The organism is Aureimonas sp. N4, from assembly GCF_001463925.1.
In the GTDB taxonomy this organism is placed as follows: Bacteria; Pseudomonadota; Alphaproteobacteria; order Rhizobiales; family Rhizobiaceae; genus Aureimonas; species Aureimonas ureilytica_A.
This window is the reverse complement of record NZ_BBWS01000054.1, coordinates 1-112578: the sequence shown is the minus strand read 5'-3', so window position 1 is coordinate 112578 and position 112578 is coordinate 1. Positions and strand designations below refer to the sequence as shown.

The 112578-nt window shown below is 67.7% G+C and carries 102 protein-coding genes (1 of these 102 only partly in view); 61 read left to right on the top strand and 41 right to left on the bottom strand.

All coding sequences use genetic code 11. The features are described 5' to 3' along the window. The 3 genes in view from AUL28_RS18485 to mmsB are tightly spaced (at most 1 nt apart) and all read left to right on the top strand, a layout consistent with a single transcriptional unit that may run on beyond the window. Positions 1-542, top strand: partial view of an enoyl-CoA hydratase-related protein gene (locus AUL28_RS18485; RefSeq protein ID WP_062235522.1) — the 3' portion only. It extends 265 nt beyond the left edge of the window; only the last 542 of its 807 coding nucleotides appear in the window; the start codon falls outside the window, past its left edge; it ends in the stop codon at positions 540-542. Continuing rightward, entirely contained in the window at positions 539-1579 is a 1041-nt protein-coding gene (locus tag AUL28_RS18480) for an enoyl-CoA hydratase/isomerase family protein (RefSeq protein WP_062235519.1), read from the top strand. Before AUL28_RS18485 ends, AUL28_RS18480 begins: the two co-directional genes overlap by 4 nt. Before the next feature lies 1 nt (position 1580). After that, entirely contained in the window at positions 1581-2474 is an 894-nt protein-coding gene (mmsB, locus tag AUL28_RS18475; RefSeq protein ID WP_062235516.1) for a 3-hydroxyisobutyrate dehydrogenase, read from the top strand. A gap of 249 nt (positions 2475-2723) precedes the next feature. Here the strand turns inward: mmsB and AUL28_RS18470 are convergent, their stop codons facing one another. Genes AUL28_RS18470 through AUL28_RS18460 form a run of 3 tightly spaced genes read right to left on the bottom strand, consistent with a single transcriptional unit; the run spans position 2724 to position 5280 of the window. Further along, positions 2724-3839: a LacI family DNA-binding transcriptional regulator gene (locus AUL28_RS18470; RefSeq protein WP_062235513.1), complete on the bottom strand. Its 1116-nt coding sequence runs from the start codon at positions 3837-3839 to the stop codon at positions 2724-2726. 27 nt (positions 3840-3866) lie between these two features. Beyond that, the gene (locus AUL28_RS18465) at positions 3867-4883 is read right to left on the bottom strand and encodes a succinylglutamate desuccinylase/aspartoacylase family protein (protein WP_062235509.1); all 1017 of its coding nucleotides are present in this window, start codon (positions 4881-4883) and stop codon (positions 3867-3869) included. A gap of 52 nt (positions 4884-4935) precedes the next feature. Beyond that, positions 4936-5280, bottom strand: coding sequence for a RidA family protein (locus tag AUL28_RS18460; RefSeq protein WP_062235506.1), 345 nt, complete (start codon positions 5278-5280; stop codon positions 4936-4938). Between the two features lie 207 nt (positions 5281-5487). Between AUL28_RS18460 and AUL28_RS18455 the strand changes: the two genes are divergently transcribed. The 8 genes from AUL28_RS18455 (at position 5488) to AUL28_RS18420 (ending at position 14553) form a co-directional block, all read left to right on the top strand. Continuing rightward, the gene (locus AUL28_RS18455) at positions 5488-6552 is read left to right on the top strand and encodes an ABC transporter substrate-binding protein (protein ID WP_062235502.1); all 1065 of its coding nucleotides are present in this window, start codon (positions 5488-5490) and stop codon (positions 6550-6552) included. 27 nt (positions 6553-6579) lie between these two features. After that, the gene (locus AUL28_RS18450; protein ID WP_062235499.1) at positions 6580-8097 is read left to right on the top strand and encodes a sugar ABC transporter ATP-binding protein; all 1518 of its coding nucleotides are present in this window, start codon (positions 6580-6582) and stop codon (positions 8095-8097) included. Beyond that, complete coding sequence (locus AUL28_RS18445; RefSeq protein WP_062220670.1) at positions 8097-9047, top strand: ABC transporter permease; 951 nt, start codon at positions 8097-8099, stop codon at positions 9045-9047. Before AUL28_RS18450 ends, AUL28_RS18445 begins: the two co-directional genes overlap by 1 nt. After that, positions 9044-9991 (top strand): ABC transporter permease, encoded by a 948-nt coding sequence (locus AUL28_RS18440; RefSeq protein WP_062235496.1) that lies wholly within the window; start codon positions 9044-9046, stop codon positions 9989-9991. Before AUL28_RS18445 ends, AUL28_RS18440 begins: the two co-directional genes overlap by 4 nt. Next, positions 9988-10947, top strand: coding sequence for an amidohydrolase family protein (locus AUL28_RS18435; RefSeq protein WP_062235492.1), 960 nt, complete (start codon positions 9988-9990; stop codon positions 10945-10947). Before AUL28_RS18440 ends, AUL28_RS18435 begins: the two co-directional genes overlap by 4 nt. Then, the gene (locus AUL28_RS18430; RefSeq protein WP_062235489.1) at positions 10944-12254 is read left to right on the top strand and encodes an alanine racemase; all 1311 of its coding nucleotides are present in this window, start codon (positions 10944-10946) and stop codon (positions 12252-12254) included. The genes AUL28_RS18435 and AUL28_RS18430 overlap by 4 nt, the downstream gene beginning before the upstream one ends. A 14-nt stretch (positions 12255-12268) precedes the next feature. After that, the gene (locus AUL28_RS18425; RefSeq protein WP_062235485.1) at positions 12269-13465 is read left to right on the top strand and encodes a hypothetical protein; all 1197 of its coding nucleotides are present in this window, start codon (positions 12269-12271) and stop codon (positions 13463-13465) included. Positions 13466-14010: 545 nt separating this feature from the next. After that, entirely contained in the window at positions 14011-14553 is a 543-nt protein-coding gene (locus AUL28_RS18420) for a sterol desaturase family protein (protein ID WP_058634124.1), read from the top strand. On the opposite strand, the gene AUL28_RS18415 is transcribed toward AUL28_RS18420, so the two are convergent. After that, positions 14513-14791 (bottom strand): hypothetical protein, encoded by a 279-nt coding sequence (locus AUL28_RS18415; RefSeq protein ID WP_062235483.1) that lies wholly within the window; start codon positions 14789-14791, stop codon positions 14513-14515. The two genes, AUL28_RS18420 and AUL28_RS18415, sit on opposite strands and share 41 nt — an antisense overlap. 293 nt (positions 14792-15084) lie before the next feature. Between AUL28_RS18415 and AUL28_RS18410 the strand changes: the two genes are divergently transcribed. The 7 genes from AUL28_RS18410 to AUL28_RS18380 all read left to right on the top strand — a co-directional run bounded on the left by AUL28_RS18410 (position 15085) and on the right by AUL28_RS18380 (position 23546). Then, positions 15085-17565 (top strand): ATP-binding protein, encoded by a 2481-nt coding sequence (locus tag AUL28_RS18410; protein WP_062235480.1) that lies wholly within the window; start codon positions 15085-15087, stop codon positions 17563-17565. 140 nt (positions 17566-17705) lie between these two features. Continuing rightward, a complete protein-coding gene (locus tag AUL28_RS18405; protein ID WP_062235478.1) occupies positions 17706-18095 on the top strand; it encodes a nuclear transport factor 2 family protein in 390 nt (129 codons plus the stop codon). A gap of 190 nt (positions 18096-18285) precedes the next feature. After that, positions 18286-19434: an ABC transporter ATP-binding protein gene (locus AUL28_RS18400; RefSeq protein WP_062235475.1), complete on the top strand. Its 1149-nt coding sequence runs from the start codon at positions 18286-18288 to the stop codon at positions 19432-19434. Continuing rightward, complete coding sequence (locus AUL28_RS18395) at positions 19431-20363, top strand: carbohydrate ABC transporter permease (RefSeq protein WP_062235472.1); 933 nt, start codon at positions 19431-19433, stop codon at positions 20361-20363. The genes AUL28_RS18400 and AUL28_RS18395 overlap by 4 nt, the downstream gene beginning before the upstream one ends. Beyond that, positions 20363-21184, top strand: coding sequence for a carbohydrate ABC transporter permease (locus tag AUL28_RS18390; RefSeq protein WP_062235470.1), 822 nt, complete (start codon positions 20363-20365; stop codon positions 21182-21184). The genes AUL28_RS18395 and AUL28_RS18390 overlap by 1 nt, the downstream gene beginning before the upstream one ends. A 37-nt stretch (positions 21185-21221) precedes the next feature. Next, on the top strand, positions 21222-22517 hold the full coding sequence (locus tag AUL28_RS18385) for an ABC transporter substrate-binding protein (RefSeq protein WP_062235469.1): 1296 nt from the start codon (positions 21222-21224) through the stop codon (positions 22515-22517). Between the two features lie 228 nt (positions 22518-22745). Continuing rightward, positions 22746-23546 carry a phosphodiesterase gene (locus tag AUL28_RS18380; RefSeq protein ID WP_062235468.1) on the top strand — a complete coding sequence of 267 codons (801 nt, stop codon included), beginning with the start codon at positions 22746-22748 and terminating at the stop codon, positions 23544-23546. A gap of 155 nt (positions 23547-23701) precedes the next feature. Here AUL28_RS18380 and AUL28_RS18375 read toward each other — a convergent pair whose 3' ends face one another. The 5 genes from AUL28_RS18375 to AUL28_RS18355 all read right to left on the bottom strand — a co-directional run bounded on the left by AUL28_RS18375 (position 23702) and on the right by AUL28_RS18355 (position 31229). Next, positions 23702-25807, bottom strand: a complete 2106-nt coding sequence (locus tag AUL28_RS18375; protein WP_192843494.1) for a putative bifunctional diguanylate cyclase/phosphodiesterase — start codon at positions 25805-25807, stop codon at positions 23702-23704. 209 nt (positions 25808-26016) lie between these two features. Next, on the bottom strand, positions 26017-26832 hold the full coding sequence (locus tag AUL28_RS18370) for an inositol monophosphatase family protein (RefSeq protein ID WP_082640565.1): 816 nt from the start codon (positions 26830-26832) through the stop codon (positions 26017-26019). 8 nt (positions 26833-26840) lie between these two features. Beyond that, positions 26841-27905 carry an ABC transporter ATP-binding protein gene (locus AUL28_RS18365; RefSeq protein ID WP_062235463.1) on the bottom strand — a complete coding sequence of 355 codons (1065 nt, stop codon included), beginning with the start codon at positions 27903-27905 and terminating at the stop codon, positions 26841-26843. Then, complete coding sequence (locus tag AUL28_RS18360) at positions 27902-30142, bottom strand: ABC transporter permease (RefSeq protein WP_062235460.1); 2241 nt, start codon at positions 30140-30142, stop codon at positions 27902-27904. Before AUL28_RS18360 ends, AUL28_RS18365 begins: the two co-directional genes overlap by 4 nt. Positions 30143-30203: 61 nt before the next feature. Next, positions 30204-31229: an ABC transporter substrate-binding protein gene (locus tag AUL28_RS18355; RefSeq protein ID WP_062235457.1), complete on the bottom strand. Its 1026-nt coding sequence runs from the start codon at positions 31227-31229 to the stop codon at positions 30204-30206. A gap of 131 nt (positions 31230-31360) precedes the next feature. On the opposite strand from AUL28_RS18355, the gene AUL28_RS18350 reads away from it, so the two are divergent. Further along, the gene (locus AUL28_RS18350) at positions 31361-32395 is read left to right on the top strand and encodes a LacI family DNA-binding transcriptional regulator (protein WP_062235454.1); all 1035 of its coding nucleotides are present in this window, start codon (positions 31361-31363) and stop codon (positions 32393-32395) included. 228 nt (positions 32396-32623) lie between these two features. Here the strand turns inward: AUL28_RS18350 and AUL28_RS18345 are convergent, their stop codons facing one another. Beyond that, complete coding sequence (locus tag AUL28_RS18345; protein WP_082640564.1) at positions 32624-34687, bottom strand: HAMP domain-containing methyl-accepting chemotaxis protein; 2064 nt, start codon at positions 34685-34687, stop codon at positions 32624-32626. A 548-nt stretch (positions 34688-35235) separates the two neighbouring features. On the opposite strand from AUL28_RS18345, the gene speB reads away from it, so the two are divergent. Beyond that, positions 35236-36183, top strand: coding sequence for an agmatinase (gene speB, locus AUL28_RS18340; protein WP_062235560.1), 948 nt, complete (start codon positions 35236-35238; stop codon positions 36181-36183). A gap of 121 nt (positions 36184-36304) precedes the next feature. Here the strand turns inward: speB and AUL28_RS18335 are convergent, their stop codons facing one another. Further along, a complete protein-coding gene (locus tag AUL28_RS18335; RefSeq protein ID WP_062235449.1) occupies positions 36305-36631 on the bottom strand; it encodes a hypothetical protein in 327 nt (108 codons plus the stop codon). A 139-nt stretch (positions 36632-36770) separates the two neighbouring features. Between AUL28_RS18335 and AUL28_RS18330 the strand changes: the two genes are divergently transcribed. After that, positions 36771-37205 carry a hypothetical protein gene (locus AUL28_RS18330; RefSeq protein WP_156420068.1) on the top strand — a complete coding sequence of 145 codons (435 nt, stop codon included), beginning with the start codon at positions 36771-36773 and terminating at the stop codon, positions 37203-37205. A 205-nt stretch (positions 37206-37410) separates the two neighbouring features. On the opposite strand, the gene AUL28_RS18325 is transcribed toward AUL28_RS18330, so the two are convergent. The 3 genes from AUL28_RS18325 to AUL28_RS18315 form a co-directional block, all read right to left on the bottom strand. Then, positions 37411-39033 (bottom strand): ABC-F family ATP-binding cassette domain-containing protein, encoded by a 1623-nt coding sequence (locus tag AUL28_RS18325; RefSeq protein WP_062235443.1) that lies wholly within the window; start codon positions 39031-39033, stop codon positions 37411-37413. 264 nt (positions 39034-39297) lie between these two features. After that, positions 39298-39981 (bottom strand): hypothetical protein, encoded by a 684-nt coding sequence (locus AUL28_RS18320; protein WP_058636267.1) that lies wholly within the window; start codon positions 39979-39981, stop codon positions 39298-39300. A gap of 127 nt (positions 39982-40108) precedes the next feature. Next, the gene (locus AUL28_RS18315; protein WP_244493565.1) at positions 40109-41011 is read right to left on the bottom strand and encodes a helix-turn-helix transcriptional regulator; all 903 of its coding nucleotides are present in this window, start codon (positions 41009-41011) and stop codon (positions 40109-40111) included. Between the two features lie 749 nt (positions 41012-41760). On the opposite strand from AUL28_RS18315, the gene AUL28_RS18310 reads away from it, so the two are divergent. From AUL28_RS18310 to AUL28_RS18300, 3 genes are all read left to right on the top strand, one after another. Next, positions 41761-42687: a helix-turn-helix transcriptional regulator gene (locus AUL28_RS18310; RefSeq protein WP_062235437.1), complete on the top strand. Its 927-nt coding sequence runs from the start codon at positions 41761-41763 to the stop codon at positions 42685-42687. A 127-nt stretch (positions 42688-42814) separates the two neighbouring features. Beyond that, the gene (locus AUL28_RS18305) at positions 42815-44827 is read left to right on the top strand and encodes a SpoIIE family protein phosphatase (RefSeq protein ID WP_062235435.1); all 2013 of its coding nucleotides are present in this window, start codon (positions 42815-42817) and stop codon (positions 44825-44827) included. Further along, on the top strand, positions 44824-46023 hold the full coding sequence (locus AUL28_RS18300; protein WP_062235432.1) for an ABC transporter substrate-binding protein: 1200 nt from the start codon (positions 44824-44826) through the stop codon (positions 46021-46023). The genes AUL28_RS18305 and AUL28_RS18300 overlap by 4 nt, the downstream gene beginning before the upstream one ends. Positions 46024-46068: 45 nt before the next feature. Here the strand turns inward: AUL28_RS18300 and AUL28_RS18295 are convergent, their stop codons facing one another. Both AUL28_RS18295 and AUL28_RS18290 read right to left on the bottom strand, forming a co-directional pair. Continuing rightward, positions 46069-47634, bottom strand: a complete 1566-nt coding sequence (locus AUL28_RS18295) for a glutamate-cysteine ligase family protein (RefSeq protein ID WP_062235429.1) — start codon at positions 47632-47634, stop codon at positions 46069-46071. A gap of 1 nt (position 47635) precedes the next feature. Beyond that, the gene (locus tag AUL28_RS18290; protein WP_062235426.1) at positions 47636-50077 is read right to left on the bottom strand and encodes an MFS transporter; all 2442 of its coding nucleotides are present in this window, start codon (positions 50075-50077) and stop codon (positions 47636-47638) included. Positions 50078-50631: 554 nt separating this feature from the next. Between AUL28_RS18290 and AUL28_RS18285 the strand changes: the two genes are divergently transcribed. Both AUL28_RS18285 and AUL28_RS18280 read left to right on the top strand, forming a co-directional pair. Next, entirely contained in the window at positions 50632-50823 is a 192-nt protein-coding gene (locus tag AUL28_RS18285; protein WP_062235423.1) for a hypothetical protein, read from the top strand. Between the two features lie 102 nt (positions 50824-50925). Further along, positions 50926-51543, top strand: coding sequence for a glutathione S-transferase family protein (locus AUL28_RS18280; RefSeq protein WP_062235420.1), 618 nt, complete (start codon positions 50926-50928; stop codon positions 51541-51543). A 39-nt stretch (positions 51544-51582) separates the two neighbouring features. On the opposite strand, the gene AUL28_RS18275 is transcribed toward AUL28_RS18280, so the two are convergent. Genes AUL28_RS18275 through AUL28_RS18245 form a run of 7 tightly spaced genes read right to left on the bottom strand, consistent with a single transcriptional unit; the run spans position 51583 to position 59161 of the window. After that, complete coding sequence (locus tag AUL28_RS18275) at positions 51583-52839, bottom strand: acyl-CoA dehydrogenase family protein (protein WP_062235416.1); 1257 nt, start codon at positions 52837-52839, stop codon at positions 51583-51585. 22 nt (positions 52840-52861) lie between these two features. Continuing rightward, positions 52862-53635: an ABC transporter ATP-binding protein gene (locus tag AUL28_RS18270; protein WP_062235413.1), complete on the bottom strand. Its 774-nt coding sequence runs from the start codon at positions 53633-53635 to the stop codon at positions 52862-52864. Positions 53636-53653: 18 nt separating this feature from the next. Beyond that, positions 53654-54991, bottom strand: coding sequence for an ABC transporter substrate-binding protein (locus AUL28_RS18265; protein WP_062235411.1), 1338 nt, complete (start codon positions 54989-54991; stop codon positions 53654-53656). Between the two features lie 37 nt (positions 54992-55028). Continuing rightward, a complete protein-coding gene (locus tag AUL28_RS18260) occupies positions 55029-56090 on the bottom strand; it encodes a branched-chain amino acid ABC transporter permease (protein WP_062235408.1) in 1062 nt (353 codons plus the stop codon). Positions 56091-56095: 5 nt separating this feature from the next. Beyond that, positions 56096-56977 carry a branched-chain amino acid ABC transporter permease gene (locus tag AUL28_RS18255; RefSeq protein WP_062235405.1) on the bottom strand — a complete coding sequence of 294 codons (882 nt, stop codon included), beginning with the start codon at positions 56975-56977 and terminating at the stop codon, positions 56096-56098. Between the two features lie 10 nt (positions 56978-56987). Further along, a complete protein-coding gene (locus tag AUL28_RS18250) occupies positions 56988-57761 on the bottom strand; it encodes an ABC transporter ATP-binding protein (RefSeq protein ID WP_062235402.1) in 774 nt (257 codons plus the stop codon). Continuing rightward, positions 57758-59161 carry an LLM class flavin-dependent oxidoreductase gene (locus tag AUL28_RS18245; protein WP_062220776.1) on the bottom strand — a complete coding sequence of 468 codons (1404 nt, stop codon included), beginning with the start codon at positions 59159-59161 and terminating at the stop codon, positions 57758-57760. Before AUL28_RS18245 ends, AUL28_RS18250 begins: the two co-directional genes overlap by 4 nt. Before the next feature lie 414 nt (positions 59162-59575). Between AUL28_RS18245 and AUL28_RS18240 the strand changes: the two genes are divergently transcribed. The 4 genes from AUL28_RS18240 (at position 59576) to AUL28_RS18225 (ending at position 63650) form a co-directional block, all read left to right on the top strand. After that, on the top strand, positions 59576-60379 hold the full coding sequence (locus AUL28_RS18240; protein ID WP_062235399.1) for a MetQ/NlpA family ABC transporter substrate-binding protein: 804 nt from the start codon (positions 59576-59578) through the stop codon (positions 60377-60379). 53 nt (positions 60380-60432) lie between these two features. Next, positions 60433-61572, top strand: coding sequence for a methionine ABC transporter ATP-binding protein (locus tag AUL28_RS18235; protein ID WP_082640569.1), 1140 nt, complete (start codon positions 60433-60435; stop codon positions 61570-61572). Beyond that, positions 61565-62218: a methionine ABC transporter permease gene (locus AUL28_RS18230; RefSeq protein ID WP_062235397.1), complete on the top strand. Its 654-nt coding sequence runs from the start codon at positions 61565-61567 to the stop codon at positions 62216-62218. Before AUL28_RS18235 ends, AUL28_RS18230 begins: the two co-directional genes overlap by 8 nt. A 94-nt stretch (positions 62219-62312) precedes the next feature. After that, the gene (locus tag AUL28_RS18225) at positions 62313-63650 is read left to right on the top strand and encodes an LLM class flavin-dependent oxidoreductase (RefSeq protein ID WP_062235557.1); all 1338 of its coding nucleotides are present in this window, start codon (positions 62313-62315) and stop codon (positions 63648-63650) included. Positions 63651-63688: 38 nt separating this feature from the next. On the opposite strand, the gene AUL28_RS18220 is transcribed toward AUL28_RS18225, so the two are convergent. Continuing rightward, positions 63689-64426 (bottom strand): ParB/Srx family N-terminal domain-containing protein, encoded by a 738-nt coding sequence (locus AUL28_RS18220; RefSeq protein ID WP_062235393.1) that lies wholly within the window; start codon positions 64424-64426, stop codon positions 63689-63691. A 381-nt stretch (positions 64427-64807) separates the two neighbouring features. Between AUL28_RS18220 and kdpF the strand changes: the two genes are divergently transcribed. The 11 genes from kdpF (at position 64808) to AUL28_RS18165 (ending at position 76373) form a co-directional block, all read left to right on the top strand. Then, a complete protein-coding gene (gene kdpF / locus AUL28_RS23720) occupies positions 64808-64894 on the top strand; it encodes a K(+)-transporting ATPase subunit F (protein ID WP_058601292.1) in 87 nt (28 codons plus the stop codon). Between the two features lie 191 nt (positions 64895-65085). Further along, positions 65086-66795 (top strand): potassium-transporting ATPase subunit KdpA, encoded by a 1710-nt coding sequence (gene kdpA / locus AUL28_RS18210; RefSeq protein ID WP_062235390.1) that lies wholly within the window; start codon positions 65086-65088, stop codon positions 66793-66795. Positions 66796-66908: 113 nt separating this feature from the next. Continuing rightward, on the top strand, positions 66909-68963 hold the full coding sequence (kdpB, locus tag AUL28_RS18205) for a potassium-transporting ATPase subunit KdpB (RefSeq protein WP_062235387.1): 2055 nt from the start codon (positions 66909-66911) through the stop codon (positions 68961-68963). Between the two features lie 20 nt (positions 68964-68983). Then, on the top strand, positions 68984-69562 hold the full coding sequence (gene kdpC, locus AUL28_RS18200; protein ID WP_062235385.1) for a potassium-transporting ATPase subunit KdpC: 579 nt from the start codon (positions 68984-68986) through the stop codon (positions 69560-69562). Between the two features lie 269 nt (positions 69563-69831). Next, positions 69832-72507, top strand: coding sequence for a sensor histidine kinase (locus AUL28_RS18195; protein WP_062235382.1), 2676 nt, complete (start codon positions 69832-69834; stop codon positions 72505-72507). Beyond that, positions 72504-73181 (top strand): response regulator, encoded by a 678-nt coding sequence (locus tag AUL28_RS18190; protein WP_062235379.1) that lies wholly within the window; start codon positions 72504-72506, stop codon positions 73179-73181. The genes AUL28_RS18195 and AUL28_RS18190 overlap by 4 nt, the downstream gene beginning before the upstream one ends. A gap of 239 nt (positions 73182-73420) precedes the next feature. Continuing rightward, a complete protein-coding gene (locus AUL28_RS18185; protein WP_062220799.1) occupies positions 73421-73990 on the top strand; it encodes a YceI family protein in 570 nt (189 codons plus the stop codon). Between the two features lie 116 nt (positions 73991-74106). Continuing rightward, a complete protein-coding gene (locus AUL28_RS18180; RefSeq protein WP_058601285.1) occupies positions 74107-74499 on the top strand; it encodes a COG4315 family predicted lipoprotein in 393 nt (130 codons plus the stop codon). 5 nt (positions 74500-74504) lie between these two features. Further along, on the top strand, positions 74505-75014 hold the full coding sequence (locus AUL28_RS18175; protein WP_058601284.1) for a sigma-70 family RNA polymerase sigma factor: 510 nt from the start codon (positions 74505-74507) through the stop codon (positions 75012-75014). Further along, positions 75011-75787 carry an anti-sigma factor family protein gene (locus tag AUL28_RS18170; protein WP_062235376.1) on the top strand — a complete coding sequence of 259 codons (777 nt, stop codon included), beginning with the start codon at positions 75011-75013 and terminating at the stop codon, positions 75785-75787. The genes AUL28_RS18175 and AUL28_RS18170 overlap by 4 nt, the downstream gene beginning before the upstream one ends. A gap of 13 nt (positions 75788-75800) precedes the next feature. Then, on the top strand, positions 75801-76373 hold the full coding sequence (locus AUL28_RS18165; RefSeq protein ID WP_062235373.1) for a cytochrome b: 573 nt from the start codon (positions 75801-75803) through the stop codon (positions 76371-76373). Positions 76374-76406: 33 nt separating this feature from the next. On the opposite strand, the gene otnI is transcribed toward AUL28_RS18165, so the two are convergent. From otnI to AUL28_RS18140, 5 genes are all read right to left on the bottom strand, one after another. After that, positions 76407-77198: a 2-oxo-tetronate isomerase gene (otnI, locus tag AUL28_RS18160; protein ID WP_062235369.1), complete on the bottom strand. Its 792-nt coding sequence runs from the start codon at positions 77196-77198 to the stop codon at positions 76407-76409. Between the two features lie 30 nt (positions 77199-77228). Beyond that, positions 77229-77879: a 3-oxo-tetronate 4-phosphate decarboxylase gene (gene otnC, locus AUL28_RS18155; RefSeq protein ID WP_062235366.1), complete on the bottom strand. Its 651-nt coding sequence runs from the start codon at positions 77877-77879 to the stop codon at positions 77229-77231. Then, the gene (otnK, locus tag AUL28_RS18150; protein WP_062235363.1) at positions 77876-79144 is read right to left on the bottom strand and encodes a 3-oxo-tetronate kinase; all 1269 of its coding nucleotides are present in this window, start codon (positions 79142-79144) and stop codon (positions 77876-77878) included. Before otnK ends, otnC begins: the two co-directional genes overlap by 4 nt. Continuing rightward, on the bottom strand, positions 79145-80065 hold the full coding sequence (gene ltnD, locus AUL28_RS18145) for an L-threonate dehydrogenase (RefSeq protein ID WP_280137294.1): 921 nt from the start codon (positions 80063-80065) through the stop codon (positions 79145-79147). A gap of 150 nt (positions 80066-80215) precedes the next feature. After that, on the bottom strand, positions 80216-80875 hold the full coding sequence (locus AUL28_RS18140; RefSeq protein ID WP_062235359.1) for a FadR/GntR family transcriptional regulator: 660 nt from the start codon (positions 80873-80875) through the stop codon (positions 80216-80218). A gap of 540 nt (positions 80876-81415) precedes the next feature. Here AUL28_RS18140 and AUL28_RS18135 point away from each other — a divergent pair. The 7 genes from AUL28_RS18135 (at position 81416) to AUL28_RS18105 (ending at position 88693) form a co-directional block, all read left to right on the top strand. Next, positions 81416-82192, top strand: a complete 777-nt coding sequence (locus AUL28_RS18135) for a FadR/GntR family transcriptional regulator (protein ID WP_062235356.1) — start codon at positions 81416-81418, stop codon at positions 82190-82192. Positions 82193-82349: 157 nt separating this feature from the next. Beyond that, positions 82350-83339 (top strand): D-erythronate dehydrogenase, encoded by a 990-nt coding sequence (gene denD, locus AUL28_RS18130; RefSeq protein ID WP_062235353.1) that lies wholly within the window; start codon positions 82350-82352, stop codon positions 83337-83339. A 14-nt stretch (positions 83340-83353) separates the two neighbouring features. After that, complete coding sequence (locus AUL28_RS18125; RefSeq protein WP_062235350.1) at positions 83354-84106, top strand: SDR family oxidoreductase; 753 nt, start codon at positions 83354-83356, stop codon at positions 84104-84106. 135 nt (positions 84107-84241) lie between these two features. Continuing rightward, positions 84242-85300, top strand: a complete 1059-nt coding sequence (locus AUL28_RS18120; RefSeq protein ID WP_062235347.1) for an ABC transporter ATP-binding protein — start codon at positions 84242-84244, stop codon at positions 85298-85300. A 91-nt stretch (positions 85301-85391) separates the two neighbouring features. Then, positions 85392-86705 carry an ABC transporter substrate-binding protein gene (locus tag AUL28_RS18115; protein WP_058636304.1) on the top strand — a complete coding sequence of 438 codons (1314 nt, stop codon included), beginning with the start codon at positions 85392-85394 and terminating at the stop codon, positions 86703-86705. A gap of 159 nt (positions 86706-86864) precedes the next feature. Then, entirely contained in the window at positions 86865-87782 is a 918-nt protein-coding gene (locus AUL28_RS18110) for a carbohydrate ABC transporter permease (protein ID WP_306302769.1), read from the top strand. A gap of 11 nt (positions 87783-87793) precedes the next feature. After that, positions 87794-88693 carry a carbohydrate ABC transporter permease gene (locus AUL28_RS18105; RefSeq protein WP_058601271.1) on the top strand — a complete coding sequence of 300 codons (900 nt, stop codon included), beginning with the start codon at positions 87794-87796 and terminating at the stop codon, positions 88691-88693. A 196-nt stretch (positions 88694-88889) separates the two neighbouring features. Here the strand turns inward: AUL28_RS18105 and AUL28_RS18100 are convergent, their stop codons facing one another. Continuing rightward, on the bottom strand, positions 88890-89837 hold the full coding sequence (locus AUL28_RS18100; RefSeq protein ID WP_058601270.1) for a GGDEF domain-containing protein: 948 nt from the start codon (positions 89835-89837) through the stop codon (positions 88890-88892). 338 nt (positions 89838-90175) lie between these two features. Between AUL28_RS18100 and AUL28_RS18095 the strand changes: the two genes are divergently transcribed. After that, on the top strand, positions 90176-90631 hold the full coding sequence (locus AUL28_RS18095) for a hypothetical protein (protein WP_058601269.1): 456 nt from the start codon (positions 90176-90178) through the stop codon (positions 90629-90631). A gap of 189 nt (positions 90632-90820) precedes the next feature. Here the strand turns inward: AUL28_RS18095 and AUL28_RS22285 are convergent, their stop codons facing one another. The 7 genes from AUL28_RS22285 to AUL28_RS18065 form a co-directional block, all read right to left on the bottom strand. Then, complete coding sequence (locus tag AUL28_RS22285) at positions 90821-91951, bottom strand: extracellular catalytic domain type 1 short-chain-length polyhydroxyalkanoate depolymerase (RefSeq protein ID WP_082640568.1); 1131 nt, start codon at positions 91949-91951, stop codon at positions 90821-90823. A gap of 44 nt (positions 91952-91995) precedes the next feature. Further along, entirely contained in the window at positions 91996-92412 is a 417-nt protein-coding gene (locus AUL28_RS18085; RefSeq protein WP_062235342.1) for a hypothetical protein, read from the bottom strand. A gap of 348 nt (positions 92413-92760) precedes the next feature. Continuing rightward, positions 92761-94098, bottom strand: coding sequence for an ABC1 kinase family protein (locus tag AUL28_RS18080; RefSeq protein ID WP_062235339.1), 1338 nt, complete (start codon positions 94096-94098; stop codon positions 92761-92763). A gap of 4 nt (positions 94099-94102) precedes the next feature. Further along, complete coding sequence (locus tag AUL28_RS18075) at positions 94103-94597, bottom strand: DUF427 domain-containing protein (RefSeq protein WP_062235336.1); 495 nt, start codon at positions 94595-94597, stop codon at positions 94103-94105. Further along, entirely contained in the window at positions 94594-94956 is a 363-nt protein-coding gene (locus tag AUL28_RS18070) for a thiol-disulfide oxidoreductase DCC family protein (RefSeq protein WP_082640557.1), read from the bottom strand. The genes AUL28_RS18075 and AUL28_RS18070 overlap by 4 nt, the downstream gene beginning before the upstream one ends. Positions 94957-95091: 135 nt before the next feature. After that, positions 95092-95220, bottom strand: coding sequence for a tautomerase family protein (locus tag AUL28_RS23575; RefSeq protein ID WP_280137293.1), 129 nt, complete (start codon positions 95218-95220; stop codon positions 95092-95094). Positions 95221-95533: 313 nt separating this feature from the next. Further along, complete coding sequence (locus AUL28_RS18065) at positions 95534-96112, bottom strand: TetR/AcrR family transcriptional regulator (protein ID WP_202814898.1); 579 nt, start codon at positions 96110-96112, stop codon at positions 95534-95536. Between the two features lie 192 nt (positions 96113-96304). Here AUL28_RS18065 and AUL28_RS18060 point away from each other — a divergent pair, with 192 nt between their 5' ends. Together AUL28_RS18060 and AUL28_RS18055 are read left to right on the top strand one after the other, a co-directional pair. Then, positions 96305-96718, top strand: a complete 414-nt coding sequence (locus AUL28_RS18060) for a RidA family protein (protein WP_062235332.1) — start codon at positions 96305-96307, stop codon at positions 96716-96718. Between the two features lie 175 nt (positions 96719-96893). After that, on the top strand, positions 96894-97055 hold the full coding sequence (locus AUL28_RS18055; protein WP_192843493.1) for a hypothetical protein: 162 nt from the start codon (positions 96894-96896) through the stop codon (positions 97053-97055). 12 nt (positions 97056-97067) lie between these two features. Here the strand turns inward: AUL28_RS18055 and AUL28_RS18050 are convergent, their stop codons facing one another. The 3 genes from AUL28_RS18050 to AUL28_RS18040 are packed head-to-tail and all read right to left on the bottom strand — an operon-like array spanning position 97068 to position 100588. Next, positions 97068-98312 (bottom strand): dihydrolipoamide acetyltransferase family protein, encoded by a 1245-nt coding sequence (locus tag AUL28_RS18050; protein WP_062235326.1) that lies wholly within the window; start codon positions 98310-98312, stop codon positions 97068-97070. Between the two features lies 1 nt (position 98313). Beyond that, positions 98314-99327 carry an alpha-ketoacid dehydrogenase subunit beta gene (locus AUL28_RS18045; protein ID WP_062235323.1) on the bottom strand — a complete coding sequence of 338 codons (1014 nt, stop codon included), beginning with the start codon at positions 99325-99327 and terminating at the stop codon, positions 98314-98316. Between the two features lies 1 nt (position 99328). After that, the gene (locus AUL28_RS18040) at positions 99329-100588 is read right to left on the bottom strand and encodes a thiamine pyrophosphate-dependent enzyme (RefSeq protein ID WP_062235320.1); all 1260 of its coding nucleotides are present in this window, start codon (positions 100586-100588) and stop codon (positions 99329-99331) included. A gap of 253 nt (positions 100589-100841) precedes the next feature. On the opposite strand from AUL28_RS18040, the gene AUL28_RS18035 reads away from it, so the two are divergent. After that, on the top strand, positions 100842-101327 hold the full coding sequence (locus tag AUL28_RS18035) for an Lrp/AsnC family transcriptional regulator (RefSeq protein ID WP_062235318.1): 486 nt from the start codon (positions 100842-100844) through the stop codon (positions 101325-101327). A gap of 35 nt (positions 101328-101362) precedes the next feature. Here the strand turns inward: AUL28_RS18035 and AUL28_RS18030 are convergent, their stop codons facing one another. After that, positions 101363-102853, bottom strand: coding sequence for an aldehyde dehydrogenase family protein (locus AUL28_RS18030; protein ID WP_062235549.1), 1491 nt, complete (start codon positions 102851-102853; stop codon positions 101363-101365). A 163-nt stretch (positions 102854-103016) separates the two neighbouring features. Between AUL28_RS18030 and AUL28_RS18025 the strand changes: the two genes are divergently transcribed. The 9 genes from AUL28_RS18025 to AUL28_RS17985 form a co-directional block, all read left to right on the top strand. After that, positions 103017-103910: a LysR family transcriptional regulator gene (locus AUL28_RS18025; protein ID WP_058601749.1), complete on the top strand. Its 894-nt coding sequence runs from the start codon at positions 103017-103019 to the stop codon at positions 103908-103910. Positions 103911-104032: 122 nt separating this feature from the next. Next, positions 104033-104779 (top strand): glucose 1-dehydrogenase, encoded by a 747-nt coding sequence (locus AUL28_RS18020; protein ID WP_062235315.1) that lies wholly within the window; start codon positions 104033-104035, stop codon positions 104777-104779. 10 nt (positions 104780-104789) lie between these two features. Further along, positions 104790-105893: an isocitrate/isopropylmalate dehydrogenase family protein gene (locus AUL28_RS18015; protein ID WP_062235311.1), complete on the top strand. Its 1104-nt coding sequence runs from the start codon at positions 104790-104792 to the stop codon at positions 105891-105893. 107 nt (positions 105894-106000) lie between these two features. Further along, complete coding sequence (locus AUL28_RS18010) at positions 106001-106909, top strand: LysR family transcriptional regulator (RefSeq protein ID WP_058601752.1); 909 nt, start codon at positions 106001-106003, stop codon at positions 106907-106909. Positions 106910-107236: 327 nt separating this feature from the next. Continuing rightward, a complete protein-coding gene (locus AUL28_RS18005; protein WP_062235308.1) occupies positions 107237-108754 on the top strand; it encodes an ABC transporter substrate-binding protein in 1518 nt (505 codons plus the stop codon). 53 nt (positions 108755-108807) lie between these two features. After that, positions 108808-109761, top strand: a complete 954-nt coding sequence (locus AUL28_RS18000) for an ABC transporter permease (RefSeq protein WP_062220888.1) — start codon at positions 108808-108810, stop codon at positions 109759-109761. Beyond that, complete coding sequence (locus AUL28_RS17995) at positions 109758-110618, top strand: ABC transporter permease (protein ID WP_062235305.1); 861 nt, start codon at positions 109758-109760, stop codon at positions 110616-110618. Before AUL28_RS18000 ends, AUL28_RS17995 begins: the two co-directional genes overlap by 4 nt. Continuing rightward, complete coding sequence (locus tag AUL28_RS17990; RefSeq protein WP_062235302.1) at positions 110615-111595, top strand: ABC transporter ATP-binding protein; 981 nt, start codon at positions 110615-110617, stop codon at positions 111593-111595. Before AUL28_RS17995 ends, AUL28_RS17990 begins: the two co-directional genes overlap by 4 nt. Continuing rightward, the coding region (locus AUL28_RS17985; RefSeq protein ID WP_244493564.1) for an ABC transporter ATP-binding protein at positions 111592-112578 on the top strand (987 nt) is incomplete at its 3' end. The genes AUL28_RS17990 and AUL28_RS17985, both read left to right, overlap by 4 nt.

Below are 112578 nucleotides of genomic sequence, written 5' to 3'. Positions count from 1 at the left end.
TCGCCGCGTGCCGCATCCCCAAGATCGCGGCCGTCAACGGCTATGCGCTGGGCGGGGGCTGCGAGGTCGTGATGATGTGCGACTTCGCCATTGCGGGCGAGGGCGCGCGCTTCGGCCAGCCGGAGGTGAAGCTCGGCGTCATCGCCGGCATGGGCGGCACGCAGCGCATGACGCGGCTGATCGGCCGCTCGCTCGCCATGGACCTGCATCTGACCGGCCGCACCATGCGCGCCGACGAGGCGCTGCGCGCCGGGCTGGTGGCGCGCGTCGTGCCGGACGAGGAGGTCGTGCCCACGGCCATGGCGGCGGCGGCCGAGATCGCCGTCCATTCGCGCGCGGCGGTGCGGCTGGCGCGCGAAGCGGTGGCGAAGGCCGAGGAACTGCCGCTGGCCGAAGGCGTGCGCTATGAGCGCGCCGTGTTCCACCGCCTGTTCGGCACGCCGGACCAGCGCGAGGGCATGGCGGCCTTCGTGGAAAAGCGCCCGGCGCGGTTCCACGAAAAGAGCGACGCCGCGCCCTCCGACCCGGAGGCCGGGGCATGACGAGCCCGTTCGTCCGCGCCGAGGTGGACGGTGCGCTCGGGCGCATTCATCTCGACAGGCCGGAGGCGCTGAACAGTCTCGATCTCGGCATGATTCGCGCCATCGCGGACGCGCTCGACCGGTTCGAGCGGGACGACAGCGTGCGCGCCGTCGCGCTGACCGGCGAGGGCCGGGCGCTCTGCGCGGGCGGCGACATCAAGATGATCTGGCGCGTCGGCCGGACGCAGCCGGAGGAAGCGCTCGGCTTCTGGGCCGAGGAATACCGGCTGAACGCGCGCATCGCCCGGAGCCCCAAGCCCTGGGTCGCCGTGATGGACGGCATCTGCATGGGCGGCGGCGTCGGGCTGTCGGTGCATGGCAGCCACCGCGTCGTCACCGAGCGCACGCGCTTTGCCATGCCCGAAACCGGCATCGGCTATTTCCCCGATGTCGGCGGCACGTTCGCTCTGTCGCGCGCGCCGCATCGGCTGGGCTTCTGGCTGGGGCTGACGGGGGCCTCGGTCGGGGCGGCGGATGCGATCGCGGCAGGGTTGGCCGACACGATGATCCCCTCGGATGCCATCCCGGCGCTCCTCGCCGATCTCGCTGCCGGCCGCCCCGCCGACGCGGCGCTGGCGGCCCATGCCGCCGATCCCGGTCCCTCTCGGCTCGCCGATCATGCGGGCCTGATCGAGGCGGTTTTCGCGGGCGCCGACATCAGCGCGATCCTGTCGGCCCTTCGAGCGGATGGCTCGGCGTTTTCGGCCGAAACGCTGGCGCTGCTCGACGCCAAATCGCCCACCAGCCTCGTCCTGACGCTGCATCTCCTTCAGGAAGCGCTTCGCTCGCCCGATCTGGAAACCTGCCTCGACCGGGAATACGCCGCCGATGCCGCGATCCTCCAGGGCCACGATTTCTACGAAGGCGTGCGCGCCGCCGTGGTGGACAAGGATCGCAACCCCGTCTGGCGACCGGCGACGCTGGCCGAGGTCGATGCGCCCGCGCTCGTCGCCTCGCTGCGCCCCCATTCCTCGCTCTTCCCCTCCGCAGGAGACTGAGATGACCCTTTTCGCCTTTATCGGCCTCGGCAATATGGGCGGCCCGATGGCCGCCAATCTCGTCAAGGCGGGCCATGTCGTCCGGGGCTTCGACGCCGTGCCCGAGGCCGTGGCCCGCGCCGCCGAGCGCGGCATCCAGCCGGCGGCGACGCTTCGCGAGGCGGTCGAGGGGGCGGACGCCATCGTCACCATGCTGCCGAGCGGCGCGCTGGTGCTGGAGGTCTGGCGCGAACTGGCCGGTCTCGTCGGGGAGGGCGTCGTCGTCGTGGATTCTTCCACGATCGACGTCGAAAGCGCCCGCGCCGCCCATGCACTCCTGCCGCACTGCCTGACGGTGGACGCGCCCGTTTCGGGCGGGACGAGTGGCGCGGAGGCCGGCACGCTGAGCTTCATGCTCGGCGGCGAGGGGGCCGCGATCGAGGCGGCGCGCCCGCTTCTCCAGCCCATGGCCGGGCGGTTGATCCCCTGCGGCGGCCCCGGCGCGGGGCAGGCGGCCAAGCTCTGCAACAACATGCTGCTCGGCATTTCCATGATCGGGGCAGCCGAGGCCTTTCTGCTCGGCGAGCGGCTGGGGCTCGATCGGCAGGCGCTTTTCGATGTCCTGTCCACCTCGTCCGGGCAGTGCTGGTCGGTGAACACCTATTGCCCCGTGCCCGGCCCGGTGCCGGCCTCGCCGGCCAATCGCGACTATGCGCCGGGTTTCGCCACGGCGCTGATGCTGAAGGATCTCCGGCTCGCCACGCAAGCGGCCGAGGCGAGCGCCGCCCCGACCCCGCTCGGCTCGACCGCGCGCAATCTCTTCGAGGCCTTCGGCGCGGCGGGCGGCGGCGGGCGGGATTTTTCCGCGATCATCGAGTTCCTACGCGCGCAAGCGCTGCCGTCGGAGGCGTCCTGACCCGAGGCGGACGCCACGGCTCGAACGGCGCGGCGGGAGCCGGTCGTGGTATCCGGCTTCTGGGTTGCGCCGATCCCTCCGGCGCGCCCGGTATCCGGCGCGCATGAGCGGGTGGTCGATTGCCGTCGAGGATGCGAGCTTCGGGGAGCGCCCCCCAATCGGGACGCGGCGAGATAATTCGGTGTCTCGACGCCGGCATCTCGCTCCGACTTCACCGAGGGCTACGACCTCTCTGACAAAGCGGCTCGGCTAGCTGCTGTCTCGCGCCACGAGGCGCAGCGGCACATGCTCCGACACCGCTTGGGCTGAGCGCTCCAGCAGGCGGTCGGCCAGAAGCTCGCCCGCGCGGCGGCCGATGGCCGCGCCGTCGATGGCGATGGTGGAGAGGGAGGGGGTCATCTGGGCGGCGAATTCGCTGTCGCCCATGCCAAGGATGGCGAGATCGTCGGGCACGGTGAGCCCGAGGCGGCGTGCTTCCAGAAGCGCGCCGATGGCCAGCAGGTCGTTGGCGAAGAACACCGCGTCGGCCTTGGTGTCGGAGGCCACGAGTTCGCGCAGGACGACATGCCCCTCCGACATGGAGCGCACATGCTCGACCTCGCGGATCACCACGATCTCGGCGCCGAGTTCGCTTGCGCGCGCCTCGAACCCTTTCAGCCGCAGCCGCCCGCGCCCGCCGCTGCGCCCGACGAAGGCGAGGCGGCGACGCCCGCGCGAGATGAGATGCTCGGCCGCCATGCGCCCGCCATCCGTGTTGGAAATGCCGACCAGCATGTCGATGGGATCGCGCGGGAAGGCCCAGCTTTCCACCACGGGCACGCCGAGATCGCGCAGAAAATTCCGGTTGTCTTCCAGCTCCACGACGCCCGTGAAGAAGACGGCCGCAGGCTTCAGCGCGCGCAGCGAATGCACCGCCGCCGTTTCGCGCGCGTAGGAATAGGAGGTCTGGCCGATCATCAGCTGATAGCCCGCCGCCTCCAGCACCTCGCCGCAAGCGTCCGCCGCCTCGTGATATTGCTGGCTGACGAGATTGGAGACGAAGGCGGCCACCACGCTGGAGCGGCCCGAGCGCAGCGCCGAAGCGTGCGGGTTGGAGACATAGCCCGTCTTTTCCACGACAATGCGCACCCGCTCCAGCGTCGCGGGCGAGACGAGGCCGGGCGAGCGCAGCGCGCGCGAGACGGTGATGGGCGAAACGCCCGCCTCGCGCGCGACATCCTCGATGCGCGGCGGGCGGGCGATGAGCGCGGTCCGAGCTTTGTCGGGCGCGCGTTTGGCGGCGGAGCGAACGCGAACGACCTCGTCATAGGAGGGGAGGGGCAGATTCTCCCGCTGGCCCGCCGGGGCCGATGCCGCGTCCGTCATGAAGGGTCGCACGTCCTCGTTGAAATCTCAGCCGGCCTCGCCGACGATGCGCGCCACTTGGATCAGACAATCGCCCGATCGGCAATCGGTGTGGAGCCGCCGCGACAGGACGATGCCGCCGCGCTGAAAGCGCAGTTCCTCTTCCGGCCGCTCGATGCGCTCGAAATCATGATACCAACCGGCCAGATCCCCCGCCTCCACCCGGTCCCCGAGTGCCACGGCCGGCTCGAACCAGCCGCGATGCGTGGCGAAGATCGCCTGTTCGTGGCTTTCCAGCGCGAGGATCGTCATGGTCTCGAAGGCGCTCGGGTCGGTGCCGAAGGGCGGCGTTTCCACCATGCCGAGTTTCAGGAGGAGATTGTCGAGCGCGCGCTCGGTGCCCCGCACGCTGTCGCGCGTCGCCGTGCCCCCACCGCCGAACTCGCCGGAGAGGCCGATGGCGCCGGCCCGCGCCGCGCCGGCCATGGAGGTCGGGGCGCTCGCGCCGTTCTCGGCGACGAAGCCATAGGCGAGGCCCATGGCCTTCATCAGCTCCAGCGCGCGGGCAAAGCGTTCGGGCGGGCCTTGCCGCTCAATCAGGGCGCAGGGCAGATGCTCCATGGACGTGCCGCCCGAATGCAGGTCCACCACCACGTCATGCCGGGGGAAAAGCTCGCTTTCCAGGAAATGCGCCATGCGGAAGGTCGGCGTGCCCGCGGGGTCGCCGGGGAAGGCGCGGTTGAGATTGCCCTCGTCCAGCGGCGAGCGGCGGCGCGCGGCCATGACCGCCGGATGGTTGGCGAAGGGCAGGATCGTGAGTTCGCCCCGGATCATGCCGGGCTCCAGCCGGCGCACCAGCCGCGTCAGGCAGATTTCGCCCTCGTATTCGTCGCCATGGTTGCCGGCCATGAGGAGAACGCGCGGGCCGGACCCGTTGCGGATGCGGCAGATCGGGATTTTCACCTGATAGTAGGGCGAGCGATCGACCGAAAAGGGAATGCCGAGATGGGACAGGTGCTTGCCGTCCCGCTCGAAATCGATCGAATGAAAGAGACCGGTGTGCATGAAAGCCTCCGCCGGGGAGCGCGCGCCGCGCCCACCCGGCCGAAAGAGGGGATCAGAGAGCTGCGATCGCGGTCATCTCGACGCGCAGGTCGGGATCGGCGAGCCGGGCTTCCGTGCAGGCGCGGGCCGGCGGCTCGTTCCTGTCGACCCAGGCGTCGTAGATGACGTTCATCGCGTCGAAATCGGTGATGTGGGGCAAGAAGACATTGACCGCGACGAGCTTGGACGTGTCGCTGCCCGCTTCCGCCAGCAGCGCCTCGATCTTGGCGAGCACTTCGCGCGTCTGCACTTCGATCGTGCCCTTCCGGGTATCGGCCACCTGGCCGGCGATATGGACCATGCCGCCATAGGCGACGGCCTGCGACATGCGCGAGCCTTTTTGAAAACGCTGGATCATGGGTTCGTCTCTGGGAGTGGGAGTGGGAGTGGGAGTGGGAGTGCCGGGGCAGGAGGCTTGGGTCGGCGTTGCCGATCCAGTCGAATGACCAGAAATTAGGCGAGCCATATTTTTCATCGTGACAACGTTGTCATAACTGGCTCCCGGATGATAACGTTGTCAAGCAGCTTCTCGTGCAGATCTCATCACGACCCCGTGGAGACGTTCATGACAGTGCCATCCCCGATTTCCCGCCGCCTCGCCCTCAGCGCGGCCGTCACATGTCTCGGCCTCGGCGCAACGCTCCTCGGGGCCGGCGGAGCCGAGGCCGCCGCCAACTGCATCAAGGGCGACCGCAAGGCGCCCTACACGGTCGGCTGGGCGAACATCTATTCCGTGCCGACCTGGATGAAGCAGACCGAAGGCACGATCACGGCCGAGGTCGAGGCGCTGAAGAAGGACGGGCGCGTCAAGGATCTGATGGTGACGGACGCGCAGGGCAACGCCCAGACGCAGATCCAGCAGATCCAGTCCATGATCGACGCCAATGTGGACGCGATCATCGTGATCGCCGGCTCCTCCACCGCGCTCGACCGCGTGATTTCCGATGCTTGCGACAAGGGCATTGCGGTGGTGAACTTCGACAGCCTCGTCGATACGGACAAGGTGACCGCCAAGATCAACACCGATTCCAACGAATGGGGCTCCAAGGCCGCGCAGTGGATGGTGGATCAGCTCGGCGGCAAGGGGAAGATCATCATCATGAACGGCCCGGCGGGCGTCTCGGTCAGCGATGACCGGCGCAAGGGCGCGCAGCCCGTGCTCGACGCCAACAAGGGGCTGGAGATCATCACCGAGACCAACACCGAATACAACGTCGCCCCGGCGCAGGAGGCGATGACGAGTCTTCTCTTCGCCAACCCGGAGATCGACGGCGTTCTGTCGCTGGGCGGCGCTTTGTCGGCGGGCGCGCTTCTGGCCTTCGACCGGCAGGGCCGCGAGCCCGTGCCCACGACGGGCGAAAACGCCCGCCAGTTCCTGGAGCTCTGGAAGGAAAAGGGCATCAAGGGCTGGGCCACCATGCAGCCCAACTGGCTCGGCGCGCTCGCCGTCTATACGGCGGTTCAGGCGCTGGATGGCAAGCCGGTGCCCGCCTTCGTCAAGGTGCCGCTGCCGGTGATCGACGATTCCACCATCGACACCTATCTCGCCCGCGCCAGCGAGTTCCCCGCCGACGGCTATATCTACTCGGCCTATGACAAGTCGCTCTTCGACAAGCTTCTGGCGCAGTAAGACCCAAGCGAAGCGGGGAGGCGCGCGATGGACGGCACAGACAGATACGACGGCCCGGCGCTGCTCGCGGCGCGCGGCGTTCATCGCGGCTTCTTCGGCAATCCGGTTCTGAAGGGCGTCGATATCGCCCTTCGGCCCGGCCGCGTCCATGCGCTGCTCGGCGAGAACGGCGCGGGCAAATCGACGCTGATCAATCTCCTGTCCGGCGCGCTCGCGCCGGATCAGGGCGAGATCGTGCTGGGTGGGCGGCCCGTCTCCGGCTTCTCGCCGGGAGCCGCGCGCAAGGCCGGCATCGCCGTGGTTCAGCAGGAACTGAGCCTGACGGCGGAACTCTCCATCGCCGAGAATATCGGCCTCGGCGCCTATCCCCGGCGCTTCGGCCTCGTGGACTACCGCGCGCTGCGGCAAGGCGTGGAGCGCGTCTGCCGGATGGTGGGCATCGACGAGCCGCCCGAGACCCCGGTCGGCGCGCTGCCGCTCGGCCGCCGGCAGATGGTGGAGATCGCCAAGGCGCTGTTCCGCAGCCCCCGCGTTCTGATCCTCGACGAGCCGACCTCCTCGCTCTCCGCGCACGAGGCCGGCATCTTGGCCGATCTCGTCCTGCGCCTTGCGGGCGAAGGGCTGGCGCTTCTCTACATCTCGCACCGCCTCAACGAGGTCATGGCGCTCTGCTCCCATGTCACCATCCTGAAGGACGGCGTGGTGACGGCCGACCGCTCGCTCCGGGGCGTCGCGCCGGACGCGCTGGTAAAGCTCATGGTCGGGCGCGAGGCCGAGCATCTGTTTCCGGCCTGGGAGCCCTCGCCCGGCGAGGGGCTGATCCGGCTGGAAGGCTTTTCGGCGGGCGCGGCGCGCGAGGTCGATTTCGAGGGACGGCGCGGCGAGGTCGTCGGCATCGGCGGACTGGTCGGGCAGGGGCAGGAAGACTTCCTGCAAGGGCTCTATGGCGCGATCCCCGCCAGGGCGCGCGCCGTGTCGCTGGCGGGCGGCACCGCGCTGCCCGGCAGCGTGGAAGCCGCCAACCGGCTGGGCCTTGCCTATGTGCCGGCCGATCGCAAGCGCGAAAGCCTCGTGCTCACCCATTCCATCGCCACCAATCTGACGCTCCCCTCCATCCCGCGCCTCGCCCGCTCGGGCCTTCGCGACCGAACGGCCGAAAGCGGCCTCGTGGCGGAGCTGGCCCGCCGCCTCGGCATCAAGGGCGACACGGCGCGTCCCGTGCAGGCGCTGTCGGGCGGCAATCAGCAGAAGGTGGCGCTGGCCAAATGGCTGCCGCTCCAGCCCTCGATCCTTCTCCTGAACGACCCGACGCGCGGCGTCGATCTCGACACCAAGCGCGAAATCTACCGGATGCTGCGCGAGCTTGCGGCAGGCGGAACGCTGGTCGTGCTCCTCTCCTCCGACACGCCCGAACTCGTCCACCTTTGCGACCGCGTCTTCGTCTTCCGCGAAGGGCGCGTCGCCGGCACGCTTCAGCGCGGCGCGATTACCGAAGAGGCGATCGTCGGCGCGGCCTTGGGGCTAGCCGGAAAGGAAGCCGCCTGATGGCCAGTCCCTCGCTCTATCGCGCCGTGCAGCGCGGCCGCAATCGGGGCCTCGGCGGGCTCTACCTGCTCGTGGCCGCCCTTCTGCTCGTCTATATCTGGCTCTTTCCCGGCGTTCTCGGCCTGTCCGGCTTTTCCAAGTTCACGCAGAACTGGCTGCCGCTCGCGCTTGTCACCATGGCGCAGGCGCTGCTCATGCTGAATGGCGGCATCTCGCTCGCCATCGGGCCGCTGGTCAGCCTCGGAGCCGTCATCGCCGCGACCACCATGGGCGGCCCGCTCGGGGCCCTCGGCGCGATCCTCGCCGTGGCGCTCACCGGGCTCGGCGTCGGCGCTTTGTTCGGAGCCATCGTCGCCCTGTTCCGCCTGCCCGCGATCATCGTGACGCTGGCGGGCTCCTTCATCGTCGGCGGCGTCGCGCTTCTCGTCCTGCCGCGCCCCGGCGGCTTCATTCCCGCCTGGTTCTCCGACGCGCTGGCCGGCCACCAGCCGACCGCCTTCCTCATCCTTCTCGTCGTCGTCGCCGGCTGGAAGCTCTTTCTGGCGACGCCGCTCGGCCTCGGCCTTTACGCGGCGGGCGACAATCCGCTGGGGGCCTATCGCTCCGGCGTGCCGGTGGAGCGGGTGCGCATCGCCGCCTTCGCGCTGTCGGGCCTTCTCACCGCGCTCGCCGGACTTTTCGTGGCCGCGCAGACCGGCTCGGGCGATCCGGTGATCGGCACGCCGATGACGCTGAATTCGATTGCCGGCGCGGTGCTCGGCGGTGTCGGGTTCCTGGGCGGGCGCGGTACGATGCGCGGCGCGCTCGCCGGCAGCCTGCTTCTGACCGTGATGATCAACGTCATGTTCTTTCTCGGCTTTCCGCCCGTCGCGCAATATGTGGCGCAGGGGCTCATCATCGTCGGGGCCGTCGCGGTTCCCGAGTTTCTCGCCCGGAGGCGCGCCGCATGACCTCCTCCCGCCTGCCGCGCCTGATCGCTCAGCCCTGGCTTCTCACCTTCGCGCTCGTCGCCCTCGTCTGGTGTGGTGCGGGTCTGACGCTCCGGGGCTTTGGAAGCTGGGGGCATCTTCGCTATCTTCTCGAACTCAGCGCCGTGATCGGCATCGCCGCCGCCGGGCAGACGCTGGTGGTGATCGCGGGCGGCATCGACCTGTCGGTCGGCGCGATCATCACCGTCTCGGCCATTCTCCTGCCGATGCTCTCGCCCGCCGCCGACCCGACCGGCCTCGTCGGCCTCGTTGCGACGCTCGCGCTTGCGACCGGCATCGGCTGCCTCAACGGCGCGGGCGCGGCTTACCTGCGCGTGCCGCCCATCATCATGACGCTCGCCATGGCGACCTTTCTTCAAGGCCTCCTCATCATCGTGGCGGGCGGCAGCGCCGTCTCGGTCTCGAACCCGGCCGTGATCTGGCTCGGCTCGGCGCGGCCCCTCGGCCTGCCGGCGGGCGTCATCCTCTGGGTGATCGTCTCGGCCGCCATCCTTCTCGTGATCCATCGCATGCCCTTCGGCGCGCGGCTTCTGGCGATCGGGGCCAATCCGCTCGCCGCCAAGCTCACGGGCCTCGGCGTCGAGCGCGCCAGCCTTCGCCTTTATGCCGCGTCCGGCTTCTTCTCGGGCCTCGCCGGCATTCTGCTGCTCGGCATGAACCGGCAGGGCTATGCCGGCATCGGCGAGCCCTATCTCCTGACCTCCATCGCCGCCGTGGTGCTCGGCGGCACGTCGATCTTAGGGGGGCGCGGCACCTATGCCGGCACGATCCCCGGCGCGATCCTTCTGGTGACGACCACAGCGCTGATCACCGTCGTCAACGCCTCGCCCGGCTGGCGCTCCATCATGTTCGGCTCGCTGATCCTCGCCCTGCTCCTGATCTCGGGCCGCGAGGCCCGCCGATGAGCCGCTATGCCGGGCCTCTGATCGACCCGCATCATCATCTCTGGGACCTTTCGCTGAACCGCCATCCCTGGCTGGAGGCGCGTCCCGAAGCCGAGGAGATGGTCTACGGCTCGATCGAGGCTCTCAGGCGCGACTATCTTACAGCGGACTATCTCAGGGACTCCAACAGGCAGAACATCGTCGCGACCGTCCATGTCGAGGCTGGCTGGCGGGACGACGATCCGCTGGGCGAAACGCTCTGGCTGGAGGGGCAGGCCGACACGCGCGTCGCGCGCCGCCTCGTCGCCCGTGTGCCGCTGGCCCACCCGGACGCGGAGGCCCGTCTGGAGGCGGAAGCCGCGCGCCCGCGTGTGACGGGCATTCGGGACATCGTAAGCTGGGACGCCGACCCCGCCAAACGCTTCGCCCCGCGCCCCGGCCTGATGAGCGATCTCGGCTGGCGGCACGGCCTGAAGGCTGTGACCCGGCTCGGTCTCAGCTTCGACCTGATGCTCTACCCCCCGCAAATGGCGGAGGCGCAGCGCCTCGTCGCGGATTTCCCTGACACGCTCTTCGTCCTCAACCATTGCGGCAGCCCGGCCGATCGCAGCGCGGACGGGATGCGGCTTTGGGCCGAGGGCCTGCGCGAACTGGCCCGCGCCCCGAACGTGCGGCTGAAACTCTCCGACCCCGTCGCCTACGATCCACACTGGACGCTGGACAGCCTGCGCGCGGTGATCCGCCATGGGATCGACTGTTTCGGGGCCGAGCGCGCGATGTTCGCCAGCGACTTTCCGGTCACCGGCCTCCATGCCTCGTTCGACGCGATCTATGAGGCCTTTCGCACCATCGTGGCCGATCTGACGATGGACGAGCAGGCCGCTCTCTTCTTCGACACCGCGAACCGGACCTACCGGCTGGGCCTCGACCGCTCGGCCTTCTCCGACTCGGCTTTTTCCGACAGGATTCCAGCATGAGCGAGCTTCTGCCCTTCGACACGGACCTCATGGTCGACGATCGACTGCGCGGCTTCCCGCCCGGCCATGCGCCGCTGCCGCTGTCGCAGATCGGCGCGCAGGGCTGGCGCCCGCAGGACGGGGCGATGGCGCTGCCGCTGATTTCGCTGAGCCGCGCGGCCTTCGCCTCCAATACCGCGCTGATGATGCGCGCCGTCACCGAGGCCGGCGCTGCGATCGCGCCGCACGCCAAGACGCCCATGTCGCCGGACTTGGCTCGCCGCTTGGTGGAGGCCGGAGCCTGGGGCACGACGGTCGCCGATATCAGGCAGGCCTCCGTCATGCTGAAGGCGGGCCTGAAGCGCCTGATCCTTGCCAACGAGATCGGCGGCGCGGCCGCCGCCCGGCGTCTGGCCGCGCTGCTGGCCGGTCACCCGGACGCCGAAATTCATGTCTTCGTCGACTCGGCCGATCTCGCCCGGCATTACGCCGCTGCGTGGAGGGGGCGGGACGATCTGCCGGCGCTCGGCCTTCTCGTGGAACTCGGCCTCGGGCGCGCGGGCCTGCGCACGGCGGAGGCGGCCGAAGCGGTGCTGCGCGCCGCGCTGGGCGCCGAGAGCCCACGCCTGCGCGTCACCGGAACCGGCGCTTACGAGGGCGCGGCGGCAACCACTGATCCGGCCGAAACGCGCGCGCGCATCGAGGCGCTGATGGCGGTAACCTCGGCCTTTCATCGCAGCCTGCGCCAGGCGGTCGGCCCCGAGCGCTCCTTGATCCTGACGGCGGGCGGTTCGGTCTTCTTCGATCTCGTGATTGCGGGCCTTCGCGATGTGCTGGCCGACGATCCGGCGACGCAGCTCGTCCTGCGAAGCGGCGCGATCTTCTTCCACGATCACGGCATCTACGAGCGCGGCATGGCGGCTTTGGACGAGCGCTGTGGCCTCGTGGTCGGCGGCGAGCCGGTCTCGGCTTCCGAGGGGTTCAAGCCGGCCTTGCGCGTCTGGGCCGAGGTTCTTTCCGTTCCCGAGCCGGGCCTCGCCATCTGCGGCATGGGCCTGCGCGATGTCGCGATCGACCAGGGCCTGCCCATTCCGCTGCAAGCCTATCGGGACGGGAGCCCAAGCGAGGCTGTGCGGGGCGCGAGCGTTCTGCGCCTGAACGACCAGCACGCGTTCGTCAGCTTGAGCGCAGACAGCGACCTCCGCGCGGGAGACGTCATCGCCTTCGGCCTGTCGCATCCCTGCACTTGCCTCGATCGCCACGCTCTTCTCTATGAACTCGGCGAGGACGGAGGGGTGGCCGGCGCGTTGGCGCTCCGTTTCGGCTGAGAAGAGAGGCCATCATGCAGCGCTCGATCTGGACCTACCCCTGGGACATTCAGGATGTCGGACTGCCGGCCTTTCTGCGGGATGTGACGGAGCGCGCCGGGCTCGACATGGTGAGTCTCGCCACCTCCTATCACGCGGGGCGCTTTCTCCAGCCGCGCAGCCCGCGCCGGAAGGCCTACTTTCCCGAGGACGGGACGGTCTATTACCGGCCGGACCCGATGCTCTGGGAGGGCGCGCCGATCCGCCCGCTCGTGGCGCGCAATCTGGAGGAAGGCGGCGACATGCTGGCCGCCCTGTGCGAGGCGCGCGAGCAGGGCGGGCCCGCCGTCTCGGCCTGGACCGTCTGCCTCCACAACACGCGGCTCGGCCAGCTTCATCCCGGCGAGGTGACGCGCACGGCCTTCGGCGATCCGAACCTCTATGCCCTTTGCCCGTCGAGCCCGGCCGCCCGGCGCTATGTCACGACGCTGGTGCGCGACATCACGAGCGGTTATCAGCCCGACAGGCTGGAGTTGGAAAGCCCGAATTTCATGGGCTTCGCCCATGGCTATCACCATGAGAAAGATGGCGTCGGACTTCTGCCGGAAGAGGAGTTCCTGCTGTCGGTCTGCTTCTGCCGCCATTGCGAGGTGCGCGCCTCGCGAGCGGGCGTCGATAGTGTCGGCGCGCGCCGCGCCGCGCAGCGCTTCATCGCGGAAGCTTGCGAGCGCGCCGTGCCGCAGTCGCAGCTGCCGGACTTCGCCGAACGGGGCGTCGAGGCGTTCCAGCCCTGGCCGGCGCTCTACGAGTTCCTGCTCTGGCGCACCGAGCCCGTCACCAGCCTGCTCGCCGAGATCGCGGAGGCCGCCGACCCCGCCACCAAGATCGTGCTGATCGATCTGCCCGAAGCCTGGGCGGGCGGTGTCGATCTGCGCGAAGCCGCCCGGCTTCTCGACGGGCTGCTTCTCTGCGCCTATGACCGCACGCCGCAAGCGGTCGCCGATCTCGCCCGGTTCGGCCGCGAGATGGTCGGGCCGGACCGGTTTCTGGGCATCGGCTATCGCCTGTTCTATCCCGAAATGGCGAGCGCCGGGGATCTCACGGCCCGCGTCGAGGCGGCCTGCGAGGCGGGCGTGGACGGGCTCAACTTCTACAATTACGGCCTCGTCCCGGCGGCGCGGCTGGATTGGGTGCGCGAGGCGCTGGAGGGCGAGAGAACGCTCCGTCCCTGATGCCTGTCGCATGGGCGTGTCGCGGCAGACCAGCCGGGATGACGCCGGCCGAAACCTCGAACCTCATTCCCCCGCGCGCCTGACGATCCTCGCCCGTGCCGCGATGGGGCTGCTCGCGGTTCCGGGATCTTGTCCATCACCGACCGGACGAAGGCCTCGATATGCTCTAAACCGTGCGGCAGGTGGCGGCGAATGGCGGCGGCCGGGGCCGCATCGTTCGCCTTCACCATGGTGCCGATGGAGAGATCGCCCCGGGGAGCGGGGAGGGGACGCAGCCCTGTGAGGCCCTGTCGTTCAGGCCGAAAGGGCGACGCGCCGATGGTTCTCGCATCGTCCAGGCGCGACGACCGATCCGGCTCGCACGGGAGATGCGTCCGGAGCTTTCGCGGCATTAGCTTTCGCGGCATTTGCGCCCGAGGGCGTGCCCTCGCGCCCGGCCATGCGCGGATCGGGCGCGCGGCGGCCGCTTGGCGCATGGAAGGATGCCTGCCATATGTTCTCGGATCAGGGTACTGCCTGCCCATGGATCCCAGAGCCGAGCCGCCATGACTCTCGACCTGCTTCTCTATGCCGTGATCGTTCTCGCCACCGTGGCCGCGATGGAAGGCTTTGCCTGGGCGGCGCACAAGTTCGTCATGCATGGCGACAGCGGCTGGGGCTGGCACAAGTCCCATCACGAGGAAACCGAGGGGTTCTTCGAGAAGAACGATCTCTACGCGGTGGTCTTCAGCCTGTTCGCGGTCGGCCTCTTCTTCGTCGGCCATTTCCTGTCGCCGATCATTCTGGCGATCTCCTGGGGCATCACGCTGTACGGGCTTCTCTACTTCGTCGCCCATGACGGGCTCGTCCACCAGCGCTGGCCGTTCCGCTACATCCCGCACCGGGGCTATGCCAAGCGGCTCGTGCAGGCCCATCGGCTCCATCACGCCGTGGAGGGTCGCGACCATTGCGTGTCCTTCGGCTTTCTCTACGCGCCGCCGATCGACAAGCTGAAGGCCGAGCTGCGCCGCTCCGGCGTCTTGGACCGCGAGCGCATCGAGCGATCCGTCACGGCTCAGGGCTCGGCGCACGCGCCGGTTCGCGACTGAGCGCTCCGCACCTGACGAAACCGGCGCTTTGTTCGAGGCGGGCGGCTTCGGTGGAAAGCCGGGTGGCCGTCGCCGCCATCTCGTTGGCCGCGCCCGAGTTCGATTGGGTCACCTGATCGATCTGCTGGATCGCCTGATGGAGCTGGTCGATGCCGACAGACTGCTCGCGGCCCGCGGCCGAAATCTCGGACAGGAGATCGGCGGTGCGCGGGATATCGGGCACCAACGCATCCAGCATCCCTCCCGCTTCCTGCGAACACATAAAATACGCTCAGAGGTTGAGACGGAAAGCATTTTGCCGGCTCAAGACTTTTGATAAAAGCGCGTCTCGTGAGACTATCGAGCGTCTGCGTTCGTGTGCGTGTCAGGAGAAGGGTTCGGCATGGGGAATGAAAACCCGGTCGCCTGCTTGAGAGCCGGGAACGGAACCCTCCGAGTGAGACGATCGCGCCCTGGTCCCGCCGGGCAGGGTTGCCTGCTCCGCGTGGGTTCGTTCGGCGTCCCCCGCCAGCCCGCGACAGCGCGCTCGGCATGACGCCCGCCCGCGACGCCTTTGTCGGCCGCCTCGACGCTTTGAGCGAACTCGGTGCGCTCGCCCGCTCGCCGGCCCTCGTCACCGTCACCGGCCCCGGCGGGGTCGGCAAGACGCGGCTGGTGCTGGAATGGCTTGGGGGAAGGGGCGAGACGGACGCGCGCCGCACCGCGCTGGTGCGCCTCGACGGCTTGTCGGGCGAGGGGGCGGTGCTCGGCGCGGTGGCCGCCGCCGTGGACATGCCGCAGACCGGTGGCCGGCCTTATCGAGAGGCGATCGTCGGCTGGTTGCGCGACACCGAGCTGGTGCTGGTTCTCGACAATTGCGAGCATGTGGCCGAGGACGCCGCCGCGCTGATCGACGCGCTTCTGCGGGACACGAAAAACCTTTGCGTCATCGCCACCAGCCGAACGCCGCTGGGCTATGCCGGCGAGGTGCAACTGCGCCTGCCGATGCTGGACGAGGCCGCCGCACTCGATCTCTTTCTGTCGCGGGCGAGCCGCCGCGCGCCGGAGCTTGCCCTGCAGGGCGGGGCGTCGGACGCAGCAAAGGCGATCTGCCGGGCGATGGACGGGCTGCCGCTGGCGATCGAACTCGCGGCGGGCTGGGTGGGCGTCCTGCCGCTCGATGAGATTGCCGCGCAATTGACGGAGGGGCTGGACATTCTCCAGCGGCGCGGCCCCGTGCCGGCGCGTCAGGCCAATCTGACCGCCACGATGCAATGGAGCCACGCGCTTCTCTCACCGCGCGCCCGTCTCCTTCTGCGCCGGCTGGCGGCCTTCCCCGCCGGCTTTGCGCTTGGGGCCGTCGCCCCGGTTTGCACGGGGCGCGAGCTGGCGCGCGGCGACGTGCTGCCGGCCTTGCGCGAGTTGGTGGAGCACTCGCTGGTGCAGTTCGACATGGAGGCCGCGCGCTACCGGCTGCTTCACACGGTCCGGCTCTTCGCAATGGCTCTGGCCACGCAGGCCGGCGAGTTCGATGAGGTCAAGCGGGCTCATGCCGCGCATTTCTCGGCTTTGGCCTTGGAGGCGCGCGCCGCCGATTTCGTGCCCGAGGATCACTGGCTTCCCCGGCTCCAGGCGGAGGTCGACAATTTTCACGCCGCGCTCGGCACGCTGCTGGAGGCCGGCTGCGGCGTGGAGGCGCTCCAGACCGCCGCCGCGCTCACCCTGTTCTGGTGGACGGCGAGCCGGCATCGCGAGGGCATCGGCTGGTTGCGCGCCGCGCTGGGGCAGGCCGACGGCGCTCCAGCAGCGCTTCTGGCGGCGGCGCAGTTCGGCCTCGGCTTTCTCGAAGCGCACGACACGGGCGATTGGGCGGCCGCGGCGCGCGAACTCGATCTGGGGCTCGCCCATCTCGTGGGTCTCAACGACCCCGGTGCCGATCATCTGCGCGGCTATCTCCTGTGCCTGCGCGGCGAATGCGATATCATGGGCGGCGAGGCCGAGGCGGGGCTGGCGCGGGCGCGCGAGGGCGCGGCGCTGATCGCGCATTGTCCCGAGGATCGCTGGGGCCAGGGCTTCGCGGCGTGGAATGTCGGGTTCGGCTTCGAGCGCTCCGGCGATTGGGAGCGCGCCGCCGACCGCTACCGGACGGTGATCGCCACGCAGCGGGAGGGCAGCCTCGTGGTGCGCATGATCGGCCATCAGAGCCTCGCGCATGTTCTCGAGCATCGCGGGCAGGCGCTGGACGCCCTGCCGCTCTATGACGAGGCGCTGGCCCTGTGCCGGCGCGTCGGGCTGTCGCGCCTCGGCGACGTGCACGGCTCGCTGGCGCGTCTTCTCGCCGACTGCGCGCGCATTCGCGTCGCGGCCGGGACCGGGCGGGACGAGGCCTTGGCGTTGGCCTTGGAGGCCGAAGCCGTGGCCGAGCGGTTGCGGGACGGCGCGGCGCGCGAGGCCGCCGCCGGTCTTCTGAGGCAGCTCGAAACGCCTCTCCACCCTGTCGGCCTGTTCCGGCGGCAGGACGGCGTGTGGGTCGTCGGGCTGGATGGGACGCAGGCGCTGCTGCCCGGCAGCAAGGGCCTGCGCCAGCTCAAGCACCTCCTCCAGTCGCCCGAAGCCGAGATCGCCGCCGGTGATCTGGCGGCCCTGGCCGATGGCGAGCCGCGTGAGACCGGGCGCGGCGAGCCAGTGCTCGACCGCGAGGCGATCGCGGCCTATCGCAAGCGTCTCGCCGCCCTCGAACGCTTGCTCGCGGCCGACGGGGACGCGCTAAGTGACGAGCAGCGCGAACGGGTGCGCCGCGAGCACGAGAGCGTCTCGCGAGAACTTGCCACAAGCGTGGGGCTCGGCGGGCGCACGCGCCGCCTCGGCTCGCCGGACGAGCGGATGCGCGTCAACGTCACGAGGACGCTGCGCGCCGCCATCGCGGAGATCGAGACCCTGTGCCCGGCGCTGGGTCGCCATCTCGCCGCCTCGGTCTGCACGGGAAGCTACTGCCGCTACCGGCCGGCGAGCCCGATCGACTGGCGGTTCTGAACGGGGTCGTGCGGACGCGCGCCCTGTTAGGTCGCATCGTGTTCGTTGTCACCGAACGCCCGCGCGCCGTCCCGCGAACGCCTTTCCGGATGAGGTCCGCGAAAACGGGGACCATCGTCAGCCAAGGAAAGGACCATCCGATGAGCCCTCTCGACACGATCCAGCGCCTTTACGCCGGCTTCGCCTCCGCCGACCTGCCGGCCGTGCTGGCCGGCATGGCGCCCGATATCGAATGGACGGAGGCGGAGGGCTATCCCTATGCCGGCACGTTTCATGGGCCGCAGGCCATCGTGGACGGCGTCTTCATCCGTCTCGCAACGGAATGGGAAGGCTATCAGGCCGTGCCCGATCGCTATGTTAGCGAAGGCGACGAGGTGATCGCGCTCGGCCATTACAGCGGCACCTACAAAGCGACCGGCAAGAGCTTCCGTGCGCCCTTCGTTCATGCCTGGACGGTGCGGGGCGGACAGATCGTCCGCTTCGTTCAATATGTCGACACGGTGCTGGTGCAGCGCGCCTTGCAGCCCTGAGGCGGAGGTCTGGAGTCTGTCGAAGCCTGCGCGGGATCGGGCGGAACACATCGGCCTGTCTGAGCCTGTCAGCGCAAGCCCCCACAACCCAAGCCTGCAAGGGCGCGGAATCTTTCGCGCGCTTCGCCCCGGCATTGTCGTGAACGTGTCATGGGCGGGGATGCATACGCGCTCCTGAATGGAGCCACGCATGACATCTCAATCTCTTGCGCTTTCGGGCATCGGCAAACGGTTCGGCGGCGACGACGTCCTGAAGGGGATCGATCTCACCGTGCAGCCCGGCGAGTTCCTGTCGCTGGTGGGCATGTCGGGCTGCGGAAAATCGACCCTTCTGCGCATCATCGCCGGGCTGGAATCGCCCACCCAGGGCAGCGTGTCCATCGGCGGGCGGGATGTCACCGATGTCGATCCGTCCGACCGGAACCTCGCGATGGTGTTCCAGTCCTACGCGCTTTATCCGCATATGAGCGTTCGCCAGAACATCGAAACGCCGCTGCGGATGCGCCGCCTGCCCTTCTGGGCGCGGATGCCCTTGGCCGGGCGGATGGTGCCGGGCCGAGCCGAGACGCTGCGCGAGATCGGGGCGGAGGCCGTGCGCGCCGCCGAGCTTCTGGAAATCGGCCATCTTCTGGATCGCAAGCCCGCGCAATTGTCGGGCGGCCAGCGCCAGCGCGTGGCGCTCGCCCGCGCCCTGGTGCGCTCGCCAGCCGCCTTCCTGATGGACGAGCCCCTGTCCAATCTCGACGCCAAGCTGCGCGCCCATATGCGCGAGGAACTGACCGCCCTGCATCGCCGGCTCGGCGCGACCTTCGTCTATGTCACGCACGATCAGATCGAGGCGATGACCATGTCGAACCGGATCGCGCTCATGTCGGGCGGCCGGATCGAGCAGCTCGGCACCCCGGACGAACTCTACGGGCGCCCCGCGACGCTCACCGTCGCGCGCTTCATCGGCACGCCGTCGATCAACCTTCTGCCGGTGCAGATTTCCGCCTCCGGCGAGATTTCGGCGGGAGCCGAACGGTTCGACCTGCGCGCGCCGGCGGGCACGAGCGGGACGGGAACGCTCGGTTTCCGGGCCGAGGACATCGAGCCCGCATCGAGCGGCGTCGCGGCGCGGGTGCTGCGATCCGAAACCCATGGGGCCGACCGTTTCGTGACCTGCCAGCTTCTGGGGGACGAGGCGGTGCGCCTCGTCATGCGGCAGAAGGCCGGCGAGGCCATCGGGGCCGATGCCGACGGGATCGTCCATCTGCGTTTTGCCGAGCGGCGCGCGCATCTCTTCGGCAGCGACGGCCTGCGCTGTGACATCTCCTGCCGGGAGCGCATGGCGGCATGAGCACGGTCGCTCTCAGCCCTACCCCCGCGCGCCCCGCCGGAGCGAGCGCGCCCCGCGCAAGCCGGGATCGCCGGATGGCGCGGCGCGGCCTCCTCTTCGCCGCCCCCGCCGGCCTCCTGCTTCTCGCGATCTACCTGATCCCGATGGTGGTTCTGGCCGGCTTCTCGGTGACGGACTACCAGCTCGGGGCGCTCTCGACGCATTTCGTCGGGCTCGCCAACTTCACCAAGGCCCTGCATGACGCGGTGTTTCTGCGCGCCGTCACCAACACGCTGGTCTATGCGCTGATCGTGATCCCGTTCGGCGTGTTTCTGGCGCTCGGCATCGCGCTTCTGGTGCATGGGCGCAAGCGCAGCCGCGCCTTCTGGGAGGCGGCCTATTTCCTGCCCGTCACCGCGACCCTGGTCGCCATGGCGACGGTCTGGCAGTTTCTGCTGCATCCTTCGCTCGGGCCGGTCAACGCCGCCATCAAGGCGCTGGGCTTCGAGCCGGTGGCGTTTCTATCCAACCCCGCGCTGCTGATCCCGACCATGGCGCTGATCGGCATCTGGCAGATCCTCGGCTTCAACATGGTGCTGTTTCTGGCCGGGCTCACCGCCATCCCGCAGGACCTTTACGAGGCCGCGCGGCTCGACGGGGCGAAGAGCCCGGTGGATCGCTTCTTCATCGTGACATGGCCGATGCTGGGGCCGACCACCCTGTTCGTGGTGGTCACGACCTCCATCTCCGCCTTCAAGGTGTTCGAGACCGTGGCGGTGCTGACCAAGGGCCGGTCGGGCTCGGAAACGCTGCTCTATGCGCTCTATCTCGAAGGGTTCGAATATTCGAACACGGGCTATGCCGCCGCGCTGACGCTGGTCTTCCTCCTCTTCGTCCTGATCCTCTCGGTCGGCCAGACCCTCTTTCTGGACCGGAAGGTACATTACTGATGCTTCGCCTTCGCTCCACCGCGCCGCATGCGGTTCTCGCGCTCGGCGCCTTCGTCATGCTGCTTCCCTTCTACTGGATGGCGCTGACCTCGATCCGCTCGCCCGCCGAGATCTTCGACGTCTCGCTCTGGCCGATCCCCGAGCATTTCGACGCCGCCGACAATTACGCCCGCGCGATCGGGCAGGTGCCGATGGCCCGCTTCATGCTGAACGGCGTGATCGTGTGTTTCGGCATTCTCGCGGTGCAGGTGCTGACCGCGGTACCCATGGCCTATGCGCTGGCGAAGCTCCGCTTTCCCGGCCGCAAGCTCCTGCTGACGCTGATCATCGCGGCGCTCTGCGTGCCCATGCAGGCGCTGGCCCTGCCGCTCTTCGTCGGGCTCGCCAAGGCCCAGCTTCTGAACACCTATTTCGCGATGATGGCGCCCTTCTTCCTGTCGGTCTTCGCCGTCTTCCTGTTTCACCAGTCTTTCCGCTCCTATCCCGACGAGATCATCGAGGCGGCGCGCATGGACGGGTTTTCCGAATGGGAGATCTGCTGGGGGCTGGTGCTGCGCGGCTCGCTGCCCTCGCTTGCCGCCTTCGCCGTTTTCTCGCTCGTGGCGCACTGGAACGATCTCTACTGGCCGATGATCGTCGTGTCGGACACCAACCTCGCGCCGCCCCCGCTCGGAATGCTGTTCTTCTCCGACGTGGAGTCGGGCGCGAACTATGGCGCGCTCATGGCGGGCGCGGCCATCATCACCGCGCCGATGGTTCTCTGCTTCCTTCTCGCCCGCAGGCACTTCATCGCGGGCATCACCATGACCGGCGTCAAGTAACGCCGCCGGTCCAACACCGTATCATCTGGAGTTCATCATGATCACGACACGACGGACCGCCCTCGGCGGCCTGGCGGCCGCGCTGACCCTTTTTTCGGTGGGACTGCCGGCGTTGGCGCAGGACAAGGTCACGCTCAACGTCCTCTACAACCTGCCAGGCTTCACGAAATTCCATCAGCCTTTGGCCGATCAGTTCATGAAGGCCCATCCCGATGTGACGATCAACTTCCTCGCGCCGGCCGCCGGCTACAACGAGGGGCAGCAGCAGGTTCTGCGCGCCGCCGTCACCGGCAATCTGCCCGATGTCTATTTCTCCGGCTACAATCTGACCGGCGAACTCGTGCACACGCTGAAGCCGCGCGGCCAGATCACCGATCTCGGCCCCTTCATCCAGAAGGAAGGCGGCCAGGCCTTCATGGACAAGAACTACAGCCCGAAAATGGCCGCGCTCGGCCAGGTGGACGGCGAGCAATACGGCCTGCCGGTCAACGCCTCCTCGCCGATCATCTACATCAACGCCGATCTCGTGAAGAAGGCGGGCGGCGACCCCGAGAACATGCCCAAGACCTTTGCCGGTCTCATCGAACTCGCCGCCAAGATCCACGCGCTCGATCCCAAGATCGCCGGCATGGGCTATGACATCAACGGCTGGCCGGACGACTGGCTGTGGCAGGCGCTGATCCTGGAGCAGGGCGGCAAGGTCGTGGACACGGCCGCCAAGACGGTCGGCTTCGACAACGAGATCGGCCTCAACGCCCTGAAGCTGACGCGCCGCTTCGTCACCGAGGGCGGCCAGACCCTGCTCGACTGGGACCAGTCGCGCCAGCAGTTCGGCGCGGGCCTCACCGGCTTCATCTTCTCGACGCCCGCCCATGTCCAGACCATCGAGGGGCTGGTGGGCGATCGCTTCGCGCTGAAGACCGCGACCTTCCCGCTCGACAACGCGGAAAAGGGCGGCGTCCCGACGGGTGGCAATTCGGCCGTGATCCTGACGCAGGACAAGGCCAAGCAGGACGCGGCCTGGGACTACTTGAAGTGGATCACCGGGCCGGAGGCGCAAAACCAGATCGTGCGCATCACCGGCTATCTGCCCACCAACAAGCTCGCCACCGGGCCGGACTATCTCGCGCCCTATTATGCCGAGCATCCGAACGTGAAGACCGCCTCGCTCCAGGCCGACCGCTCGCTGCCCTGGGCCGGTTATCCGGGCGGTGACTCGGTGCGCATCTGGCGCACCCAGCGCGACATCATCGGCACGGTGATGCGCGGCGAGGTGACGCCCGAAGCCGGGCTCAAGCAGATGGTCGAGCAGACCAACGCCTTGATGAAGTAACGGCACCAGCGGCCGCGAGGGCAAAGCCCTCGCGGCTTTGATCGAGACTATTTCGAAAATTCGCCGGGTCGGCTCGGCGGTGCTTTTCGTCCGGGCCTTCGTTGCCAATCCTCGCCGATGCCGCCGGCATCGACTGCGTTTGGCGCCTAGTCCCGAACCGAAAATCCCTCGCCGATCCTCCGCCGGGAACTTTCAAAACAGTCTCTTATACCGCAGGACCCCTGAGCGATGAAGATCATTCAAATCACCGACACGCATCTCATGCCGTCCGGCGTGGTGGTGAACGGCGTCGATCCCGAACAGCAGCTGCGCGCCGCCGTGGCCGATATCGTGGAGCGCCATGCCGACGCCGATCTCCTCGTCATGACGGGGGATCTCGGCAATCACGGCGACCCGCAGGCTTACGCCCTGCTTCGCGATATTCTAACGCCCGTTCCGTTCCCCATGCGCCTCCTTCTCGGCAATCACGACGACCGGCCGAACTTCATCGCGGCCTTTCCCGAGCAGCCGCTGGACGCGAACGGCTATGTCCAGTCGCATCTCGACACGCCCTTCGGCCGCCTCCTGTTTCTGGACAGCCACGAGGCCGGCGTGATCGGCGGCATCTATGGGGATGATCGTCTGGCCTGGCTTTCGTCCGCGCTGGCCGAGAGCGGCGACCAGCCCGTCACCGTCTTCGTCCACCATCCGCCGATCGAGGTCGGCATCGCGCATTTCGACGCGATCGGGATGCATGACGATGGGGCATTGATGCGGGTGCTCGGCCAGCATCCCGCCGGCATCCGCCATATCGTCTTCGGGCATATCCATGTGCCGCTGGCCGGCACGAGCGCGGAGGGCATCGCCTATAGTTCGGGACAGGCCTGCGCGCATCGCTTCATCACCGATCTCGACCGGCCCGATCTCTGGTGGACCGGCGGCCATCCCTCTTATCGCATCATCAAGCTGGATGCTCTCGGCTTCCGGGCCTATGGCGCGCAGGTGGGCGAGGTGCCGACCGTGAAAGCCACGATCTGCGCCGGCCCCTGAGAGCCAGCGGCAGCGGGACCTCGCGGGCGAGGGGCGGCCTGCGCGGGACCTGACCCATGGCCGCCTTGGCTTCGGGTCCGGGGTGCACCCGAGCCCCGGTATGTCGGCGGGCGACCTCAGGCGTTCACGCCCAGCCAAAGGTCAGCGGGCCTGCGTCATCTTCCGCAAGGATCGGGATTTTCGCCCGCGCTCGCAGGCTCCCCCTTGCGCCTATTCATGAGATCGCGGATCGCGCTCGCCTCCATCGGGCGGCCGGTGTGCCAGCCCTGCGCCTGCGACCAGCCATTGGCGCGCAGCCAGTCGAGCTGTTCGGCCGTCTCAACGCCCTCGGCGGTGGTGGTCATCGCCATCGCCCGGCCCATCTCGCCGGCAGCTCGGATGATGGCCTCGGATTGCGGCGAGCCCCCGATATCGCCGACGAAGCAGCGGTCGAGCTTGAGCTTGTCGAAGGGGAACGAGCGCAGATAGGACAGCGAGGAAAAGCCGGTTCCGAAATCGTCGAGCGCGATCCGCACGCCCGCCTCGCGCAGGGCGTGCAGCACGGCAATGTTGCGCTCGCTATCGTTCAGGAGCACGGACTCGGTGATTTCGAGTTCCAGCCGCGACGGCGCGATGCCGGCGTTCGAGAGCGCGTAAAGAACGCGCTCAGGGAGGGTTTCGTCGCGGATCTGGACGGGCGAGATGTTGACGGCGATCGTCCGGTCGTCGGGCCAAAGTGCGGCCTGCATACAGGCTTGCCGAAGAATCCAGTCGCCCATCTCGACGATCAGGCCCGTATCCTCGGCGAGGGGGATGAACTCGCCCGGCGAGATTTCGCCCAGCGTCGGATGGCGCCAGCGCACCAGCGCTTCGGCGCCCGCGATCCGCCCGGAGGCGATGTCGAGAAGCGGCTGGTAGACGAGGCGCAGTTCGCCGAGCACCAGCGCCACATCGAGATCGACCTTCATCGTCTGCCGGGCCTGCAGGCGCTCGGCCATGCCGTCGTCGAAGGCGCGGATCGCCCCGCGTCCGTCTTCCTTGGCGCGGTAGAGCGCGATGTCGGCCGCCTTGAACAGGTCGTTGGACGAGGTGTCGGCTGGCGAGGACTTGGCGGTCCCGATGCTGGCGGCCAGCTTGATCGCGATGCCGTCCACGAAGAAGCACTCGGTGAAGCTCTCCATCAGGCGCTCGGCCAGGGCCTCGACGCTGCGCCCATCGGCGCTCGGGCGATGGATCACGGCGAACTCGTCTCCGCCCAGGCGGGCGAGAACGTCCCTCTTGCCGATCGCCGACTGGAACCGGAGCGCCACTTTTCTCAGGAGCCTGTCACCCACCGGGTGGCCCAACGTGTCGTTCACCTCCTTGAAGAGGTCGAGGTCGAGAAGGAGTACGCTGGTGTCGCGCTCGGCCCGGTGCTCGAACGCCTCCTCCAGCGCCTTGTTGAAGAGGGCACGGTTGGCAAGGCCCGTCAGCTCGTCCCGATGCGCCTGTTCGATGAGCGCGTCGCTGGCGCGCTTGACCTCGGTGATGTCGCGAAAGAACACCGCGAGCCCATCGCTCGTGGGACAGACGTTGAGGTCGAGCCACCCGTCGCTATCGATCATCCCCGTCTCGAACCGAACGGGTCTGCCGGTTGCCAAGGCTTGTCGGTAGTGGATTTCGTAGTCGCTTCCGAGATAGTCTGGATAGATATCCCACAGGACATCCCCGATCTTCCCGTGACGCCGATCGTGTATGAACCGTGTGGCTTGCGCGTTCATGAAGGTGATGCGCCAATCCCGATCCATGACCACGACATGATCGGTCGTGCTTTCCAGCACGCGGAGCGCGAAGGCTTCGCTCTGCTTCGACGCCTCTTCGGCGACCCTCCTGTCGTGAGCGTCCTCCAGCGTACCGTACCAGCGAATGATCGATCCGTCTTCCGCCTTGCGTGGTGCGACGCGGACTTGGAACCAGCGCAGATCGCCGTTGCGCATGATGAGCCGAAAATCGGCCTGCGCGTCCTCACCGGTCGAAACAGCCTGCTGCCAGATCTCCTTCAGGGGTTCGACATCTTCGGAATGGACGGCAGCGACCCAACCGTTCCCCAGGCATTCCTCGACGCTCAGCCCGGTCAGCACCGTCCAGAGCGGCGGAAGTTCCATGAGGTCGCCGTTCGGCGCCGCCATCCAGGGAATTCGATTGCTGAGTTCACAGGCGTAGCGGTAGCGGATGTCCTGTTCGCGGATCTGGTCTTGCAGGTCCGCGATGATCCGATTCTGAACGGCGATCCGTTCCGCCATCCTTTCGGCGGGTGGCGAGTCGATTTCGCATTCGCCCGGGGGGACCCGCTGATGCATATCGATCACTGGGCTCCCACCCCTCAGCACTGCCAATGTTTCGCGCCGATGATAGGTGAAGTCACTTAAAAATTGTGTTGCGGGGCCAACGAAACCATTCGCTTGTGCGATGTGCGGGAGAACGAGCGCGCAGCCGGACGCGCCGCTTCCCTTCAGGCGGGCTTCGCCCCGATGATCCGCAGGAGATCGGCCCGTGTGCCGGGACAGCCCGCGACGACGGGACCGCCATCCATCAGGCCGCTCCACTCGGCGGGCTCAACGATCCAGCCGCCAGCTTCTTCCACCAGAAGAAAGCCGGCATAGCAGTCCCAGGCGTTCATATGCGGCTCCCAATAAGCCGCCAGACGCCCGGCCGCGACATAGGCCAGCATCAAGGCGCCGGAGCCGTTGCGGATGAACATGCCGCCTTCGGTGAGAAGCTGCTCCACGATGCGCGAGACGGTGGCGGCGGGAACGCGGTGATTGGCGCCGAGCCCCAGAATGCCGGTCTGGAGCGTCGCGCTCTCCGACACGCGGATCGGCTGGCCGTTCATCGTCGCGCCCGCCCCGCGCCGGGCGGAATACAGCTCGTCCGTCGTCGGCGCGTAGATCACACCCGCCACGATCCGCTCGCCCTGCATCAGGGCGATGGACACGCACCAGGCCGGAATGCCTGATACGAAAGGGCTCGTGCCGTCGATCGGGTCCATCACCCAGCGAAAGCCCGATCGGCCCTCCTGAAGCCCGTATTCCTCGCCGAGCAGTCCGTCCTCGGGGAAGCTCGCCGCGATGCGCTCGCGCAGCAAGGTCTCGACCTCCTTGTCGGCGATGGAGACGACATCCTGCCCGTTCATCTTCTGGTCGACCGTCAGGCGCGAGCGGTCGCGGAAATAGGATAGCGCGACGCGCCCGCCCTCCCGCGCGATGGCTTCGGCCAGCGTCTGGCGCGCGCGGATGGCGTGGTCGGTGGTTTCGTTCATGTCGGTCATGATCTCTCTCAGGCCGGGATCAGGGCGACGCCCCGCTCGTGCAGGCCGATGCCGATGGCGCTGGAAACGGGGCGCACGGTCTCGATGGCGGTATCCACCACGAAAAGGCGGCCGAGCGCGGTTTCCACCTCGTATTCGATGTGATCGCCCAGATACGCCGCGCTGGCGACGCGCCCGTCCAGCCGATCGGGCCGGGGCTCGCCCAGCGTGATGGCGTTCGGGCGGATCGCGAGCTGGGCCGCGCCTTCGCGCGCCGTCGCCGCGCGGATCGGATGGCGCAGCCCGCCGAGCCGGGCCTCTAGCCCGCCATCGCCCGCGCGCGCGACCTCGCAGGGCACGACATTGGCCTCGCCGATGAAGTCGGCAATGAAGGAGGAGGCGGGCGTCTCGTACAATTCGCGGGGCGAGCCGGCCTGCGCGATCTCGCCGCTCTTCATCACCACGATCCGGTCGGACACGGCCAGCGCCTCCTCCTGATCGTGCGTGACATAGACGGCGGTGAAGCCGAGGCGCTGTTGCAACTCGCGGATTTCGGTGCGCACATGACGGCGCAGCCGCGCGTCGAGATTGGAGAGCGGCTCGTCCAGAAGCAGAACCTGCGGCTCCAAGACGAGGGCCCGCGCGACCGCGACGCGCTGCTGCTGGCCGCCCGATAGCTCGCTCGGCAGGCGTTCGGCGAAGCCTTCGAGGCCGACCAGCGCCAGCCCATCTTTTGCCCGCTCCAGCGCCTCGCGCTTGGAGCGTCCGCCCGAGCGCAAGCCATAGGCGACGTTCTCGCCGACGCTCATATGCGGGAACAGCGCGTAGGACTGGAACACCATCGAGACGTCGCGCTCGTTGGCGGGCAGGTTGGTGACGTCCCGCCCGCCGATCAGGATGCGCCCGGCGGTCGGCTGTTCGAGCCCGGCCAGCATCCGCAGCGTCGTGGTCTTGCCGCAGCCGGACGGCCCCAGCAGCGTCACCAGCGTTCCCGGCTCGATGTCGAAGGAGAGCGAGCGGATGGCGAGGACGGCGCCGAAGCGCTTTTCGACGGCTTCGAAACGGACGGAGCCCTTGGCGGCGGTCTGGGTCATGCGACCTTCTCCTGCGAAAGCGTGGCGGCAGTCGTGGGGGCTGCGGCGGCGGGCGCGGTGTTGCGCGTTTCGCGCCGCAAGGTGCGTTTGCCGACGAGGAGCTGGAACAGGCCGATGACGACGACCATCACCGCGATCAGCATGGTGGAATAGGCGATGGCGACGCCGTATTCGCCGTTCTCCGTCAGGCCGACGATATAGGAGGTCGCCATATTGTACTGCGCGCTGACCAGGAAGATCACGGCGCTGATCGAGGTGATCGAGCGCACGAAGGAATAGACCAGCGCCGCGACGATGGCGGGCTTCAGCAACGGCAGCACGACGCGCCGCAGCGTGGTGAAGGAGTTGGCCCCCAGCGTCAGCGAGGCCTCGTCGAGGCTCCGGTCGAGCTGGCTCATGGCCGCGATGCCGCCGCGCACGCCGACCGGCATGTTGCGGAAGACGAAGCAGATCACGAGGATCATCGCCGTGCCCGTCATCTCGATGGGCGGCAGGTTGAAGGCAAGCACATAGGACACGCCGATGACCGTGCCGGGAATGGCGAAGGAGAGCATCAGCACGAATTCCAGCATCTCGCGGCCCGCAAAGCGCTGGCGCACTAGGAGATAGGCCGACAGGAGGCCGACCAGGGCGGTGAGCGGGGCGGCGATCAGCGCGATCTCCATCGTCGTCCAGAACGAGTTCCAGGCAACGCCCGTCCAGCGCAACCCGCTTTCGCCCGAGGCGACCGAGAAGGCCTTGGCGTAGTGGTCGAGCGTCAGCGTGTTGTCGAGGCCGAGGGTGCGCACGAAACTGCCAAAGACGATCATGGCATAGACGGTGAGCGTGAAGACGACCCAGATCGAAACCGCGCCGACGACGATGGCGCGCAGCTTGGGGTCCAGCGGCACATGGCGGCCGGAATCGCCCTTGCCGGTGACGGTCGTGTAGGAGCGCCCGCGCAGCCAGACGCGCTGGAGGAAGAAGGCCGAGAGCGTGAAGGCGAGGAGCACGAGAGCGAGAACGGCCGCACGAGCCGGGTCGTTCTGCGCGCCGACGACGGCGAAGAAGATTTCGGTCGAAAGGACGCCATGGCTGCCGCCGAGCACCAGCGGATTGCCGAAATCGGCCATGCTTTCGATGAAGCCCACCAGAAAGGCGTTGGCGAGGCCGGGGCGCATCAGCGGGAAGGTGACGGTCCAGAAGGTGCGCCAGCGGTTGGCGCGCATGGTCTGCGCGGCCTCCTCCATGGCGGGGCTGATGCCTTCCATGACGCCGATCAGCACCATGAAGGCGATCGGCGTGAAGCTCAGCATCTGCGCGATCCAGATGCCGGGCAGGCCATAGAGCCAGCGCCCGCCATCGAGGCCCGTCAGCGTCAGAATGGTCTGCGTGACGACGCCCGAGCGCCCGAAGAGGAGGATCAGCGCGAGACCGATCACGAAGGGCGGCGTGATGATCGGCAGGATCGTCAGAAGGCGCAGGAGGCGCTTGAAGGGAAAGCCCGTGCGCGTGGCCACCAGCGCGAAGGCAAGGCCGAGGATTGTCGTGCCGAGGCCGGTGCAGATGGCGAGCGTCACGGTGCGCCAGGCGAGGCCGCAATTGCCCGAGCCCGTCAGGCAGCCGAGCGACCAGATCGAGGGGTCCTGGATATTGGTGAGGAAGCTGGTGGCGTCGAACGAGCCGTCGAGCGCCTGGAACGCGCCGGCAAAGAGGCTCGCCAGCGGATAAAGAACGAAGGCCGTGACCAGCGCGACGACAAGCGCGATGGCCGACAGAACGAAGGCATCGCCTCGCAGGCGGCCGCGCTCGGCCAGACCAAAAGACAGAAACAGAAGGAAGGCCAGGGCGAGGGCGAAAGCGCCGAGACCGAAGGGCGGCTGGCCGTCCTCCAGCGGGCCGAACAGGGATTCCCAGCCGCTCCAGTTCCAGCCGCCATAGCCGATTGCCAGCCCTTCCGCGACGAGACAGGCGAGGCCGATGCCGCCGACAGCGGCCAGCCACCGCCCGCGCCGCTCTCCTGGCGGCGTGAAGCGCAGGGCGAGCGCAGCCGCGATGGCAAGCGCCAAAGGCACGAGCCAGAGCGCGGAGCGCACTCCGATCTGCACCAGAGCGGGCGCGGCTTCGCGCGCGAGCAGCCAGGAGGCGACCCAGCCCCCGTTCCAGATGCCGCCCTCCAGCCCGTACCAGGGCAGGAGCGCGAAGGCGACGAGGGCGAGCAGCAGCGCGCCGTCGAGCCGGCGAACACGCGAATCCATCGGCAAGTCCTCCCGTTGACTGAGACAGGCGGGCGCTCATCCAGCGCCCGCCGACGTCGGATCAGTTGGCGGAGGCGCCGATCTCGCGGTCCCAGCGCTCCAGAAGCGCCTTGCGGGTCTCGGCATTGCCGTATTTGGCGAAGTCGTAGTCGATCAGCTTGATCTCGCCGAGCTTGGGCGCTTCGGGCGGCACGGTGGCGCTCTTGTTGGAGGGCAGCTGGAAACTGTCGGCCTCGGCGGCCTTGGACTGGACCTCGGCCGAAAGCGCCCAGTCGTAGAAGATCTTGGCGTTCTCGAGATTTTTGGCGCCCTTGACGATCGACATGGAGCCGACCTCGAAGCCCGTGCCCTCGCACGGGGCGACGGTTTTGACCGGGAAGCCCTGCTTGGTCATCGCCACCGCGTCATGCATAAAGACGATGCCGATGCCGGTCTCACCGCGCGCCGCCGCCTTGACCGGGGCCGAGCCGGACTTGGTATATTGCGTGACATTGGCGTTGAGCGCCTTCTGATAGGCGAAGGCTTCATCCTCGCCCATCAGCTGCACCAGCGTCGCGAGCGCGGTATAGGCGGTGCCCGAGGAGTTTGGATTGGCGATCTGGATTTCGCCCTTGTATTTCGCGTCCGTCAGGTCCTTCCAGCAGGCCGGGGCGTCCAGCCCCTTCTTGGCGAGGATCTCGGTGTTGTAGCCCCAGCCGAGCGCGCCGGAATAGATGCCGACCGTGCGATAGCCCGACACTTCGGCCTGTTTCTGCGCCCAGGGCTGAAGCTGCTCCAGCATGGGGGATTTATACTCCGCCGTCAGCTTGTCGTCGGCGGCCTGAAGATGCGGGTCGCCCGTGCCCGCCCACCAGAGATCGGTCTTGGGATTGCGCGCTTCGGCGCGAAGCCGGGCATAGGCCTCGCCCGAACTCATGCGCACCATGTTGACGTCGATGTCGTGATCGGCCTCAAACAGGCGCTCCATCAGCTCGCACCATTTCACGTCGGCGGCGCAGATCAGGTTCAGCGTTCCGGCTGCCTGAGCGGGAAGGGGAGCGGACGCCGCTCCCACGAGCATGGCGGCGATGAGAAGTTTGGTGCGCATTGTCGAGCCTCCCAGCATCGTTGGTACTTTGCACTCCTGTGCAAGCTCGACGTTTCGATCCTGGTTGTCAACCTTTTCGAGTTCTGCCATCGTCGCCCCTGTCGACGTTGCACGGCCTTGCAGACAGAGCGATGACGAAACACAAGGGATACGAGGAGGCGGCGCGTCCGGTCGCCTTTGCGAGCGCGCAGGAAGTGGCGCGGCTGGCGGGCGTCTCGCGCTCGGCGGTGTCGCGCGCCTTCACGCCGGGCGCCAGCATCTCGCCCGACACGCGCGCCAAGGTCGAGGCCGCCGCAGCCGAGCTCGGCTACCATGTCAACCATCTGGCGCGCGGGCTGATGCGCCAGCAGACGGGGATCGTCTGCCTGGTCGTCGCCGACATCCACACGCCCTATCTGTCGAGCCTGATCGAAACCCTGTCGCGCGTCCTGCAGGAGGCCGGCAAGGTCGTCATGGTGCTGAACGCGGGGCGCGCCTCCGGGCGGGTGGACGAGGCACTGCGCCAGACGCTCAACTACCGCGCCGACGCGACCCTGGTTCTGTCGGGCACGCCCTATCGCTCGATCGCGCAGAGCTGCCTCGACAGCGGCCAGCGTCTGATCCTTCTCAATCGCGACGACCACTTGCCCGGTACGGTCAATCTCTCGGTGGACAATGCGCGCGCCGCCCGCACCGCCGCCAACCTGTTTCTACGCGCGGGCTATCGGCGCCTCGCCCTCGTCACCTCCGGGATCGGAACCCCCAGCCTCACCGCTCGGCGGGACTGTTTCCTCGCCACCGCGCGCGAGGCGGGCCGGCAGGTCGCCGTCTGGGAGGGCGGGGCCACGGCCTATGAAAGCGGCCTTCAGGGGGGAACCGAGCTGTTCGCCTCCGACGATCCGCCCGATGCCGTCTTTGCCGTGACCGATCTTCTGGCCTGCGGCGTTCTGGACGCCGCGCGCCATCGCTTCGGCCGCAGCGTGCCGGGGGAGGTCGGCGTGATTGGGTTCGACGATATCGAGCAGGCGGGCTGGGCCTCCTACGATCTCACCACCTTCGCGCAGCCCGTATCCGACATCAGCCAATGGATGGTGCGCATCGTCGCGGGCGGCATTGTGGACGAGCCGGCGGATCGGGTATTCGAGGCCCCACTCGTCTGGCGCTCGTCGGTGGCGCGCCAGTTGTAATCGCTCGGCCCACGGCGCTTTTCGCGGGCGGGACGAACGAGCCTTCAGACCGGCCGGGACGTGCGGGTGCGTGAGGCTCCGCCGTATTGCTCTGCCGGCTTTTGCGACGGGACGCCCGCGTAACCGTCCGCTTCCTCGACTGCCGGCGTGTCCAAGCATGGGCTCGGCGGCCGGAGGCGGGGTCATCGGAGCCTCCGCCCCCCTCCACGCCTTTGGCCGATGGCCGCCTTACGCGCTCATCCGATCGAACGCGTCATCCAGATCGAGGCTCATCCCCGGCTTCTTCGCCGGCGATGCGGCGGCGGCCTTGGCCGCGTGCTGGTGTCCGAACTCGCTCACCCGCTCCTGCAAGGCACGCACGGCCTGCTGGCGATCCGGCTTCCGGGGGGCAGGGGCCGAGGGTGCCGTGGGGGCAGGGGTGAGGGCCGCGCCGGTCTTGAAGAAGCTGGTGCGCTCGCTCAGGCGATAGGCTTCCGTCGACAATTGGCTGGCGGTCGCCGCCATCTCGTTGGCCGCGCCGGCATTCGACTGCGTGACCTGATCGAGCTGGACGATGGACTGGTTGATCTGCTGGATACCGATCGACTGCTCGCGGCAGGCGGCCGAAATCTCCGCCACCAGCTCCGAGGTGCGTCTGATGTCGGGAACCAGCGTGTCGAGCATCCGGCCCGCTTCGTCGGCGACGGCGAGCGTGTCGCCCGAAAGATGGCTGATCTCGCCCGCCGCCTGCTGGGAGCGCTCCGCCAGCTTGCGCACTTCCGAGGCGACCACCGCAAAGCCCTTGCCATGCTGGCCGGCGCGCGCCGCCTCGATGGCTGCGTTCAACGCCAGAAGGTCGGTCTGACGCGCGATTTCCTGAACCACCGTGATCTGCGCGGCGATGGTGCGCATGGCCTCGACGGATTTGGCGACCGCTTCGCCGCTGCGTTCGGCGCTGGTCGCGGCCTGCGCCGCGATCTTTTCGGTCTGCGAGGCGTTCTCGGCGTTCTGCCGGATGTTGGACGACATCTGCTCGACGGCCGCCGAGGCTTGCTCGGAGGCCGCCGCCTGCTCCGACGAGCCGGACGAGAGCTGCTCGGCGGTGGCCGCCGCGAGAGACGAGCCTTGCTGAACCTGCGTCGTGGATGCGGACACGGAGCCGGCAATGTCGAGAAGCTTGTCGCGCATGTCGCTCATGGCGCGCTGAAGATCGGCGATCTCGTCATTTCCCTTCACGGCGATCGGCTGGGACAGGTCGCCGGAGCCGATCGTCCTCGCCACATGGATGGACCGCGACAGGCCCCGCGACACGGACAGGGCCATCCACACCGCGGCAGCCGTACCGGCCAGGACGGCCGCGCCGACGATCAGGATGAGAAGATTGCGCGTCGATCTATAGCTCGTATCGGAATCCGTCAGGAACGCCTGCGTCATCTGATCGCCCCGTGTGTCCAGGGCGTCGATCCGCGCGGCGGCCGCTTCGGTGCCGGGAACGAGTTTGTCGGCGATCAGGTCCGCCATCTTGGCTCCGAGATTCTGGAGCCCGATATCGGCCTGGGCGCGAAAATCCGCGAAGGCCGTATTCCAGCCGTTGCGCAAACCCGCGACCTCGGCCGATGACGCAGACCCCAGCAGGGTTTCGAGCTTCGCCCAAGCCTGCGCAAGCTGGCCGTTGGTCTTGTCGAGATCCGCGCTCAGGTTGTCGAGCTCGGTTTGCTTGTCGAGCAACAGGGCACCGACCGTGTCCAAACGCGCGCGATCCATGAGGCCGAAGATGGTCTGAGCGGTGATCTGCCAGTCCGCCGAGCCGGAGCGGCCGCTGCTCTGCCCGAGCGCTGTCAGGCGCGCCTTCAAGGCCTCGACGGACTCGTTGGTGGACCGGAAAACGGTCTTGGCGCCTCCGGCATCGTATTTCAGGCCGGTGGCGATGGTTTCGTCTGAGATTTGCCGCAGCGCGTCGAGAGAGGGGCGCAGATCGGCGAACTCCCGGCGTCCCGCTTCATCCATGATGGAGAACGCCGCATCCATGTTTCGATCGATGGCCTGCCAGGCGCTTTGATAATCTCTCTTGGCCTGATTGGCGGATGTCTCGTCGTCGGTCGCCAAGGTCAGAAGCACGGAGCGACGAATATCGGACAAGGCCTTGGCCATATCGCCGGTCTGGCTGTTCAACGCAAACGGCGCCTCCACGAAACGTTTGAACGTTCCGTTGCTGTCGCTCAAGCTTTGCACGCCGATATAGCCGACAGCCGCAGTCAAGGCCAAGATGGCTGCAAAGCTGACGCCAAGCTTCAACTTCATCGTCATGCGCATTTTTTGGCGATCCTCATGAAACTTCGGTCGACTTAATTTTCAGGGTGGCAGAAAAGGCGTCAATATGCTTCACATGCTGTGATTAATATTCGATCAAGCCGTTTCGATTCGAAACTTCCGAAATGGGTTTGCGAATGCGACAGGCGGCCGCATCGCCTGCGCGAGGCAGGGAACCGCCGGATGATCGGGGCGCAGACGCGGCTTTTAGATGTCTCGTAAGACGCGTTATGGAACCTAATGCGCGGCTCTGCGCCGGACGCAGACGCGAACTCGTTCGCGACGATCGAGCCGTCTGCGCTGCGCGGTCCTTCGGCTGCGCAGCGGTTACGGGGCGCACGCGCTAAGCCGTCGCGCCGTCTTGGGGCTATTGGGTCTTGGCACCCTTCACCCAGCACCCGTCTTCGGCCCGATCTTCCCGACCGCCCTCTCGCCAAAGCCTTGCATCCCCGCACGCTCTTCCCGACAAAGGTCATATCTCTCACTCGGGATGGGAGCGAACCGCCCCGTTTCGGGCCGGACGAGCGACGAGGACAAGGATGGGTTCCGCGATGACGCCAGCCGAACAGACGCGTTTCAAGCCACTCGATTCCGGCATCGTGCCGCGCTTTGCGGGTTCGGCGACCTTCATGCGACTGCCGCAGGCCCGGCCGGACGAGGTGGACATCGCGCTGGTCGGCGTGCCCTTCGACGGCGGCGCGACGAACCGGACGGGTGCGCGCCACGGGCCGCGCGAAATCCGCAATCAGTCGAGCCTCGTGCGGGCCGTGCATCACGTCACCGGCCTCTCACCCTTCGATGCCTTACGCATTGCCGATTGCGGTGACGCGCCGGTCAACCCGCTCGATCTCATGGCGAGCTTCGCCTCGATCGAAGCCTTCTTCCGCGAGATCGCGGATGCGGGCGCGCGGCCGCTCACCGCCGGGGGCGATCATTCGATCACGCTCCCGATCCTGCGCGGCCTTCACCGGGGCGAGCCGGTCGGCCTCATCCATTTCGACGCGCATTCCGACACGTTCGACGACTTCTTCGGCCAGCGCTACAACCACGCGACGCCCTTCCGGCGGGCGATCGAGGAAGGCTTGATCGACCCCAAACGTTCGATCCAGATCGGCATTCGCGGCGCGATCTCCTCGGCGGCGAATTTCGACTATGCCCGTGAGGCCGGCATCCGCATCGTCTTCATCGAGGAATTCGCCGAACGCGGCGTCGCCTCCGTGATAGACGAGGCGCGCCATCTCGTGGGTGATCGCCCAACCTATGTCTCGTTCGACATCGACGGGATCGATCCGTCCTTCGCGCCGGGCACCGGTACGCCGGAAATCGGCGGCTTCACGACCCGCGAAGCGCAAGCCATGGTTCGCCGCCTCGCCGGGCTCGACATCGTGGGCGCCGATCTGGTCGAGGTCTCGCCGCCGCTCGACCCCACCGGGCTGACGGCGCTGACCGGCGCGACGATGATGTTCGAACTCCTCTGCGCCATGAGCGGCAATCCCTGATCCGGCATCGGGCCGGCGATCAGTCCAGGATCACATGCGGGACGAAGCGCGACAGGTTCCAAGACAACCGGCGGACGGTGGCGGGCCGGGCCTGACGCTTCCCGCATAGCGTTCAAGGCGTCTAGCGGCCGCCCTTGGTCGCGGAATGAAAGTCGGCGGGCTTGTTGGCGACCCATTTGACGAAGCGCGCGACCGCCTCGTTGTTCGTCAGCGCGATGCCCATTTCCGCGTGGCGGACGAGTTCGCTGGCCGAGAAATTAGCGTCGATGGTTTCCCGGCAGATCGGATGGACGGGCACCGTGTCACGCCCGCCCCGGCTCTTGGGGATCGGGTGAAAGCGATCGACGGTCTTCCCGAGCGGGCGTCCGCAGAGCCAGCAGGGCTCCGCTGGCGCCTCCTCCACGGCCTCGTCGGCGATCCAGTCCGTATCCCGGTTCTTGCGTGCCATCCGGCAATCCCTATCCTGCGATCCGCGAGCGCTCCATCCACTGAAGGCCCCATCGGTCCTGCGGCGAGTGATGGGACGGAGCACGGCGCTCGGTCAAGCGAAAGCGACGTGCCAGATGGTCACCGGGAGCTCCCGGGCGGTGCGCCGATCGTCGCCAGTCGCGCAGCGGCGCAGCGTGGCGCGGCGGGTCACGACACCCGACCGGCGCCGCCCGCTATGCCGCCGGTCAGACCCACAGCCTCTTTACGGCGGATCGGATGAATGGCCAGTTCGGCTCGCGCGCGATCGCCTCCACCGTCCCGAACTCGCGGCTTCTCTGCGCGACCGCACGGCTGCGCTCTGCGTCACCTATGATGTCGCCGTCGTGGCGCGGGTCGCCGACCGGCTCATGGGGCTGCACCGTGGCGAGCTGATGGAAACCGGCGAATTGGGCCGCCTCATCACGCAAAGGCAAGGCGATGCCAAGCGCCGGCTTGTGGCCGAGCGCGAGGGCGCGCTGTCGGGCACGGGCGTGCCTTATCAGGCCGGCGGGTCGCTACCGAGGGTCGAAAGCGTGACGGCCGCATTGGCCTAACCGCATTGGGCCGACCGCCGATCGCGACACGTTTCATCTCACCGGCGAGCACGTCGCCTTCGAGAACGGCGTCGAAGTGCACCGGCGGGTCTGGGACGAGCGCATCGCGCGCGATCACCTGTAGGTGGCGCGGCAAGCCGAACGGAGCGCCCTGCTGCGCACGGCAGAGGCCCGAAGATCTGGGCCTCTGTCGTAACCTGAATCCTCAGCTCCGCAGGCCCGGCGCTTCCTGGCCGGTGCGCTCGACATATTCGGAATAGCCGCCGCCATAGAGATGCGGGCCTTCGGGCGTCAGCTCCAGCACGCGGTTGGAGAGCGCCGCCAGGAAGTGGCGGTCGTGGCTGACGAACAGCATCGCGCCCTCATAGCGTTGAAGCGCCTCTACCAGCATCTGCTTGGTGGCGATGTCCAGATGGTTGGTCGGCTCGTCGAGCACGAGGAAGTTCGGTGGGTCGAACAGCATCTGGGCCATGACCAGCCGCGCCTTCTCGCCGCCCGACAGGACGCGGCACTTCTTCTCCACATCGTCGCCCGTGAAGCCGAAGCAGCCGGCGAGCGCGCGCAAGGGGGCTTGGCCCGCCTGCGGGAAGTTGTCTTCCAGCGATTGCAGAACCGAGCGCTCGCCGTCGAGCACTTCCATCGAGTGCTGCGCGAAATAGCCCATCTTGACGCTCGGGCCGCGCGAGACCGTCCCGGCATCGGGCTCCGAAGCGCCGGCAATGATCTTCAAAAGCGTCGATTTGCCCGCCCCGTTCACGCCCATGATGCACCAGCGCTCGCGCCGGCGGACCTGGAAGTCGAAACCCTCGTAGATGGTACGCTCGCCATAGCGCTTGTGAACGCCCTTGACGGTGGCGACGTCCTCGCCCGAGCGGGGTGCGGGCTGAAATTCGAAGCGCACGGTCTGCTGACGCTTGGGCGGCTCGACGCGCTCGATCTTGTCGAGTTTCTTGACGCGGCTCTGCACCTGCGCGGCGTGGCTGGCGCGCGCCTTGAAGCGCTCGATGAAGGCGACTTCCTTGGCCAGCATCGCCTGCTGGCGCTCGAACTGCGCCTGCTGCTGAACCTCGGCGATGGCGCGCTGCCCGCGATAGAACTCGTAGTCGCCGGAATAGGAGGTGAGCGCCCCGCCGTCGATCTCGATGATCTTGGTGACGATACGGTTCATGAACTCGCGGTCGTGCGAGGTCATCAGGACCGCACCGTCGAAGCCCTTGAGAAAGCTCTCCAGCCAGATCAGGCTTTCGATGTCGAGATGGTTCGAGGGCTCGTCGAGAAGCATGATGTCGGGGCGCATGAGAAGAATTTTTGCCAGCGCCACGCGCATCTTCCAGCCGCCCGACAGCGCGCCGACATCGCCGTCCATCATCGACTGGCTGAAACCCAGACCATCCAGCACCTCGCGGGCGCGCCCGTCCAGCGCATAGCCGTCCAGCTCGTCGTAGCGCCCCTGCACTTCGCCGTAGCGGGTGACGATCTCGTCCATCTCGTCGGCGCGATCGGGGTCAGCCATAGCCGCTTCCAGCTCGGCCATCTCGGCGGCCAGCGTGCTGACCGGCCCGACGCCGTCCATGACCTCGACCACTGCGATGCGGCCCGTCATGTCGCCGACATCCTGGCTGAAATAGCCGATGGTCACGCCGCGATCCACCGAGACCTGCCCCTCGTCGGGCAGTTCCTGGCCGGTGATCATGCGAAACAGCGTGGTCTTGCCCGCGCCGTTGGGGCCGACGAGACCGATCTTCTCGCCGCGCTGGAGCGCCGCCGACGCCTCGATGAAGACAATCTGCTTGCCGTTCTGCTTGCCGATGTTTTCAAGGCGGATCATCAGGGAATTCCAGGTCGATGCGAGGAGGAAGCCGCCTCAAACCATCCCAATGCCCCCCGCGCAAGGGGCCGCCGCGTCATATGTCGCGTTTTGCCGGGGCGCGGGCGTCCTGGCACCATCGAGGCTTCCCCGCTGCGGGCAAGCGGCTCAGGCCAACCCCTCGGCCATGGGGGCCCCGGGCGAAAGCTCGCGCGGGGTGGCCTGCGAGGCCGACCCGGCCGCGTTTGCGAACGGGTTCTCAGGTCTGCGAGCGGGTCCTCACAGTTACCGGAAGCGCGCGAGGAAGCCGCCAGGCTTCTTCGGCGCCAGCAAGGCAACGGGGCTGTAAACCGGAATCGGGTTGGGCTTGAACTGGATACGCCCCTGGCTCACGCGCCCGATCTCTTCCATCTTGCCGTTGACGATATCGCGGACATAGTGGTGCTTGCCGCCGGAGCCGTCCTTGACGAAGGAGTCGATCCGGCCGACATAGCCGTAGAAGCTGCAGGCCCTGTATCCCCGCTTGTACATCTCGTCGGCGACGAGGCGCGCGAACGGATGCCCGACGCATTCGGGGTCGGACCCCACCAAACCCGACTCCGCGCTGTGGCAGTTGAAGAGCTTGATCTTTCCGGAGAAGGATTTCGGAAGACCGCTTTCGATGAGCCGGTCCACCATCGTGACATAGTCGATCCGCTCTCCTCCCCGGCCGCCCTCGATGGACCGGAAGCCGGCCATCCCGTGGCCCCGAATGTAGACGCTCTCCCGATCCAGCGACATCACGAAGGCGTTGCGCCGACCGGGCTGATACCAGACGGGAATGGCGATATTGCCCTTCGACGCCTCGTGATCGACGTCCTTCATGAGCTTATTCATGTCCGCGCCACCGGCCGTCCCGTACTCGAACTGGGCGCAGATGAAACTGGGATGGCTGGGATCATAGGGCATGTAGTAGATCTTGTCGGACATGCGTATCCTCGTCTGCGAGCCGTGTCGGCGTCGGAAAAACGTCAGGCTATCGTCTGCGTGAGGCCGTCTTGACTGGTCTGTCCGCGCCCGTGGTTCGACCCATACCTGTGCGTGCGCGAACGGGGCGTCAGGCGCGTCGGAGCTGCGGCTCGTCCGAGACCGACGGGTAGGGGCTGGCGGGCGCGGATCGGCGGAACTGTTCGCGCCAGTCGCGCGGCGTGCAATCGTGTCGCTTGCGGAAGGCCCGGTTGAAGCTGCTCACCTGATCGAAGCCGACCGCCAGGGCGATCTCGCGGATCAGCCGTCTGTCTTTCGTGTCCCGCAGGGCTATCGCCGCCTGCTCGATCCGCAGGTTCGTGACATGGGCGAGAATGCCCTCCTCCTCCGCGAAGGCGCGGTAGAGCGTCGAGTGCGAGGCGCGCACCAGCGCTGCGACCCGCGCCACGTCGAGGTCGGGCTCGCGGTAGCGCTGCCGGATGATCCAGAGAGCGTCGGCGCGCAGCTGGGACAGACGGGCGTCTTCGGCCGCCGACAGCGAACCCGTCTGGTTGAGCGAGGAGAGGATCGTGTCCGTCAGCGCCGCGCCGGCTTCCGCCCCCGCCTCGTCGCTCATGCCGGGCAATTGCTGCAGCAGGCCGACAACTTGGCGAACCAGAGGCTCGGCGTCCTTGCGGGACAGAACGAGGCCGTGCAGCCCGTCGATCCGGGGAATATGGCGCTGGATTTCGCTTCGCTCGAAGACGAGAAGAACGCTGTGGCTGTTGGTGGACACGTGCTGGAAGGCCGATGCGAAATCCAGAACGAGGACACAGCCCGGACCGCCCCGATAACGGCCCGCCTGTGTCTGCCCGCCATAGCGCCCGCTGAGGCACACGGAAAGGACGACGGGATGGAACCCGTCCGACCCGATCGCCTCGTCGGTTCGGCGGCAGGTCCGCGCCGAATGATGGATGTCGCTGAGAAAGAGCGATCCCAAGGCGAAGGTTCGCGCGCGCGAGGAGAACGCGCCGTCGGCCGGATCGATCTCCATCAATCCCGCGACGCAGGGAAACGGCTGTCTCTGCCAGGCATCGCATCGCTCGCGAGGCGAAAAGGGACCGGTCGTAAACTCGTCGAACCGCATGAAACGCTGCACTCCCCCGGCATGTGCGGGCCAATCGCAGGCGGGTTCGATAGGGCATGCGCATCCGGCCGAGGCCGGAGGACAGACGCACGACAAACCCGGCCAAGCCGCAAACAGAATTTCTCATTTTGAATATTGAATAGGGCACGTATTGATCGCCCCTATTGATTTATCGCGCTCCAGGTTTCCTCAGCGTTCAGTTCAGAACGGAAATCGACATCTTGATCGAATGCGAATATGCCGCAGACGGAAGCGTGTTTTGCTGGTTGATCGTCCAGCCAATTCGCGCCATGCCAGATCGACATATATCCTGTTCTGATCCATAAAGATCAGATCAAGGTCAACTGATGGCGATTTGGCCGAATCCCTCCCAGAGATTCGTGACTTTGTTTTAATTTTCTGTCGTTTACTTCAGAATCGAGACATTCGTGCCGAAACATTCTGTGACACCGACAAAACATGACGGCGCAGAGAAGGTCAATCTTGCCGGTGCGGCATCGGACAGTGCGTACCCGCATGAGGCGCATTTTGAGACGTTCTGTCCGCCCGAGGGGGGTGTCAGACCGGAAAGAGCCGCCCAGGGATCGAACATTCGCCTGCAGCTCGACCGGAGCAGCGGGGATGCCGAGTGGCGCATCGCGGCCTGGCAGGAGGTGATGTCGGGCAGCGGGCGCGTCGAGGTGCGACCGGAGGATCGCGACGACTTCACCGGCCGGTTCCAGTCGCGCGCGATCGGCGACCTCATGACGCTGCGCGTCACGGCCAGCGATTTCCGCCTGATCCGCGACGCCGACATGGCCGCGCGCATCGAGACGGATTACGCGCTGATCAATCTCATCGAGCAGGGCCATGTCACGGGCTCGGCGAACGGCCGACGGTTCGAGGTCGAGCCCGGCGCGGTCTGCATCACGCGGCTGACCAGCCTGATGGATGTTGCAATCCTCGGGGCGGACTGGCTGGCGCTGCTCGTTCCGCTCGCCGCCCTGGAGAGCTGCAAGGCCTGGCGCGAGACGCTGAACGGGCGGGTCTTCGCGCCGGACTCCGTGCCGGCGGTTCTGCTCGGCCATCACCTGCGATCCATGCTGGCGCTGCCCGAACCGCTGGCGGGCCGGCGCGCCGAGCAGATCGCCAGAACCAGCCTCGGCTTCGTCGCAAGCTGCCTCGGGGGCGGCCCGCCGCCGCTCCGCCCCGCGCAGCGTGAGGACAAGGGACTACGGGTGCGCCAGTATATCACCGAGCATCTCGGCGACCCCGCTCTCGACCCGGCGGCGATCTGCCGGGAATTCGCCTTGTCGCGATCCCAGCTCTATCGGCTGATGGGCAGCCAGATGAACATCGCCGCAATCATCCGGCAGCAACGCCTGCAAGGCGCGCATGAGGACATCGCCCAGACGGTCGGCACGATCGACGAGATCGCGCAGCGCTGGGGCATTCCCAATCTGCGCAGCTTCCGGCGCGCCTTCGTCCGCGAGTTCGGCTATTCGCCCAGCGAGTTGCGCGCACGCCATCGCCCGCAGCCCGGCCAGCCGAAACCCGTCCCCAAACTCGGCTCCGTGCTCAATCGCTGGATGCAGGGGCAGTAGGCCCACGCTCTCGCCCACCGCAAAACGCGCGCCGTGAGACGCAGGGTCAAGTTCTGCCGGCGTTTCGGGAATGCTTTCTCGTCCGGCTGCGTCTAGAAGAACGGGTCTCCCCTTCTGGATGCGGTGCGTGAACAGCCTCAGGGTCAAGATCTTCGTCGGCGTCATCGCCATTCTGGCGCTCATGGCGGGCGGCATCATGGCCTATTCGCAGCGCGCCGTGCGCTCGGCCATGGTGGATGCCGAACAGCGATCCGTCGAGAATGTCCTCCAGATGGCGGAACTCGCCATTCGCAGCCAGTATCTCCAACTCCTGTCGGACAAGGTCGGCACGATTCAGGATCGCAAGGCGGCCTTCCGCCAGTTCGGCCAGACCGTGCGCTCGACGCTCGACACGCTGGCCGCCCAGGCGCAGCGCGCGGGAACCAGCGACGAGGCCGCGCGCGCTAACGCGCTCGACTGGCTGGCCGGCCTCTCGCCGGTCGCGGGCGAATACAGTTTCGTGTTCGACCGCGCGGGCCGCGCCGTGGTCTATCCCGACGCCGCGATGGTGGGCCGGGATCTCTCGGGCTTTCGCGACATTCGCGGCCGAAGCGTGACGCAGACCGCCTGGAGCGACAGCGAACTCTACGGCTCCAGCTTCCTCACCTATGCATGGAAGGCGATGAAGGGCGAGGCGACCGAGCCGAAATACGGGCTCTTCGTGCCCTTTCCCCGCTGGGGCTGGATGATCGGCATTGTCGGCGATGTCGCCGATCTCCAACGCGAAACGGATGTGCGCCGCGCCGAGCTGGTGGAGCGCCTGCGCTCCAGCCTCGGCTCGCTCCAGATGGCGGGCAACGGTTTCGTCTTCGTGTTCGACGGCAGCGGGCGGCCGGTCGTCGCGCCCAAGGGCGGCGAGGACGGCTGGATGGCGCCTGCCATCTTAAGCGAAATGAAAGCCATGGCCTCCGATGGCGACGCGCCCTCGCGCCTTGCCCCCCTGCCCTCGGCGGGGCCGGATCAGGGCGCGGAAGCGCAGGTCTTCCGGCTGAAGGCGCTCGACTGGTATGTCGCCGCGATCGTTTCCTCCGCCGCGCTGGCCGAGCCCGCGCAGGACCTCATCCTGAGCCAGGGCCTCGTCTTTGCCGGCGGCAGTCTTCTGGCGGCTGTTCTCGCCTGGTTCCTGGCGCAGCGCATCAGCCGGCCCCTGGTGGCGCTGACGCACCGGGCCCGCGCCCTGCCGCAGACCGACTTCACGCAGGCCCCGCCCAAACTTCTCACCGAGCGACGCCCCGAAGGGCGGGACGAGATCGGGCGGCTCGCCAGCGCCTTCCACTTCATGGAAGATTCGCTTTATCGCAACGTCCAGACCGTGATGCGCGTCACGCAGGAGCGCGAGCGCATCGAGGGCGAGTTGAACGTCGCGCGCGATATTCAGCTCGGCCTCCTGCCGAAGATCTTCCCCGCCTTTCCCGACCGCTCCGAGATCGACATTCACGCCGCGCTCGTCTCGGCCAAGGAGGTCGGCGGCGATCTTTACGATTTCTACTTCATCGACGACCGCCATCTCTGCTTCACGATCGGGGATGTGGCGGGCAAGGGCGTGCCGGCCGCCTTGTTCATGGCGATCACCAAGACGCTGATCAAATCGGCGGCCGACCGCTTCCCCGATCCTTGGCAGATGATGGCCGCCGTCAACGACACGCTGGCGAGCGACAATCCGAACTCGATCTTCGTCACCAGCCTGATTGGCGTTCTCGATTGCCTGACGGGCGAGATCCGCTATGCCAATGGCGGGCACAATCCCCCGCTCGTGATCCGCGAGGGCGGGCGCGTGGAGTGCCTTCGCCCGATCAGCGGGCCGGCGCTGGGCGTGGTCGAGGGCATGCACTACGAGCCGCTCGCCACGCATCTCAACCCCGGCGAGACGCTGGTTCTCTACACGGATGGCGTGACCGAGGCGATGAACGCGCGCGACGAGCTGTACGAGGACGAGCGCCTCCTTCAGCTTTTGGAAGCGCAGGACCCGTTTCTGCCGACCGAAATGCTGGTGCAGCGGATCATGGCCGACGTGCAGGCCCATGCCGGCGGCACGCCGCAATCCGACGACATCACGCTCGTCGCCCTTCGCTTCCACCAGCCGTCCAAGAGGTCGTCATGATCCGCTCGCTTCGCCTCACGGCCATCTGGCTCGGCCTCGCTCTTCTGACGAGTGTCGCGGCTGAGGCCCAGACGCCCGCGCCGGACTCAGCGCCCGCGCAGGCGCGCGTGTTCCCGTCCGAGCCTCGCCTCAAGCCGGACGGCACGAAATGGCGCATCGGCTATTACGAGGGCGGCCAGTACAAGGATTACGAGACGATCCTCAAATCCACGGTGCGCGGCCTTATGGCGATCGGCTGGATCAAGCCGACCGAACTGCCCGTCGGCAACAATCCCGAGCCCGGTGGCTTCTGGCGCTGGCTCTCGGCGCATGCGGTGAGCGACTATGTGGAGTTTCCCGCCGACGCCTATTTCGCGGCGGGCAATTTCGACAAGGAGAAGCGCCCGCTCGTGAAGGCCGAGCTTCTGGACCGGCTGACGACGCGCGGCGACATCGACCTCATGCTGGCGCTCGGCACCTGGGCGGGGCAGGACCTCTCGACGGACGCGATCTCGACGCCCGTGGTGGTCGCCTCCACCAGCGACCCGATCGGCTCCAAGATCATCAAGAGCGAGACGGATTCAGGCCACGACCATCTGAACGCCAAGGTGGAGCCGCAGCGCTACGCCCGGCAGGTGGAGCTGTTCGACGACATCTTCCACTTCAAGAAGCTCGGCCTCGTCTACGAGAACAGCCCGGAAGGGCGCACCTTCGCCGCCGTGGACGATATCGAGCGCATCGCGCGCGAGCGCGGCTTCGAGATCGTGCCGTGCTTCGCGCCCTTCAACAACGTCCCGCAGGCCGAGGCCGAGGCGAAGGTCGAGGCCTGCTACGGCGAGATCGCGGCCAAGGCGGACGCGGTCTATCTCACCGTGCATCGCGGCCTGACCGAGGCGAGCCTGCCCAAGAGCCTCGCGCCGCTGATCGACCGGGACCTTCCAACCTTCTCCATGGCGGGCGAGTCGGAGGTCAAGCTCGGCGCGCTGATGAGCGTCGCGCAGTCCGACTTTCTGTATGTCGGCCGCTTCCACGCCGAGACGATCGCCCGCATCTTTAACGGCGCCAAACCCCGCGACCTGCCGCAGGTCTGGCAGGCGCCCGCCAAGATCGCGCTCAATCTGCGCACCGCCGGCGAGATCGGCTACGATCCGTCCGTCGATATTCTCTTGGCGAGCGACGAGATCTTCGGCACGGACCTCGCGCAACGCACGCCCTAGAGCGCCCGATAAGACCTCTCGGGGGCGACTGACCGGGCCTTTTCGTCAGGCGCTCCTGGCAAGCCCGGCGCTCTCCGGCGCCCGGTCGCGCTGGGGAAAGGGCACGGGCGGCACGAGGCGCATCGTGCGCGCCTGGACGAGATCATCGAGGCGCGCGGCGCGATGCCCCGTTCCGCGCTCGAAGGCGTCGATGGCGCGGTCGGCCCCGTTGCGGCCGGTGTCCAGCACATGCCTGACATAGGCCAGCATCCAGCGCTCGCTGGGGGCAAGCCCCGCCTCCGCTTCCTCCAGAACGGCCCGCGCAAACCGCGCGAGCGACAGGGGGCCGGCGCGCCCGGACAGGCCGTGGCGGATCGCCTCCTCCCGCGCGAGGCGCAGATCGCGCCAGGGCAGGAGATCGGACAGGCGGCGCAGGCTGCCGGGATTGGCTTGCAGCCCTTTCTGGAGCGCCGAAGGAGCCATCACCACCGAGGCCGGCACGAGCGGATCGTCGTGGTCGCACAGCTCGGCGTCGGGGAAGTTCGCGCCCGCCGCCCGGCCTTCGATATAGAGGGATTGGCAATGATCCGCGAACAGCTCTTCCATGCGCCCGGCGTCCAGCGCCTCGAAGAAGGCGTCCACGCCCGGCTCCGTGTCGAAGCGGAAGCGGATGCGCGCGTCGAGGAACTGCGAGAACTGAAGGCTTTCCAGATCGCGAAGGCTGGGCGTGACCTCCACCACCGCGCCGTCGCGAAGCCGGCGTCCCGCCCAGGAGGGCGCGCGCAGGAAGGTCAGAAGCGCGGGATCGCCGTCCATGCGGGCGAGTTCGCCAAAGCCCTTGTAGGAATTGTTGCTCAGCGGCAGCGCCTGCATGGCGCGGTTGCCCTCGAACATCCAGCGAACATAATGCGCCAAATCCTCGAAGGGCCGCACGGGCGGGCGATGGGTCGTGCGGTCGCCGGCGAAGTTGGGCTCGGCGAACATGCGCGTCCAGATCTGCAGCCGGTTTTCCTTGAAGCCGGTCGGCTCGCCCGCCTCGAACGGGCTGTTGGCGAAGATCGCGATCAGGGCGGGCGCGGCCAGAAGCGCCAGATTCAGCGCCTCCACCGCGTGGGCGGCCTCGACGCCCGTGGTCGGCCCGTTCTGGGCTTTGGCGTCCATGCCGACCTCGTGCCGCCAGCCGCGCGCCCCGCGCCAGTAATCGTAGATCGGCTTGGGCGCGCGCATGGCGCGGTAGAAGCTTTCGCTGATCGGCGTCGATGGATGCTCGGAGAGGTTGGCGATGCCCGCGCCGAGTTCACCGAGGGTGGCTGCGAGTTCGCTCAGCTCGCGCTGGACGAGACACGCCAGATCGTTGAGGTTCGAGCCCGGCCGATCCGGCCCCCCGACAATGCCGATGGCGCTTTCCAGATTGTTGAACCCGTTGTCCACCGAGGACACGACCAATGGCCCCGCGACGCCGATCAGGCTGCCCGAGGCCAGAACCGGCGTCACCGCCTCGCCCCGCCGGCGACGCGCCTCGTAGAGCCGGGGAAACAGCTCGCGCGCGTCGAAGCTCGCGCCGGAGCCGAGATCCACGACCGGTATTTCCAGCTCGATGCCGAGCGTCGGGTGGGTTCGCATGTCGGCCATATCAGCCAGCGCCCTTTCGAGCGGGGCTCGCATGGTCGCGCGCGATTAGGAAAAACAGAAGCGTCGAGCCGAGATAGTAGAGGCCGGTGACGGCGAGCCCGTCGCGTGTGCCGAGAAACGTGAACAGCGCACTGACCGCGAGCGGGCCGATCATCTGGCCGAGCTTGTCGGCGGCTCGCTGGATGCCCATGGCGCGGCCCGTGCCGAGACGCTGGACGCTCGGCAGATGCAAGGCGAAGCTCGATTGCGCGGGGCCGCCTAGGCTGCTCGCCAGCCCTAAGAGGAACACCGAGGCGACCAGCGCGAAGAGGCCGATGTCGAGATAGGTGAAGGCGAGGCCGAGACCGCCGAGCAACCCGCCCATGACGATGAAGGGCTTCTTGCGCACGTGCCGGTCCACCCAGCGGCCGAGAAGCGGCGCGATATAGATGACCGACAGGCCGTAGATCATCATGATGCGGCCGATATTGCCCTGCTCGATCCCCTGCTGCGAGAGGTAGACCGGCAGCGTGTAGTAGAGGAGTCCGACTTGGGCGACCGAGAAGGGCACGACGCTGAGCAGCAGCAGCGCGAGGAAGTTGCGATCCGTCAGGAGCCCGCCCAGCGCCGAGCCCCCGTCCGGCGCGAGGGGCACAGGCACGGGCGCGGCGGCCGGCGCGCTCGGGCTGGTGGCCGGGCGGCCGAAATAGGCGCGCATGAAGGCAAACGCGAAGAGCACGGGCGCAAGACCTAGAAGCGCCGCGACGGTGAAGACCGAGGAAAAGCCGATCTGATCGGCGAGCATCGCCCCCGTCACATTGCCGCAGATCTGGCCCGCAAAGATGCCGGCGACGAGATTGGCGATGGCCTGGGTGCGGGTGCGCGGGCTGGACCAGGAGAAGACATAGCCCTGAATGCCCATCCAGGCGAGGCCGTATCCGAGGCCCACCACGGCGCGCGCGCCGATATAGGATAGGGGGCCGGTGGCGAGCGTTCCCGCCAGCGCGCCTGCCGCGCAGACGAGGCCGCCGAGCACGAAGGGAATATGCCAGCCGCGCCGATCGGTCAGCACGCCCGCGATCAGCGCCGTGACGAGCGCGCAGCCCATTTCGGCCGAGATCGGCAGGGCGAGCGTCACCGCGCGCGACAGGCCGAACAGCGGCTCGGCGGCGAGCGCGCCCATCTGGAGCGGCACGAAGGAGAGGGGCAGCGCCCAGCCGAAGACCAGGAGGAACGAGGCCGGGCGGGCGAGGAGATGATGCCCGTCGCGGTCGACCGCGCCCGTTTCCTCGGCGCGCGCGGCGAGCCGGCGCATCAGGATGCCGAATAAGACGAGAAGCTCGAAGCCGAACAGGGCCGAGGTCAGAAGCACCGTGCCGGCATCGAGCGCGCGGTGGCGCACGCCCTCCCCGATCGCGGTGTCGGACAAGCTGGCGCTGAGGCGCGCGGCGGGGCGGGCGTCGCCCGGCGTCACGATCTCATAGGCGATGGCCGGGCGGCTGCTGGTCGCCTCGCGCGTGGCGTCGAGGGTGGCGATGGCGCGGCCCGTGCCGTCCACAAGCTGGACGGAGGCGAGTTCAGGGATGTCGGCGGCCATGCGCCCGAAGGGCGCGGCATAATCGGACAGGCGGTCCAGCCGAACGCCCTTGTCCACGAGGCGCTGCAGGTCCGTGCCCAGACGATCCACCGAGCGCTGCACATTCTGCGTCGCCGCCCACACATAGGCGTCGCGGAAGGTGACGATATTGTGCCAGGACGCGCCGCCTTGCGCCAGAACGAGAACCAGCGCCGGCACAAGGAGCAGCTTCCAGCGGCTGATCGTGCCGTCCACGCCGATGGGCAGAACGCTCGCCGCCAGAAACAGCGCAAGCGCGCCCGCAGCACTCGCCACGATCAGCGAGGTCACGGCATCGCTCACCGGCCGGGCAGTCGCCTGTGCGATCGCGGCCTCCGGCACCAGCATCACCAGCGCCCCCGCCAAGCGGTTGCCGGCCCCCGAAACGGGGAGGACGAAGACATGCGTGTCGCCGATCTTCGCCGGTGTCAGCCCTTTTGCTACGGAAGACGTGAGCTTTTCGGCGACGAGCGGGCCGAGGCCGGCGGGCAGGCCGTCCGGCGGATTGCTTTCCACCATCGCGCCATCGGGTAGGGTCACCAGAGCAGCGGACAGGAAGGGCAGGTCGGAACGGATGCCGGCCAGCATTTCCGGCAGCCCGAACATCTGGGTGATGGGCTTGCCGAAGCGCAGCGAATTCTGGATGCGGAAGGACCAGTCATGCCCGACGATGCGCACCGCCGTGACCGTTCCTTCGAAGGCGGTCTTGCGAATGGCCGATACGGTGAGAACCCCCGACAGGAGCTGGGCGAGCACCAGAACGGTCAGGGCCACGAGCGCGAAGCGCAAGCGCAGCGTCCAGCGCGGGCCGGCGCTGGGTGCGGCTTGGATGGCGGGAGCGATGGTCATGGCAGGGCCAGCCTTCAGAGCCGGGGCGAGCGAAAACGCCCGCGCGCCCGAGCCGTCAGCGAGCCCGCTGCGACGCCCGCCTGAATGCGCAGCCCAGCCGCGTCCGCTTGCACGTCTCGCGTGCGGGACCGTGGCCCCCGGCCAGTCCGTGATATGCTACTGGCCACTCGCGATCCCTGAATGCCGGCGGTTTTCCATGCTTGGGATGGTGGATCGTCCGGACACGCCGAGCCGCGCGCCTGTTCGGCGCGGCTTCCAAGCCCTCCCGGTCTTCACCCCGCCTTATTGTGGCGGAAAGCGGATCGGCCTGATACATCGCAGACTTGTCTCAGCGTCTCACAGGGCGACTGCGCGCGGCCAAGAGCATCCGCCACATGCGCCCTGCATGGCGGGACAGAGCCCGCGCGAGCGCGCAATTCCAGCCAGCGCCCCGTCCGATCCAGGGCCGAAGCTCGCGGCGGCTCGATCGTTTGCCAGGACGGCATCGGGCGCAGCGAAGCGCCGGAGCCATGAGCGATGTTGCGCGTTCCGCCTTTCCATCAGGAGAGGCATTCATGGCGAACCCGACACAGAATCTGGCTCAGTTCCGCATCGTGGCAGGCAAGGACGGCCAGTCCGCCCGGTTGCATATCGAAGACGACAGCGGCGCGACGCTGGAATTGAACGCCACCCGCGAACAGCTCGATCTGATCGCGGACGAGCTGGACAAGATGCTGGACTCCACGGAAGACGCGGACGAGGTTTAGGAACCGACCGACCTTTCGGGGTGCGATAGCCGGGTCGAGGGCGCGCCAGCCTGCGCCTCGATCCGGTCCGGCGCATTTCCAGGTCGGGGGGTGACGAGACCGATGATGAAGCTCTACGGCGTTCGCGGATGGGGCTCGGCGATCACCGAAGCCATGCTGGCTCTGGTGGGGCAGTCTTATGAATTCGTCGATGTGGAGGGTTTCGACCGGCCGGGCGAGGCGCAGGAGCGGCTCGCCCGCGTCAACCCGCTGCGGCAGGTGCCGGTGCTGGTTCTGGAGGATGGAGACATCCTGACGGAAAGCGCCGCCATCGCCCTTTGGCTCGCCGAGCAGCATCCCGAACTCGCACCTTCACGAGACACGGCGGAGCATCGCCGCTTTCTGCGATGGCTGATCTGGCTGGTCGCCAACGTCTATCCGACCTTCACCTATGGCGATGTTCCAGATCGCTGGTGCCCCTCCGCGCCCGACGAGCTGAAGGAGACGACGGACGCCTATCGCAAGCGTCTGTATCGCCAATTGGAGGCGGAGATCACCGGGCCCTATCTCCTGGGCGAGCAGCCCTCGGCGCTGGATTGCTACGCCGCCGCGATGGTGGGGTGGTGGCCGGGGACACCCTGGTTCGAAGCGAACACCCCGAAGTTCTACGCCGCAGCCATGCTCATGCGTCGCCATCCGCAGTTGGCCGAGGTGATGGCGGCGAACAAGCAGACCGGCTGACAAGGGCGAGCCGGTCTGCGCGCGACCGTTTCCGACGGATCAGCCCGTGGGCAGGCCGATGCGCCACTGGTAGGGCGGCGGGGTGCCGTTGACGGCGTAGTCGCCGACGATCCGGTCCTTGTAGATGCGCGGATTGTGCGAGGACAGCGTGCGCGCGTTGCGCCAATGGCGGTCGAGCCCGGCGGGCTTGCGGATGGCCGAGGCCCCGAGCGCGTCGAACACGATGGTCGAGGCCTCGAGAACGAGGTTCGAGACCACCGTCTGCGCCTGCGCGGTTTCCAGCTCGGCCAGACTGTTGGCGCGCTCTTCGGCTTCCGCATCCCCGCCGAAATGCGCGGCATGGGCGCGCTCCAGCGCGCGGGCGGCTTGCAGGGTGATGGCGCCCGCCGCATAGGCCGCGCCGCGAATGCGCCCGACCACCTGAAGCACCTGCGGGTCTTCGGACGAGCGCGCGGCGGCGGCGTGCGTATAGGTGCGCCGGCGCGCGCCCACGGCGGCTGCCGCATCGCCCGCCAGCGCGCGCCCGATGCCGGCCAGCGTCGCCAAATGCACGATCTGGTAGAAGGCCGCGCTGTAGCGGAATTTCTCCTCGTCGCTGAGGACATCCAGCGGGTCGATCACGACATCGGTGAAGGTGGTGGTGCCGCTGGCCGTCAGCGTCTGGCCGAACCCGTCCCAATCGTCCACCACATGGACGCCCTGCGCGTGGCGGGGCACCAGAACCGTGCCGCCCTCGCCGTCCTCGCGCCGCGCGCCGGTGTCGATCCAGTCGGCGAAGAGCGAGCCGGTCGTGTAGTATTTCTCGCCATTGAGCACGAGGTCGTCGCCCTTGCGGGCGAGATGGGTCGAGAAGCCCTCGATCGAGGCCGCGCCGATCTCGGTCCAGGCATTGCCGGCGGTCTCTCCGGCCGCGACGCGCGCGGCCCAGCGCTCGCGAAAAGGGCCGGCGGGCAGATTCACGACGCTTTCCACGAAGCCGAAATGGCCGCGCAGGGCCTGCGTGATGTTGGAATCGGCCTCCGACAGTTCGATCAGGAGGTTGACGAAATCGGGGAGGCTCGCCCCCTGCCCGCCCTCGGCTCGGGGCAGGCGCACCGCGCCGAAGCGCGCGTCCTTCAGCCAGCCGATTTCCTGCGTGGGCAGCGTGCGGTTCAGCTCCCGCTCCACCGCGCCCGCGCGAATGCGCGCGAAGATCGGGCGGAACGGGGTCGCGAGCGCCTCATAGTCGGGGCTCGGGCCCTGCCCCCAGCCGAGGTCGGTCTGGCTGGTCGGGCTTTCGATGGTGGAATGAAACATGGCCGTCGCGGCTCCCGATGGTTCAGTGAAGGGCGACGGAGCCGGAGCTTCCGCCGAAATAGAGGTCGTGAATGTCGCCGCGCGACAGGAGATCGGCCGCCGTTCCCTCGGCCGCGACACGCCCGGTTTCGAGCACATAGGCATAGGCGGCGTAGCGCAGCGCGAGGTTGGCGTTCTGTTCGGCCACCAGGAAGCTCGCGCCCGATTGCGTGTTGAGGCTGCGGACGATCTCGAAGATCTCCTGCACCACGATGGGCGCGAGACCCATGGATGGCTCGTCCAGCAGCACGAGCCGGGGCTTGGTCATCAAGGCGCGCGAGATCGCGACCATCTGCTGCTCGCCGCCCGAGGTCAGGCCCGCCTTGGTGCCGCGCTTGTCGCGCAGGCGCGGAAACCAGCTATAGACCTGTTCGAGGTCGCGCCGCCGCTCGGCCGCGCGGGGCCGGCGGCCATAGGAGCCGGCGAGGATGTTTTCCTCGACGGTGAGCTGGGGAAAGACGCGCCGCCCTTCCAGGACCTGCACCACGCCGCGCCCGACGAGATCGGCCGCCGAAAGCCGGTCCACCTCCTCCCCGTCCCAGCGGATCGCGCCTCGGCTGACCGCGCCGCGCTCGGGGCCGAGAAGGTTCGAGATGGCCTTCAGGACCGTGGTCTTGCCCGCGCCATTGGCGCCGAGAAGGGCGACGATCGCGCCCTTCCCTACCTTGAGCGAGACGTCCCGCACGGCGAGAACCGCCCCGCCATAGAGCGCCTCGATGTTCTGGACCTCCAGAAGGCCCTCATACGTCTGCGTCATGAGAAGCTCCCCGGCCCGTCAGTTCGTGACCGCCTCGCGCGGGGGAAGGTTCTTTTCCTTCGCGTAGGCGGCGGCGCGGGCGTAGATCGCGTCCTTGAAGAGCGGCCGGTCGCCCTTCAGCCAGTCGGTGAGCGGCACCCACTTCTCGCCGTCCCATTGCTGGATCTTGGCCGCCGGCTGGCCTTCGTGATCCTCGGGCGTGATCTTGATCGGGCTGAGCAGCCCCGTCGCGCCGATCTCCTCGATGCGCTCGGGCGTGAGATCGAGATGCTCGGCGGCCCAGTGGCCTTCCTCGGTCGTCAGCGGGCGGTTGCCGAACTTCGCCTGGCCCGTGCGCAGGATCTCGGTGAAGAGGATCGCCTGCACCAGACCCGCATTGTAATAGACCGAGCCGAATTTCGAGGTGTCCTTCAGATCGCTCTTGCCGGCATCGACGATCTCCTTCTTCAGCGTCTGGCTGATCTTGAAGTCGGCGCCGGGCGGGAAGACGGAGACCGCCAGATAGCCCTTGGCCGAGGCCCCCGCCGGGCGAACGTCCTCCTCCGAGCCGGTCCAGATGTCGCCGATGATGCGCTCGCGCGGGAAGCCGACGCGTGCGGCGGTCTTGATGCCGACCGGCGACATGACGCCCCAGGCGCGGAAGAACACCCAGTCGGCCCCGGCGCGCTTGATCTGCTGCCATTGCGCCTGCTGCTGCTCGCCGGGATGCGGCACCGGGATCTGGATATCCTCGAAGCCGTATTTCTTCGCCAGGATCGCCATGGGCTGGATTGTCTCGCGGCCGTAGCCGCTGTCGTGATAGAGCGTCGCGATCTTCTGGCCCTTGAGCTTGTCGAAGCCGCCGAGCGTGTTGGCGATGTGCTCGACCACGATCGAGGCTTCCGTCCAGTAGTCGAAGAGAAGCGGGAACTGGTAGGGGAAGACGCTGCCGTCCACCGCGTCGCCCCGCCCGCCGGCCACCGAGATGATCGGCACCTTATCGATGCGCGCCTTGTCGGAGATCGCCGCGTCGAAGCCGCTGGAGGTGGTGAAGAGCACGGCGAGCGGGGCATCGGGCTTGCCGTTCTTGTAGCGCTCGTAGCACTCGAAGGCGCGCTCCACCGTATAGGCGGTCTCGCATTCCTCCAGGCGGATCTTCACCCCGTTCACGCCGCCATGGGCGTTGATGTAGTTGAAATAGTCGTTATAGCCGGCCCATTGCGGGATGCCGGAGGGCGCGTAAGCCCCGGTGCGATAGGAGAAGAGCGGGAAGAGCTGCTCTCCCTTGGCGTCCTCGGCGCGGGCCGGGCTGGCCACGAGCGCGGCGGCGAGGCTGATGCCGGCCGCAAGGCCCGCGAGGTGCTTCAGTACGGACATGAGAATTCCCCCTTGGATAGGATGATGGCTGGAAAGGTCAGGCGGCGCGGCGCGCGAGGGCTTGCGTGGCCCGTCGCAGGAGAGCGCTGAGGCCGTCCGGCTCCTTGACGAGCAGCCAGACGATGATCGCGCCGAAGATGATGTGCTGGAGATTGGCGGCCGCGCCGGGATCGGACAGGAGGCCGAGGCCGCTGGTTCCGCCCAGGCGATCCAGCAGGATGGGCGTCAGCACGATGAAGGCCGCGCCGAGGAAGTTTCCGAAGATCGTCGCCGTGCCGCCGATCAGCACGATGAAGAGAATCTGGAAGGACTTGTCGAGATTGAACGTGTGGCCGTCCGCCGTGCCGAGATAGGCGAAGGCCCAGAGCGCACCGACAATGCCGAGCACGAAGGACGAGACGGCATAGGCCTGGAGCTTGCGCCGGGCGACGGGCACCCCGATCACGGCGGCGGCGGTTTCCATATCGCGGATCGCGGCCCAGTCACGCCCGATCCGGCTGCGCGTCACCGCGAAGGCCAGCGCGATCAGTGCCAGGCCGACAGCGGCCACCAGAAGATAGCGCCCGGTCGCGGACTGGAGATCGGCCCCGAAGAGTTCGAGCCGGGGCGCGGAGATGGTCAGCGACTGGCTGTCATTGGAGAACCAGGCATAGTTGGTGAACAGCCATTCGAAGAAGAACTGCGCGCCGAGCGTCGAGGCCCCGAGATAGAAACCCCTGATGCGCAGGGCCGGCAGGCCGAAAAGGATGCCGGCGGCGGCAGCACACAGCCCGGCCAGCACCAGCACGATCGGCAAAGGCAGGCCGGGCGCGCGCAGCAAGAGATTGTAGGTCGCGAAGGCCCCGACCGACATGAAGGCCGCCGAGCCGATGGAAACGAGGCCGGCAAAGCCCATCAGGAGGTTCAGCCCGATCCCGGCCAGCCCCATGACGAGGGCGGGGATGATGATGGAACTGAGCCAATAGTCGCTGGCGAGCGCGGGCACCGCGCCAAAGGTGACGAGGAGGGCAGCGGCCAGGAGCGCGAGCCGGAGCGCCGCGCGGCGCTGGCCGATGTCGAGCCGGGCTTCGCCGGGGAAGATCGTGTCGGACGCGGACATGAGGCTCAGACCCTTTCGATGGCCTCGTCGCCGAAGAGTCCGGCCGGTCGCACCAGAAGGAAGGCGACCGCGAGGACATAGGCGAACCAGGGGGAGACGGCACCGCCGACGAGCGGGCCGAGATAGATGTCGGCCAGCGCTTCGGCCGCCCCGACGAGGAGGCCGGCGAGGATCGCGCCGGGAATGGAGGAGAAGCCGCCGATGATCAGCACCGGCAGGGCCTTCAGCGTGACCAGCGAGAGCGAATATTGAACGCCCTGCCGCGCGCCCCAGAGAAGCCCGGCGACGAGGGCGACGAGGCCCGCGACGCTCCACACCACGCGCCAGATCAGCGGCAGGCGGATGCCGATGGACTGCGCGGCCAGCGTATCATCCGCCACGGCCCGCAGCGCGACACCCATGCTGGTGCGGCTGAAGGCGATGGACAGCACGGCGACGAGCGTGAGCGCGATGGCGGCGGCGGTGAGGTCGAACTGGCTGACCAGAATGCCGCCGATCTCAATGCCGACATCCTCGATGCCGAGATCCAGCATATGGACGTCGGTGCCCATCAGGAGTTGGGCGAGGCCCTCGACCACGAAGGAGAGGCCGAGCGTCGCCATGAAGAGGGTCAGCGCGTCGCGGTTGCGCAAGGGACGCAGCACTAGCCGCTCGATCACGCAGGCCATCAAGACCATGACGAGGGTGGTGAGCCCAAAGGCGGGCGCAAAGGGCACACCGCGCTCCGTCAGCGTCACGAAGGTGAGCGCGGCGAAGAGGAGCATCGCCCCTTGCGCGAAGTTGAAGACGCCCGAGGCCTTGTAGATCAGCACGAAGCCGATCGCGACCAGCGCATACATGACACCGGCGAACAGGCCGCCGACCAGGGTTTCGACAAAGAAGCTCATGGCCGCGCCCTCAATGAACCGTGCCGAGATAGGCGGCGATGACGGCGGGGTCGGCGCGCACCTCGTCCGGCCGCCCGTCCGCGACCTTGCGCCCGTAATCCAGCACGACGACATGGTGGCTGAGGCCGAGCACGATGCCGACATCATGCTCGATCAGGACGATCGTGGTGCCGAACTGCCGATTCACAGCCGCGATGGCGCGGCTCATCGCCTGCTTTTCTTCGGCGTTCATGCCGGCCATGGGTTCGTCCAGAAGCAGCAGCCGGGGCTCGGCCACGAGCGCGCGGGCGAGATCGACGCGCTTCTGCGTGCCGTATGAGAGCGTCGAGACAATGCGGTCGGCCTCGCCCGAGAGGCCCAGAAAGGCCAGCACACGCTCGGCCCGCTCGCGGAAGCGCCGACGCTCCTCGCGGTCTCGGCCGAGATGAAAAACCGCCTCGAAAAAGCCCGCCTTCCCCTCGCGCGCGAGACCCGCCATGACGTTCTCGATCACGCTCAGGCGAGCGAACAGGGCGTTGTGCTGGAAGGTGCGACCGATGCCCAGATGCGCGGCGTCCCCCCGGCGCTGGGCCGCCAGGCGCGCGCCGGCAAAGCGCACTTCGCCGGCATCGGCGCGATAGACGCCGTTGATGACGTTGAGAAGCGAGCTTTTGCCCGCGCCGTTCGGGCCGATCAGGGCGCAGATTTCGCCGGGCGCGACATCGAAGCTCAGTGCGTTCAGCGCCGTGACGCCGCGAAACGACAGGGACACCCCGTCGAGGCTGAGAAGGGGCGCGCCACTCATTCCGCCGCCTCCCGGTGCGCGGCCTGGCGCGCCTTCACCGCCTCGATATCGCGATAGAGGTCGGCCGGGTGGGTCTTGGGTAGATACGGCCCGTCGCCGAAAAGCTTCTCGCGTAGCGTGCCGGGGCGATAGGCCGTGGGGTAGGCGCCGCGCTTCTGAAGCTCGGGAACGAGCAGGTCCACGACCCCCTCGAAGGTTTCGGGCGTCACCGCATAGGCGAGGTTGAACCCATCGACATCGGTTTCCTCCTGCCATTCCTGCAGGATGTCGGCGAGTGTCGAGGGCGAGCCGACGAAGACGGGGCCGAGCCCGCCGACACCGCCCCAGCGCGCCAGTTCCTCGATGGTCCAGGCCCGGTCCTTGCCGGCGAAGGTCTCCACCATGGAGACGATGGCATTGGTCTCGACCTTCCGGATCAGGTCGCTCGGCGCATACTGGCCGAAGTCGATGCCGCTCCAGCCGGACAGGAACACCAGCGAGCCGTCATAGGAGGAATAGCTGCGGTAATCCTCGAAGCGAGCCTCGGCCTTGGCGTCCGTCTCGTCCACGATCACGGTGGTCAGATTGTAGATATAGAGCTTGCGCGGATCGCGCCCGGCGGCGGCCGCCCGCGCCCGGATGTCAGCGACATAGGCTTTCAGGAGGCTCTTGGTGGGCGCGGCCACGAAGACGCATTCGGCATGGGCGGCGGCGAAATTCTTGCCGGGGCCGGATGCGCCCGCCTGATAGAGAACCGGCGTGCGCTGCGGCGAAGGCTCGCAGAGATGGTATCCCGGCACGTCGAAGAATTGGCCCTTGTGGCCGATCTCGTGGACCTTGGCCGGATCGGCGAAGATGCGCCGCTCGCGGTCGCGCAGCACCGCACCCTCTTCCCAGCTTCCCTCGAAGAGCTTGTAGAGCACCTCGACATATTCGGCGGCGATCTCGTAGCGGTTGTCATGCGCCTTCAGCCCGCCCTGGCCGACATTCTTCGCCCCGCTTTCCAGATAGGAGGTGACGATGTTCCAGCCGACGCGGCCCTTGGTGTGGTGGTCGGCGGTCGAAAGGCGGCGGGCGAAGGTATAGGGGTGCTCGAAGGAGGTGGAGGCGGTGATGCCGATGCCCAGATGCTCGGTCGCCAGGGCGATGGGGGCTGCGAGTTGCAGCGGATCGTTGACGGGGATCTGCGCGCCCTGATGCAGCGCGTGGAAGTTCGAGCCCTTGTAGACGTCGTAATAGCCGATCACGTCGGCGATGAAGATGCCGTCGAAAATGCCGCGCTCCAGAATGCGGGCGACATCCTGCCAATAGTCGAGATCCTTGTAGGTCCAGGATCGGTCGCGCGGATGCGCCCAGAGGCCGGGCGACTGATGGCCCACGCAGTTCATGTCGAAAGCGTTGAAACGAATATGGCGGGTCATTCCCCTCTCCTTGGCGTCGGCGACCGGGCGGCAGCGGCGCCGGACGAGCCCAAGGGTAGGGAACCGATCTCCATCAGTGCAGTTATTCCATTCTTTTTATGTACTGATAAGGAAACTCTTGTTTCAGCGAATGCGGGCCGGCGCAGAAGAAGCCGGTTTTTCGTCGCACGCGGAACGGCGCGGCGCGCATCCACCGCCGGGATCGGTTGAGCGGGGCGAGTCCCGCAGCTCGTTCGGCTGCGCCGCTCGGCTAAGTTCGCAGCTCGAAAAAGGAATCCGCGCCGCATTCCGCAAACAGAATAATATACTTTGTTTGTAGACTGTCAGGTTTTACGCTTCGGGCATCCCGCAGCCGATCCCTGCCGATCGCGCCGCTTCCCGCCTTTCGCGCCCTTTCGGATTCCAGGATTTGCCATGAAGACACTGCTTCTCGCCGGTCTGGCCACGACCCTCCTGTCCTTCGCCTCGCTGGCCCATGCGGGGGCGCTGAAGGTCGGCGTGACGCCCGGCGCCTATGCCGATTCCGTGGCGGCGGCCGCCGAGGAGGCCAAGGCGCAGGGTCTCGATGTCGAGGTGGTGGAATTCTCGGACTGGACGACGCCCAATATCGCGCTGGCCGCCGGGGACATCGACCTCAACTATTTCCAGCACAAGCCGTTTCTGGCCAATGCCGTGAAGGAGCGGGGCTACGAGTTCGCCGATGTCGGCACCGGGACGCTCGCCAATATCGGCCTCTATTCCCTGAAGCATAAGAGCTTCGACGAGATCCCGCAGAACGGGACGGTGGCCATCGCCAACGACCCGGTCAACCAGGGGCGCGGCCTCCTACTCTTGCAAAAGGCCGGGCTGATCAAGCTGAAGGACGGCGTCGGCTTCCAGGGCACGCTGGACGATATCGTGGAGAACCCGAAGAAACTGAGCTTCACCGAGGTAGAGGGGCCGCAGCTCGTGCGCGTCACCGGCGATGTCGATCTGGCGCTCGGCTATCCGCATTTCATCGTCGCGGCGAAGGCCTTCGATCCGGCGGGCGGCCTCATCTATTCCGGCATCGACGACAAGCAGTTCGCCATCCGCTTCGTCACCCGCAAGGACAATGCGGATAATCCCGACATCGCGAAATTCGTCCAGATCTACCAGACCTCCCCGAAGGTGCGCTCCGCCATCGGCACGGCCTTCGCCAACGATCCCAAGCTCTACACGATCGCCTGGGAGAAGTGAGGTTTGAGAGCGCGTGGATGCCCCTCTCGTTCGGAGCCGCTGACATGACGGACATGTTCTTCCCCCTCGCTCGCTCGCTGACCGCCGAGCCGAGAGAGGCGCCCGCCCGCCCGGCGCGCAAGCTGCGGGAAGGCGTTGCTGCGCCCCGCCGGGCCGGCTCGGTGCGCTTCGAGAAGATCGGCAAGACCTACCGCGCCGCCGCAGGCGAGGTGACGGCGCTGAGCGGGATCGACGTCGACATTCCCGAAGGATCGATCTTCGGCATCATCGGGCGCTCGGGGGCGGGCAAGTCCAGCCTTCTGCGCCTCGTCAACCGGCTGGAAGCGCCGACCGAGGGCCGCGTTCTCGTGGATGGCGAGGATATCGCCGCGCTGGGCACCGACGCGCTCGTCGCCTTCCGCCGCCGCGTCGGCATGGTGTTCCAGCATTTCAATCTTCTCTCCGCCAAGACCGTGCGGGAGAACGTCGCGCTGCCGCTCGTGGTCGCCGGCGTCGGGCGCGCGGAGATCGACCGGCGGGTGGCCGAGGTGCTGGCGCTGGTCGGGCTGGAGGGCAAGGAGACGAGCTACCCCTCGCGCCTGTCGGGCGGGCAGAAACAGCGTGTCGGCATTGCCCGCGCGCTGGTCTCCGGTCCCGAAATCCTGCTCTGCGACGAAGCGACCTCGGCGCTCGATCCTGAAACGACGCTTCAGATTCTGGCGCTGCTCAAGGACATCAACCGCCGCCTTGGGCTCACCATCATCCTGATCACCCATGAGATGAGCGTCATCCGCGAAATCTGCGACCGCGTTCTGGTGCTGGAGCGCGGCGAGGTCGCCGAGACCGGCCCCGTCTGGCAGGTCTTCGGGAACCCCGGCCATCCCGCGACGAGGGCGCTTCTGGAGCCGCTCCTGCGCCAGCTGCCGGACGATCTGGCGGCGTCTCTGCGGCCCGCGCCGCGCCGGGGCGAAACCACGCAAGCCCTCATCGAGCTGCGCTATGCCGGCACCGCCGAGCCGGACCTCGCCCTGCTCGCCCGCCACTTTCCGGGGGGCCTGCGGCTTCTCAATGCCTCGCTCGATCGGATCGGCGGGCACAGCCAGGGCCGGCTCCTCGTCGCGGCCACGCTCGGCGACGAGGGCGAGCGGGAGCCGATCACCCTTCCCGATCTCCAGACCCCCGATCTCCAGACGAAAGTTCTCGGCTATGTCTGACGCCATGATCGCCCGCCTTCAGCAGGCGCTGATCGACACGATCTCCATGGTCGGCATTTCGGCCGCGATCGCGCTTCTGGCCGGCATTCCGCTGGCGCTGTTTCTGGTTCTCTCCGCGCCGGGCGGCATCGTCTCCGCGCCGCTCACGCACCGCGTCCTGTCCGCGCTCGTCAACGGTTTCCGCGCGACGCCCTTCATCGTGCTTCTGGTGGCGCTTCTGCCGCTGACGCGGTTTCTGACGGGCACCACGATCGGCGTCTGGGCGGCGATCGTGCCGCTGACGATCTCGGCGACGCCCTTTTTCGCGCGGATCGCCGAAGTGTCGCTGCGCGAGGTGGATGCGGGGCTGATCGAGGCGGCGCAGGCGATGGGATGCCGCCGGCGTCACATCATCCGCCATGTGCTCCTGCCCGAAGCCCTGCCCGGCCTCGTCGGCGGTTTCACGGTGACGCTCGTCACCATGATCGGCGCCTCCGCCATGGCCGGCGCGGTCGGGGCCGGGGGGCTCGGCGATCTCGCCATCCGCTACGGCTACCAGCGCTTCGACACGACCTTGATGCTCGTCGTCATCGTCGTGCTGGTCGCCCTCGTCTCGGCCGTGCAGTTTGTGGGCGACCGGGCCGTGCGACGCCTGCGCGAGCGCTGACGCATTTCGAAGCCGACTCCCCACCCGAAACGAACCAAGGCGGATGGCCGGATCATCCGCCGCGCCCTCGCGGCGCGATCCGAGAAAGCCCGACATGACGGCCGCCAAGCCCATTCTTCTCAACGCCTTCACCATGAACTGCGTGGGGCATATCAATCACGGGCTCTGGACCCATCCGCGCGACCGCTCGGCCGACTACACCAAACTTTCCCACTGGACCGACCTCGCCCGAACGCTGGAAGCGGGCCTCTTCGATGCCGTGTTCATCGCCGATATCGTCGGCGTCTACGATGTCTATGGGGGCTCGATCGACCTCACCGCGCGCGAGACGATCCAGCTTCCCGTCAACGACCCGACGCTGCTCGTGCCGGCCATGGCGGCGGTGACGCAGCATCTGGGCTTCGGTGTCACCGTCAACACGGCGGTGGAGCATCCCTATACGTTCGCGCGGCGCGTCTCGACGCTGGACCATCTGACGGACGGGCGCATCGGCTGGAACATCGTGACGGGCTATCTCGACAGCGCGGCGCGCGCCGTCGGCCGCGACGCCATGGCCGAGCATGACGAGCGCTACGACCGCGCCGACGACTATCTCGCCTTTCTCACCAAGCTCTGGGAAACGAGCTGGGAGGACGGCGCGGTTCGGCGCGACAAGGCCGGGCGCGTTTATGCCGACCCCGGCGCGATCCACGAAATCCAGCATGACGGGCCGTATTATCAGGGGCGCGGCACCCATCTCAGCGAGCCCTCGCCCCAGCGCACGCCCGTTCTGTTTCAGGCCGGCAGCTCGGGGCGCGGGCAGCGCTTCGCCGCGCGCCATGCCGAATGCGTCTTCATCTCGGCCGCCGACCCGGACGCCGCCCGGCGCACCTCGCGGGAGTTGCGCGCGGCTGTTGTCGCGGCCGGGCGGCGCGCCGACGACATCAAAATTTTCGTCGGCCTCAGCGTGGTCACCGGCGCGACGGACGGTGAGGCGCAAGACCTCTTGGAGGATTATGTCGGCCACGCCAGCCCGGAAGCGGGGCTCGCGCATTTCGCCGCCGGCAGCGGCATCGACTTCTCGGTCTATGGGCTGGACGACGAGATCAGCTATGGCCCCACCAACGCGATCCAATCCACCGCCGCCGCAGCGCGCCGCAAGGGCCTCACCAAGCGCCAGCTTCTCGATGGGCTGAAGCTCGGCGGGCGCTATCCCCTGCTGGTCGGCTCGGGCGATAGTGTAGCCGAAGCGATGATCCGCTGGATCGACGAGGGCGAGATCGACGGGTTCAATCTGACGCGCACCGTCGCGCCCGAATGCTGGCACGATTTCACCCGCTTCGTCGTACCGGCCTTGCAGGCGCGCGGCCGCTACAAGACCGCCTATGGCGAGGGCACGCTGCGCCATAAGCTGTTCGGATCGGGCGACAGGCGGAAGGCGGCCGGCTCCTGAGCCGAGGATGCCTGTCGCGATTGGCGCGTCGGGCGCGCTCAATCATCCGGGCAGGAAAAGGACTCCGGCTCGTCGCCGATAAAGCCCGGCAGGGCGCGGGCGGCCGGACTGCGCGCGAGAGCGAGGGCCTCATCCACCATCGCCTTGGATGAGCGGCGCACCTTGTCGATGGGCAGCGAGGGTTGCTGGCGCAGCCAGTCGGCCCAGAGGAACTCGGCGAATTCCTTCTGGCGCATCGCGGCGCGGCAATAGCCGCCCTCCTTGCGAAGACGCCACGCGAGGCTGCGATAGGGATCGTCGGGCATGTCGGCCAGCGATTTCGGCAGATCAGCGGGCGTAATGGCACGGCCGTCCTGATCCTCCAGCCAGACGAGATGATCCCGCGCCAGATCCCGCCAGAAGGCCTCGGGCGTCGTGAAGGCGGGGCGCGGGACGAGGGAGCAGAAGGCGATGTTTTGGCCCGCCAGGGCCATGGCCGCCGCGCCATGGTGATGATCGGTGATGAAGAACTCATCACCAGGGCCACGGACGATCTTGATCGGATCGTCCTCCAGTTCGCGCCGCGCCTTGTTCGGCTTGTCGCGGATCTTCTCCGCCTTGTGCCGGACCTCGTCCCTCCCGATGGCCCCCTGCAGGGGGTGCAGCGCGCGCACGTCGCAGGCGCAGGTTTGGCCCGCCGCCGTGCGCGACGAGCAAGGCGGCTCGTCCGCCCGCGCCGGCGAGGCGAGACCGGCCAGCAGCGCGCCCCAAACGACCATTCCCTTCATGCGCGACATTCCCTTTTCCCCCTGTCCGCGACACCACGTCCATACCATGGACCGGACGCCCGTTGCGAAAGCGCGGCGTGCTCCGCCGAGACGTTCCGGGTCCGCTTCACGGCTCTCCGAACTTATGGTTGGGCGGCACGCCGCGCGAGATCGCAAGCCCGCCATGTCCTCTCGCGGGCTCCCGCAGCCGGCGGTATCTCCCATCGATAGGACACGGATAGGCCGAGTCCGCGCCCGAAAATTCGTATGGCGCCTTTATGCCGATCGGGTCCAATTGAACGGCGATCCCGAAAGGAGGGCTCGCATGTTCGATCTTCTCTACCTGGCCGTGGGGCTGGGCTTCTTTGCCGTGATGAGCGCCTATGCGCGCTGGGCCGGGCAGGCCTGACGATGTTCGACCTTGTTCTGGGCGGCGCGGTCGCGCTGGCGCTGGCTCTCTATCTCGTCTTCGCTCTGGTTCATCCCGAGCGGTTTTGAGAGTCTGTTTGACAACCCGACCGGGTCGGTCCGGCGGGTCCTTTTCGCCCCTGTTTCGTTGCCAAGCCTCGCCGATGCCACCGGCATCGACTGCGTTTGGCTGATCACAGGGACAAAAATTTCCTCGTCGGTCCTCCGCCGGCGAGTTGTCAAACAGCCTCTAACCGTCCGATCCTTCAAAGGCAGGTGCCATGACCGTTATCGGCTGGCTGCAAATCCTCTTCATTCTGGCGGCCGTGGTCGCCTTCGCGATTCCGCTCGGCACCTATATGTCCAAGGTGTTTGCGGGCGAACGCACGCCTCTCTCGCCCATCCTGCGCCCTGTCGAGCACGGGCTCTATCGCCTCGCCGGCATCGACCCGGCCAGGGAGCAGGGCTGGCTCGCCTATTGCCTCGCCATGCTGGCTTTCAACGCGGGCGGCTTCGCGCTGCTCTACGCTATCCTGCGCGCGCAGGCCTTTCTGCCGCTGAACCCGCTGGGCTTTCCCGGCATGTCGGCGGATCTGGCCTTCAACACCGCCGTCTCCTTCGTCACCAACACCAACTGGCAGAGCTATGGCGGCGAGACGACGCTCAGCCCCTTCAGCCAGATGGCCGGCTTGACCGTGCAGAACTTCCTGTCCGCCGCGATGGGCATCGCGGTGGCGCTCGCGCTGGTGCGCGCCTTCGCGCGCTCGGGCGCGGCGATGGTCGGCAACTTCTTCGTCGATACGACGCGGGCCGTTCTTTACGTGCTTCTGCCGCTCGCCATCGTCACCGGCCTCGCGCAGGTCGCGATGGGAACGCCGCAGACCTTTGAAACCACCGCCACGGTGCGCACGCTGGAAGGCGCCGACCAGACCCTCGCCCTCGGCCCCGTCGCCTCGCAGCTCGCCATCAAGCAGCTCGGCACCAATGGCGGCGGCTATTACAACGCCAATTCGGCCCACCCTTACGAGAACCCCTCGCCGCTCTCCAACGCGCTCACCATCTGGCAGATGCTGGTGGTCTCGGTGGCGCTCGTCTTCGCCTTCGGCCGGCTGATCGGTGACAGGCGGCAGGCCGTCGCGATCCTGTCGGTGATGGGGCTCCTGCTCGTGACGGCCACCGCCGTCTGCTATTGGGCGGAAGCGAAGGGAACGCCGGTTCTCTCCGTGGCCGGTCTCGATCCCTCGGGCGGCAACATGGAGGGCAAGGAAGTCCGCTTCGGCATCGCCGCCTCCAGCCTCTTCGCCGCCGTCACCACGGGCCTGTCGGACGGCGCGGTGAACGCCATGCATGGCTCCTTCACGCCGATCGGCGGCATGGTGCCGATGGTCCTCATCATGCTCGGCGAGGTTCTGCCGGGCGGCGTCGGCTCGGGCCTCTACGGCATTCTGGTGATCGCGGTGATCTCGGTTTTCATCGCCGGGCTCATGGTCGGGCGCACGCCGGAATATCTCGGCAAGAAGATCGAGGCCAAAGAAATGAAAATGGCGATGCTCGCCATTCTGATCCTGCCCGTCGCGATCCTCGGCTTTTCCGCCGTGGCCGCCGTTCTGCCTGCCGCGCTCGCCGGGCTCGGCAATGCCGGCCCGCATGGCCTGTCGGAAATCTACTACGCCTATACGTCGGCCGCAGGCAACAACGGCTCGGCCTTCGGCGGCCTGTCGGCGAACTCGCCCTGGTGGAACACGACGCTGGGCCTCACCATGCTGCTCGGCCGCTTCGCCTATATCGTGCCGGTGCTGGCGATTGCCGGCTCGCTCGCGGCCAAGCCCAAGCTCGCCCCCTCAAGCGGCACGTTCCCGACCCATGGGCCGCTCTTCGTCGGGCTTCTGGCCGGCATCATCCTGATCCTCGGCGGGCTCCAGTTCTTCCCGGCCCTCGCCCTCGGCCCGATTGCCGAACAGGTGCAGATGCTCGCCGGCAAGACGTTCTGACAGGCAAGACCTTCTGACTGGCCAAGGCGGCCCCGTTCGAACCGGGCCGCCCCTTCGATCCGTCATCCATTCTTCGTCGGTTCCGCAAAGGCCGACCACAAGGAATCCGTTCCATGGCTGCCAAAGCCGCAACCTCCACCTTCCGGCCCGATCTGATCGGCCGGGCCACGATCGACGCTTTCAAGAAGCTCAATCCCGCAGCGCTCCTGCGCAACCCCGTGATTTTCGTGACCGAAATCGTCGCCGCCGTGGTGACGGTCCTGTTCGTGCGCGATCTCGTGGCGGGCAACCCGCTCGCCTTCACCGGCCAGATCATGGCCTGGCTCTGGTTCACGGTTCTCTTCGCCAATTTCGCCGAAGCCATCGCGGAAGGGCGGGGGCGCGCGCAGGCCGACAGTCTGCGCCGCGCCCGCACAGACACGGTCGCCAAGCGCATGGCCTCGCGCACCGACCGCACGAACCTCGCCCCCGTCTCGGCGCTGGATCTCAAGGTCGGCGACTTCGTGCTGGTCGAGACCGGCGATCTCGTGCCGGGCGACGGCGAGATCGTCGAGGGCATCGCGTCGGTGAACGAAGCGGCCGTGACGGGCGAGTCCGCCCCCGTGATCCGCGAGGCGGGCGGCGACCGCTCGGCCGTCACCGGCGGCACCACGGTCGTCTCTGACTGGCTGGTGGTGCGCATCACCGCCGCGCCCGGCTCGTCCTTTCTCGACCGGATGATCGCGCTGGTGGAAGGGGCCGAGCGGCAGAAGACGCCGAACGAGCTGGCGCTCACCATCCTTCTGGTCGGCATGACGCTGATCTTCCTGATCGCGGTGGTGACGCTGACGGGCCTGTCGGCCTATTCCGGCGCGGCCGTCTCCGTGCCGATCCTGGTGGCGCTTCTGGTCACGCTGATCCCGACTACGATCGGCGGCCTCCTGTCGGCCATCGGCATCGCCGGTATGGACCGCCTGATCCGCCACAATGTGCTGGCCATGTCCGGCAAGGCGGTGGAGGCGGCGGGCGATGTCGACACGCTGCTTCTCGACAAGACGGGCACCATCACCTTCGGCAATCGCATGGCCTCGGAATTCGTCGCGGTGCAGGGCGTTTCGGAGACCGAAGCCGCCGAGATCGCGGTTCTGGCCTCGCTGGCGGACGAGACGGCCGAAGGGCGCTCCATTCTGGTTCTGGCGCGTGAGAGCTATCGCGTCGCCATTCCCGAGGCGCAGCCCGAAGGAGCCGAGTTCATCCCCTTCTCGGCCTCGACGCGCCTGTCGGGCGTCGATCTCGGCACGCGGGTCATCCGCAAGGGCGCGGTGGACGCCATCAGGCGCTTCGTGCGCGAAACGGCGGGGCGCGAAGTCGCGGAGCCGGAGGCGTTCCGTCAGGCGGTGGAGCGTATCGCCAAGTCCGGCGGCACGCCGCTGGGTCTCGCCGAAAACGGCCGCTTCATCGGCGTGATCCATCTCAAGGACGTGGTGAAGCCCGACATCAAGGAGCGTTTCGCCGAGCTGCGCCGCATGGGCATTCGCACCGTCATGGTGACGGGCGACAATCCGGTGACGGCCGCCGCCATCGCGGGCGAGGCCGGCGTCGATGATTTCATCGCGGAAGCCACGCCCCAGGACAAGCTGAACTACATCAGAAACGAGCAGCGGCAGGGCCGTCTGGTCGCCATGTGCGGCGACGGCACCAACGACGCGCCGGCCCTCGCCCAAGCCGATGTCGGCGTCGCCATGCAGACGGGCACGCAGGCCGCGCGCGAGGCGGGCAACATGGTGGATCTCGACAGCGATCCGACCAAGCTCATCGAGATCGTCGGCATCGGCAAGCAGCTTCTGATGACGCGCGGCTCGCTCACCACCTTCTCCATCGCCAATGATGTGGCGAAATATTTCGCTATCATTCCCGCGCTCTTCATCGCCGCGATCCCCGAACTCGGCGTGCTCAACGTCATGAATCTGGCGACGCCCGAAAGCGCGATCCTCTCGGCGGTGATCTTCAACGCGCTGGTGATCGTGGCGCTGATCCCGCTGGCGCTGCGCGGCGTGCCCTACCGGGCGATGGATGCGGCCAGCGTCCTGCGCCGCAACCTCGCGATCTACGGCCTGGGGGGAATCCTCGTGCCCTTCGTCGGCATCAAGCTCATCGACATGGCCGTCGCGGCCCTCGGCCTCGCCTGAGATCAGAAGGAGATTCAACCATGCTTTCGCAACTCCGCCCGGCCGTGACGCTTCTGGGAAGCTTCACCCTCCTGCTCGGCCTCCTCTATCCGCTCACCATGACGTCGATCGCCGGCGCTGTCTTTCCCGCCCAGGCCCATGGCAGCGTCGTGATGCGGGACGGACAGGCGGTCGGCTCCTCGCTCATCGGCCAGAGCTTTACGCAAGCCCGCTATCTCCAGCCGCGCCCCTCCGCGGCCGGAACAGGCCAAGGCTATGACGCGTCCTCGTCGTCGGGCAGCAATCTCGGGCCGACCAGCGCCAAGCTCGCCGACCGCCTGAAGACCGACGGCGAGGCAATGCGCGCCGCCACCGGCGCGAGCACCCTGCCCGCCGACGCGATCACGACGTCGGGCAGCGGCCTCGATCCCGACGTCTCGCCCGCCTATGCCGAGCTTCAGGTGGCCCGCATCGCGGGGGCGCGCACCCTGCCCGAGGCCGAGATCCGCCGCGTGATCGCGCAGAACACGACGGGGCGCACCTTCGGCTTTCTGGGCGAGCCGCGCGTCAATGTGCTGGCGGTCAATCTCGCATTGGACGCGCTGGCGCCCAAGGGCTGATCGGCGGGCGTCATCTCTGGAAATCAGGAGGCGTCCGGCAGGGCGCCTCTTTAAGAGCGCCTAACAAAATCTCCGGGCGGAGGATGGTCGAGGGATTTTCGTTATGGACGAGAAGCGAAGCGCAGTCGATGCCGGTGGCATCGGCGAGCATTCGCGACGAAGGCCATGGCGGAAAGGCCTGACCAGCCGACCCCGCGAGATTTTTGTTAGGCGCTCTAAGTTGAACCGGCAATCGGCCATGCCTCTCACGACCCAGACGGAGACACGCCATGATGTCGGACGATGCGCCGCGCGCTTCTCCCGATGCCCTGCTCGGCCAGGCCGAGCGCGAGGGGCGGGGCAAGCTGCGCCTGTTTCTGGGCGCGGCGCCGGGCGTCGGCAAGACCTATGCCATGCTCCAGGCCGCGCGCGCCGCAAAGGCCGGCGGGCGCGAGGTGCTGGTCGGCATCGTGGAAACCCATGGCCGCGCCGAGACGGAAGCCATGGTGGCGGGGCACGATCTCCTGCCGCGCCGCCTCGTGCCCTACAAAGGGCGGCTCGTGCCGGAATTCGATCTCGACGCCGCGCTCGCGCGACGCCCCTCGCTGCTGCTCGTCGACGAATACGCTCATTCCAATGTCGAGGGCTCGCGCCACGCCAAGCGCTGGCAGGATGTGGCCGAATGCCTGCGCGCGGGGATCGACGTCTGGACCACGATGAACGTCCAGCATGTCGAGAGCCTCAACGACGTGGTTCAGCGCATCACGGGCGTGCGCGTGCGCGAGACCGTGCCCGACACCACGCTGGAACTCGCCGACGAGATCGTGCTGGTGGACCTGCCCTCCGACGAGCTGATCCGCCGGCTGGCGGAGGGCAAGGTCTATATCGAGGACACGGCGACCCGCGCCACGCAGAATTTCTTCAAGCCCTCCAACCTCACCGCGCTGCGCGAACTGGCGCTGCGGCAGGTCGCGGCGCAGGTCGATTCCGATCTGGTGGAACGGATGCAGGGCGGGGCGATCGAAGGGCCCTGGGCGGCGGGCGAGCGGCTGCTCGTCTGCATCGGGCCGGACGCGCAGGCCGAGCGGCTGGTGCGCGAGGGGAAGCGCGTGGCCGAGCTTCTGGACGCGCCCTGGTTCGCCGTCACGGTGGAGCGGCCGGGCGTGACGCCCGACGCCGGGGCGGCCTCCCGCCTCGACGCGGCGCTGCAACTGGCCAAGAGCCTCGGGGCCGAAACGCACAGCCTCGTCGCCAACGACCTGCCGGCGGAAATCCTGCGCTTCTCGCGCTTCGAGAACGTGACGCGGATCGTGGTCGGCAAGGCCCGGCCCCGCCGCCTGAAGCTGCCGTTCTCGGAAGGGACGCTGGCGGACGCGATCGTGCGGCGCGCGAGCGGCGTCTCGGTTCTGGTGCTCACCGAAAGCGATCCCGCGCCCGCGCGCCCCTGGCGCTGGCCCGAGCCCGGTCGCTGGACCGGCTATGTCGCGGCGCTCGCCAGCGTCGGCATCGCCTCGGCGGTCGGCTCCGAGCTGGTGCGCTTCGTGTCGCTGCCCAATATCTCCATGCTCTATCTCCTGGCCGTGCTCGCGCCGGCGCTGCTCTATGGCGTCTGGCCCGCGATCCTCGCCTCGTTCCTGTCCTTCGCGGCCTATAATTTCTTTTTCATCGAGCCGACCTTCACCTTCACCATCGCCCGGCCGCACGAGCTTCTGGCGCTCGCGATCTTCCTGATCATCGCCGTCACCATCTCGGCCGTGGCGGGTCAGGCGCGCGAGCAGATGCACGCCTCCGCCCGGCGCACCCGCGCCGCGCGCCGGCTCTACGAGTTCACCCGCACGCTCTCGGGCCTGCCCGACGCGGATGCCGTGGCGGATGCCGCGGCCAGCGAAATCCACGCCGCGATCGGCCGGGCGGTGACGATCCTGCGGCCCGAGGGGGCGGATCTGGCCATTGCATCCGCCTGGCCGCCGGACGACCGTCTGGACGTGCCCGCCCGCACCGCCGCGCGCTGGGCGCACGAGCATGGCGAGACGGCGGGCGCGGGCACTCAGACCCTGCCTTCCAGCGGCTGGACGTTTCTTCCCCTCGCCGTTCAGGAAAGCCGGATCGGCGTGCTCGGGATCGAGCGCCCGCCCCAGGCCGATCCGCTGGACGCCGAATCCCGCGCGCTCCTGTCGGCGCTGGGCGAGCAGACCGCCGTCGCCCTGCAACGCGCGACCCTCTCGACCGAGGTGCGCAGCGCGCGCACGGCCGCCGAGACGGAGCGCGTCCGCAACATCTTGCTGGCCTCGATCAGCCACGATTTTCGAACGCCGCTCGCCTCCATTCTCGGCTCGGCGACGACGCTGATCGAATATCGCGAGCGTCTGGACGAGGCCGCGCGCGACGATCTTCTGGCGCAGGTGCGCGACGAAGCGCGCCATCTCGACCAGATGGTGCGCAATCTCCTGTCGATGACGCGGCTTGAAGCCGGCGCGCTGGAGATCGCGCGGGACTGGGTGGATATCGGCGAGATGCTGAACCGGCTGGTGGATCAGGCGATCCGGCGCGGCGCGACCCAGCGCTTCGCCCTCGATCTGCCCGGCGAGCCGCTCCTCGCCTTTGCCGACAGCACGCTTCTCGATCAGGCCGTGGGCAACGTGATCGGCAATGCGGTCAAACATGCGGGCGCGGAGGCCTCGATCCGGCTCGGCGCCATGAAGGAGGCCGATGGCGTGACCATCGAGATCGCCGATGACGGGCCGGGCATTCCCGAGCCGCTGCGTGCCCATGTCTTCGAGAAGTTCACGCGGCACCGCAGCTCGGCGGCCGATGGCGGCGACAGCGCGGGCCTTGGCCTTGCGATCACGCGCGGCATCGTGGAAGCCCATGGCGGCACGGTGGAACTGTTGCCTCCCGGCGTGGCCGGGCCGCAGGGCGCGCGCTTTCTGATACGATTGCCCTCTCAGCCCGAGGCAAAGGCATGACCCAGCCGACCATTCTCGTCGTGGATGACGAACGCGCCATTCATCGCTTTCTGAAACCCGCCTTGATGGCCGAGGGCTACCGGGTGGTTCAGGCGATGACCGGGACTGAGGCGCTGACGCTCGCGCCGGAAATCCGCCCCGACGCCATCGTTCTCGATCTCGGCCTGCCCGATCTCGACGGCAAGGAGGTGATCCAGCGCCTGCGCCGGACCTCGCAGGTGCCCATCGTCATCCTGTCGGCCCGCGACCGCGAGTCCGAAAAGGTGCGCGCGCTCGATCTGGGAGCCGACGATTATGTCGAGAAACCCTTCGGCGTCGGCGAGCTGATGGCGCGCCTGCGGGCCGCCCTGCGCCATGCCCGGCCCTCGCGGGACGACACGATGCTCGTGGCGGGCGATGTCGAGGTCGATCTGGCGGCGCATGTCGTGCGCAAGGCAGGCCGCGAGGTCAAGCTCACGCGGCGCGAGTTCGAGGTTCTGGTGGTGCTTCTGCGCCAGGCCGGCAAGGTCGTCACCCATTCCCATCTTCTGCGCGAGGTCTGGGGACCGGCCACGGACGGAAATGCGCAATATCTCAGGGTCTATGTCGGGCAGATCCGGCAGAAGCTGGAAGACGACCCCGCCACGCCCCGCCTGATCCTGACCGAACCGGGCATCGGCTATCGCCTGGTTTGAGGCTGAGTCGCGAACGGCGGCGACGGCTGCCTGCGCCTTGCCGCCGCGCGGCGAGGCCCCCGAACCGACCCCATCCGCCTCGACCGCCGTTCCGCGCTGACGGGCTCTCGGGTCGGAGCGCGAACCGGAGCGCCCTGTGGATCCTGCGATTCCAGCCGAAGGATGGGATTAAAGCGCTCCCACGGGTGTTGACCCTGTATCGGACGCCACGCGCCGTTCACTTCGAGGGATCTCACATCATGATCGGCCTTTCTCCTCGCCTTGCCACACTTCTGGCTCTGGCCATCGTCGCGCCCGCGCTGGCGGCCGCGCCCGCGCCCACCGGCGGGCGCTTCCGGATCGACCCGGCCTCGCATATCGGCTTTCATGTGGGGCAGGTCGGCGGCGGCGGGATTTCGGGCACCATTCCGGCCGTGTCCGGCCGCTTCAGCATCGACCGCCGCGATCTCTCGCGCTCGACGGTCGAGGTCGAACTGCGCCCGGCCAGCGTCACGACCGGCCAGGCGCGGATCGACGCCTTCCTGCGCTCGGGCGCGGTGTTCGACGCCGAAGCGCATCCCGATATCACCTTCCGCTCCACGCGCGTCATTCCGACCGGCCCCAAAAGCGCGACCATCGAGGGCGTGCTGACCGCGCGGGGCCAGTCGCGCAACGAGACATTCCAGGCGACGCTCGCCGAGGAAGGCGCGGACCGGCTGGCCTTCCACGTGACCGGCGACGTCTTCCGCACGCCCTATGGCATGGGCGTCGGCACGCCGATCTATTCCAATGTCGTGAGCTTCGACATGCAGCTGGAGGGCGTGCGCTGAGGGCGCTTTCGCCAGTCGGCAAAAAAAGCGCGCGTGGCGGGATGAAACCCGGCTGCGGGGTGTTCTTCTGTTGGCGGGCGGCTCGTCCGTGTCTCCTCCGTTCAAGGATATGATCGATGACCAAGCCATTCCTGATGCTGGCCGGCGCGCTCTTCGTGCTCGCCTCCCCCGCCGCGCAGGCCGAAGACATGGCCGGCGGCGCTATTAAAGAGGTGCAGACCGCCAAGGGCGAGGTTCTCGCCGACGCCAAGGGCATGACGCTCTATACGTTCGACAAGGACCAGAACGGCGTTTCGGCTTGCTACGACGACTGCGCGAAGAAATGGCCCCCGCTCCTTGCCGCCAAGGGCGCGAAGGAAGAGGGCGAACTGACGCTCGCCAAGCGCCGCGACGGCGCGCTGCAATGGGCGCATGAAGGCATGCCGCTCTATCTCTGGCAGAACGACAAGAAGCCGGGCGACGTCACGGGCGATGGCGTCGGCGGCGTCTGGCACGTCGCCAAGGACTGATCGGCATGGGCGACGTCCTGAACGATATCGCGGACTGCGTGCCGGCCCTGCGCCGCTACGCGCGCGCCCTGACCCATGACCCGGACGGGGCCGACGATCTCGTTCAGGACTGCCTGGAGCGGGCCATCGCCAAACGCTCCCTGTGGCGGCCGATCGGCCCGATCCGCCCCTGGCTCTTCCGCATTCTCCTGAATCTCCATCGCAACGCGCTGCGGGATCGCCGGCGCCGACCCGCCACCACGCCGGTGGACGAGCTGGCCGACATCCTGCCCGCGCCGGGCTCGGCTTTCGAGCGGGCGGCGCTGGCGGAGACGGCGCGCGCGATGGAGCGCCTGCCGGGCGAGCAGCGCGAGGCGTTGCTGCTCGTGGCCGTCGAGGGGCTGGGCTACGCGGAAGCCGCGGCGATCCTCGATATTCCCTTGGGAACCCTGATGTCACGGCTCGGCCGGGCGCGCGCGACCCTGCGGCAGATGACGAGCGAGAACGGCAGACCCATCTTGAAGGCGATCAAATGAGCGGCGAAACGCGGGACATGAGCGAAAGCGAGCTGCTCGCCTATGTGGACGGGGAGCTGGACGCGGCGGGGCGCGCGCGCGTCGAACGCCGCCTGGCCGCCGATCCGGCCGCCGCCGCGCTGGTGGAGGACTGGCGGATGCAGAACCGCCGGCTGGAAGCCCTTTATAGCTCCGCCGCGCGCGAGCCTGTGCCCGATCGTCTGCGACCGGCTCTCATGGTGCGTGCGCGCCGCGACCGGGCCGCCGGCTCCTGGCGCCAGCTGGCCGCCGCCTTGGCGCTCCTCGCACTGGGCGCGGGCAGCGGCTGGTTCGGCCATGCCCTCCTCGCCCCCGAGGGCGCGGCGGGCGAGCCCTTGGTGGCGCAGGCGATCGAGGCGCATGATCTTTATTCCAGCGAGGTTCTGCATCCGGTCGAAGTGAAGGCCGAAGACAGCGCCCATCTTCAGACCTGGCTGTCGAAGCGGCTCGACCGGAAGCTGTCCATCCCCGACCTTCGACCGCTGGGGCTTTCTCTCATCGGCGGTCGGCTGCTGCCGGGCGCGGGCGGGGAGCCGGCGGCGCAGATCATGTACGAGGACACAGGCGGTCAGCGCCTGACGCTCTATGTCCTGCCGACCGAAGAGAGCGGGGAGTCGGCCTTCCGCTATGCGAAGCTGGACGGGCTCGAGGCGATCTCCTGGCGCGATGAGAACGTGCGCTGCGTTCTGGTCGGCGGCCTGCCGCGCGAGCGTCTCCAGACCATCGCCAAGCTCGCCTATGGCGAGCTGATCTGAGGGGGGGGCCGACATGAGGTGGCGCAACACGCCCGCACGCTATGGGGCGGTCAGCCGGGTGCTGCACTGGGCCATCGCCCTCGCCTTCGTCGCGCAGATCCCGCTGGGCTTCCTGACGCAGGCGACGGCCGACCAGCCGGCGCTTCAGTTCCAGCTCTACCAGTGGCACAAGTCGATGGGCTTCCTCGTGCTGAGCTTGGCCGCGATCCGTGCTCTCTGGTCCTTCGCCAATCCGAAGCCGAGGGATGCGGCGGGGCCGCACCGCGCCGGGGCGACGCTCGCCCGCACGGCCCATGCCGTGTTGCTTCTTCTGACGCTTGCCGTGCCGTTGACAGGTTGGGCGATCGCCTCGACTTCGCCACTTCAAATCCCGAGCTTCGCCTTCGATCTCGTTCTGGTGCCGAACTTGCCGATGGACGTGTCCGACGCGGCCGAGGCGTTCTGGTCGAACATTCACGTGTGGCTGGCTTATGGGGCCGGAGCCCTCGTCGCGATCCATGCGAGCGCGGCGGTTTATCACGCCTTCCGCCCCCATGCCGGCTCGCTTCATGGGATGCTGCCGGAGCGACGGGTCCAGGCTCGATAACAGCCTCCGATCGGGTGTCGGCCGTTCTCGCACCTATTCCGTTTGCATCCCGGTGAGCGCCGAGAACCAGCCGAGCCCGCCCTGCGTGGTCCCGCGCGGCCGGTACTCGCAGCCGACCCAGCCGTCATAGCCCGCCTCGTCGAGCTGGCCGAAAAGCCAAGGGTAATTGAGTTCGCCCCGGTCCGGCTCGTGGCGCTCCGGCACCGAGGCGATCTGAATGTGGCCCACGGCCGAGCGGTAGGTTTCGAACAGACGCCAGACGTCCCCGTCCATGATCTGCGCGTGGTAGAAGTCCATCTGAACCTTGAGGTTGGGCAGGCCGATCTCGCCGACGATCTCATGGCCCTCCCGCTGGTGGTTCAAGAGATAGCCCGGCATGTCGCGCGTGTTGATCGGCTCGATCAGAAGGGTGATCCCCTCGTCGGCGAGGCGCCGGGCGGCGGAGGCGATGTTGCGCCGGTAGAGGTCGAGGGCCCGCTCGCGCTCCATCCCCGCCGGCAGAAGCCCGGCCATGGCGTGCAGCCGCTCGCAGCCGAGCACCCTGGCATAGGCGAGCGCGGTCTCGACGCCGGCGGCGAACTCGGCCTCGCGTCCCGGCAGGCAGGCGAGGCCCCGTTCCCCCGCCGCCCAGTCGCCCGGCGGCATGTTGAAGAGCGCCTGGGTCAGGCCGTACCGCCGCAACCGGTCGGCGATGGCCCCGGCCTCCCACTCGTAGGGGAACAGGAACTCCACCCCGGCAAAGCCCGCCGAAGCGGCCTCCTCGAAACGCTCGAGGAACGGCACCTCGTTGAACATCATGGTGAGATTTGCGGCAAAGCGCGGCATGGCGGCGTCCTTGAGGGAGGAGATCAGGCGCTACCAGACGGCGCCGAACGTCTCGCGTAACGGCTGGATTTCGTGCTCTCCGAGCACGCGGATCGGGCGGCCGTGCAGAAGGAGCGCGATGCGCGCGGTCTCCTCCAGTTCCTCCATCGCGGCGCGCGCGGCCGAGAGCGTGGGGCCGGAGACCACCGGGCCGTGATTGGCGAGAAGCACGCTCCCCCGGTCCTTGGCGACTCGCGCCACCGCCTCGCCCATCGCGGGGTCGCCGGGCCGGAAGTAGGGCAGGAGCGGCAGGCGACCGACGCGCATCACGAAATAGGGGGTGATCGGCGGAATGCAGCTTTCCGTGTCGAGCCCGTCGAGGCAGGAGAGAGCCACGGCGTGCGGGGCATGGAGATGCACCACCGCCCCGGTGCCGGGCCGGTTCTCGTAGAAGGCGCGGTGCAGCACCGACTCCTTGGTGGGCGGATCGCCGGACAGGAGGTTCCCGTCCCAGTCGAGCTTGGAGATGCGCTCGGGCTCGAGGTCGCCGAGCCCCGCATTGGTCGGCGTCATCAGCCAGCCGTCCTCCAGACGGACGCTGAGATTGCCCGACGTGCCGGGCGCCAGACCCAGCGCGCGGAACCCCGCGCCGGTCCGCACCATCTCGTCGCGCAGGCGCGCTTCGTCGGAGGAAAGCGTCATGGCAGTAGCTCGAAGGCGCGGGTCATGATGTCCTCTCCGCCGAAATTGCCGGATTTCAGGGCCAGCGCCAGCGGCTCCGGCGTGCCGACGCTCTGCGTCCAGGGGACGCCGGGATCGATCGAAGGCCCGATGCGCAGGCCCGTCACGCCGAGAGCCTCGACCACGGCGCCCGATGTCTCGCCGCCCGCGACCAGGACGCGACGCACGCCGCCCTCGCGCACCAGCCGCCGCGCGACCGTCGCCAGTGCGCGCTCGACCCTTTCGCCCGATGCCGCCGTGCCGTAGCGCGTCTGGACCTCGCGAAGACGCTCGGGCGCCATGCCGGCGTGGATCAGCACGGGGGCTTCGCCCGCGTTCAATGCTGCGAAGGCGACAAGCTCGTCCACATGCGCGTCGAACTCCGTGAACAGCGCGTCCACATCGACGGATTTGGCCGGGATGCGCGCCTTGGCGTGTTCGATCTGCGCCAGGGTGGCGCGCGAGCAACTGCCAGCCAGCACCAAGGCGCGGCCGCCCACGGGGTGGAGCCGCGCCGCATCGCCGCGCGGTGCGAAGCCGGCGAAGGTTGCCGGCAGGGTGAGGCCGAGGCCGGACCCGCCGGTGAGAAGCCTCAGATCGGCGGAGCCTTCCGCGATGGACACGAGATCCCGGTGATCCAGCGTATCGCAGACGGCGATGCCGACGCCCTTCGCCCGCAATTCGGCGATCCGCCGGCGCACGCCCGCCGCGCCTCCGGCCAGCGCATGATAGCTGACGAGGCCGACGGGCCGGTGCGTCTGCGGCTGGAGCACGCGCGGCAGAAAGGCGTCGCGCATCGGCGTCAGCGGATGGTCCTGCATACCGCTTTCGTTCAGGAGCACATCGCCCGCGAAGAGATAGCCGTTGTAGACGGTGCGCCGGTTGGCCGGCAGGGACGGGACGGCGAGCGTGAAGTCCTCGCCCAGCGCATCCAGAAGCGCGTCGGCGACGGGGCCGATATTGCCGTCGGGCGTGGAATCGAAGGTCGAGCAATATTTGAAGAAGAAGCGCTCGCAGCCCGCGCCGCGCAGCCATTCCAGCGCCCGGAGCGAATGGCGGACGGCCTCATCGGGCGCGAACGTGCGCGATTTCAGCGACACGACCACCGCGTCGCACTCGGTCTCGAGCGGGCTGCCCGGCACGCCGATCGTCTGCACGACGCGCATTCCGACTGAAACGAGCTGGCTGGCGAGATCGCTCGCGCCGGTGAAATCGTCGGCGATGCAGCCAAGACGCGCGGCGACCATTCAGCCCTGATCCTTCGCGGCGCGGGTGGGCAGGTCGACGCCGGGGAAAATTTTGATCACCGCCGCGTCGTCCTCGCGGCCGAGCCCCATGGCGGAGGCCTGGGTGAACATCTGCAAGGCCTGCGCGGTCAGCGGCAGCGGGAACTTGCGCGTGTGGGCGCTGCCGTGCACGAGGCCGAGATCCTTGACGAAGATGTCCACGGCCGAGCGCGGCGCGTAGTCGTCGTCGAGGATGTGGGGCACGCGGTTCTCGAACATCCAAGAATTGCCGGCGCTCGCCGTGATGACCTCGAACAAGGCCTTCGGGTCGCAGCCGCCCGAAATGCCATAGGCCATGGCCTCGGCGGCGGCCGCGATATGAACGCCGGCGAGAAGCTGGTTCACCAGCTTGACCTGGGAGCCCGCGCCGATCTCCGGCCCGAGGTCGAAGACGCGCCCCGCCACCGCGTCCAAGGCAGGCCGCGCCTTGGCGAGGGCGTCCAGCGCGCCCGAGGCCATCACCGTGATCTCGCCCGCCGCCGCCTTCAGCGCGCCGCCCGAAATCGGCCCATCGATGAAGTGGAGACCGGCCTCGAGGATCGGACGGCTGAGCGCCCGCACGCTGTCGGGCGCGCAGGTGGCGCATTGCACCACCACCGAACCCGGCTTCATCGCGGTCACCGCGCCGCCCTCCCCCAGGAGCGCGGCTTCCGCCTGCGCGGCGTTGACCACCACGCAGAAGAGGATGTCGGCCTCAGCGCCCGCTTCGGCGGGCGAGGCGGCCGCATGACCGCCTTTTTCGGCGAAGGCCCGCAGCGCCGCGGGATTGGGATCGTAGCCAGAGGTCTCGATCCCGGCGCGTACGAGCGACGCCGCCATGCCGAGCCCCATGGAGCCGAGACCGATGACACCAGCGCGGATGAGCCTATCGGGAGCGTTCAAAGCCTGGGTTCCTTCTTGGAGACTGTTTCGGACGTCCACCGGGTCGGCTCGACGGGTCTTTCGGTCGCCGCCATCGTTGCCGATCCTCGCCGATCCGCCACCGGGGACTTCCGAAACAGGTTCCGACGGCGGCGGGATCGGTGGTTGGCGTCAGCCATCGGCCGTCTCGGCCCGCGCCGCGCGCAGCCGGCGCTCGGCTCCCAGAAGATGCGTCGCCATGGCATCCGCGGCCCAAGCACCCTCCCCGGCCTCGATGGCCAGGAGGATGCGCGCGTGCTCCGCATGGACTTCCGCGACGAAGGCGGCTCGCCGTCGCTCGTTGGCGCGGGTCGCGCGCATCGCTTGCGTGAGCACCTGTTGGCAGGCGAGGTGAACGTCGAGGAGATAGTCATTGCCGGTGGCCTCGGCGATGATGCGGTGAAAGAGCAGGTCTTCGCAAACGCCGTCACGCCCTTCCGCTTCGGCGAGCAGCAGGGCGCGCTCGGCCTCGCGCAGGGCCTCGAGCTGCGCCGACGTGCGGCGCGCGGCGGCCAGGCGTGTGGCCTCGCTCTCGATCGCGCGGCGCAGTTCGATCATTCGCGTCACATCCTCCAATGACGCGGTGGGGAGCGGTAGGCGTATCTCGAAACGGGGCGTGGCCGACACGAAACTGCCCGAGCCGCGGCGCGACACCACGAGGTCTTCCGCGCGCAGGACGGCGATCGCCTCGCGAACGGACGGGCGGCTGAGTTGGAAGCTCTCGGCCAGTTCGGCTTCCGTCGGCAGTTTCTCGCCCGCGCGCAGCGCGCCGGTGAGAATGCGATCCCTCAAGAAGACTGACAAATTTTTCGATGGCGACGCCAAGTTTCACCAAACCCTGAGGCCGAGCGTCCCGCACCTAGCCTATATCGAACATTACGCCGCTCACGCTGGCGATATCCTCGAAATATGTCAAACAACTTTTTCGACGCGTTGCCGCGTTTCGTCGCGAAGCCATCGTCCCCCGCCATCCAAGCGGGTAAGACGAGGGTCGGCGCGTGAAGCCAAAGGCTTCGGAGCGCGAGTGCAATACGGATGAGTCTTCACTTCTGAGCCGCGACTGAAAACGGCGTTTCGCGCTCGCAATATTGGAATTTCGATGTTTCAGCTCGAATAGATGTCGGAGCACGATCGTACGCCACAGTTTGATTCCACAACGTTTTTTCCATCCACCTCTATAGGCGTGTGTTTTATAGTATTGATTACGAATTACCGGCCGAAACCGGCGCGCAACATTGCAGCGCAACACAACGGGCCGGTTGACAGACGGAAAATCGCCTGAAAAGTTCCACTGGTCCGCTGGTCGAGCCAGTGGTCAGGAGGCGAGATCCTATGCCGCTGTCCGAATTCATCCTGGAAAACGCTCCCGAGCTGCGCGAGGCGATCGTGCGCCGGAACGTTCGGGATGTGGTGGCCGAGAAGATCGCCATGCTGATCGCGTCCGGCGTCCTGCAGGTCGGCGACGACCTGCCGAGCGAGCGGGACTTGGCGGCCGCGCTGCAGGTGAGCCGCGAGTCGGTGCGCGGGGGGGTGCAGATCCTGGCGGGTAAGGGGTTGCTCGCCGTGCTGCACGGCGCCCGCACGCGGGTTCGCTCGGACGAGGTGGGGCCGGAATTCCGGCGCGCGCGGGAGGCGCGGCTCATCAACGCCTACGAGCTGGGCGACGTGCACGCGGCGCGGCTCGTCAACGAGCGGATCGTGGTGGGCGACGCCGCGGAGCGGATGGACGAGGAAACGCTGCGCGGTCTGCGCCAGTCTCTGGCGATGCAGTCAAGCGCGCTGGAGGACCCGGTGCGCTTCCTGGTTCTGGACCGGGAGTTTCACATGGCGATCTACCGCCGCTGCGCCAATCCTGTGCTGGCGGAGTTCGTGGGCGACCTGTTCGGCTACATGATGCAGCAGCGCCATCGCGCGGTGTCGGAGCCGGGCGCCATCGCGCGCAGCCATGCCGACCATACCGAAATCCTGCGCGCACTGGAGGGGCGGAACCGCGAGGCGACCGTGCGCGCCTTCGACGTGCATATCCAGCGCATCTACGAAACCACGCGGCGCGTGATGGGCCTGCCACCCGCCGCGCACTGTGCGGAGGAAACCCGTCTAACGGGCTAGAGCCTGTCCCGCGAAAGCCGGATCGGCGTTCGCGCCGGGACAAGGCGGAGAAACAAAAGCCTGGAGCTCGTCCGGCGAACCCAGGTTCGAGGGACAGGCTCTGGCAGCCGGCATCCGCCATGAGGCGGACCGCCGGCGACAGGGGAGGAGAAGACGCATGAAGGTGCTCATCATCGGCGCGGCCGGGATGATCGGGCGCAAGCTCGCCGAGCGGATCGCAGCCGACGGAAGCCTGGGGGGCAGGGCGGTCGATCGTCTCGTGATGGTGGACGTCGTCCAGCCGAACGCGCCCGAGGGCCGGATCGCCGACATCGCCACTCAGGCCATCGACGTGTCGGCGCCCGATGCCACCCAGCCGCTGATCGCGGAGCGGCCGGACGTCGTGTTCCATCTGGCCGCCATCGTCTCGGGCGAGGCCGAGGTCGATTTCGACAAGGGCTACCGCATCAATCTCGACGGCACGCGCGACCTGTTCGAGGCGATCCGGCGGGAGCATCTCAGCTCGGGCTATAGGCCCCGCGTGGTCTTCGCCTCGTCCATCGCGGTTTTCGGCGCGCCCTTCGCCGACAGGGTGCCCGAGGATTTCGCCCTGACGCCGCTGACGAGCTACGGCACGCAGAAGGCGATCGGCGAGCTGCTTCTGGCCGACTACACGCGGCGCGGCTTCCTCGACGGCGTCGGCCTGCGACTGCCGACGATCTGCGTGCGCCCCGGCGCGCCCAACAAGGCGGCCTCCGGCTTCTTCTCCAACATCCTGCGCGAGCCGATGTCCGGCAAGGAAGCGGTGCTGCCGGTGGCCGATACGGTGCGCCACTATTTCGCCAGCCCGCGCGCGGCGGTCGGCTTCTTCCTCCATGCCGCGACGATGGACACGGCCCTCATCGGCCCGCGCCGCAATCTCAACATGCCGGGCCTGTCGGCCACCGTCGGGGACGAGCTGGAGGCGCTGCGCGCGGTGGCCGGGGAGAAGGCTCTGGCGCTGGTGAAGCGCGTGCCGGACGAGACGATCATCCGCATCGTGGACGGCTGGGCGCCGGATATCGAAGCCCAGCGCGCCCGCGACCTCGGCTTCACGGTGGAGAAGTCCTTCGAAGAGATCGTGCGCGCGCATATCGACGACGAACTCGGCGGCAGCGTGCAGGCATGACGGGAGCATCGGGAATGTCGGGCGAAGAGAGCCGCATCGCGCTCGTGACGGGCGGCGGAACGGGCGTCGGCAAGGCGATCTCGACGGCGCTGGTCGCGGCCGGCTGGACCGTCGTGATCTGCGGACGCCGGCGGGAGGTGCTGGAGACGGCGGCGGGCGAGCTTGGCGGCGGCACGGTGCCAGTGGTAGCCGATATCGGCGACCCCGCTTCGGTCGCCGCGCTGTTCGAGGGCATTCGGCAGCGCTTCGGGCGGCTCGACCTCCTCGTCAACAATGCCGGCTCCGTCGCACCGGCGATCCCGCTGGAGGAGCTCAGCTTCGACCAGTGGAACATTGTGGTCTCGGCGAACCTCACCGGCGCGTTCCTCTGCACGCAAGCCGCGTTCAAGCTGATGAAGGCGCAGGCGCCGCGCGGCGGGCGCATCATCAACAACGGCTCGATCTCGGCCACGACCCCACGGCCGAACTCGGCCCCCTACACGGCCACCAAACACGCCATCGCGGGCCTGACGAAATCCACCGCGCTCGACGGGCGCCCATACGACATCGCCTGCGGCCAGATCGATATCGGCAATGCCGCCAGCGACATGACCGCCGCCATGTCGGCCGGCGTGATGCAGGCGGACGGGCGCATCGCGTCCGAGCCCACGATGGACCCGGCGCATGTCGGCCGCGCGGTTGCCCACATGGCCTCGCTGCCCTTGGAGGCGAACGTGCTGACCATGACGGTGATGGCCACCAAGATGCCCTTCGTCGGGCGCGGCTGAGTTTCGAAGCGGCCTCGGGAGAGGGCCGCCGACTTCAACGGGTGCGTCAGTGCCCGCCAACGGGAACAGGCGGAGGATCGAGGGAAACCGGCGGGACAAGCCGGCCTTCGGCCGAGGCCTTGGGGAGGAAACCATATGGCGTCAGTCGATATCGTCGACGTTCGCAAGTCGTTCGGCGCGCACCCCGTCATCAAGGGCGTCGATATCCAGATCGAAAACGGCGAGTTCGTGATCCTCGTCGGCCCCTCGGGCTGCGGCAAGTCCACGCTGCTGCGGATGCTGGCGGGGCTGGAGCATGTCACGAGCGGGCAGATCCGCATCGGCACCAAGGTCGTCAACGACGTGCCGCCGAAGGATCGGGACATCGCCATGGTGTTCCAGAATTACGCGCTCTATCCGCACATGACGGTGGCCGACAACATGGCCTTCTCGCTGGCGCTGAAGAAGGCCTCGCGCGAGGAGATCGAACGGCGCGTGAAGCCGGCGGCCGAGATCCTCGGCCTGTCGCATCTTCTCGACCGCTACCCGCGCCAGCTGTCGGGCGGCCAGCGCCAGCGCGTCGCCATGGGCCGCGCCATCGTGCGCGATCCGCAGGTCTTCCTGTTCGACGAGCCCCTGTCCAACCTCGACGCCAAACTGCGCGTGTCCATGCGCACCGAGATCAAGAACCTCCATCAGCGCCTGACGACCACGACCGTCTATGTCACACACGACCAGATCGAGGCCATGACCATGGCCGACAAGATCGTGGTCATGCATGACGGCATCGTGGAGCAGGTCGGTGCGCCGCTGGAGCTCTACGACCGGCCGAACAATCTCTTCGTCGCCGGCTTCATCGGCTCGCCGGCCATGAACATGCTGCACGGCCGGCTCGACGCGAACGATCCGACGCGTTTCGTCACCTCCGATGGCACGGTGCTGCCGGTCAGCGGGCGTCATGCGGCGGCTCGCGGACGGGATCTCGTCTACGGCGTGCGGCCGGAGGCGATCAGCCTCGGCGGCCCGATCGCGATCAGGGTCGTGGTCATCGAGCCGACGGGTTTTGAGAGCCAGGTGCTGGGCGAACTCGGCCGGACGGCGGTCACCTGCGTCTTCCGCGAGCGGGTGACGCTGAAGCCCGGCGAGACGCTGAACGTCTCGATCGACCCGGAAGCCGTGCATCTCTTCGACGCGGCCAGCGGCCAGCGGCTCTGACCTCGTAGGATTTGCGTAAGGGCGCTGGCGGCAACGGGGCACGACCGGCGCGAAAAGCTCGAAAAGACGCCCCGACCTTGGGAGGAACACCGTGATCAACCGTAGACAGATTCTCGCCGGCACGGCCGGCATCATCACCGGGGCAGCGCTCGGCGGCCGTCTCTCGATGGGTCAGGCCTTCGCGCAAGGCGCGCCGACCTTCACGCCCGAGCCCGGCGCGTCCCTGCGCCTCCTGCGCTGGGTGCCCTTCGTGCCGGCGGAGGAAGAGGCGTTCCTTGCCAACACCAAGAAGTTCACCGACGCAACGGGCGTTCAGGTGCGCGTCGACAAGGAAAGCTGGGAGGACGTGCGCCCCAAGGCGGCGGTGGCCGCCAATGTCGGCTCCGGGCCGGACATGGTCATGAGCTGGTTCGACGATCCCCAGCAATATCCGGACAAGCTGGTGGATGTGACCGATCTCGGCACCTCGATCGGCGCGGCCAATGGCGGCTGGTATCCGGGCCTCGAATCCTACGCCCGGCGCGGCGACCGCTTCATCGCCCTGCCGCTCTGCGCCATCGGCAACGCCGTGGTCTATCGCGACAGCCACATGAAGGCGGCGGGCTTCCAGGAATTCCCGAAGGACACGGCCGGCTTCCTCGAACTCTGCAAGGCGCTGAAGGCCAAGGGCACGCCTGCCGGCTTCCCGCACGGCAAGGCGGTGGGCGACGGCAACAACTACGCGCACTGGCTGCTGTGGAGCCATGGCGGCAAGATGGTGGACGAGAGCGGCAAGGTCACCATCAACAGCCCGGAGACGCTGGAATCCGTCAAATATGCGATGGAGCTCTACAAGACCTTCATTCCGGGCACGGAGAGCTGGCAGGACGTCAACAACAACCGCGCCTTCCTGGCCGGTCAGGTGTCGCTGACCGCCAACGGTGTGTCGGTCTACTACGCCGCGCTGAAGGACCCGGCGATGAAGGAGATCGCCGAGGACATGCGCTCGGTGAACCTGCCGATCGGCCCCGTGGGCCAGTCGGTGGAACTGGCCCAGGCCTCCACCATCTCGATCTTCAAGCACACGAAGTTCCCGGAAGCCGCCAAGGCCTATCTCCAGTTCCTGTACCAGCCGGACAACATGAACGCCTGGATCCAGGGTGCCAGCGCCTATTGCTGCCAGCCGCTCAAGGCCTTCGAGAACAACCCGGTCTGGACCGCGAACCCGATCCACGCCGCCTATGCCAAGGCCTCGGCGAGCCTGCGGCCGAACGGCTATGCCGGCCCGCTGGGCGCGGCCTCGGCCGGCGTGATGGCCGACTACGTGCTCGTCGATATGTATGCCGAGGCCGTGACCGGCCAGTCCTCGCCCGAGGACGCGATCAAGAACGCCGAGCGCCGGGCCAACCGCTACTACCGCGTCTAGCCTGAGAGCCGGGGACGGAACCCTGCGGTCGATCCGCCTGACGTTTCGTCCCCCCGCTTCTGCCATCGCCGACGCCATGCCCGCCGGCTTGCCGCGGGCGTGGTCCTTCCATCCCTCGCGCGATCGGGACCCGTCATGTCCAGAACCACGGCCGGCGCCATGCCGTCCAAACCGTCCTTCTTCGAGCGGCTGTCGCAGAGCCGGAACGGGCTCGGCTTCCTGTTCATGCTGCCGGCGGCCGTCTTCCTTCTCTGCTTCCTGACCTATCCGCTCGGCCTCGGTGTCTGGCTCGGCTTCACCGACACGCGGATCGGCCGGCCCGGCATTTTCATCGGGCTGGAGAACTACCAGTACCTGATGGAAGACAAGGTCTTCTGGCTCTCGGTCTTCAACACGATCGTCTACACGGCCGTCGCCTCGATCCTGAAGTTCGCGCTCGGCCTTTGGCTCGCGATCATCCTGAACGAACATCTGCCCTTCAAGACCTTCTTCCGCGCCGTGATCCTTCTGCCCTGGGTCGTGCCGACGGTTCTGTCCGCGCTGGCCTTCTGGTGGATCTTCGACAGCCAGTTCTCGATCATCTCCTGGGTGCTGATGCAGGCCGGGATCATCGACACGCCGATCAACTTCCTGGGCGACGCCACCAACGCACGCCTTTCGGTCATCGCGGCCAATGTCTGGCGCGGCATTCCCTTCGTCGCGATCTCGCTGCTGGCCGGCCTCCAGACCATTCCGACCTCCCTGCACGAGGCGGCCGCGCTCGACGGCGCGACGTCCTGGCAGCGGTTCCGGCGCATCACCTTGCCGCTCCTGACGCCGATCATCGCGGTGGTGATGACCTTCTCGGTTCTCTTCACCTTCACCGACTTCCAGCTGATCTACGTCCTGACCAAGGGCGGGCCGGTCAACGCCACGCATCTGATGGCGACCCTGTCGTTCCAGCGCGGCATTCCCGGCGGGGCGCTCGGCGAGGGCGCGGCCATCGCGGTGGCCATGGTGCCGTTCCTTCTGGCGGCGATCCTGTTCAGCTTCTTCGGCCTGCAGCGCCGCAAGTGGCAGCAGGGCGGATCGGATTGAGGAGACCAGCGATGACCGCAAACACCACCGAAACCGCCGGCCATCTCACCGACGACGTCGTCGGCATGTCCCACCACGACACGCTGGCGCGCAAGATCCTCGTGATCTACCTGCCGCTTGCCGTCTTCCTGTTCGTGCTGCTCTTCCCGTTCTATTGGATGGCGATCACGGCGGTGAAGCCGAACGACCAGCTCACGAACTACGCGAACTACAGCCCGTTCTGGGTGGTCGGGCCGACGCTCGACCACATCAAGTATCTTCTGTTCGAGACCTCCTATCCCGGCTGGCTCTGGAACACGGTGATCGTCGCGGTCTGCTCGACGGTCATCGCGCTGGCGGCTTCCGTCTTCGCCGCCTACGCCATCGAGCGGGTGCGCTTCACCGGCGCGCGGATCACCGGCCTGATGGTGTTTCTCGCCTACCTCATCCCGCCGTCGATCCTCTTCATCCCGCTGGCCTTCATCGTGTTCCAGCTCGGCATGTTCGACTCGCGGTTGGCTCTGATCCTGACCTACCCGACCTTCCTGATCCCGTTCTGCACCTGGCTTCTGATGGGCTATTTCCGGTCGATCCCGTTCGAGCTGGAAGAGAGTGCGCTGGTGGACGGGGCGACGCGCTGGCAGATCCTGACCAGGGTCGTGCTGCCGCTCGCCGTCCCGGGGCTGATCTCGGCCGGCATCTTCGCCTTCACGCTGGCCTGGAACGAGTTCATCTACGCGCTCACCTTCATCCAGTCGTCGGAGAACAAGACGGTCCCCGTGGGCGTCCTCACCGAGCTGGTGCGTGGCGACGTCTACGAGTGGGGTTCGCTCATGGCCGGCGCGCTGCTCGGCTCGCTGCCGGTGGTGATCCTCTACTCGTTCTTCGTCGACTATTACGTGTCGTCGATGACGGGCGCGGTGAAGGAGTGATCGCCGACGCGGGCTTAGGAGCGGCACCGGCCAGAGGCGGGTTGTGGGCGATAGCGGCGGGTCTACGTTTCGGCGAAAGCATGGAAGGATGGACGTCTAAGCGGAACCCAGCCCAGCCCTCAGATGGCGCGGGCCATCGGTCCGAACGCCGAGAGAGCCGGTTGTCGGTCTAGCCCGACGAGGCCAGTCTCCGCCATCACCGCCATGACCTAGCGGCAGACTTGGCAGCAGATGGGGGGGTGGCAGACGTGTCCCGAGGATCGGCCCAATACTTGTCCTCGATCCGTCGCACGAGGCGGCGGATCGCCTTTTCGGCGTACATGGCCTTGTCAGCCGCGGACAGGACGGCGCGCACATCCTGGCCGGGCTTCCAGATCTCCGCGCCCACGCTCAACGTGATGGGAAGGTCGGTTCCCGGCAGAACGATCCCCCGGTCGATGGCGCTCCTGATCTCGTCCAGTCGCCGATCCAGCAGAACGCGCTCCTCGACCTGGAGAAGGATGTAGAACTCGTCGCCGCCGACCCGGGCCACGACCTCGTTCGGACGGATCATAGCCTGAAGCACTTCGCCCGCGTGCCGGATCATCCGATCCCCCAGCCGGTGCCCCCATTCGTCGTTGACGAATTTGAGCTGGTCGAGATCGACGACGGCGAGCGAGAAACCGCGATGGGTGTAGACGGACTGCTCCGTGGCGTTGATCACGGCTTCGTCGAAACGACGACGGTTCGGCAGCCCCGTCAAAGGGTCCACATAGGCGTAGTGCTGAAGCTCGGCTTGAAGTCTTTTGGCGCCGCTGATGTTCTGCGACACGCCGAGAACCCTCGTGATCTCACCCGTGGCTTCGTCCCGGATCGGGGTGAGCGTGGTTCGGAACCATTTCGGCTCCCCGCGCAGCACGACGCATTCCTCGATGTCCTGCACGCGCTGCGTTCGCACACACAGATCGTAGCGTTGGATCATCTGCGCCGCGTAATCGGCCGGCAGGCACTCCTGGAACAGGCGGCCCGCGACCCGCGCCTGCTCGATACCGATCTCCAGGGCTGCCGCGGTGTTGACCCCGACGAAGCGGTATGTCCCCTCCGACTCGACATCGACGATGCTCATGGCAACGCCAACGCAATCGAGATCGACGGTGAGTTTCATGCCAGATGGTCCCCCAACACGAGCGCGATCGCCGCCCTTGCGTCTGGGATAAGAAGGTCTGAACACTCGAGTCGTTCCACGCCGATCAGCGCCTGCCTATCCTCCGGCACAAATGCTGCCAAGGGCGGCGTGAATCCGTTTGGCCTTGGCGGGCGTCACGGATGCCCGCTCCGCTCGCCGCGATGGATGAGGCGGGCCGGAGCGTCGCGGAGCCGCGCGGCAGAGGCCGGTTCGGGCAATGCAATCCCTAAAAACGATGGGTTGCGACGCCTCTCCAGCCCGACGCCAGCTTAACGTCCCACACTCATGACCAAGCACTCTCCCCGAAAGGTGAAGTCATGGTCCCGACCGTTATCGAAGCCACCCGTACAGATGACGCCGAGAAGGAAGCCCTGGCAGCCTCGATGATCGAGGTCTCGAAGCTGACCCGTGATTTGCTCGCCATGCACTTGGCGACCATCGCCCTGTCCCCCGGCGAAGACGATTACCTGCTCGCGCTCAGCACGCGCGCATCCACCGACCTCAACGAGGCGGCGGAGGAACTGGGTGTGCGCCCGCTCGTCGCCGCGAAGGCCTATGAACGGCTGTCGATCCGGAATCTGGTCACGGTCGATGGCGGCACGGTCACGTTGACGGAGTCCGGCAGCGCGACCCGCTCGCAGATCTCGACCGTTTACCGCATGGTCGGCGAGGACATCGCGGACCGGCTGAGCACCAACACGCTGGAAGTCGTCAAGAGCGTTCTGAACGAAGCCAAACGCAACATGAAGCGCGCGCTCCGGCAGAAGCGCTAACATCCGGCGAGCCGGCCGATATCGCCCACGGGGCCGATCGCTTCATGCCGTTCCCTGAGAGCGCGGACAGGGGGGCGGGCTCACCTCCCCTCGTGAACAAAACGCGGTCGGCGGCCCTCCGCAAGGTTGGGTACCCGGTTCCGAACCGCCGGGTTCGCCCTTGTCGCTGAGGCCTCATCGCCCCTGCGATCAGCGGCGCGTTGCCGTCTCACCCAGAAAGAACCGGAGCATCTCGCGCGAGGCATCGGGGCCGGCTGGGTCCGCATGGGAACCGGCCGCGTCGCCGCCGGACCAGGCATGGCCCAACCCCTCGATCCGCCAATGCTCCATGGCAGAGCGCGCATCGCCGGACGCGCGCCGTGTGCGCGTGAAGGCGCGCCCGTTCGCGGTTCCGGAGGCGGTTTCCTCCGCCCCCTTCCGGTCCATGCCGAGCCCGGCGATCCGATCGCCATTGGCGGGATGGACGGTCGTGTCCCGCGTGCCATGGAAGACGATGGCCGGCACGCTCGGCACGCCGCCGCGTTCGGCGGTCTGGCCGCTGCGCATGACCGCGAGCGCCGTCGCGACATCGCGGGCGCTGGCATGGGGCAGTCCCGAATGGATGCCGACCGCCGAAAAGAGATCGGGCCGCGTCGATCCGAGAACGGCGGCCATCGCGCCTCCGGCCGAGAGGCCGGCGGCGAAGATCCGGCCGCGATCGACGGCATGGCTCCCGGCGATAGCCTCGACGATGCCGGACAGGATCGCCGGCTCGCCGGCATGGCCTCCCTGGTGCGCGGGCTCGAACCAGTTCCAGCACAGGCGCGGATTGGCCGATCGGTCCTGCTCGGGATAGGCGACGAGGACGTTCGCGTCTTCCGCGACCGCGTTCATCCGCGTGCCCACCGCGAAATCCTCCGGTGTCTGCGTGCAGCCATGCAGCATCAGGACGAGCGGGCGCGGCCCATCGGCCTTTGCCGCCGGCACGTAGAGCCGATAGGCGCGCCGACCGGCCGGTCCCTCATATTCGAGACGCAGGAACTGCGCCCCTTCAGGCATGGCCGGCTGAGGCTGGCTCGTCCATTGCGCGCGAGCCGGAGCAGGCGTGGCGAAGCGTGGTCGGATGCGCGGCTTCGGCCGGCTGGCCGGTGTCGCGCCGCCGGGCGGCTCCACCGTTTCGGCACGCAGTTCGATCGTCGGGCCGTCGAACGCATCCGCAGGGCTGGCGGCGGCGGGCCGGCGCAGACCGAGTTGGTCCTGAATCAGGCTCGTCGCTTCCGACAGGCGCTGCGAGAGGACGAGGCGTTGCGCCTCGGCCATGAAAGGGAGCGGACGGACCATGGTGGGTTCCTTGCGAAAGCGGGAAAAGCGCGGCGACGGGTCGATCAATGGATGCGGTCGGCCAGGGCGGCCTTGACGGCGGCGCTGGCCTGAAGGGCCCCGAGCACGGTGATCGACCCGATCGTGTCGCGCGCGAGATCGGCGGAAATGTCATCGTCCAGGGAGGCCAGACCCAGAACGCGGATATGGAGAATCTCGCCCGCCGCCCTGACAGCTTCCAGGTCGGCGCGGGTGAAGCGGCGCAGGCCGAGATCGAGGGTGAGACGCTCCGTGGAGCGGCGCAGCTCGGCATCGTGCGCATCGAGATGTTTGCGAATGGCGGTCCGGATGACGTCGCTGCGATTGGCGTAGAAGCCCTCATGCACCAGAAGGTCGATCCGTCCGAGATCGACATAGCCGAGATTGAGCGTCAGCTTCTCGCTATCCCCGCCACGCTCCTGCCCGCCCGCCTTCTTCGGCATCGATACCATCCCATAAACATCCAAGTGGATGGTATATTGGATGCCATGGATCGGCTTTCAAGGGCACGGGAGCCGCCGCATCGATCGGGAACCTCATGAGGACCGGTCGACGTGACCGATTTCCGGATCATCCGGGGGAGTTGGCGGGAGGCGTGATGACGCATGACGGCCTGAGCCGGACAAACGCGGCGACGGCTATCAATCCATCTGCCGAGAGCGGTCGCAGGCCGAAACCCGCCATTGCCCGATCCTGCCTCCAGCGGGAGCCGTAGCGGCGTAGTGCACCTCACGAAACCAGAGCCCTCCCCGCGCGCAGAGACGATGCGGCGCGCGTGAGCGCCACGATCGTCAGACCGTGTCCATGCCGAGACGGGCTTCCACCATTGACCGGACATCCACCCGGGCTTTCAGGCGCGCCGCGAGAAGCGCGATGCCGCCGATCTTGCGCTGAACGAAGAGCGTGTCGGTCGGCGGGACATGCCAGGCCTCGCGGTCGCCCGCCACGATGGTGGCCTGATCGCGAATCGCCTCCAGGATGCGCCGGTCGGCGAAATCGACCGGACCCACTCGGGCGGCTTCGCTGACGATGAGACCGATCATGCGATCGATCAGATCCCCGTGCCGCCGGACGGCCGCCTCGCCTAGGAAGCCCGCGTCCAGCGCAGCTTGTTTCACCGCTTCGCCATCGCCCGACAGCCCGGCGGCCAGCAGCCCTCGATAGGCCTGCGCGGTCGCGGCCGAGACCGTTCGCGTCGCGCCGAAGTCCAGAAGGATGATTGCTCCGGTCGCGGGCTGGTATCGGAAATTCGCGAAATTCGGATCGGTCTGCATCATCCCGAACCGGAAGAGTTCGTCGAGAACGAGGCCCATCAGGCGAGCCGCGATGCGATCTCGCTCGGGCTGCGAGGCGCCCGCCATACTCTCGATCGGCACGCCCTCGACGAACCCCATGGCGAGCACGTTGTCGGTCGTGAAATCGGGCGCCGGGGACGGCACCACGAAAGCTTCGCTGCCAGCCAGAAGGCGGCCATAGGCTTCCATCTGGACGCCCTCGCGCCGGTAGTCGGTCTCTTCGTGCAGTTGCGCCTTGGCCTCGGCGAGCAGCGGAGCGATGTCGAGACCGGCCGGCAAGAGGCCGGACACGCGCAGAAGCGTTGCGACATTCTCGACATCGGCGTCGATGCTCCCGCGAACGCCGGGATACTGGACCTTGATCGCCAGTTCGCGACCGTCCAGCGCCACAGCCCGGTGGACCTGCCCGATGGAGGCCGCCGCGATGGGCCTGTCGTCGAACCGCTGGAAGCGGATGCGCCACTCGCGCCCCCATTCGGCCGCGAGCACCCGTTGCAGCTGGGCCGGCGGCATGGGATCGGCCTCGGCGCGAAGCCGGGCCATAAGCTGGGAGAGTTCGGTGGGCAGCGCGTCGCCCGCATCCATCGAGATCATCTGCCCAAGCTTCATCGCCGCGCCGCGCAAATGCGACAGGCGATCGGCAACGCGAAGCAGATTGCCGGGCGTGAGCAGCATGTCGCGCATGGCCGGGCGCTCGCCCTCGGCCAGACGCCGCGCCCCCTCGGCGAGTATACCGCCCGCAAGCCCGCCGGCCAGCCGGCCGAACTGCCCGAGCCGCGACAGACGACCGCTCGGCACCGGCCGCCCCCTGGCGCTGTCTTCCGGTTTGCTCATCGTCTCACCATCCCGCGCTGCCGGCCACGCCCTTGAACGGGCCTGCAAAACCATCGGTGATCCAGCCACCGTAGAACCCGCCGGGCTGCGGCGTCACGATCTGGCCGTCCACCGAGCAGCGGTCGAAGGGCCGCGCATAGAAGGCGATGTAATCCTTCAGGATGGCGAAGGCGGATGTCGGCGCGGGATAGCTCCATCCGACCCGCTCGAGCGTTTGGCCCTCCATCACCACGTCCCAATAGACCGCCTCGCCCTTCCATTCGCAGACGGAGCGCCCCTGCGCCCGGCGCAGAAGGCCGGGCTCGATATCCTCTGGGGGAATGTAGTAGCTGGGCGGATGACTGGTTTCGAGCGTGCGGATCGCGCGCCGGCTGTCGGCGATCCGGCGGCCCCGATGCTCGATGACGATATGCGCCTCGGTCGGCTGGGCGATGGCGGGCCGTGGAAAGGACCAGACGCTTTCCTGGCCCTCCTTGATCGGGTCTGGCTTGGGTCTCATGGACGCTCCAGGCGAAGGGCGAGCTTTTGCAGCATCGGGCGCGCTCGCAGGAAGGCCCGGTAGAACCGTTCGAGCCACGCCGTCGCGAGCGGCCCCCGGAATGCCAGCCCGAGCGGGCGCAGAAGCGGGATCGCCCGCCACATGGCCGCAAACGCTGCCGCGCCGCTGAGCAGGCGTCCGTTTTCGGACGCATGGAAACGCGCGAGCAGTTCGCCCCGGTCGAGCGGACAGGCGGCCGGCTCGGCCTGACCGACATCCACGAAGCGGATCGCACCTCGGCGATCGAGGCGGCGCATCAGCGCGATCTCTCGTCGACACAAGGGGCAAGCGCCATCAAACCAGACCGTCAATTCCGACATGGAGGTGAGATGGTGCTCCCCGGCCCCGAAGTCCCGCCCTTCCACATGCGGCAGATCGCGCGCCCGCCTGGCGATCGCTCCTGACGATCCCCGAGCGGGACATTCGCGATCCGCCGGAGGCTGCAAGCGCAGCGGTCACGCCGCCGCGATGCGTCGAGCCTCCTGCGTCACTCCTGCGTACCCCCAGGCGTCGGCCGGCACCTCATCGACCACGACATAGGTCGCGAGCGGCAGATCGACGCTGAGAGCGCGCTGGTCCTGCACCGGGTGCCGATACGAACACCCATCGCAGAGGCGTTCGCCGACCTGCTCCTCGAAACCATCGCGGCCCAGAGCGGACGGGATGGTCCCTGACGACCCGGGAACTCGGGAGTGTCGTCAACCCCTCCACTCGGAACGCTGCCGTTGCCGGAGCCTGAGAACGAGGGACAGAACCATTCGGCGAAAGGAAAGCGAGGGCTTGTTATTGTCGGCGGCGCGCCGGGCGCAGGTCCTGCAGCGCATGGACGCGCACCCGCAACGATGCCCGGCGGGGACAGAACCCGGTCGGACGACCCGAAGGGTTCTGTCGCCGGTTCTAGACCTCAGGCGGCTTTTCCCTCAGAAGCCCCGCCGCCATCAGGCCGAAGGCCTCCACCGCCTTCGGCAGTGCAGACTGGGGGTCGTCGCTGGCCGCGACCCAGAGAGCGGCGTTCAAGGCCGCTCCGCTCAAGAGACGCGCGGCAGCTTCGACATCCACGGGCTTCAAGACCCTGTCCGATACCAGCCCGGCAACCGTGCGCTTCGTCATCTCCAGACAGGCGTTCTGGCTTGGCCAGCAGGATGGATCGCCCAGAAAGGCGGGCCCGTCCAGGAGAACGATCCGCCGAACCTCCGGGTCGAGAGCCATAGCAATATACGCTGCGCCCTCGTATATCAGGGCATCCCAATCGTTCGACGCCCCGGCCGCGGCCGCTCGCGCCTTCTCGGCCATTTCGCCGTCCACCTGCGCGACAACGGCGGCGAGCAGCCCCTTCTTGTCGCCGAAATTGTGATAAAGGGCGCCGCGCGTCAGCCCGACCTCGGCCGTCAGATCATCCATCGACGCCTCCGCGAACCCTCGCTCCGCGAAGGCGCGTCTGGCCGCCGAGACCAGTTTGGCCCGGTTCTCCTCCATGGTCTGTGCCCGGCGCTTCCCTGCCAAATCGACCTCGCCTTTCATACGAGGCGTATGCCGTTGACATACGCGGCGTATGCGATAGTTTCACATACGCTACGTATATCATTGCGCGAGCCATTCGCGAAGCCTCGTCGTCCATCGGGTTCGTGGTCGGTGCGCCAGGCAGCACGTCCGAACAAGGATTTCCCCATGACGAAACGCGACGCCGTGTTTCCCGCCGACCGTCACGCGCTCTACGAGGCTCACGGCTATTCAGCCGCCATCCGCTCCGGCGATCTTCTGTTCGTGTCCGGGCAGGTGGGAAGCCGTTCGGACGGCACGCCCGAGCCCGACTTCGGCCAGCAGGTTCGCCAAGCCTTTCTCAATCTTCGGCAAACGCTGGATGCCGCAGGCTGCACATTCGACGATATCGTCGATGTGACGACGTTCCATACCGATCCGGAAAAGCAGTTCCCGACGATCATGGACGTGAAAAGCGAAGCGTTCTCGCAAGCACCCTATCCGAACTGGACCGCGATCGGCGTCAACTGGCTCGCTGGGTTCGATTTCGAAATCAAGGTCATCGCCCGCATCCCGGCCGCAGCCAGCCTCCTTTCGAACTGAGACGCGTAAATTCGGCTCGGTCGGCGCGGTCGCGCTGACGCCCCCGGTCATGTCGCCGAGCGCACTTCCGCCGGCGGCATCATCAACAGGCGTCCGGCTGGAGCGCCGCCGGGGATCAGGTGGCCGCGTCCATCCGGGCATGAGCATGGGGGCGGCGCGCGCCGAGGCGTTCAGGATGCTGGATTCCGCGCGCATTCGCGATGCACGCGGCCTGTCTGCCAGCCCTTGGCTTCCGATCGCCGACGAGCCGACCACGGCGCTCGACGTGACGATTCGGGCGCAGACCCCGAACGCAGCCGCATCGCGCGGCTCGCCGGCATCGGGTCGCCCGTCCTGACCCGACAGACCCTCACATCTCCACGAAGATCAGGGCGGGCGTTTCCAAAAGCGTCTTGAGGCGCTTCACGAACAGGGCGGCGTCCCAGCCGTCGACGACGCGGTGATCGAAGCTCGAGGAGAGGTTCATCATCTTGCGCGGCACGAAGCCCGCGCCGTCCCACCGGGGGCGGATCTCCATGCGGTTGACGCCGAGGATCGCGACCTCCGGGTGGTTGATGATCGGCGTCGTGGCGATCGCGCCCAAGGGGCCGAGCGAGGAAATGGTGATGGTGGAGCCGGTCAGCTCGTCGCGGCTCGCCGTGCCTGTTCGCGCGGCCTCGGCGACCCGCGCCAGTTCACCGGCCGCGTCCCAGATCGAACGCCGCTCGCAATGGCGGATCACGGGCACCATGAGCCCGCCTTCGGTCTGCGTGGCGATGCCGATATGAACGGCAGTAAAGGCCCGGATCAGTTCGGCCTCGTCGTCGAAATGGGCGTTCAGAGCCGGCTGATCCTTGATGGCGCGCACGAGCGCCAGCATGAGAAAGGGCAGCACGGTGAGCTTTGGGCGCTCGGCTGCGCGCCCGGCGTTCATTTGCTCGCGCAGTGCTTCCAGCGCGGTCACGTCCACCTCCTCCACGATGGTGATGTGGGGAATGCGCCTGCTGGCGTTCGCCATGCGCTCGGCGATCCTGCGCCGCAGCCCGGTGAGCTTGGTCTCGCGCACGCTGTCCGTTGCCGGGTCGTCCTTGGAGGGCGCGGGGGCGGAGGCGAAAGCGTCGAGATCCTCATGGGTGATCCGGCCGTCCGGCCCGGTGCCGGGAACGCGGCGCAGGTCGATGCCGGCCGACATCGCCCGCGCGCGCACGGCCGGGGCTGCGAGCGGCTTCTGCTCGCCAGCGGCAGGGGGGCGGACGTCAGGCGAAGGTGGGCGCGCCTCGGGCTCGGCCGAGGCAAGAGGGGCGGCCGGGGCCAGCGAGGTCTCCGCCGTCTCCCGCCCTTCGGACTCGCAGTGCGCCGGGGGCGGTGCGGCTTCCTCGGTCTCGATTCCGATGAGATCGCCGCCGATCGCCAGAGGCTGGCCGATTTCCCCGCCGAGCCAGCGAACCGTGCCCTCCACCGTCGAAGGAATCTCGACCGTCGCCTTGTCGGTCATCACGGAGGCGAGGATCTGGTCCTCGCGCACGGTGTCGCCGACAGCCACATGCCATTCCACGAGTTCGGCTTCGGCGATCCCCTCGCCCACATCGGGCAGCTTCATCGTGACCACGGTCATTTCAACCCTCCAGAACCGAACGGATCGCGGCGCCCACCCGGCTGGGGCCGGGGAAGTAGTCCCACTCGCCGGCATGGGGATAGGGCGTGTCCCATCCTGCGACGCGCTCGATGGGCGCTTCCAGATGGTAGAAGCACTCGCGCTGGACGATAGCGGCCAGCTCCGCGCCGAAGCCGCAGGTCAGCGTTGCCTCGTGAACGATGAGGCAGCGGCCGGTCTTGCGCACGGAAGCGACAATGGTGGGCTTGTCGAGCGGCATCAGCGTGCGCAGGTCGATGACTTCGGCATCGACACCCTGCTCGGCGACGGCGGCCAGCGCGACATGAACCATCGTGCCATAGGCGAGAATGGTGAGCGCCGAGCCCTCGCGGCGAATGGCGGCCTGCCCGAGCGGCACGGTATAGGCCTCATCAGGCACCTCCCCCATCTCGTGCGTCTTCCAGGGCACCACCGGCCGGTCGTGATGGCCGTCGAAGGGGCCGTTATAGAGGCGCTTGGGCTCCAGAACGATCACCGGATCGGGATCGGCGATGGCCGCCAGCAGCAGGCCCTTGGCATCTGCGGGGTTGGAGGGGATCACGGTCTTGAGCCCGGCGACATGGGTGAACAGCGCCTCGGGGCTCTGGCTGTGGGTCTGCGCGCCGTAGATGCCTCCGCCCGTCGGCATTCGGATCACCAGCGGGCAAGTGAACTCGCCCGCCGAGCGATAGCGCAGGCGCGCGGCCTCCGAGACGATCTGGTCGTAGGCGGGATACATGTAATCGGCGAACTGGATTTCGACGCAGGGGCGCAGGCCATAGACCGCCATGCCGATGGCCGTGCCGACGATGCCGAGCTCGCTGATCGGCGCGTCGAAGCAGCGGGTGGGGCCGAACCGCTTCTGAAGGCCCGCCGTGCAGCGGAAGACGCCGCCGAAGAAACCGACATCCTGCCCCATCACCACGACGCGCTCGTCCGCTTCCATGGCGAGTTCGTGGGCGTTCTGGATCGCCTCGATCATGGTCATCCGGGCCATCTCAGTAGCCCGCCTGCTGGCGCTGCTCGATCAGATGCGGGGGCATCTCGGCATAGACATCCTCGAACATCTCCCTCGGCGAGGGATGGCGGCCGTTCTGCAACGTGCCGATGGCTTCCGCCGCCTTTTGCGCCTCGCCGACCGCCTGCGCGATCTCGGCCTCCGCCTGCACGTGGCGCTCGTCGGACCATTCGCCGATGGCTGTGAGATGGCCCTTCAGCCGCAGGATCGGGTCGCCCAGCGGCCAGTTCTCGCTTTCCTGCTTCGGGCGGTAGCCGGACGGATCGTCCGAGGTGGAATGGCCGCCCGCGCGATAGGTGACGTATTCCACCAGGGTCGGCCCGAGATTGCGCCGGGCGCGCTCGGCGGCCCAGCAACCGGCCGCGTGAACCGCGAGATAGTCGTTGCCGTCCACCCGCAGCGCCGGGATGCCGAACCCATGGCCGCGCGCGGCGAACGTGCCGGCCCCGCCGCGCGCGATGCCCTGAAAGGTGGAGATCGCCCACTGATTGTTGACGATGTTGAGAACGACAGGGGCCTTGTAGGTGGAGGCGAAAACGAGCGCCGCGTGGAAATCGCTCTCGGCGGTGGCGCCGTCGCCGATCCAGGCGGCCGCGATCCGGGTGTCGCGCATGATCGCGGAGGCCATGGCCCAGCCGACCGCCTGCACATATTGCGTGGCGAGATTGCCCGAGATCGAGAAGAAGCCGTGCGCCTTGGACGAGTAGAAGACCGGCAGCTGGCGACCGCGCGCCGCATCGCCGTCGTTGGAATAGACCTGGCACATCATCTTCAGGAGCGGATAGCCGGCGGCGATCAGGAGGCCCGCCTGCCGATAGGTCGGGAAGTTCATGTCGCCGGGGGCGAGCACCCGCTGAAAGGCGCAGCTGACGGCTTCCTCGCCGAGATTCTGCACGTAGAACGAGGTCTTGCCCTGGCGCTGCGCCAGGATCATGCGCGCGTCATAGGCGCGAAGCGTCATCATGTGACGAAGCCCCTCGCGCAGCTCGTCGGGCGTCAGTGATCCCGCCCAAGGCCCCACCGCCGCCCCGTGCCGATCCAGCACCCGGATGATGCCGAAGGCGAGGTCGCGCATGGCCTCCGGCTCTTCGTCGATCCCGGGCCGGCGGATGGCTCCGGCGCGCGGGATCGCGACATGCGAGAAGTCGGGCGGCCCGCCCGGCCGCGCGTCGGGTTCGGGAATCGTCAGCGAAAGCGCCCTGCGCTCGCGCGCACCGCTGGTTGGAGTGCCGTCCGTCATCTCTCATCCTCCCGTTTGCGCTGAAACCTGCCCGGTGCGCCCTCTCAGGGGACAAGCGGAAGGCGATTAGGGCGCGCGCGGAGAACGGACGGATCGAACGAAACGAGCTGCATGATGGACCTCCCAGACCAGGCATCAGCCTAGGGGAAATCAGGCCAAATCATCTCTCGCATTTCGGCCTGCCTTGCCCGCCGCTCGAAAGGATGATTGGCTCTGGACGTCTCTTGCGAAATTTCCTTTCGGGGCACCGCGCATGGCCAAGCCGATCGACGCCATCGACCGGAAGATCCTGAAAGCGCTTCTGGGCGACGGGCGGCTCACCAACCAGCAATTGTCGGAGGCGGTGAACCTGTCGCCCGCGCCCTGCTGGCAGCGCGTCAAGCGCCTGGAGCGGGACGGCTATATCCAGGGCTATATGGCCCTTCTCGATCAGGAGCTTCTGGGTGCGAGCGAGATCGTGCTTCTGGAGGTGACGCTCGACCGGCACGACGACGATGCGGTGGAGAATTTCGGCCGCGCCATGGCCGCCATGCCGGAGGTGCTGGAGGTCTATCTCACCACGGGCGAATACGACTATTTCCTCAAGGTCGCGGTGAACGGCACGGCGGGCTACGAGGAATTTCTGCGCAAGCGGCTCTTCAAGGTGCGCGGCATCAGGCACTCGCGCACGAGCTTCACGCTGCGCTGCCTGAAAAAGGCCTATTCGGTGCCGCCCGACGCGGAACGCTCGGGCGGCTGAGGGCGCGAGAAGGCCCGAGGGCGAAATAGAAGCGCTTAGTTGGTGTCGATCCAGATGGCCTTGGTGTTGAGATAGCCGTCGATCTGCTCGGCTCCGCCCTCGCGGCCATAGCCGCTGGACTTGTAGCCGCCGAAGGGCACGGCGGGGTCGAGCAGGTGATAGCCGTTGACGAAGACCGAGCCGGCTTGGAGCGCGGAGGCGATGCGGTGCGCCTTGCCGATGTCGCGCGTGAAGACGCCGGCCGCCAATCCATAGGGCGTGTCGTTGGCGCGCGCGATCACGTCACCCACCTCCTCGAAGCGCAGCGCCGAGATCACCGGGCCGAAGATTTCCTCGCGCGCGATCACCATGTCGTCCTCGACATCGGCGAAGATCGTGGGCTCGACGAAATGGCCGGCGGCCAAATCGGCGTCCGTGAGTTGCCGCCCGCCCGTCATCAGCTGCGCGCCGCCCTCCCGTCCCTGCTCGATATAGCCCATGATCTTGTCGAGCTGCCGGCGCGAGACCACAGGGCCGATCTGCGTGTCGGCCTGCATCCCGTCGCCGATGCGCAAGCCCTTGGAGAAGGCGACGAGGCGCTGAACGAACTCGTCATGGATCGGGGCTTCCACGAAAAGGCGCGAGCCGGCGATGCAGATCTGGCCAGAATGGGCGTAGACCGCCATGGCCGCGATCGGCACCGCCTTGTCGAGATCGGCATCGGCGCAGATGATCAGGGGCGACTTGCCGCCCAGCTCCAGCGACACGCGCTTGGGGCCGACCGCCGAGGCGCGCACGATGGCCTGCCCCGTCAGCGTGGAGCCGGTGAAGACGAGCTTGTTGACGTCCGGGTGCTCGGCCAGCGCCGCGCCGGCGCTCGCCCCAGTGCCGGTCACGATATTGACCACGCCGTCCGGCACGCCGGCTTCCGCCATGATGTCGGCGATCAGGAGCGGGGTCAGCGGCGCGTCTTCGGAGGGCTTGAGGACGATGGTGCAGCCGGTCGCGAGCGCCGGGCCGATCTTCCAGATCGAGGAGGCGGTGGGCGCGTTCCAGGGGATGATCGCGCCGACGACGCCCACCGGTTCGCGCACCGTCATCGAGAACACGTCGCCGGGGATCGAATTGCGGATCGTGTCGCCGGTGATGGCGGTCGCCATGCCGGCGTAATAGCGCAGCATCCCGACGACGCGCAGCCGGTTGGCGCGGGTGCGGCTGATCGGCAGGCCCATGTCCTGCGTATCAGAGGCGCTGATTTCCTCCCAATGTTTCTCGAACAGGTCCGCGATGCGCAGGAGGAGCGCCTGCCGCTCGAAGGGCTTCATCCGGCTCCAAGGCCCGTGGAAGGCCCGGCGCGCGGCCTTCACGGCGCGGTCCACGTCCTCCTTCGTGCCGGAGGGTACGGTGGCGAGCAACCGGCCGTTGGCGGGGTTGCGCGTTTCCAGACGCTCGCCCGACAGGCTCTCGACCCATTGCCCGTCGATGAACATGGGGCGGTGGCCGCCATCGATCGGCTTGCGCAGCGGAATGGTGGCGTCGGCCAGCATCTGGTTCATGGTCGAATTCCTCGTGTCGAATGGGGGTCGGGAGGCGGGCCCGCCCGTTCGCGGCGGGGCGGGCTTGCTCCCTTGTGAGATGGCGGGCGATCCCCTATCGCGGGGGTCGCCCGGTCAGACGGCGCAATCGGCCGGAAGGAGCGAGGGAAGGGCGATGTCGGCGATCAACCTCAAGCTTCTCCAGACCTTTCTGGCCGCCGTCGAAAGCGGCAGCTTCCGGCAGGCCGCCAAGGACAGCAACCGCGCGCCCTCCGCCATCAGCATGCAGATCCGCGATCTCGAAGAGCAGATCGGCATCAGCCTGTTCATCCGCACGCGGCAGCGAACCGAACTGACGCCGGACGGGCGGTTGCTCTACGAGTCCGTTTCGAAATCCATGGGCGACATCCGCGCCAGCATCGATCACGTCGCCGATCTGGTCGCCCGGCGCAAGGGCCGCATCCGCATCGCCTGCGCCCCGACGCTGGCCGCCACGAGGCTCGCCGGCATCCTCGCCACGTTCAAGCTGCGCTATCCCCACAGCCATGTCGAGGTGATCGAGGTGTCGCCGCAGGCGGCGGTCGCGATGATCCAGCGGCAGGAGATCGAGTTCTATATCGGGCCGGAACTGGCCGAACCCGCCGATCTCCAGTTCGAGCCGATCCTGGAAGACCCGCTCCATGCCTGCGTCCCGCGCGAGTTCGACGAGGGGCGCGCCGCGCTCGGCATCGAGGATCTCGCCCGCCATCCGCTGATCCTCCTCAACCGAACCACCGCCGCAAGGGCGCTTCTCGACCGTCTGGCGAAGGCGCAGGACATCGAGCTGTCGCCGCAATACGAGGTCGCGGCGAGCCAGACCGCGCTGTCGCTGGCGAAAGCCGGCCTCGGCATCTGCGTGTTGCCGCGCATCTCGATCGTGGATGCGGCGCCCGCCGTCCGGGTCGTGCCGATCGATCCCTCGCAGGGCCATCGCTGGATCGGCCTCCTCACCGCGCCCGGCAATGTCCCGCACAGCTATTCCGAGCGTCTCAAGGACATTTTCCGCGACGCCCTCGCCGCGTCGAACTGAGCCCAAGCGTCTACGCGCCGCCCCGATCGGTGTCAGGACGAAAAAAGGCGACGGCTGTTCAGTTTATCTGACTGCCCGGCCGGGCGGCGATGGGCGATAGGACGGGGCAGGAGGACGCACCCATGAGACTTTCTGGAAAGACCGCTATCGTCACGGGCGGCGGCTCGGGCTTCGGCGAGGGCATCGTTCGCAAATTCGCCGTCGAGGGCGCGAAGGTCATCCTGATGGATCGGGACATGGCCGCCGCCCGCCGCGTGGCGGACGAGATCGGCGACGCCGTCGTGGCGATCGAGGGCGACGTGTCGCGCCTCCAGAGTTTCGAAGCCGCGCTCGATCTGGCCAAAACGCGCTTCGGCCGCATCGACATTCTCGTGAACAATGCCGGGGTCGGCCAGACGCCGACGCCGCTGGAAGACGTCAGCGAAGAGCTGTTCGACAAGCTGGCGGCGGTCAACATGCGCTCGATCTTCAACGGCGCGCGGGCGCTGGTGCCGCATTTCAAGGAGACCGGGCGCGGCAATATCCTGAACGTCGCCTCCACGGGCGGCATCTCGCCCCGGCCGAACCTCACCTGGTACAACGCCTCCAAGGGCTGGGCGATCGCGGCGACGCGCGGCATGGCCGTGGAACTCGCCCCGTTCGGCATCCGCGTCAACGCCATCAACCCCGTGGCAGGCGACACGCCGCTCCTGTCCACCTTCATCGGCGGCGACAGTGACGAGATCCGCGCGCGCATCGTGGGCACGATCCCGCTCGGCCGCCTCTCGACGCCCGCCGACATGGGCAACGCCGCCGCGTTTCTCTGCTCGGACGAGGCCAGCATGATCACCGGCGTCGATCTTCTGGTCGATGGCGGCAAGTGCATCTGAGGGTGGATCGATGAAAACCTACACCATCGCCGTCGTCCACGGAGACGGGATCGGCCCCGAAGTCTGCCGCGCCGCCATGCGGGTCGTGGAAGCCGCGCTTGGGTCCGCTTCGCCCCTCGCCTTCCGCGAATACGATGCGGGCGCGCAGCACTATTTGGAGACGGGCGAGAGCTTCCCGGAGGCGAGCTTCGAGGGATGCCGCGAGGCGGACGCCATCCTGCACGGGGCCGGCGGGCTTCCGGGTGTCGTGCATCCCGACGGGACGGAAGCGGGCCTCGACTTCACGCTGCGGCTGCGCTTCGAACTCGACCTCTTCGCCAATATCCGGCCGATCCGCCTTTATGACGGTGTGCGCAGCCCGCTGCGCGACGTGAAGGCGGGCGACATCGACTATGTGATCCTGCGCGAGAACAGCGAGGGCCTTTACGCCGCGCGGGGCGGCGGGGCCCTGCTGCGGGGCGAGGTCGCGATCGATCCTCTTGTCCAGACGCGGCACGGCGTCGAGCGCATCGTGCGCAAGGCCTTCGAACTCGCCCGCCAGTCGGACGGCGCGCCGCGCGACGGCGTGCGCCGCGTGACCTGCTGCGACAAGGCCAATGTGCTCAGGAGCTACGCCTTCTTCCGCTCGATCTTCGATCGCGTGGCGAAGGACTATCCCGATATCGAGACCGAGCACGCCCTGATCGACGCGATGGCGATGCATCTCGTCATGAGACCCAGCCACTACAATGTCATCGTGACGGAAAACATGTTCGGCGACATCCTGTCCGATCTGGCGGCCGCCACGGTCGGGGGCATGGGCATGGCCCCTTCGGCGGAAGTCGGCGCGCATAACGGCTTCTTCCAGGCCGCCCACGGTTCCGCACCCGACATCGCCGGCAAGGGCATCGCCAATCCCTACGGCACCGTTCTCTCGGCCGCCTCCATGCTCGACTGGCTCGGCCACGGCCACGGCGACGAGAGGTTGACGGACGGGGCGCGCCGCATCCGGGCCGCCGTAGAGACCTGCATCCGCGACGGGCTGCTCAGCGCCGATATCGGCGGCTCGGCCGGCACGGAGCGGATCACGGCCGCGCTCTGCGAGGCGGTCGCTCAGGTTCCCGCTGGGCGCTGACGCGCGGGGGGCACAGCGGCCGCTCCGACTGCTTGGCTGGAGGCGCGCCGGTGGTGTAGGCGAGGCCGGGACGGCGCGCGTCCTGGCCGGTCGCGATGGAGGGGCCCATGCAGATCCGCTCGCTGATCTATTTCTACGAACTCGTTCGCGCCAAATCCATGCGGCAGGCGGCCCAGCGCCTCAACGTCGCGCCCACAGCGATCAGCCGGCAGGTCGCCAATCTCGAGCATCATTTCGGCACGCCGCTGGTGGATCGGGATTCGCGCGGCATCCGCCTGACGGCGGCGGGCGAACTTCTGGCCGAGCGCTTGTCGCGCACGCTGCGCGATCTCGATCAGGTCGCCGTCTTCATCGACGATCTCAAGGGCCTGCGCCGGGGCGAGGTGAAGATCGTCACCAACGGCGCGCTCACCACGAGCATCCTCACCCCGGCCGTGGCCTCGTTCAGCGCGCTCTATCCGCAGGTCTCCTTCGACATCCGCATTCTGAGCGCCAACGACGCCATCGAGCGGCTGGTTCTGGCGGAAGCCGACATCGCGCTCACCATGTTCACGCCCGCCCATCCCGATGTGGTGGAGCGCCTCAGCGGCGCGGTGGAAAACATGGTGATCGTCGCCCCGCATCATCCGCTGGCGAAGCTCCCGCATGTCTCGCTCGCCGAGCTGGCCCAGTTTCCCCTGGCGATCCCCGACGAGAGCTTCGGCGCGCGCCGGGCGCTGGAGGAAAGCGCCGCGCAGGCGGGCGTCGATCTCAACCGCCTCTTCGTCACCAACTCGATCGAAATCCAGAAGGAACTCGGCCGCCGGGGCGCGGCGGCGCTGATCCTGCCCGCGCTCGCCGTGGCGCGCGAAATGGCGCTGGGCGAATTGTGCGCCATTCCGATCCGGGGCGGCTGGCAGATCCGCGCGCGGTTGGCCCTGTCGGTGACGCGCGACCGCTCCCTTCCCTTTGCCGCAGCCAAGCTCCTCAGCCATCTGGAGCAGCATCTCCACGACCTTCTGGGCAAGGACGGATAGGCCAGCGCTCGGCGGCATCGTGCAAGGCGTCGTCGAAGAAGCGGCGTGCCATCTCCCCGTAACACATCTCTGATCTGACTTGCCGCGCTCGCCGGGACGCCGGTGCGCGAACGCGCTCGGCATCCTGCGAAGGCGCGCTTGGCGCCCCTTTTTCGTCCGACACAGCGCCCGGCGGCGGCGGCGCGTGGGTGCCCTCGCTTGATCGTGTATCGATTTCCGCTACACCCCAAGCCAGAAATAGACATAGCCGAAACAGTCGCGACATTGTTCACTTGCGACCGGGTGCCACGCGGCCAGCGGCCGAAACGATCTTGGAGGGATTCGGTCATGCTCATATCCAGGCGTCATCTCGCTCAGCTTCTGGGCGGAGCCGTGCTCCTGTCGGGGATGGCGATGTCTGGGCTCGCCCCCGCGCAGGCCGCCCCGCGCACCGACCTCGTGCTGGGCATGACCACCGAGCCAGCCGGCCTCGACCCCACGATCGCCGCGCCCGTCACGATCGGTCAGGTCACCTGGCAGAACATCTATCAGGGCCTCGTTCGGATCGACCGCGACGGCAAGGTGCAGCCGCAGCTGGCCGAAAGCTGGACCATCTCGCCCGATGGCCTGACCTATACGTTCAAGCTGCGCTCGGGCGTCACCTTCCACGATGGCGAGGCCTTCGACAGCGCGGCCGCCAAGTTCACGCTGGACCGCGCGCGCGGTGAAAGCTCGGTGAACCCGCAGAAGCCGTTCTTCTCGGTGATCGAGACCGTGGATGCCCCCGATGCGGGCACGCTGACCCTTCGCCTGAAGCGCCCATCCAGCAATCTTCTCTATTGGCTCGGCTGGCCGGCGGCGGTCATGGTGCCGCCCAAGGCCGCCGACACGCTCAAGACCAATCCGGTCGGCACCGGCCCCTTCCGCTTCGAAAGCTGGACCAAGGGCGACCGGGTGGTTCTGAAGAAGAACGCCGATTATTGGGACAAGGCGGGCGCCGCCGGCCTGGAACAGGTCACGTTCCGCTTCATCGGCGACCCGCAGGCGCAGCTCGTCGCGATGCAGTCGGGCGATGTGGACGCCATCCCGCTCTTCGCCGCGCCCGAGCTGTTCACCCAGCTCCAGAAGGACGAGCGCTTCAAGACGGAAGTCGGCCAGACCGAAATGAAGGTCGTGGCGGGCATGAACAGCGCCAAGAAGCCCTTCTCCGACCCGCGCGTGCGCCAGGCCCTGATGATGGCGGTGGATCGCAACATGCTGATCGAGGGTGCTTATTCGGGCTTCGGCACGGCCATCGGCAGCCACTACACGCCCAACGACCCCGGCTACAAGGACCTGACCTCCGTCTATCCCTACGACCCGGCCAAGGCCAAGGCGCTGCTTGCGGAAGCGGGCTATGACGGAACGCTGGCCTTCACCATCAAGGCCCCGCAGATGGCCTATGCCACGCGCTCGGCCGAGATCATGCAGGCCATGTTCGCCGAGATCGGCGTGACCATGACCATTGAGCCGACGGAGTTTCCCGCCCGCTGGGTGGCCGACGTGTTCACGGGCAAGAATTTCGACATGACGATCATCGCCCATGCCGAGCCGATGGACGTCGCGATCTATTCGCGGCCCAACTATTATTTCGGCTACCACAACCCCGTCCTCGACGCCGCGATCACCAAGGCCGAGCAGGCGACCAGCGAAGACGAACGCCTTGCAGCCTATGGCGAGGTGCAGACGATCCTGGCGACCGACGTGCCGGCTCTCTACCTCTTCGTCATGCCCAAACTCGCCGTCTGGAAAGCCGGGCTCGAAGGCTTCTGGACCAACGAGCCGATCCCCTCCAACGATCTGACACAGGTTCGCTGGACCCAGTAAGGGCCCGGCGGACCAGTCCACACCCTCAAGCTTCCTCGCTCCGGCAGGCCCTCATGCTCGGTCTCTTGGCACGGCGCATCGTCGGCCTCGTCTCGACGCTTCTCGTCGTCTCGTTCCTGATCTTTCTGGCGATGAACGTCCTGCCGGGCGACCCGGCGGCGGTCATGCTCGGCACCTCGGCGCAGCCCGACACGCTGGCGGCGCTGCGCAGTCAGATGGGGCTGGACGCGCCGATGCTGGTGCGCTTCGGCCGCTGGATCTCCGGCGCGCTGACGGGCGATTTCGGGGTGTCCTATACCTACGGCGTGCCGGTGGCGGGGCTGGTCGGCGAGCGGCTTCTGGTCACCCTGCCACTGGCCGCGCTCTCGACCTTTCTCGCACTTCTCGTCTCGATCCCGCTCGGCGTCACGGCGGCCGCTCATCAGGGCCGCTGGCGGGACGCGCTGGTCACAGTCTTCACGCAGGGCAGCGTCGCCCTGCCGAATTTCTGGATCGGCCTTCTCCTGATCCTCGTCTTCGCCTCCGGCCTCGGCTGGATGCCGGCGGGCGGCTTTCCCGGCTGGCAGGCGGGTGCCCTCCCCGCGCTTGCGGCCCTTCTTCTGCCCGCCGTCGCTCTGGCCCTGCCGCAAGCGGGCATTCTCACCCGCGTCACCCGCGCGGCGGTTCTGGATGTCCTCAACGAGGATTTCGTGCGCACCGCGCGCGCCAAGGGACTGGACCGGCGCTGGGCGCTCTGGCGCCATGTCGTGCCGAACGCGCTGCTGCCCGTCGTCACCATGCTCGGGCTCCAGTTCACCTATCTCGTCGCCGGCTCGGTGCTGGTGGAAAACGTGTTCGGCCTGCCGGGGCTCGGGCGCTTGGCCTATCAGGCCTTTTCGCAGCGCGATCTGATCGTGATGCAGAGCGTCGTCCTGTTTCTCGCCGGCCTCGTGATCGTGGTGAACTTCCTCGTGGACATGGCCTATCTCGCGCTCGATCCGCGCCTGCGCTCGGGAGCGGCCCGATGAGCGCCGCCGCCCTCGCCAAGATCGCGCCCAAAGCCGCCGCCCGTCGCCTGTCCCCCCGCCTCGTGGCGGGCAGCGCGATCGTCGGTCTCCTGATCGCGATGGCGCTCGTGTCCCTCGTCTGGACGCCGGCCTCCCCCACCCGCATGATGATTGCCCAGAAGCTGAAGGCCCCGCTGGACGTCGGCTTGCTTGGCACCGACCAGTTCGGGCGCGATGTCCTGTCGATCCTGATGGTGGGCGCGCAGAATTCGCTGAGCGTCGCCGCGCTCGCCGTCGCGCTCGGCACGATCGGCGGCACGCTGGTCGGCGTTTCGGCGGCGGCCTGCCGGGGGCGGGTCGAAGACCTCCTCATGCGGGCCTGCGACGTCATCTTCGCCTTTCCGCCCATCGTCTCGGCCATGATGCTGGGCGCGTTGCTCGGGCCCGGGCGGCTGACGGCGATTGCCGCCATTGCCGTCTTCATGGTGCCGGTCTTCGCGCGCGTGACGCGCTCCACCGCGCTGCAGATCTGGTCGCGGGATTATATCCTGGCCGCGCGCGGCGCGGGCAAGGGCACGATCGGCATCACCTTCGCCCATGTCCTCCCCAACATCGCCAGCCAGATCATCGTGCAGGTGACGATCCAGCTCGGCCTGGCCATTCTCACCGAAGCCGGCCTCTCGTTTCTCGGGCTCGGCGCGCCACCGCCGACACCGAGCTGGGGGCGGATGCTGGCTGATGCGCAGGTCCAGATGGTGGCCGCCCCCTGGCTCGCCATCGTTCCGGGCACCACGATCGCGCTGGCCGTGCTCGGCCTGAACCTTCTGGGCGACGGCTTGCGCGACCTTCTCGACCCCAGACGGACTCTCGGCAAATGAATGCGCCCCTGCTTGCCGTCAAATCCCTTGCCATCGACATGGCCCGCCCCGGCCAGACGCCGCTGCGCATCGTCAACGATCTCTCCTTTGAGCTGGAACGCGGCCAGACGCTCGGCATCGTCGGCGAGTCCGGCTCGGGCAAGTCGATGCTCTCGCTCGCCCTGATCGGTCTTCTGCCGGGCAACGCCATCACCACCGGCTCGGTCCGCCTCGACGGGCAGGAGCTTCTGGGCCTCGACGACCGGGCGCTCTGCGCTGTCAGGGGCCGGCGGATCGGCATGATCTTTCAGGAGCCGATGACGGCGCTCAATCCGGGGATGCGGGTGGGTGATCAGATCGCCGAGGGTCTGGTGCGCACGCGCGGCCTGTCGCGCACCGAGGCCCGCCCGCGCGTGCTGGAGCTTTTGGAGCGCGTGCGCATTCCCGACGCGCGCCGGCGCATCGACGCCTATCCGCACGAAATGTCCGGCGGCCAGCGCCAGCGCATCGGCATCGCCATCGCGCTGGCCCTGGAGCCCTCGATCCTTCTGGCCGACGAGCCCACCACCGCGCTCGATGTCACCGTGCAGGCCGAAATCCTCGATATCGTCGCCGAACTCGTGCGCGAAAGCGGCATGGGGCTGATCCTCGTCAGCCACGATCTCGGCGTCATCGCGCGCGCGACCGAGCGGATGCTGGTGCTCTATGCCGGCACGCGCCTCGAAGACGGCGCGACCGCCGAGCTGCTGCGCCGGCCCGCCAATCCTTACACATCGGGTCTCCTGAAGGCGATGCCCCGGCGCATGGCCCCCGGCGAGCGTCTCTTCACCATTCCGGGCGGTGTTCCGCCGCTCACCGACCTGCCGCCCGGCTGCCGTTTCGCCCCGCGCTGCGAGGCCCGCATCGACGCCTGCGAGGCGGGCGAGCCGCGCTGGCGCAACCTGTCGGAGCGGCACGGCGTGCGCTGCATCCGCGCCGGCGAGGAGGTGGCCCGATGAGCGCTTCGCTTGCCATGAGCACGCCGCTTCTGGCGCTTCGGGACGTCGTGCGCGATTACGGCTCCGGCCTCGCCGGACGCGGCACGGCGCTTCGGGCCGTCGATGGCGTGTCGCTGACCGTGGAAAAGGGCGAGATCGTCGGCATCGTCGGCGAAAGCGGCTGCGGAAAATCGACACTCGCGCGCGTCGTCGCGGCGCTCGACCGGCCGACCTCGGGCCAAGTCCTCCTGAACGGCGAAGACCTCGTGACGATGGACAAGCGCGCGCTGCTGCGCCGGCGCGACCGCTTCCAGATGGTGTTCCAGGACCCCTACGGCTCGCTCGATCCGCGCCGGCGCATCGGCTGGTCGGTGGCCGAGCCGCTGGGCGTCCTCACGCCGCGTCTGTCCAAGGCCGAGACCGAACGGCGCGTGGCCGAGATGCTGGAGGCGGTCGGTCTCAAAGCCACCGACGCCACGCGCTTCCCGCACGAGTTCTCCGGCGGCCAGCGCCAGCGTGTCGCCATCGCGCGCGCGCTCGTCACCCGGCCCGATCTCGTGATCGCCGACGAGGCGGTCTCGGCGCTCGATCTCTCCGTTCAGGCGCAGGTTCTGAACCTCATCCTCGACCTGCGCGAGCGCACCGGCGCCGCCTTCCTGTTCATCACCCACAATCTCTCGGTGGTGGAAGCCATCTGCGACCGGGTGGCGGTCATGTATCGCGGGCGGATCGTGGAAAGCGGCGCGACGGGCGAGGTTTTCGAAGCCCCCCGTCATCCCTATACGCGCCTGCTGCTGGCCGCCGAGCCCGGCCGCGCCGGCATGGCCCCGGATCGCGAAGAAAAGTCTCCTCCGTTTCCGGCCGAGCCGGGCGACTGGAACGGCTGCGCCTTCCGGCCGCGCTGCGTCGAGGCGACGGAGATCTGCCGGCGCGAGGCCCCGGCCCCGGTTGACATCGCCCCGGCCGACATCGCCCCCGCTTCCCGGCCCGTGGACTGGCGGGCC

What these genes read in the sequence shown, in the direction of transcription:
- AUL28_RS18110 (WP_306302769.1), top strand. Translation starts at nt 86,865, where the DNA reads ATGCCGTCCAAACCGTCCTTCTTCGAGCGGCTGTCGCAGAGCCGGAAC.
- AUL28_RS18035 (WP_062235318.1), top strand. Translation starts at nt 100,842, where the DNA reads ATGGCCAAGCCGATCGACGCCATCGACCGGAAGATCCTGAAAGCGCTT.
- otnK (WP_062235363.1), bottom strand. Translation starts at nt 79,144, where the DNA reads ATGGTCGCCGCGCGTCTTGGCTGCATCGCCGACGATTTCACCGGCGCG.
- AUL28_RS18050 (WP_062235326.1), bottom strand. Translation starts at nt 98,312, where the DNA reads ATGACCGTGGTCACGATGAAGCTGCCCGATGTGGGCGAGGGGATCGCC.
- AUL28_RS18255 (WP_062235405.1), bottom strand. Translation starts at nt 56,977, where the DNA reads ATGAGCTTCTTTGTCGAAACCCTGGTCGGCGGCCTGTTCGCCGGTGTC.
- AUL28_RS17990 (WP_062235302.1), top strand. Translation starts at nt 110,615, where the DNA reads ATGAATGCGCCCCTGCTTGCCGTCAAATCCCTTGCCATCGACATGGCC.
- AUL28_RS18240 (WP_062235399.1), top strand. Translation starts at nt 59,576, where the DNA reads ATGAAGACACTGCTTCTCGCCGGTCTGGCCACGACCCTCCTGTCCTTC.
- AUL28_RS18220 (WP_062235393.1), bottom strand. Translation starts at nt 64,426, where the DNA reads ATGTCGCGCATGAAGGGAATGGTCGTTTGGGGCGCGCTGCTGGCCGGT.
- AUL28_RS17995 (WP_062235305.1), top strand. Translation starts at nt 109,758, where the DNA reads ATGAGCGCCGCCGCCCTCGCCAAGATCGCGCCCAAAGCCGCCGCCCGT.
- AUL28_RS18085 (WP_062235342.1), bottom strand. Translation starts at nt 92,412, where the DNA reads ATGCCGAAGAAGGCGGGCGGGCAGGAGCGTGGCGGGGATAGCGAGAAG.
- AUL28_RS18245 (WP_062220776.1), bottom strand. Translation starts at nt 59,161, where the DNA reads ATGACCCGCCATATTCGTTTCAACGCTTTCGACATGAACTGCGTGGGC.
- AUL28_RS18225 (WP_062235557.1), top strand. Translation starts at nt 62,313, where the DNA reads ATGACGGCCGCCAAGCCCATTCTTCTCAACGCCTTCACCATGAACTGC.
- otnC (WP_062235366.1), bottom strand. Translation starts at nt 77,879, where the DNA reads ATGACGCTTTCCTCCGACGAAGCGCGCCTGCGCGACGAGATGGTGCGG.
- AUL28_RS18365 (WP_062235463.1), bottom strand. Translation starts at nt 27,905, where the DNA reads ATGACCCAGACCGCCGCCAAGGGCTCCGTCCGTTTCGAAGCCGTCGAA.
- AUL28_RS18260 (WP_062235408.1), bottom strand. Translation starts at nt 56,090, where the DNA reads ATGTCCGCGTCCGACACGATCTTCCCCGGCGAAGCCCGGCTCGACATC.
- AUL28_RS18400 (WP_062235475.1), top strand. Translation starts at nt 18,286, where the DNA reads ATGACATCTCAATCTCTTGCGCTTTCGGGCATCGGCAAACGGTTCGGC.
- AUL28_RS18300 (WP_062235432.1), top strand. Translation starts at nt 44,824, where the DNA reads ATGATCCGCTCGCTTCGCCTCACGGCCATCTGGCTCGGCCTCGCTCTT.
- AUL28_RS18290 (WP_062235426.1), bottom strand. Translation starts at nt 50,077, where the DNA reads ATGACCATCGCTCCCGCCATCCAAGCCGCACCCAGCGCCGGCCCGCGC.
- AUL28_RS18295 (WP_062235429.1), bottom strand. Translation starts at nt 47,634, where the DNA reads ATGGCCGACATGCGAACCCACCCGACGCTCGGCATCGAGCTGGAAATA.
- AUL28_RS18075 (WP_062235336.1), bottom strand. Translation starts at nt 94,597, where the DNA reads ATGAGACCCAAGCCAGACCCGATCAAGGAGGGCCAGGAAAGCGTCTGG.
- AUL28_RS18060 (WP_062235332.1), top strand. Translation starts at nt 96,305, where the DNA reads ATGACGAAACGCGACGCCGTGTTTCCCGCCGACCGTCACGCGCTCTAC.
- AUL28_RS18175 (WP_058601284.1), top strand. Translation starts at nt 74,505, where the DNA reads ATGGGCGACGTCCTGAACGATATCGCGGACTGCGTGCCGGCCCTGCGC.
- AUL28_RS18015 (WP_062235311.1), top strand. Translation starts at nt 104,790, where the DNA reads ATGAAAACCTACACCATCGCCGTCGTCCACGGAGACGGGATCGGCCCC.
- AUL28_RS18370 (WP_082640565.1), bottom strand. Translation starts at nt 26,832, where the DNA reads ATGACCGACATGAACGAAACCACCGACCACGCCATCCGCGCGCGCCAG.
- AUL28_RS18000 (WP_062220888.1), top strand. Translation starts at nt 108,808, where the DNA reads ATGCTCGGTCTCTTGGCACGGCGCATCGTCGGCCTCGTCTCGACGCTT.
- AUL28_RS18480 (WP_062235519.1), top strand. Translation starts at nt 539, where the DNA reads ATGACGAGCCCGTTCGTCCGCGCCGAGGTGGACGGTGCGCTCGGGCGC.
- AUL28_RS18345 (WP_082640564.1), bottom strand. Translation starts at nt 34,687, where the DNA reads ATGCGCATGACGATGAAGTTGAAGCTTGGCGTCAGCTTTGCAGCCATC.
- AUL28_RS18070 (WP_082640557.1), bottom strand. Translation starts at nt 94,956, where the DNA reads ATGTCGGAATTGACGGTCTGGTTTGATGGCGCTTGCCCCTTGTGTCGA.
- AUL28_RS18460 (WP_062235506.1), bottom strand. Translation starts at nt 5,280, where the DNA reads ATGATCCAGCGTTTTCAAAAAGGCTCGCGCATGTCGCAGGCCGTCGCC.
- mmsB (WP_062235516.1), top strand. Translation starts at nt 1,581, where the DNA reads ATGACCCTTTTCGCCTTTATCGGCCTCGGCAATATGGGCGGCCCGATG.
- AUL28_RS18270 (WP_062235413.1), bottom strand. Translation starts at nt 53,635, where the DNA reads ATGACGCAGACGTATGAGGGCCTTCTGGAGGTCCAGAACATCGAGGCG.
- AUL28_RS18375 (WP_192843494.1), bottom strand. Translation starts at nt 25,807, where the DNA reads ATGGCGGAACGGATCGCCGTTCAGAATCGGATCATCGCGGACCTGCAA.
- AUL28_RS18045 (WP_062235323.1), bottom strand. Translation starts at nt 99,327, where the DNA reads ATGGCCCGGATGACCATGATCGAGGCGATCCAGAACGCCCACGAACTC.
- AUL28_RS18355 (WP_062235457.1), bottom strand. Translation starts at nt 31,229, where the DNA reads ATGCGCACCAAACTTCTCATCGCCGCCATGCTCGTGGGAGCGGCGTCC.
- AUL28_RS18445 (WP_062220670.1), top strand. Translation starts at nt 8,097, where the DNA reads ATGGCCAGTCCCTCGCTCTATCGCGCCGTGCAGCGCGGCCGCAATCGG.
- AUL28_RS18095 (WP_058601269.1), top strand. Translation starts at nt 90,176, where the DNA reads ATGGTCCCGACCGTTATCGAAGCCACCCGTACAGATGACGCCGAGAAG.
- AUL28_RS18120 (WP_062235347.1), top strand. Translation starts at nt 84,242, where the DNA reads ATGGCGTCAGTCGATATCGTCGACGTTCGCAAGTCGTTCGGCGCGCAC.
- AUL28_RS18030 (WP_062235549.1), bottom strand. Translation starts at nt 102,853, where the DNA reads ATGCTGGCCGACGCCACCATTCCGCTGCGCAAGCCGATCGATGGCGGC.
- AUL28_RS18275 (WP_062235416.1), bottom strand. Translation starts at nt 52,839, where the DNA reads ATGTTTCATTCCACCATCGAAAGCCCGACCAGCCAGACCGACCTCGGC.
- kdpB (WP_062235387.1), top strand. Translation starts at nt 66,909, where the DNA reads ATGGCTGCCAAAGCCGCAACCTCCACCTTCCGGCCCGATCTGATCGGC.
- AUL28_RS18380 (WP_062235468.1), top strand. Translation starts at nt 22,746, where the DNA reads ATGAAGATCATTCAAATCACCGACACGCATCTCATGCCGTCCGGCGTG.
- AUL28_RS18195 (WP_062235382.1), top strand. Translation starts at nt 69,832, where the DNA reads ATGATGTCGGACGATGCGCCGCGCGCTTCTCCCGATGCCCTGCTCGGC.
- AUL28_RS18020 (WP_062235315.1), top strand. Translation starts at nt 104,033, where the DNA reads ATGAGACTTTCTGGAAAGACCGCTATCGTCACGGGCGGCGGCTCGGGC.
- kdpA (WP_062235390.1), top strand. Translation starts at nt 65,086, where the DNA reads ATGACCGTTATCGGCTGGCTGCAAATCCTCTTCATTCTGGCGGCCGTG.
- AUL28_RS18135 (WP_062235356.1), top strand. Translation starts at nt 81,416, where the DNA reads ATGCCGCTGTCCGAATTCATCCTGGAAAACGCTCCCGAGCTGCGCGAG.
- AUL28_RS18065 (WP_202814898.1), bottom strand. Translation starts at nt 96,112, where the DNA reads ATGGAGGAGAACCGGGCCAAACTGGTCTCGGCGGCCAGACGCGCCTTC.
- AUL28_RS18190 (WP_062235379.1), top strand. Translation starts at nt 72,504, where the DNA reads ATGACCCAGCCGACCATTCTCGTCGTGGATGACGAACGCGCCATTCAT.
- denD (WP_062235353.1), top strand. Translation starts at nt 82,350, where the DNA reads ATGAAGGTGCTCATCATCGGCGCGGCCGGGATGATCGGGCGCAAGCTC.
- AUL28_RS18125 (WP_062235350.1), top strand. Translation starts at nt 83,354, where the DNA reads ATGTCGGGCGAAGAGAGCCGCATCGCGCTCGTGACGGGCGGCGGAACG.
- AUL28_RS18470 (WP_062235513.1), bottom strand. Translation starts at nt 3,839, where the DNA reads ATGACGGACGCGGCATCGGCCCCGGCGGGCCAGCGGGAGAATCTGCCC.
- AUL28_RS18055 (WP_192843493.1), top strand. Translation starts at nt 96,894, where the DNA reads ATGCTGGATTCCGCGCGCATTCGCGATGCACGCGGCCTGTCTGCCAGC.
- AUL28_RS18315 (WP_244493565.1), bottom strand. Translation starts at nt 41,011, where the DNA reads ATGGAGATCGATCCGGCCGACGGCGCGTTCTCCTCGCGCGCGCGAACC.
- AUL28_RS18430 (WP_062235489.1), top strand. Translation starts at nt 10,944, where the DNA reads ATGAGCGAGCTTCTGCCCTTCGACACGGACCTCATGGTCGACGATCGA.
- AUL28_RS18165 (WP_062235373.1), top strand. Translation starts at nt 75,801, where the DNA reads ATGAGGTGGCGCAACACGCCCGCACGCTATGGGGCGGTCAGCCGGGTG.
- AUL28_RS18360 (WP_062235460.1), bottom strand. Translation starts at nt 30,142, where the DNA reads ATGGATTCGCGTGTTCGCCGGCTCGACGGCGCGCTGCTGCTCGCCCTC.
- AUL28_RS18180 (WP_058601285.1), top strand. Translation starts at nt 74,107, where the DNA reads ATGACCAAGCCATTCCTGATGCTGGCCGGCGCGCTCTTCGTGCTCGCC.
- speB (WP_062235560.1), top strand. Translation starts at nt 35,236, where the DNA reads ATGACGCCAGCCGAACAGACGCGTTTCAAGCCACTCGATTCCGGCATC.
- AUL28_RS18170 (WP_062235376.1), top strand. Translation starts at nt 75,011, where the DNA reads ATGAGCGGCGAAACGCGGGACATGAGCGAAAGCGAGCTGCTCGCCTAT.
- otnI (WP_062235369.1), bottom strand. Translation starts at nt 77,198, where the DNA reads ATGCCGCGCTTTGCCGCAAATCTCACCATGATGTTCAACGAGGTGCCG.
- AUL28_RS18100 (WP_058601270.1), bottom strand. Translation starts at nt 89,837, where the DNA reads ATGAAACTCACCGTCGATCTCGATTGCGTTGGCGTTGCCATGAGCATC.
- AUL28_RS18010 (WP_058601752.1), top strand. Translation starts at nt 106,001, where the DNA reads ATGCAGATCCGCTCGCTGATCTATTTCTACGAACTCGTTCGCGCCAAA.
- AUL28_RS18320 (WP_058636267.1), bottom strand. Translation starts at nt 39,981, where the DNA reads ATGTCCGACAAGATCTACTACATGCCCTATGATCCCAGCCATCCCAGT.
- AUL28_RS18395 (WP_062235472.1), top strand. Translation starts at nt 19,431, where the DNA reads ATGAGCACGGTCGCTCTCAGCCCTACCCCCGCGCGCCCCGCCGGAGCG.
- AUL28_RS18230 (WP_062235397.1), top strand. Translation starts at nt 61,565, where the DNA reads ATGTCTGACGCCATGATCGCCCGCCTTCAGCAGGCGCTGATCGACACG.
- AUL28_RS18235 (WP_082640569.1), top strand. Translation starts at nt 60,433, where the DNA reads ATGTTCTTCCCCCTCGCTCGCTCGCTGACCGCCGAGCCGAGAGAGGCG.
- kdpC (WP_062235385.1), top strand. Translation starts at nt 68,984, where the DNA reads ATGCTTTCGCAACTCCGCCCGGCCGTGACGCTTCTGGGAAGCTTCACC.
- AUL28_RS18105 (WP_058601271.1), top strand. Translation starts at nt 87,794, where the DNA reads ATGACCGCAAACACCACCGAAACCGCCGGCCATCTCACCGACGACGTC.
- AUL28_RS18440 (WP_062235496.1), top strand. Translation starts at nt 9,044, where the DNA reads ATGACCTCCTCCCGCCTGCCGCGCCTGATCGCTCAGCCCTGGCTTCTC.
- AUL28_RS18450 (WP_062235499.1), top strand. Translation starts at nt 6,580, where the DNA reads ATGGACGGCACAGACAGATACGACGGCCCGGCGCTGCTCGCGGCGCGC.
- AUL28_RS18465 (WP_062235509.1), bottom strand. Translation starts at nt 4,883, where the DNA reads ATGCACACCGGTCTCTTTCATTCGATCGATTTCGAGCGGGACGGCAAG.
- AUL28_RS18435 (WP_062235492.1), top strand. Translation starts at nt 9,988, where the DNA reads ATGAGCCGCTATGCCGGGCCTCTGATCGACCCGCATCATCATCTCTGG.
- AUL28_RS18185 (WP_062220799.1), top strand. Translation starts at nt 73,421, where the DNA reads ATGATCGGCCTTTCTCCTCGCCTTGCCACACTTCTGGCTCTGGCCATC.
- AUL28_RS18350 (WP_062235454.1), top strand. Translation starts at nt 31,361, where the DNA reads ATGACGAAACACAAGGGATACGAGGAGGCGGCGCGTCCGGTCGCCTTT.
- AUL28_RS18025 (WP_058601749.1), top strand. Translation starts at nt 103,017, where the DNA reads ATGTCGGCGATCAACCTCAAGCTTCTCCAGACCTTTCTGGCCGCCGTC.
- AUL28_RS18280 (WP_062235420.1), top strand. Translation starts at nt 50,926, where the DNA reads ATGATGAAGCTCTACGGCGTTCGCGGATGGGGCTCGGCGATCACCGAA.
- kdpF (WP_058601292.1), top strand. Translation starts at nt 64,808, where the DNA reads ATGTTCGACCTTGTTCTGGGCGGCGCGGTCGCGCTGGCGCTGGCTCTC.
- AUL28_RS18250 (WP_062235402.1), bottom strand. Translation starts at nt 57,761, where the DNA reads ATGAGTGGCGCGCCCCTTCTCAGCCTCGACGGGGTGTCCCTGTCGTTT.
- AUL28_RS18390 (WP_062235470.1), top strand. Translation starts at nt 20,363, where the DNA reads ATGCTTCGCCTTCGCTCCACCGCGCCGCATGCGGTTCTCGCGCTCGGC.
- AUL28_RS18080 (WP_062235339.1), bottom strand. Translation starts at nt 94,098, where the DNA reads ATGAGCAAACCGGAAGACAGCGCCAGGGGGCGGCCGGTGCCGAGCGGT.
- AUL28_RS18410 (WP_062235480.1), top strand. Translation starts at nt 15,085, where the DNA reads ATGACGCCCGCCCGCGACGCCTTTGTCGGCCGCCTCGACGCTTTGAGC.
- AUL28_RS18040 (WP_062235320.1), bottom strand. Translation starts at nt 100,588, where the DNA reads ATGACGGACGGCACTCCAACCAGCGGTGCGCGCGAGCGCAGGGCGCTT.
- AUL28_RS18005 (WP_062235308.1), top strand. Translation starts at nt 107,237, where the DNA reads ATGCTCATATCCAGGCGTCATCTCGCTCAGCTTCTGGGCGGAGCCGTG.
- AUL28_RS18285 (WP_062235423.1), top strand. Translation starts at nt 50,632, where the DNA reads ATGGCGAACCCGACACAGAATCTGGCTCAGTTCCGCATCGTGGCAGGC.
- AUL28_RS18325 (WP_062235443.1), bottom strand. Translation starts at nt 39,033, where the DNA reads ATGATCCGCCTTGAAAACATCGGCAAGCAGAACGGCAAGCAGATTGTC.
- AUL28_RS18455 (WP_062235502.1), top strand. Translation starts at nt 5,488, where the DNA reads ATGACAGTGCCATCCCCGATTTCCCGCCGCCTCGCCCTCAGCGCGGCC.
- AUL28_RS18335 (WP_062235449.1), bottom strand. Translation starts at nt 36,631, where the DNA reads ATGGCACGCAAGAACCGGGATACGGACTGGATCGCCGACGAGGCCGTG.
- AUL28_RS18405 (WP_062235478.1), top strand. Translation starts at nt 17,706, where the DNA reads ATGAGCCCTCTCGACACGATCCAGCGCCTTTACGCCGGCTTCGCCTCC.
- AUL28_RS18425 (WP_062235485.1), top strand. Translation starts at nt 12,269, where the DNA reads ATGCAGCGCTCGATCTGGACCTACCCCTGGGACATTCAGGATGTCGGA.
- AUL28_RS22285 (WP_082640568.1), bottom strand. Translation starts at nt 91,951, where the DNA reads ATGGTCCGTCCGCTCCCTTTCATGGCCGAGGCGCAACGCCTCGTCCTC.
- AUL28_RS18420 (WP_058634124.1), top strand. Translation starts at nt 14,011, where the DNA reads ATGACTCTCGACCTGCTTCTCTATGCCGTGATCGTTCTCGCCACCGTG.
- AUL28_RS18385 (WP_062235469.1), top strand. Translation starts at nt 21,222, where the DNA reads ATGATCACGACACGACGGACCGCCCTCGGCGGCCTGGCGGCCGCGCTG.
- AUL28_RS18310 (WP_062235437.1), top strand. Translation starts at nt 41,761, where the DNA reads ATGTCGGGCAGCGGGCGCGTCGAGGTGCGACCGGAGGATCGCGACGAC.
- AUL28_RS18265 (WP_062235411.1), bottom strand. Translation starts at nt 54,991, where the DNA reads ATGTCCGTACTGAAGCACCTCGCGGGCCTTGCGGCCGGCATCAGCCTC.
- AUL28_RS18415 (WP_062235483.1), bottom strand. Translation starts at nt 14,791, where the DNA reads ATGCTGGATGCGTTGGTGCCCGATATCCCGCGCACCGCCGATCTCCTG.